Annotated in this window: 106 protein-coding genes, 3 tRNA genes, 1 riboswitch and 1 other annotated feature (2 of these 111 running past the window's edge); of the genes, 94 read left to right on the plus strand and 15 right to left on the minus strand. The window is 44.7% G+C overall.

Annotated features, from left to right (window positions below; translation table 11 throughout):
• From glmM to gpmI, 20 genes are all read left to right on the plus strand, one after another.
• A protein-coding gene (glmM, locus tag KQH97_RS06450) for a phosphoglucosamine mutase (RefSeq protein ID WP_216553553.1) crosses the window boundary here: on the plus strand, positions 1 to 145 show its 3' portion. 1,199 nt of this gene lie to the left of the window's left edge; 145 of the gene's 1,344 nt are visible here — the last part of the coding sequence; its start codon lies off the left edge, out of view; it ends in the stop codon at positions 143 to 145.
• A 9-nt stretch (positions 146 to 154) separates the two neighbouring features.
• On the plus strand, positions 155 to 847 hold the full coding sequence (locus KQH97_RS06455) for a flavodoxin family protein (protein WP_216553555.1): 693 nt from the start codon (positions 155 to 157) through the stop codon (positions 845 to 847).
• 21 nt (positions 848 to 868) lie between these two features.
• A complete protein-coding gene (locus KQH97_RS06460) occupies positions 869 to 1,732 on the plus strand; it encodes a class I SAM-dependent methyltransferase (RefSeq protein WP_216553557.1) in 864 nt (287 codons plus the stop codon).
• A gap of 28 nt (positions 1,733 to 1,760) precedes the next feature.
• Positions 1,761 to 2,657 carry a carbohydrate kinase family protein gene (locus tag KQH97_RS06465; protein WP_216553559.1) on the plus strand — a complete coding sequence of 299 codons (897 nt, stop codon included), beginning with the start codon at positions 1,761 to 1,763 and terminating at the stop codon, positions 2,655 to 2,657.
• 72 nt (positions 2,658 to 2,729) lie between these two features.
• A complete protein-coding gene (locus tag KQH97_RS06470) occupies positions 2,730 to 3,029 on the plus strand; it encodes a hypothetical protein (protein ID WP_117903796.1) in 300 nt (99 codons plus the stop codon).
• Positions 3,030 to 3,053: 24 nt separating this feature from the next.
• A complete protein-coding gene (locus KQH97_RS06475) occupies positions 3,054 to 3,902 on the plus strand; it encodes an energy-coupling factor transporter ATPase (protein WP_216553561.1) in 849 nt (282 codons plus the stop codon).
• Between the two features lie 12 nt (positions 3,903 to 3,914).
• Entirely contained in the window at positions 3,915 to 4,778 is an 864-nt protein-coding gene (locus tag KQH97_RS06480; RefSeq protein ID WP_022287451.1) for an energy-coupling factor transporter ATPase, read from the plus strand.
• A 77-nt stretch (positions 4,779 to 4,855) separates the two neighbouring features.
• On the plus strand, positions 4,856 to 5,659 hold the full coding sequence (locus tag KQH97_RS06485; protein ID WP_117956501.1) for an energy-coupling factor transporter transmembrane protein EcfT: 804 nt from the start codon (positions 4,856 to 4,858) through the stop codon (positions 5,657 to 5,659).
• A 10-nt stretch (positions 5,660 to 5,669) separates the two neighbouring features.
• Entirely contained in the window at positions 5,670 to 5,954 is a 285-nt protein-coding gene (locus KQH97_RS06490; protein WP_022287449.1) for a hypothetical protein, read from the plus strand.
• A gap of 17 nt (positions 5,955 to 5,971) precedes the next feature.
• Complete coding sequence (truA, locus tag KQH97_RS06495; protein ID WP_046441640.1) at positions 5,972 to 6,736, plus strand: tRNA pseudouridine(38-40) synthase TruA; 765 nt, start codon at positions 5,972 to 5,974, stop codon at positions 6,734 to 6,736.
• Positions 6,702 to 8,342: a DUF5711 family protein gene (locus tag KQH97_RS06500; RefSeq protein ID WP_216553564.1), complete on the plus strand. Its 1,641-nt coding sequence runs from the start codon at positions 6,702 to 6,704 to the stop codon at positions 8,340 to 8,342. The genes truA and KQH97_RS06500 overlap by 35 nt, the downstream gene beginning before the upstream one ends.
• Before the next feature lie 16 nt (positions 8,343 to 8,358).
• The gene (locus KQH97_RS06505) at positions 8,359 to 9,237 is read left to right on the plus strand and encodes a CvpA family protein (protein WP_216553566.1); all 879 of its coding nucleotides are present in this window, start codon (positions 8,359 to 8,361) and stop codon (positions 9,235 to 9,237) included.
• A 40-nt stretch (positions 9,238 to 9,277) separates the two neighbouring features.
• Complete coding sequence (locus tag KQH97_RS06510; RefSeq protein ID WP_216553568.1) at positions 9,278 to 11,545, plus strand: ATP-dependent Clp protease ATP-binding subunit; 2,268 nt, start codon at positions 9,278 to 9,280, stop codon at positions 11,543 to 11,545.
• A gap of 138 nt (positions 11,546 to 11,683) precedes the next feature.
• Positions 11,684 to 12,907, plus strand: coding sequence for a phosphoglycerate kinase (gene pgk / locus KQH97_RS06515; protein ID WP_022287444.1), 1,224 nt, complete (start codon positions 11,684 to 11,686; stop codon positions 12,905 to 12,907).
• Between the two features lie 74 nt (positions 12,908 to 12,981).
• A complete protein-coding gene (locus KQH97_RS06520; RefSeq protein WP_117878208.1) occupies positions 12,982 to 13,605 on the plus strand; it encodes a hypothetical protein in 624 nt (207 codons plus the stop codon).
• Entirely contained in the window at positions 13,602 to 14,150 is a 549-nt protein-coding gene (locus KQH97_RS06525; RefSeq protein WP_117903783.1) for a hypothetical protein, read from the plus strand. The genes KQH97_RS06520 and KQH97_RS06525 overlap by 4 nt, the downstream gene beginning before the upstream one ends.
• A gap of 9 nt (positions 14,151 to 14,159) precedes the next feature.
• Positions 14,160 to 14,477: a TfoX/Sxy family protein gene (locus tag KQH97_RS06530; RefSeq protein ID WP_118125041.1), complete on the plus strand. Its 318-nt coding sequence runs from the start codon at positions 14,160 to 14,162 to the stop codon at positions 14,475 to 14,477.
• A 126-nt stretch (positions 14,478 to 14,603) separates the two neighbouring features.
• Positions 14,604 to 15,380, plus strand: a complete 777-nt coding sequence (gene tpiA, locus KQH97_RS06535; RefSeq protein ID WP_216553570.1) for a triose-phosphate isomerase — start codon at positions 14,604 to 14,606, stop codon at positions 15,378 to 15,380.
• A 117-nt stretch (positions 15,381 to 15,497) separates the two neighbouring features.
• The gene (locus tag KQH97_RS06540; RefSeq protein WP_216553572.1) at positions 15,498 to 15,947 is read left to right on the plus strand and encodes a hypothetical protein; all 450 of its coding nucleotides are present in this window, start codon (positions 15,498 to 15,500) and stop codon (positions 15,945 to 15,947) included.
• A gap of 34 nt (positions 15,948 to 15,981) precedes the next feature.
• Positions 15,982 to 17,505: a 2,3-bisphosphoglycerate-independent phosphoglycerate mutase gene (gpmI, locus tag KQH97_RS06545; protein ID WP_022287440.1), complete on the plus strand. Its 1,524-nt coding sequence runs from the start codon at positions 15,982 to 15,984 to the stop codon at positions 17,503 to 17,505.
• 169 nt (positions 17,506 to 17,674) lie between these two features.
• Here gpmI and KQH97_RS06550 read toward each other — a convergent pair whose 3' ends face one another.
• The gene (locus KQH97_RS06550; RefSeq protein ID WP_216553574.1) at positions 17,675 to 18,757 is read right to left on the minus strand and encodes a HAMP domain-containing sensor histidine kinase; all 1,083 of its coding nucleotides are present in this window, start codon (positions 18,755 to 18,757) and stop codon (positions 17,675 to 17,677) included.
• A gap of 252 nt (positions 18,758 to 19,009) precedes the next feature.
• Between KQH97_RS06550 and gap the strand changes: the two genes are divergently transcribed.
• Positions 19,010 to 20,047 carry a type I glyceraldehyde-3-phosphate dehydrogenase gene (gene gap, locus KQH97_RS06555; protein ID WP_022287438.1) on the plus strand — a complete coding sequence of 346 codons (1,038 nt, stop codon included), beginning with the start codon at positions 19,010 to 19,012 and terminating at the stop codon, positions 20,045 to 20,047.
• A gap of 334 nt (positions 20,048 to 20,381) precedes the next feature.
• Here the strand turns inward: gap and KQH97_RS06560 are convergent, their stop codons facing one another.
• The 4 genes from KQH97_RS06560 to tyrS form a co-directional block, all read right to left on the minus strand.
• Entirely contained in the window at positions 20,382 to 22,280 is a 1,899-nt protein-coding gene (locus KQH97_RS06560; RefSeq protein ID WP_216553576.1) for a carbohydrate-binding domain-containing protein, read from the minus strand.
• A gap of 98 nt (positions 22,281 to 22,378) precedes the next feature.
• The gene (locus KQH97_RS06565; RefSeq protein WP_367614661.1) at positions 22,379 to 23,083 is read right to left on the minus strand and encodes a DUF4956 domain-containing protein; all 705 of its coding nucleotides are present in this window, start codon (positions 23,081 to 23,083) and stop codon (positions 22,379 to 22,381) included.
• Positions 23,076 to 23,804, minus strand: coding sequence for a polyphosphate polymerase domain-containing protein (locus KQH97_RS06570; protein ID WP_216553578.1), 729 nt, complete (start codon positions 23,802 to 23,804; stop codon positions 23,076 to 23,078). Before KQH97_RS06570 ends, KQH97_RS06565 begins: the two co-directional genes overlap by 8 nt.
• Positions 23,805 to 24,004: 200 nt before the next feature.
• Positions 24,005 to 25,222 (minus strand): tyrosine--tRNA ligase, encoded by a 1,218-nt coding sequence (tyrS, locus tag KQH97_RS06575; protein WP_216553580.1) that lies wholly within the window; start codon positions 25,220 to 25,222, stop codon positions 24,005 to 24,007.
• 64 nt (positions 25,223 to 25,286) lie between these two features.
• Positions 25,287 to 25,524, minus strand: a binding site (T-box leader).
• A gap of 321 nt (positions 25,525 to 25,845) precedes the next feature.
• Between tyrS and KQH97_RS06580 the strand changes: the two genes are divergently transcribed.
• From KQH97_RS06580 to KQH97_RS06620, 9 genes are all read left to right on the plus strand, one after another.
• Entirely contained in the window at positions 25,846 to 27,585 is a 1,740-nt protein-coding gene (locus KQH97_RS06580) for an ABC transporter ATP-binding protein (protein WP_216553582.1), read from the plus strand.
• The gene (locus KQH97_RS06585) at positions 27,578 to 29,344 is read left to right on the plus strand and encodes an ABC transporter ATP-binding protein (protein ID WP_216553584.1); all 1,767 of its coding nucleotides are present in this window, start codon (positions 27,578 to 27,580) and stop codon (positions 29,342 to 29,344) included. The genes KQH97_RS06580 and KQH97_RS06585 overlap by 8 nt, the downstream gene beginning before the upstream one ends.
• Before the next feature lie 233 nt (positions 29,345 to 29,577).
• Entirely contained in the window at positions 29,578 to 30,477 is a 900-nt protein-coding gene (locus KQH97_RS06590) for a DUF5685 family protein (protein ID WP_216553586.1), read from the plus strand.
• Positions 30,474 to 31,103, plus strand: a complete 630-nt coding sequence (locus KQH97_RS06595; protein WP_216553588.1) for a DnaJ domain-containing protein — start codon at positions 30,474 to 30,476, stop codon at positions 31,101 to 31,103. Before KQH97_RS06590 ends, KQH97_RS06595 begins: the two co-directional genes overlap by 4 nt.
• A gap of 6 nt (positions 31,104 to 31,109) precedes the next feature.
• On the plus strand, positions 31,110 to 31,652 hold the full coding sequence (locus KQH97_RS06600; protein WP_046439958.1) for a hypothetical protein: 543 nt from the start codon (positions 31,110 to 31,112) through the stop codon (positions 31,650 to 31,652).
• A gap of 13 nt (positions 31,653 to 31,665) precedes the next feature.
• Positions 31,666 to 32,406, plus strand: coding sequence for a TVP38/TMEM64 family protein (locus KQH97_RS06605; RefSeq protein WP_117896704.1), 741 nt, complete (start codon positions 31,666 to 31,668; stop codon positions 32,404 to 32,406).
• Positions 32,407 to 32,545: 139 nt separating this feature from the next.
• Positions 32,546 to 32,619: transfer RNA gene (locus KQH97_RS06610), tRNA-Gly, on the plus strand.
• Between the two features lie 49 nt (positions 32,620 to 32,668).
• Positions 32,669 to 32,745, plus strand: a tRNA-Arg gene (locus KQH97_RS06615).
• A gap of 54 nt (positions 32,746 to 32,799) precedes the next feature.
• Positions 32,800 to 32,877, plus strand: a tRNA-His gene (locus KQH97_RS06620).
• A gap of 196 nt (positions 32,878 to 33,073) precedes the next feature.
• Here the strand turns inward: KQH97_RS06620 and KQH97_RS06625 are convergent.
• Positions 33,074 to 34,237: a leucine-rich repeat domain-containing protein gene (locus KQH97_RS06625; protein WP_216553590.1), complete on the minus strand. Its 1,164-nt coding sequence runs from the start codon at positions 34,235 to 34,237 to the stop codon at positions 33,074 to 33,076.
• A 648-nt stretch (positions 34,238 to 34,885) separates the two neighbouring features.
• Between KQH97_RS06625 and KQH97_RS08895 the strand changes: the two genes are divergently transcribed.
• From KQH97_RS08895 to KQH97_RS06705, 16 genes are all read left to right on the plus strand, one after another.
• A complete protein-coding gene (locus KQH97_RS08895; RefSeq protein ID WP_216553592.1) occupies positions 34,886 to 35,875 on the plus strand; it encodes a C40 family peptidase in 990 nt (329 codons plus the stop codon).
• Between the two features lie 182 nt (positions 35,876 to 36,057).
• Positions 36,058 to 36,164, plus strand: a riboswitch (TPP riboswitch).
• Between the two features lie 59 nt (positions 36,165 to 36,223).
• Positions 36,224 to 37,027, plus strand: a complete 804-nt coding sequence (gene thiD, locus KQH97_RS06635; protein ID WP_046439964.1) for a bifunctional hydroxymethylpyrimidine kinase/phosphomethylpyrimidine kinase — start codon at positions 36,224 to 36,226, stop codon at positions 37,025 to 37,027.
• Entirely contained in the window at positions 37,024 to 38,337 is a 1,314-nt protein-coding gene (thiC, locus tag KQH97_RS06640; protein WP_118123527.1) for a phosphomethylpyrimidine synthase ThiC, read from the plus strand. Before thiD ends, thiC begins: the two co-directional genes overlap by 4 nt.
• Before the next feature lie 322 nt (positions 38,338 to 38,659).
• Positions 38,660 to 39,181: an energy coupling factor transporter S component ThiW gene (thiW, locus tag KQH97_RS06645; RefSeq protein ID WP_041337143.1), complete on the plus strand. Its 522-nt coding sequence runs from the start codon at positions 38,660 to 38,662 to the stop codon at positions 39,179 to 39,181.
• Positions 39,181 to 39,999, plus strand: coding sequence for a hydroxyethylthiazole kinase (gene thiM, locus KQH97_RS06650; protein WP_051706837.1), 819 nt, complete (start codon positions 39,181 to 39,183; stop codon positions 39,997 to 39,999). The genes thiW and thiM overlap by 1 nt, the downstream gene beginning before the upstream one ends.
• A 140-nt stretch (positions 40,000 to 40,139) precedes the next feature.
• Complete coding sequence (locus KQH97_RS06655; protein ID WP_041337144.1) at positions 40,140 to 40,610, plus strand: N-acetyltransferase; 471 nt, start codon at positions 40,140 to 40,142, stop codon at positions 40,608 to 40,610.
• Between the two features lie 22 nt (positions 40,611 to 40,632).
• The gene (gene thiE / locus KQH97_RS06660) at positions 40,633 to 41,274 is read left to right on the plus strand and encodes a thiamine phosphate synthase (protein ID WP_117856612.1); all 642 of its coding nucleotides are present in this window, start codon (positions 40,633 to 40,635) and stop codon (positions 41,272 to 41,274) included.
• Between the two features lie 199 nt (positions 41,275 to 41,473).
• On the plus strand, positions 41,474 to 42,892 hold the full coding sequence (pyk, locus tag KQH97_RS06665; protein ID WP_117878010.1) for a pyruvate kinase: 1,419 nt from the start codon (positions 41,474 to 41,476) through the stop codon (positions 42,890 to 42,892).
• A gap of 467 nt (positions 42,893 to 43,359) precedes the next feature.
• Entirely contained in the window at positions 43,360 to 45,438 is a 2,079-nt protein-coding gene (gene pflB, locus KQH97_RS06670; RefSeq protein ID WP_216553594.1) for a formate C-acetyltransferase, read from the plus strand.
• Positions 45,428 to 45,655, plus strand: coding sequence for a hypothetical protein (locus tag KQH97_RS06675; protein WP_022287417.1), 228 nt, complete (start codon positions 45,428 to 45,430; stop codon positions 45,653 to 45,655). Before pflB ends, KQH97_RS06675 begins: the two co-directional genes overlap by 11 nt.
• Positions 45,656 to 45,730: 75 nt before the next feature.
• Positions 45,731 to 45,982 carry an autonomous glycyl radical cofactor GrcA3 gene (gene grcA3 / locus KQH97_RS06680; protein WP_022287416.1) on the plus strand — a complete coding sequence of 84 codons (252 nt, stop codon included), beginning with the start codon at positions 45,731 to 45,733 and terminating at the stop codon, positions 45,980 to 45,982.
• A 256-nt stretch (positions 45,983 to 46,238) separates the two neighbouring features.
• Positions 46,239 to 46,982, plus strand: coding sequence for a pyruvate formate-lyase-activating protein (pflA, locus tag KQH97_RS06685; RefSeq protein ID WP_117878014.1), 744 nt, complete (start codon positions 46,239 to 46,241; stop codon positions 46,980 to 46,982).
• Positions 46,983 to 47,242: 260 nt separating this feature from the next.
• On the plus strand, positions 47,243 to 47,740 hold the full coding sequence (locus tag KQH97_RS06690) for a DUF2798 domain-containing protein (protein WP_216553596.1): 498 nt from the start codon (positions 47,243 to 47,245) through the stop codon (positions 47,738 to 47,740).
• 145 nt (positions 47,741 to 47,885) lie between these two features.
• The gene (locus KQH97_RS06695; protein ID WP_041337647.1) at positions 47,886 to 48,968 is read left to right on the plus strand and encodes a carbamoyl phosphate synthase small subunit; all 1,083 of its coding nucleotides are present in this window, start codon (positions 47,886 to 47,888) and stop codon (positions 48,966 to 48,968) included.
• Between the two features lie 321 nt (positions 48,969 to 49,289).
• Complete coding sequence (carB, locus tag KQH97_RS06700) at positions 49,290 to 53,345, plus strand: carbamoyl-phosphate synthase large subunit (RefSeq protein WP_117939577.1); 4,056 nt, start codon at positions 49,290 to 49,292, stop codon at positions 53,343 to 53,345.
• Between the two features lie 130 nt (positions 53,346 to 53,475).
• Positions 53,476 to 54,681, plus strand: coding sequence for an LL-diaminopimelate aminotransferase (locus KQH97_RS06705; RefSeq protein ID WP_117956463.1), 1,206 nt, complete (start codon positions 53,476 to 53,478; stop codon positions 54,679 to 54,681).
• A gap of 288 nt (positions 54,682 to 54,969) precedes the next feature.
• On the opposite strand, the gene KQH97_RS06710 is transcribed toward KQH97_RS06705, so the two are convergent.
• The 3 genes from KQH97_RS06710 to KQH97_RS06720 all read right to left on the minus strand — a co-directional run bounded on the left by KQH97_RS06710 (position 54,970) and on the right by KQH97_RS06720 (position 57,226).
• Positions 54,970 to 55,788 carry an AraC family transcriptional regulator gene (locus tag KQH97_RS06710; protein ID WP_051706839.1) on the minus strand — a complete coding sequence of 273 codons (819 nt, stop codon included), beginning with the start codon at positions 55,786 to 55,788 and terminating at the stop codon, positions 54,970 to 54,972.
• A gap of 65 nt (positions 55,789 to 55,853) precedes the next feature.
• On the minus strand, positions 55,854 to 56,210 hold the full coding sequence (gene spoVAE, locus KQH97_RS06715; protein ID WP_022287409.1) for a stage V sporulation protein AE: 357 nt from the start codon (positions 56,208 to 56,210) through the stop codon (positions 55,854 to 55,856).
• Positions 56,210 to 57,226, minus strand: a complete 1,017-nt coding sequence (locus tag KQH97_RS06720; protein ID WP_216553598.1) for a stage V sporulation protein AD — start codon at positions 57,224 to 57,226, stop codon at positions 56,210 to 56,212. The genes spoVAE and KQH97_RS06720 overlap by 1 nt, the downstream gene beginning before the upstream one ends.
• 255 nt (positions 57,227 to 57,481) lie before the next feature.
• Between KQH97_RS06720 and KQH97_RS06725 the strand changes: the two genes are divergently transcribed.
• Complete coding sequence (locus tag KQH97_RS06725) at positions 57,482 to 58,735, plus strand: DUF975 family protein (protein ID WP_216553600.1); 1,254 nt, start codon at positions 57,482 to 57,484, stop codon at positions 58,733 to 58,735.
• The gene (locus KQH97_RS06730) at positions 58,735 to 59,484 is read left to right on the plus strand and encodes a putative ABC transporter permease (RefSeq protein ID WP_216553601.1); all 750 of its coding nucleotides are present in this window, start codon (positions 58,735 to 58,737) and stop codon (positions 59,482 to 59,484) included. Before KQH97_RS06725 ends, KQH97_RS06730 begins: the two co-directional genes overlap by 1 nt.
• A gap of 175 nt (positions 59,485 to 59,659) precedes the next feature.
• Here KQH97_RS06730 and KQH97_RS06735 read toward each other — a convergent pair whose 3' ends face one another.
• Positions 59,660 to 60,007 (minus strand): type II toxin-antitoxin system PemK/MazF family toxin, encoded by a 348-nt coding sequence (locus KQH97_RS06735; RefSeq protein WP_022287405.1) that lies wholly within the window; start codon positions 60,005 to 60,007, stop codon positions 59,660 to 59,662.
• Positions 60,008 to 60,256: 249 nt separating this feature from the next.
• On the opposite strand from KQH97_RS06735, the gene KQH97_RS06740 reads away from it, so the two are divergent.
• Positions 60,257 to 61,075, plus strand: coding sequence for an Mrp/NBP35 family ATP-binding protein (locus KQH97_RS06740; RefSeq protein WP_117878031.1), 819 nt, complete (start codon positions 60,257 to 60,259; stop codon positions 61,073 to 61,075).
• Between the two features lie 656 nt (positions 61,076 to 61,731).
• Here KQH97_RS06740 and KQH97_RS06745 read toward each other — a convergent pair.
• Positions 61,732 to 63,450, minus strand: a complete 1,719-nt coding sequence (locus tag KQH97_RS06745) for a phospho-sugar mutase (RefSeq protein WP_117878033.1) — start codon at positions 63,448 to 63,450, stop codon at positions 61,732 to 61,734.
• A 220-nt stretch (positions 63,451 to 63,670) separates the two neighbouring features.
• Between KQH97_RS06745 and KQH97_RS06750 the strand changes: the two genes are divergently transcribed.
• The 43 genes from KQH97_RS06750 to KQH97_RS06960 all read left to right on the plus strand — a co-directional run bounded on the left by KQH97_RS06750 (position 63,671) and on the right by KQH97_RS06960 (position 106,320).
• Positions 63,671 to 64,879, plus strand: coding sequence for a D-alanyl-D-alanine carboxypeptidase family protein (locus KQH97_RS06750; protein ID WP_216553602.1), 1,209 nt, complete (start codon positions 63,671 to 63,673; stop codon positions 64,877 to 64,879).
• A 154-nt stretch (positions 64,880 to 65,033) separates the two neighbouring features.
• Entirely contained in the window at positions 65,034 to 66,365 is a 1,332-nt protein-coding gene (locus KQH97_RS06755; protein WP_041337158.1) for a glucose-6-phosphate isomerase, read from the plus strand.
• Positions 66,366 to 66,461: 96 nt separating this feature from the next.
• Positions 66,462 to 66,866 (plus strand): hypothetical protein, encoded by a 405-nt coding sequence (locus KQH97_RS06760; RefSeq protein ID WP_022287400.1) that lies wholly within the window; start codon positions 66,462 to 66,464, stop codon positions 66,864 to 66,866.
• A 116-nt stretch (positions 66,867 to 66,982) separates the two neighbouring features.
• Positions 66,983 to 67,426: a DUF177 domain-containing protein gene (locus KQH97_RS06765; protein WP_022287399.1), complete on the plus strand. Its 444-nt coding sequence runs from the start codon at positions 66,983 to 66,985 to the stop codon at positions 67,424 to 67,426.
• Positions 67,427 to 67,478: 52 nt separating this feature from the next.
• Positions 67,479 to 67,661 carry a 50S ribosomal protein L32 gene (gene rpmF, locus KQH97_RS06770; protein WP_022287398.1) on the plus strand — a complete coding sequence of 61 codons (183 nt, stop codon included), beginning with the start codon at positions 67,479 to 67,481 and terminating at the stop codon, positions 67,659 to 67,661.
• A gap of 223 nt (positions 67,662 to 67,884) precedes the next feature.
• Complete coding sequence (der, locus tag KQH97_RS06775) at positions 67,885 to 69,216, plus strand: ribosome biogenesis GTPase Der (protein ID WP_117876412.1); 1,332 nt, start codon at positions 67,885 to 67,887, stop codon at positions 69,214 to 69,216.
• Between the two features lie 18 nt (positions 69,217 to 69,234).
• Positions 69,235 to 69,894 carry a glycerol-3-phosphate 1-O-acyltransferase PlsY gene (gene plsY / locus KQH97_RS06780; protein ID WP_022287396.1) on the plus strand — a complete coding sequence of 220 codons (660 nt, stop codon included), beginning with the start codon at positions 69,235 to 69,237 and terminating at the stop codon, positions 69,892 to 69,894.
• 13 nt (positions 69,895 to 69,907) lie between these two features.
• Positions 69,908 to 70,912, plus strand: coding sequence for an NAD(P)H-dependent glycerol-3-phosphate dehydrogenase (locus tag KQH97_RS06785; protein WP_117876413.1), 1,005 nt, complete (start codon positions 69,908 to 69,910; stop codon positions 70,910 to 70,912).
• Between the two features lie 29 nt (positions 70,913 to 70,941).
• Positions 70,942 to 71,337, plus strand: coding sequence for a secondary thiamine-phosphate synthase enzyme YjbQ (locus KQH97_RS06790; RefSeq protein ID WP_117863217.1), 396 nt, complete (start codon positions 70,942 to 70,944; stop codon positions 71,335 to 71,337).
• A 95-nt stretch (positions 71,338 to 71,432) separates the two neighbouring features.
• Positions 71,433 to 72,137 carry a UMP kinase gene (gene pyrH, locus KQH97_RS06795; RefSeq protein WP_022287393.1) on the plus strand — a complete coding sequence of 235 codons (705 nt, stop codon included), beginning with the start codon at positions 71,433 to 71,435 and terminating at the stop codon, positions 72,135 to 72,137.
• Positions 72,138 to 72,167: 30 nt separating this feature from the next.
• Positions 72,168 to 72,722, plus strand: a complete 555-nt coding sequence (frr, locus tag KQH97_RS06800; protein WP_022287392.1) for a ribosome recycling factor — start codon at positions 72,168 to 72,170, stop codon at positions 72,720 to 72,722.
• Positions 72,723 to 72,725: 3 nt separating this feature from the next.
• A complete protein-coding gene (locus KQH97_RS06805; protein ID WP_216553603.1) occupies positions 72,726 to 73,457 on the plus strand; it encodes an isoprenyl transferase in 732 nt (243 codons plus the stop codon).
• A 4-nt stretch (positions 73,458 to 73,461) separates the two neighbouring features.
• Entirely contained in the window at positions 73,462 to 74,292 is an 831-nt protein-coding gene (locus KQH97_RS06810; RefSeq protein ID WP_046440001.1) for a phosphatidate cytidylyltransferase, read from the plus strand.
• 124 nt (positions 74,293 to 74,416) lie between these two features.
• Positions 74,417 to 75,562: a 1-deoxy-D-xylulose-5-phosphate reductoisomerase gene (locus tag KQH97_RS06815; RefSeq protein ID WP_216553604.1), complete on the plus strand. Its 1,146-nt coding sequence runs from the start codon at positions 74,417 to 74,419 to the stop codon at positions 75,560 to 75,562.
• 386 nt (positions 75,563 to 75,948) lie between these two features.
• Positions 75,949 to 76,989 (plus strand): RIP metalloprotease, encoded by a 1,041-nt coding sequence (locus KQH97_RS06820; RefSeq protein WP_216553605.1) that lies wholly within the window; start codon positions 75,949 to 75,951, stop codon positions 76,987 to 76,989.
• 14 nt (positions 76,990 to 77,003) lie between these two features.
• Positions 77,004 to 78,056: a flavodoxin-dependent (E)-4-hydroxy-3-methylbut-2-enyl-diphosphate synthase gene (gene ispG / locus KQH97_RS06825; protein WP_216553606.1), complete on the plus strand. Its 1,053-nt coding sequence runs from the start codon at positions 77,004 to 77,006 to the stop codon at positions 78,054 to 78,056.
• A gap of 15 nt (positions 78,057 to 78,071) precedes the next feature.
• The gene (locus KQH97_RS06830; protein ID WP_216553607.1) at positions 78,072 to 82,550 is read left to right on the plus strand and encodes a PolC-type DNA polymerase III; all 4,479 of its coding nucleotides are present in this window, start codon (positions 78,072 to 78,074) and stop codon (positions 82,548 to 82,550) included.
• Positions 82,551 to 82,813: 263 nt separating this feature from the next.
• Positions 82,814 to 84,013 carry an ATP phosphoribosyltransferase regulatory subunit gene (gene hisZ / locus KQH97_RS06835; protein ID WP_216553608.1) on the plus strand — a complete coding sequence of 400 codons (1,200 nt, stop codon included), beginning with the start codon at positions 82,814 to 82,816 and terminating at the stop codon, positions 84,011 to 84,013.
• 19 nt (positions 84,014 to 84,032) lie between these two features.
• The gene (gene hisG / locus KQH97_RS06840; RefSeq protein ID WP_117856590.1) at positions 84,033 to 84,668 is read left to right on the plus strand and encodes an ATP phosphoribosyltransferase; all 636 of its coding nucleotides are present in this window, start codon (positions 84,033 to 84,035) and stop codon (positions 84,666 to 84,668) included.
• Between the two features lie 29 nt (positions 84,669 to 84,697).
• Positions 84,698 to 85,987, plus strand: coding sequence for a histidinol dehydrogenase (gene hisD, locus KQH97_RS06845; RefSeq protein WP_216553609.1), 1,290 nt, complete (start codon positions 84,698 to 84,700; stop codon positions 85,985 to 85,987).
• Between the two features lie 17 nt (positions 85,988 to 86,004).
• On the plus strand, positions 86,005 to 86,583 hold the full coding sequence (gene hisB / locus KQH97_RS06850; RefSeq protein WP_022287382.1) for an imidazoleglycerol-phosphate dehydratase HisB: 579 nt from the start codon (positions 86,005 to 86,007) through the stop codon (positions 86,581 to 86,583).
• A complete protein-coding gene (hisH, locus tag KQH97_RS06855; RefSeq protein ID WP_117939607.1) occupies positions 86,584 to 87,198 on the plus strand; it encodes an imidazole glycerol phosphate synthase subunit HisH in 615 nt (204 codons plus the stop codon).
• A gap of 1 nt (position 87,199) precedes the next feature.
• Positions 87,200 to 87,955, plus strand: a complete 756-nt coding sequence (hisF, locus tag KQH97_RS06860) for an imidazole glycerol phosphate synthase subunit HisF (RefSeq protein ID WP_117891457.1) — start codon at positions 87,200 to 87,202, stop codon at positions 87,953 to 87,955.
• Between the two features lie 5 nt (positions 87,956 to 87,960).
• Positions 87,961 to 88,338 carry an SdpI family protein gene (locus KQH97_RS06865; protein ID WP_216553610.1) on the plus strand — a complete coding sequence of 126 codons (378 nt, stop codon included), beginning with the start codon at positions 87,961 to 87,963 and terminating at the stop codon, positions 88,336 to 88,338.
• Positions 88,338 to 88,691, plus strand: a complete 354-nt coding sequence (gene hisI, locus KQH97_RS06870; protein WP_117863226.1) for a phosphoribosyl-AMP cyclohydrolase — start codon at positions 88,338 to 88,340, stop codon at positions 88,689 to 88,691. The genes KQH97_RS06865 and hisI overlap by 1 nt, the downstream gene beginning before the upstream one ends.
• Before the next feature lies 1 nt (position 88,692).
• Positions 88,693 to 89,031: a phosphoribosyl-ATP diphosphatase gene (hisE, locus tag KQH97_RS06875; RefSeq protein WP_022287377.1), complete on the plus strand. Its 339-nt coding sequence runs from the start codon at positions 88,693 to 88,695 to the stop codon at positions 89,029 to 89,031.
• A 153-nt stretch (positions 89,032 to 89,184) separates the two neighbouring features.
• Entirely contained in the window at positions 89,185 to 89,949 is a 765-nt protein-coding gene (locus KQH97_RS06880; protein ID WP_216553611.1) for a hypothetical protein, read from the plus strand.
• A gap of 143 nt (positions 89,950 to 90,092) precedes the next feature.
• Positions 90,093 to 91,493 carry a tRNA (N6-isopentenyl adenosine(37)-C2)-methylthiotransferase MiaB gene (gene miaB / locus KQH97_RS06885; RefSeq protein ID WP_022287375.1) on the plus strand — a complete coding sequence of 467 codons (1,401 nt, stop codon included), beginning with the start codon at positions 90,093 to 90,095 and terminating at the stop codon, positions 91,491 to 91,493.
• 36 nt (positions 91,494 to 91,529) lie between these two features.
• Positions 91,530 to 91,940 carry a YlbF family regulator gene (locus KQH97_RS06890; protein ID WP_022287374.1) on the plus strand — a complete coding sequence of 137 codons (411 nt, stop codon included), beginning with the start codon at positions 91,530 to 91,532 and terminating at the stop codon, positions 91,938 to 91,940.
• Between the two features lie 217 nt (positions 91,941 to 92,157).
• A complete protein-coding gene (mutS, locus tag KQH97_RS06895; RefSeq protein WP_216553612.1) occupies positions 92,158 to 94,773 on the plus strand; it encodes a DNA mismatch repair protein MutS in 2,616 nt (871 codons plus the stop codon).
• 82 nt (positions 94,774 to 94,855) lie between these two features.
• The gene (gene mutL, locus KQH97_RS06900) at positions 94,856 to 96,934 is read left to right on the plus strand and encodes a DNA mismatch repair endonuclease MutL (protein WP_216553613.1); all 2,079 of its coding nucleotides are present in this window, start codon (positions 94,856 to 94,858) and stop codon (positions 96,932 to 96,934) included.
• 21 nt (positions 96,935 to 96,955) lie between these two features.
• Positions 96,956 to 97,900, plus strand: coding sequence for a tRNA (adenosine(37)-N6)-dimethylallyltransferase MiaA (gene miaA / locus KQH97_RS06905; RefSeq protein ID WP_216553614.1), 945 nt, complete (start codon positions 96,956 to 96,958; stop codon positions 97,898 to 97,900).
• A 73-nt stretch (positions 97,901 to 97,973) separates the two neighbouring features.
• Positions 97,974 to 98,216 (plus strand): RNA chaperone Hfq, encoded by a 243-nt coding sequence (gene hfq, locus KQH97_RS06910; protein ID WP_022287370.1) that lies wholly within the window; start codon positions 97,974 to 97,976, stop codon positions 98,214 to 98,216.
• A gap of 14 nt (positions 98,217 to 98,230) precedes the next feature.
• On the plus strand, positions 98,231 to 99,466 hold the full coding sequence (locus KQH97_RS06915) for an HlyD family efflux transporter periplasmic adaptor subunit (protein WP_216553615.1): 1,236 nt from the start codon (positions 98,231 to 98,233) through the stop codon (positions 99,464 to 99,466).
• A complete protein-coding gene (locus KQH97_RS06920; protein WP_242992020.1) occupies positions 99,414 to 100,160 on the plus strand; it encodes a YggS family pyridoxal phosphate-dependent enzyme in 747 nt (248 codons plus the stop codon). The genes KQH97_RS06915 and KQH97_RS06920 overlap by 53 nt, the downstream gene beginning before the upstream one ends.
• Positions 100,161 to 100,162: 2 nt before the next feature.
• Positions 100,163 to 100,612, plus strand: coding sequence for a cell division protein SepF (locus KQH97_RS08685; RefSeq protein WP_242989556.1), 450 nt, complete (start codon positions 100,163 to 100,165; stop codon positions 100,610 to 100,612).
• 2 nt (positions 100,613 to 100,614) lie between these two features.
• A complete protein-coding gene (locus KQH97_RS06930) occupies positions 100,615 to 101,397 on the plus strand; it encodes an RNA-binding protein (RefSeq protein WP_216553616.1) in 783 nt (260 codons plus the stop codon).
• A gap of 19 nt (positions 101,398 to 101,416) precedes the next feature.
• Positions 101,417 to 102,193, plus strand: coding sequence for a DivIVA domain-containing protein (locus KQH97_RS06935; RefSeq protein ID WP_117896661.1), 777 nt, complete (start codon positions 101,417 to 101,419; stop codon positions 102,191 to 102,193).
• 56 nt (positions 102,194 to 102,249) lie between these two features.
• Positions 102,250 to 102,765, plus strand: coding sequence for a signal peptidase II (lspA, locus tag KQH97_RS06940; RefSeq protein WP_046440859.1), 516 nt, complete (start codon positions 102,250 to 102,252; stop codon positions 102,763 to 102,765).
• On the plus strand, positions 102,752 to 103,669 hold the full coding sequence (locus KQH97_RS06945) for an RluA family pseudouridine synthase (protein WP_216553617.1): 918 nt from the start codon (positions 102,752 to 102,754) through the stop codon (positions 103,667 to 103,669). The genes lspA and KQH97_RS06945 overlap by 14 nt, the downstream gene beginning before the upstream one ends.
• Positions 103,670 to 103,686: 17 nt before the next feature.
• Positions 103,687 to 104,508 carry a Cof-type HAD-IIB family hydrolase gene (locus tag KQH97_RS06950; protein WP_118161700.1) on the plus strand — a complete coding sequence of 274 codons (822 nt, stop codon included), beginning with the start codon at positions 103,687 to 103,689 and terminating at the stop codon, positions 104,506 to 104,508.
• Between the two features lie 21 nt (positions 104,509 to 104,529).
• On the plus strand, positions 104,530 to 105,369 hold the full coding sequence (locus KQH97_RS06955; RefSeq protein ID WP_022287361.1) for a transketolase: 840 nt from the start codon (positions 104,530 to 104,532) through the stop codon (positions 105,367 to 105,369).
• Between the two features lie 3 nt (positions 105,370 to 105,372).
• Positions 105,373 to 106,320, plus strand: coding sequence for a transketolase family protein (locus KQH97_RS06960; protein WP_117896659.1), 948 nt, complete (start codon positions 105,373 to 105,375; stop codon positions 106,318 to 106,320).
• A gap of 86 nt (positions 106,321 to 106,406) precedes the next feature.
• Here the strand turns inward: KQH97_RS06960 and KQH97_RS06965 are convergent, their stop codons facing one another.
• On the minus strand, positions 106,407 to 107,021 hold the full coding sequence (locus KQH97_RS06965) for a TetR/AcrR family transcriptional regulator (protein ID WP_117856574.1): 615 nt from the start codon (positions 107,019 to 107,021) through the stop codon (positions 106,407 to 106,409).
• A 278-nt stretch (positions 107,022 to 107,299) separates the two neighbouring features.
• Here KQH97_RS06965 and KQH97_RS06970 point away from each other — a divergent pair, with 278 nt between their 5' ends.
• Together KQH97_RS06970 and KQH97_RS06975 are read left to right on the plus strand one after the other, a co-directional pair.
• Complete coding sequence (locus KQH97_RS06970; protein ID WP_117939118.1) at positions 107,300 to 109,399, plus strand: RND family transporter; 2,100 nt, start codon at positions 107,300 to 107,302, stop codon at positions 109,397 to 109,399.
• A 20-nt stretch (positions 109,400 to 109,419) separates the two neighbouring features.
• Positions 109,420 to 111,852, plus strand: a complete 2,433-nt coding sequence (locus tag KQH97_RS06975; RefSeq protein WP_216553618.1) for a hypothetical protein — start codon at positions 109,420 to 109,422, stop codon at positions 111,850 to 111,852.
• Between the two features lie 123 nt (positions 111,853 to 111,975).
• On the opposite strand, the gene purD is transcribed toward KQH97_RS06975, so the two are convergent.
• The 3 genes from purD to KQH97_RS06990 form a co-directional block, all read right to left on the minus strand.
• Positions 111,976 to 113,331, minus strand: coding sequence for a phosphoribosylamine--glycine ligase (purD, locus tag KQH97_RS06980; protein ID WP_117863237.1), 1,356 nt, complete (start codon positions 113,329 to 113,331; stop codon positions 111,976 to 111,978).
• 89 nt (positions 113,332 to 113,420) lie between these two features.
• The gene (locus KQH97_RS06985; protein WP_181983439.1) at positions 113,421 to 114,125 is read right to left on the minus strand and encodes a PsbP-related protein; all 705 of its coding nucleotides are present in this window, start codon (positions 114,123 to 114,125) and stop codon (positions 113,421 to 113,423) included.
• A gap of 55 nt (positions 114,126 to 114,180) precedes the next feature.
• Positions 114,181 to 115,343, minus strand: the 3' portion of a protein-coding gene (locus KQH97_RS06990; protein WP_118059680.1) for a phosphoribosylaminoimidazolecarboxamide formyltransferase. Its footprint extends 19 nt past the window's final position; 1,163 of the gene's 1,182 nt are visible here — the last part of the coding sequence; the start codon falls outside the window, past its right edge — the gene reads right to left on this strand; it ends in the stop codon at positions 114,181 to 114,183.

The raw sequence follows: 115,343 nt of genomic DNA on the forward strand, positions 1-115,343 counted from the left end.
TTCCGAAAAGCTTGGTGACGAGGGCAGGATACTTGTCCGTGAGTCAGGCACAGAGCCTCTCGTTCGTGTTATGATAGAGGGCAAGAGAACAGGCATAATCACAGAATATGCACACAAGATAGCGGAGCTTATCGAAAAAATGTAAGGTGATATTTTGAAAATAGCTTTGATAAATGGTCAAAACCATAAAGGCTCTACATATCATATAGGCAAAATGTTAGCCGATAAACTTGGCGGCGAGGTGACAGAGTTCTTCCTGCCGAGAGATTTCGGCGAGTTCTGCTGCGGCTGTACCAATTGCTTTATGAAAGGCGAAGAAAAGTGTCCTCACTATGAGAAGCTCGACCCTATCACCAAAGCGGTGGACGAAGCAGACGTGCTGATACTTACTTCCCCTGTGTATGTCTACCACTGCACAGGCTCGATGAAAGCATGGCTCGACCATTATGGCTGGCGCTGGATAGTTCACAGACCTGAGGAGAAAATGTTCTCAAAGCGTGCCGTGGTCATATCTACAGCCGCAGGTGCAGGTATGAAAAGCACTAACAAAGATATGGCGGATAGCTTGTCATTTTGGGGAGTGCCTAAGATATATAAGATAGGCTTCGGCATACACGCAACGAGCTGGAGCAAGGTTTCAGACAAAATGCTTGCAAAGATAGAGAAAAAGACCGATCGCATTGCCGCAAAGCTTAAAAGCGACAGCTTTGAGCCAAAGGTCAGTGCTAAGGGCAGAATGTATTTCACTATTTTCCACTTTGCAAACAAAAAGGGCTGGAACCCTGCTGACAGTGCATATTGGAAGGCAAAGGGCTGGACGGAAAATAAAAGGCCGTGGAAAAAGTAAATTTTATATAAGGATAGAATTATGAGAATTGCAGAAAACTGGAAAGACTATAAGATAATAGATACTTCAAGCGGAGATAAGCTTGAAAGCTGGGGCGGAAAGGTGCTTGTAAGACCTGACCCTCAGATAATCTGGAAGTCACCGAAGCGTTCTGACCTTTGGACAAAGGCAGACGGCATTTATCACCGTTCCTCAAAGGGCGGCGGCGAATGGGAATACAGAAAACGCCTGCCTGAAAGCTGGAACATAGGCTATAAGAATTTGAAGTTTATAATCAGACCAACGGGCTTCAAGCACACAGGTCTTTTCCCTGAACAGGCTGTGAACTGGGACTTCATGGCTGACAAAATAAGAAATGCAGGCAGAGAGATAAAGGTATTAAATCTCTTTGCATACACAGGCGGAGCTACCCTTGCCTGTGCCGAAGCAGGTGCAAGCGTTTCACACGTTGACGCATCAAAGGGCATGGTGCAGTGGGCAAGAGAGAACGCCACTGCGTCAGGGCTTTCCGATAAGCCTATTCGCTGGCTTGTAGACGATTGCGAAAAGTTCGTTCAGCGTGAGATACGCCGTGGCAAGACATATGACGCTATCGTTATGGATCCTCCGTCCTACGGCAGAGGACCTGGCGGAGAGATATGGAAGCTTGAAGATTGTATCTATGACCTTGTAAAGACCTGCTCAGGCGTTTTGAGCGACGAGCCGCTTTTCTTCCTGCTCAACAGTTATACCACAGGACTTTCACCCTCAGTTATGGCATATATCCTGAGAGATGTCCTCGGCACAAAGTTCGGAGGAAACGTCACGGCTGATGAGATAGGATTGCCTGTGGAGGCAACAGGCGGAGTGCTTCCATGCGGTTCAACGGCAATTTGGCAGAAATAGCTTTGCTATAGTAAGGTATGGTGTTCACATGAAATATACTGAGAATTATGTTTATATGTACGGCCAAATGATCTCCACCTGTTCGTTTCTTCTTGACGGTGATTTTCCAAAGGCAGACGGCACGGCAGAGATAAAAGAAAAATATCACCTTGTCGGTGGTGAGACCGGAACAGCGGCGGCTGTTCTTTGCAGTCTGAATGTGCCTGTAAAGCTTGGCGGTACTCACCTTGGAAGCGGCAATGAAAAGCTTATAAAGGATTATTTTGCAGACAAGACTGCTGACCTTTCGGAGCTTGTAACAGAGGGTTTCGAGGGCGTGACCGACTATGTTATAATAGATAAAAATACACGCACCTGTTTTGGCGAATGGGATAAGCTTTATTCACGTCCGAAGGCTTTTTATGAACAGCCCTCGGAGGAGTCGGTGAAAAATTCAGCCTGCGTTGCGGCTGACCCTTATTTTGGTGATAAGATAGCTGAGTATTGCGTAAAATATGGCAAGAAATACGTCACCATAGATTGTGCCTATGACAGCTATATACATAAGCATTGTGCAGTAAATTGCATATCTCATCAGCACCTTGATGAATATTATCCGGATAAAAGCTATGATGAGCTTTTCAGTCTTTATACAGATAATACAGACGGGCTTGTGATATTTACCCTTGGTGAAATGGGTGCGATGTATGGCAGAAAGGGTGCTGTGCCAAAGATGTGCCCTGCATTTAAAGTAGACGTAGTGTCAACACTTGGCGCAGGAGACAGCTTTAAGGCGGGCGCTGTATATGGGCTTTATAAAGGTCTTGATGACGATACATTGGTGAAAACAGCCTGTGCTGTGGCAGGTGCGGCGGTGGAAAAGTTCCCTATCGCACTTTATCCGCCGACAGTAAAAGATATTGAAAAGCTTATGGGCAATATGTAGGGGCGAACAGCGTTCGCATACCCATATATTATAATAAGGTATAGACTAAAATTTCAGACAGGAGGAAACGTTATGTCTTTTGATTTTGATGAACTTAAACACAAGGCAGGAAATATGCTTGAAAAGGGTAAGGAAAAAGCTCACGAGGCTGCCGAAAGTGAAAAGGGGCAGAAGATAAAGAGCAAAGCAGGAGAGCTGTTTGAAAAGGGCAAGGAAAAAGCCCACGAGTTCGCAGAGAGCGAAACGGGCAAAAAGGTAAAGAACAAGGCTGAAAAGCTCCTTGATAAAGGAATAGACAAAGCCGAAAATGTTTACGAAAAGCATAAGGAAAGAAAGGCTGAACAGAAAGAACAGCCTGATAGTAAGGAATAAACAGAATTTAGTAAGGAAAGTAAAATGAGCAGTTTTATTGAAATAAAGGATCTGCACTTTTCCTATGTGAACGACCTTGAAGAGCCACCTGTTAAAACGGAGGTGCTTAAAGGCATTGATCTGAACATAGAAAAAGGCGAGTTTGTGGCAGTGCTTGGTCATAACGGCTCAGGCAAATCTACACTTGCAAAGTGCATAAACGCTATAAATCTTCCTGAGTCGGGGGCTGTCTATGTGAACGGCATGGACACTTTGGACGAAAATAACCTCTTGCCTATAAGAGAAAAGGTGGGCATGGTATTCCAAAACCCTGATAACCAGATAGTCGCAACTATCGTGGAGGAGGACGTGGCTTTCGCCCTTGAAAATATGGGCGTCGAGCCGAATGAGATACGCAGGCGTGTTGACGAGGCTCTTAAAACCGTCGGTATGTATGAATACAGACTTCATGCACCCCATAAGCTTTCAGGCGGACAGAAACAGCGTGTGGCTATCGCTGGCATAATCGCAATGAAGCCTGATTGTATACTTCTTGACGAGCCTACCGCCATGCTCGATCCTCACGGCAGGGACGAGGTAATGAAAACTGTCAAAATGCTCAACGAGCAGGGCGTTACTATCGTGTTTATTACCCATTATATGGAGGAAGCCGCACAGGCACAGCGTGTGGTGGTCATTGACGGCGGCGAGGTAATAATGGATAACGTTCCGAAGAAGATATTCTCGAATGTGGAAACCATGAAAAATCTGGGACTTGACGTGCCGCAGGTGACAGAGCTTTGCTGGGAGCTTAAAAGGGCAGGCTATGACATCTCCACCGAGATAATCCACGAGGACGAGTGCGTTCAGAAGCTTTATGAAATGCTTAAGTGATAGGGAGTAACAATGGCAGTAATTAAAACGGAAAACTTGACTTATGTTTACGGCGAGGGTACGCCCTTTCGCAAAACAGCCGTAGACAATGTTAATATAGAGATAAATGACGGCGAAATGGTGGGTATAATAGGACATACAGGCTCAGGCAAATCTACCCTTATCCAGCATTTCAACGGCCTTTTGAAGCCCACGAGCGGAAGCGTCTATATAGACGGAGAAAGGCTGTGGGACGATAAATCAAGACTTCGCCCTATAAGATTTAAGGTGGGTCTTGTGTTTCAGTATCCTGAGTATCAGCTCTTTGAGGAGACCTGTTATAAGGATATCGCATTCGGACCTAAGAATATGGGTATCAAGGAAGATCAGATAGACAAGTATGTCAAAGAAGCCGCAAGAATGGTGGGGCTAAGCCCTGAGATACTTGATAAATCGCCTTTCGAGCTTTCGGGCGGACAGAAAAGGCGTGTGGCTATAGCAGGCGTTATGGCAATGAACCCAAAGGTGCTTATCCTTGACGAACCTGCTTCGGGTCTTGACCCAAAGGGCAGAGAGCAGATACTTGGTCTTATAAGAGAGTATCATGAGCAGATGAAAAATACTGTTTTGCTGGTATCACACTCTATGGAAGATATCGCAAAGAACGTTTCAAAGATACTCGTCATGAACGAATCGAAGCTTTTCTGCTATGACGATACAGTAAAGGTGTTTCACCGCTCTGAGGAGCTTGTGTCAATGGGACTTGCAGTGCCGCAGATAACAAGAGTTATAAACAGGCTCAAAGCCATGGGCATAGATATTAAGGACGATGTGTATACAGTTGGCTATGCGAAAAAGGTCATCCTTGAAATGCTGGAGCAGAAAAAGAATAAGTAAGCAGCGGACTGCCTTTGACCCATATGAGCAGAGAGCAGGACTGTGTAAGTTGAGATAGAAAATTGGAGGAATATACCTTGATAAAGGATATTACTATAGGACAGTATTTTCCCGGAAATTCTGTCATTCACCGAATGGACGCACGAATAAAGATAATAATGACGGCGGTTTTCATAGTAATGCTTTTCGCCGCAAACAGCGTGTGGGGACTTCTTGTGGGCATAGCTTTTACTATTCTCACTTTTATCATATCTAAAATACCCGGTAAACTCATGCTAAAAAGCTTGAAGCCTATCGTGCCGATAATAATATTTACGGCGATACTCAATCTGCTTTTTATCAGAACGGGCAAAGCTTATTTTGAGTGGAAATTTCTCAAGATAACCGATGAAGGCGTTGACACGGCAGTGTTCATGATGATAAGGATAATCTGCCTTATTGTCGGCACTTCGCTTCTTACCTACACCACCTCGCCTATCGACCTGACAGACGCTATCGAAAGATTGCTTTCACCGCTGAAAAAGATAAAAGTGCCTGTCCATGAGCTTGCAATGATGATGACTATTGCCCTGAGGTTTATCCCTACCCTTATCGAGGAAACAGACAAGATAATGTCAGCCCAGAAAGCAAGAGGAGCGGATATGGAAACAGGCTCGCTCATTCAGAAAGCCAAAGCTCTTATCCCAGTGCTGATACCGCTTTTTGTGGCATCGTTCAGACACGCCGAGGAGCTTGCTCTTGCAATGGAGTGCCGTTGTTATCACGGCGGAGAGGGCAGAACAAGAATGAAACAGCTCCATATGAGCATAGTCGATCTCTATGGCTCTATATTCTGCGTGCTGTTCCTTGCAGGCGTTATCGTCATAAATATAGTTCTTTAGGAGGGGTATTATGAGCAGTGTTTTTAAAGATATGGATCAGGACGACAGACTTGATGCTTTGGAAAGAAAAGTCAAGAAACTTGAGAGAAATGTAAATGGGGGAAGTAAAATGTCAGGCATTATAAAAGAACTTATCGGCAGAGAATGTACCATTGACGGCGACGGGATTTATGGTCATAGCTGTACTATTCTTGACGCAGACGACGAGTGGGTAAAGCTTATCGTTCACGAAAAGAAAAGCGACAGCACCATGATAGTAAGACTTGACAATATAGATTCCATAACACTCGACTAAAGAAACGGGATATACTCATGACAAATTTCAGGATAATACTTGCCTATAACGGCACAGCATATCATGGGTGGCAAAGGCAGAACAATGCCCTTGCCGTCCAGCAGGTGCTTGAAGAAGCTATCCTCTCGCTGACGGGACAGACAGTCACAGTGAACGGCTGTTCACGAACAGATGCAGGAGTGCACGCAAGAAGATTTTGCGCAAGCTTTCTTATAGAGTCCACAATAACCTGCCGTGGCATAGTTTTCGGACTTAATTCAAAGCTGCCGGACGATATCTCAGTGCTGGAGTGCGAAAAAGTCCCCCTTGATTTTCACGCAAGATATATGTGCAGCGGCAAGGAGTATGAGTATATTATACATAATAGCGAGATAAAAAATCCTTTTTATAAAGATACAGCTTACCGCAGTTGGTTTCCAATAGACGAGAAAAAGCTTGATAAGGCGGCACAGGATTTTGTGGGAACGCACGATTTCAAAGCCATGTGTTCCACTGATTGCACCAAGGAGAATACAGTTAGGACTATATTTTCTTTCCATGTAAGACGTGAGGGCGAGCTTGTGATATTCACAGTTTCGGGAGACGGCTTTCTGTACAATATGGTAAGGATAATGGTAGGCACGCTTATTTTTATAAATGAGGGCAAGATAGGAGAAACTCAAATACCCGATATACTTGCGTCAAAGGACAGAACAAGAGGCGGAAAGACCGTTCCGCCGCAGGGATTGTATCTTAACGAAGTGTATTATGATAAAGATAAAGGATCTGAACAAGGTGAATGATAAAAGATCAAAGAGCAGGCGGAGAAAGAAAAATCCGCCTACCAAAGAAGAAAAAACAATAAGAATAACCAAGCAGACGGATTTTGTTCAGCGTGACGAGTTTCACGGTGCAGAAGAGCCTATGCCGAACGTTACTTTCAGAGAGATAAAGCGCCAGAAAAAGGCGGCTCAGAAAGCGGCGGAACGTGAGCAGGAAGAACAGCTCCGAAAAGAAGCGGAAGAAGCCGAGGAGTCACGAAGCAGAATAGAGCTGACGAACACCGAGGATAAAGCCGATGAGGAAAAGCCTGAAAAAGCTGATGAAAGCAAGATAACAGTATCAGGCGGTGAAAATAAAGAGCAGGCTTCAGAAAGCAAAGAGGAAAAATCCGAGCATAAAAGCAGAAAAGAGAAAAAAGCCGAGAAAGCAGAGAGGTCTGACGAGGAAATATCCAACGTCACCGATATAAGAGCGGCAAGAAAGAAAGAGAAAAACAAAAAGCTCTATAAAAAGATAGCCGCCATAGCAGTGGTGGTCGCTTTCGGAGTTGGCGTTTACGCTTCAAGAGGAGTGTGGGTGCCGAAGCTTGAGGGCATTTTGGACAGACCTCATGCCACTATAGTAAACGACGGCAAAAAGCAAAGCGGAAATTTCCCGTTGACCTTTGATGAAAGCTCCGTTAACGTTATAAAACAGCTTTCCGACGGTATAGTTCGAGTTGACGACAGGAATATTGCTTTTTATGACGAGTCTGGCAATAAGATATCGGATAATTCTCACAACTTTGCAAACCCTGTTGTAAGAACATCCGGAAAGCGTGTGCTCGTTTACGATAACGGTGGAAATTCTTTCAGAGTGCTGAATAAAAAGGGCGAGCTGCTTTCAAAGGATATAGACCAGTCTATACTTTTGGCGGAGATAGCCCCTGACAGCACAGTTGCAGTGGTCACCCAGACTGAGAAATATGCCGCAGTGCTGACAGTTTATGACTCCTCGGGAGCAGAGATATATCAGTGGTCAAGCTCACGAAGGATACTTGATATAAGCTTTGATAAGGACGGTAGCGGCTGTTGTATCTCAACATTTTCAAGCAGTGGCGGAGCGTTACGCTCGGTCATCTATTATGTGACCTTTGACAGCACAGAGGAGAAGATGAAGAGCGAACAGCTTGAAACTCTCGCAGTTGCCGTTCAGCGAAACGATAACGGCGACTATTGGGTAGTAGGCGATACCTGCTTCTACAAGCTTGACAGCAATGGTAAAATACTTATGCAGTATGAATATTCTGAGGAGCTTTCAGACTATGCCCTGACAGATACCACTGCCGCAGTAGCATTCGATGGCATACAGCGTAAAACAGGAACTCTTGCAGTGTTCCGTTCGGACTCTGACGGAGATAAGCCTGATAGCGTTGTTTATACTCAAAGCGGCAAGCCTAAGAAAATGACCGCAGAGAACAAGAAGGTGATCCTTCTCGGCGAGGATAATATAGAAGCCTATGACAGTGCAGGAAATCTACTTGCAACAGCGGCAGTGTCCTCTGAGTATCTTGACTTTGTTTACCTCAACGACAGCGTTTATTTCCTGGGTCTGCATGAGATAAACAAAATAGCTTTCGAGACCTGACGAAAGGCAGGAAAATATGGCATATTTTTTTGACGGAGCAGTTATAATGATCCTTATCGTGACCGCTCTGACAGGATACTGTAAGGGCTTTGTGAGATATGTCGTCACAATGCTCGGAACAGTGGCAGCCGTTCTTGTGGCTTTTCTTATAGCCAATATGTCGGCTGAAAATGTATATAACAAATATTTTAAAACACAGCTTATAACGAGCCTTGAAAACGCTGCTGAACAGACGGATCTTTCAAAGCTTGTGAGCAATGAACTGAAAAACGAGGGCGTTGATATCGACCTTTCAGATGAGGAGATAAAAAACGTCCTGTCAGGGGCAGGCACTCTTGCGGAGAATACCGAAAAGCTGCTTGTTTCAAAGGGAACAGACCTTGATACCGCTCAGCAAAAGGGCGAGGAGCTTTCAGAGTATATACACAGCGTTATGCCCCAAAAGCTCAGCGAAAAGCTTGAGGGCAATAAGCTTGGAAAAAGTCTGTCTAAGGCGGTGAAGTTCACTGCCGAGCAGATAGACGAAGCCGTCAAGGCTCTCTCTGAGGGTGGCAGAACTGGTGCTGAGTATCTGGAAAAGAACATTTTCCGACCGATCGCCCTGACTTTTATAAGGCTTTGCGTGTTCATGACAGTGTATGTGCTTATGGAGATAGTCATAAGGCTTATCCTGCGTCTGTCGGGAGTTTTTACCCGAATGGCAGGTCTGACAGCGGCAAACCGTTTCGCAGGCATGGCGCTTGGTCTTTGCAAAGGCGGTCTGTATCTGGTGTTGATAGCCTTTATGGTCTGCACTGTGATAAATGCTACCGAGAACAAGCTTCCCAAGTTCAACAGCGCTGTTTTTGAAAATACCTATCTGTTCAGTTACTTCTTTGATATTCTGTATAAATGATTACCGTAAGGTGTATCAGTAAGGAAAGGAGCAAATAAAAATGTTAATGTGTTCAAGATGTAAAAAGCGTCCTGCTGTGGTGTTCATCTCACAGATGAACGCCAAGGACCCTCAGCACAAGAAGAACGAGGGACTTTGCCTTGTTTGTGCCAAGGAGCTTGGCATTTCGCAGGTGGACGATTATATGAAGGCAATGGGCATCTCAGACGATGACCTTGAAGCAATGTCAAATCAGCTTATGGAGGCTTCTGACGGGGACGATTTTGAGCCGGGCGGAACGAACTTCCTGAGCAATCTTTTTGGCGGTGACGCAGCCAATCTTTTCAGCAACCTCGCAGGAGGTATGCCTAAAGCCACCGATGAGGGCGGAGATAAAAACCCAAAGGATAAAAAGAAAAAGCTTAAATTTCTCAACAACTATTGCACAAATCTTACTCAGAAAGCAAGAGAGGGCAAGCTTGATAACGTTGTGGGCAGAGATAAGGAGATATCAAGAGTTATCCATATCCTGTCAAGACGTCAGAAGAACAATCCATGCCTTATAGGCGAACCTGGCGTTGGTAAAACAGCCATTGCCGAGGGTATCGCACAGAGGATAGTTGGCGGAGATGTGCCTTTCCATATCAAGGATAAGGAGCTTTACCTCCTCGACCTTACCGCACTTGTTGCAGGCACTCAGTTCAGAGGACAGTTCGAGAGCCGCTGCAAAGGTCTTGTAGAGGAAGTAAAAGAGCAGGGCAATGTTATCCTCTTTATAGACGAGGTGCATACCCTTGTTGGCACAGGCGACAATGAGGGAACGATGAACGCAGCTAATATCCTGAAACCGTCCCTTTCAAGAGGCGAGATACAGGTAATAGGTGCAACGACTTTCAAGGAGTACAGAAAGTATATCGAAAAGGACTCTGCACTTGAAAGACGTTTCCAGCCTGTAACAGTTTCCGAGCCGACAGTTGAGGACACAATCACAGTCCTCAAAGGCATAAAGCAGTATTATGAGAATTTCCATAGAGTAAAGATATCAGACGATATGCTCAGAGAGTGTGCAGTGCTTTCTGAAAGATATATCAACGACAGATTTCTTCCTGACAAGGCGATAGATCTTCTTGACGAGGCTTGCGCCTGCACAAGTATCAGAACACCTGAAATAGAGGAGTTCGACGCACTTAACGAGGAACTCAAAAAGCATGAAAAGCTCGTTGAGGATTACGAGCAGAAGTCAGACCCTGACTATGAGATAATCGCAAAGGAAAAGGGCGAGATACTCAGGATCCAGAACAGACTCAAAGAGGTGGAAGAAACTCTTAAAAACGTTCAGGTCACAGAGGAAGATATCTCAAAGGTAATAGAGCTTTGGACAGGTATCCCTGCCAATAAGATAGCTCAGACCGAATATGACAAGATAAAGCACCTGAAAGAAGCCCTTTCAAAGCGTGTTATCGGCCAGGACGAAGCCGTTGATAAGGTCGCAAAGGCAATAAAGCGTACAAGAGTTCAGCTTTCAAAACGTCGCAGACCGGCTTCATTTATTTTCGTCGGCCCAACAGGCGTTGGAAAAACAGAGCTTGTGAAAGTCCTTGGAGAAGAGCTTTTTGACGCCACCGAGCCGCTTATCAGAGTTGACATGACCGAGTATATGGAGAAGCACTCAGTATCAAAGCTTATCGGCTCACCTCCGGGATATGTAGGCTTTGATGAAGCAGGTCAGCTCACCGAAAAGGTGCGCCGCAGACCATATTCAGTGGTGCTCTTTGACGAGATAGAAAAGGCTCATCCTGATGTTATGAACATACTCCTTCAGATACTTGACGAGGGTCGTATCAACGATTCACAGGGCAGAAGCGTTTCATTTGAGAACACAGTTATCGTCATGACATCAAACGCAGGTTCGACTGATAGAGATACGGGTGTGGGCTTCAATAAGACCGACAGCGATATCGCCAAGGATAAAGCAATGAAAGCCCTGAGAGATTTCCTGAGACCTGAGTTTCTTGGAAGAATAGACGAGATAGTTGTGTTCAATCCGCTCACAGAGGAGAATTTCGCGGGCATAGCAGGTCTTATGCTGGATGAGATGAAGTCGCCGCTGGAGGAGAAACATATCAGCCTGAGATATACAGATGAAGCTTTGAAAGCTATCGCACATAAGGCATACGGTCAGAAGCTTGGTGCAAGAGATATCCGCCGTGTCATAAGAAACGAGGTTGAGGATAAGATAGCCGAACTGCTTATAGACAAGGGCGAGGGAGCGGTGTCCGCCGTGGCAATATCCGCTGACAACGGAGAGATAAATGTGGACGCACTTTAAAAGCCTGAAGTTATAAAATCAGGGTAAAAATTATAAAAAAATACTTGATTTTTATGGCGGTATGTTATATAATAAAGGTAAGGTTGTTAGTTTTTTAACAACGTGAATTAAAAAATTAAATTGAGAGGTGTCTTTAAAATGGCAGGTTTAAACAAAGTTACTGTTGATGACATTAATGTAAAGGGCAAAAAGGTACTCGTAAGAGTTGACTTTAACGTTCCTCTTAAGGACGGCGTTATTACAAACGATAACAGAATAACAGCTGCTCTCCCAACTATCAAGAAGCTGGTAGCTGACGGAGGCAAGGTAGTTCTGTGTTCACATCTTGGCAAGCCAAAGAACGGCCCAGAGGCTAAGTTCTCACTTGCTCCTGCTGCTGCAAGACTTGCAGAGCTTCTTCCTGAAACAAAGGTAACATTCGCTGCTGACGATACAGTAGTTGGCGACAACGCTAAGAAGGCTGTTGCTGAAATGGCTGACGGTGATATCGTTGTTCTTGAGAACACAAGATTCAGAGGCGCAGAGGAAACAAAGAACGGCGAAGCTTTCGCTAAGGAACTTGCTGACCTCGTTGACGACGAAGTATTCGTAATGGACGCTTTCGGTTCAGCTCACAGAGCTCATGCTTCTACAGCAGGCGTTACAAAGTTCGTTAAGGAAACAGCAGTTGGTTACCTCATGCAGAAAGAGATCAACTATCTCGGAAATGCAGTTGAAACACCTGTTAGACCATTCGTTGCTATTCTCGGCGGCGCAAAGGTAGCAGATAAGCTCAACGTTATCTCAAACCTCCTCGAGAAGTGCGATACACTTATCATCGGTGGCGGTATGGCATATACATTCCTTAAGGCACAGGGCAAGGAAGTTGGTCTTTCCCTCGTTGACGATACAAAGATCGACTACTGCAAGGAAATGATGGCAAAGGCTGAAAAGCTTGGCAAGAAGCTTCTTCTCCCTATCGACACAACAGTTGCAGCAGGTTTCCCTGATCCAATCGACGCTCCTATCGATGTAGAAGTTGTTGATTCTGACAAGATCCCAGCTGACAAGGAAGGCCTTGATATCGGCACAAAGACACAGGCTCTCTTCGGCGAGGCTGTTAAGTCTGCAAAGACAGTTGTTTGGAACGGTCCTATGGGCGTGTTCGAGAACCCAACACTTGCAAAGGGTACTATCGCAGTTGCAAAGGCACTTGCTGAAACAGACGCTACAACTATCATCGGCGGCGGCGACTCAGCAGCAGCAGTTATCCAGCTCGGTTTCGCTGACAAGATGTCACACATCTCAACAGGCGGCGGAGCTTCACTTGAATACCTCGAGGGCAAGGTTCTTCCGGGTATCGACGTTATTGCCGACAAGTAATTTATATATTTGCTCGACTTAAAAGCTGGGGCAGGCAGTCATTTGCCTGCCCCTTTTTAATTATGGGGGTATCAATGATTTACCGTGAACCTTTGGTTTTGACAGTATACTATTCACAAAGCAGTATTACTGCGGCATTTGTTTTTGCCTGTATATTGGCTGTTGCGTCGGCACTGGCGGCAGTTGGATTTGTAAAGATCGGCTGTAAGCGTTACGGAAATTCAGAAAGTTCCGATGATTGCAGTAAATATGTTAAAACGTTTGCTAAGGTAGTAGGGGAAAGCAGATCCGAATATGAGGATTTTTCCGAAAGCAGGGGAGCGTATACTTCCTATGTAAACCAGCTTGAAATCGAATATACAGATCAAAGCGGCATAGTTTACCGCAAATTTATCGAAAACATTCTTAACGACGGCTATGTAAATATATGTTATGGTGAGAATGATCCCGACGATTTTTACCTTTCGGATTATGCAGACGGTATCGCCGAAATTGAAAATGAATGCCGCGGCGAATTTGTTTACGGGATAAGCATGAGAATTTTTTTCGGAGCTTTTGCAGCGGTGTTTGCTGTAATCTCTATAATGACTTTCATACATACTTTTAATATGAAAACCTTCGAGGACAGCGGGTCGGAAAGCGGACATATTGTCATTATCTCGCCCGATTCCTCTGAAAGAAACGAGGTGACTGAATGAACGAATTAATGCTTTTAGCTGAAAATTTCAAGGTCAGTGTTTTGGCAGGCGTTAACCTTGGCTGGCAGGGAATCGGAGGGATAATTCTGTTCCTTACAGGAATAGGGCTGATATATTTCGGTATCAAGGCGCTTAAAGGCTATCGGTTTTTCCCGGATCAAGAACAGAATATTCCCGAAGAAGACCATTATGAGCCAATGCAGGCAAAGGCTTTGCAGAAGGTAAAAACAACAATGCCGTCTTTTAGCGGCGGTGAAGATCAGGTCTTTGTTGAATGGAAAATAGGTTATACTGTGAACGGAGAAAAGTATACCCAGATAGTTACAGACAACGGTTATAATAAAGGGGATATGATCGATATAAAGTATAATCCTGAGAATCCGCAGGAGTTTTATCTTGACGACGAAAAATCAAAGGTGGAAGTCACCGAGGAAGAAAAGGAAGCAGAGCAGAAAGAGGAAAAGACACCGTTCGGTTATGCGGCGATAGCTATCGGCGTGCTGCTGGGGATTTTCGGCGCTGTTATGCTTATCGACAAGCTTTAAGGAGAAAATATGCCAACTGATGAGAGTTATTTTGAATACATACTCGAACAGCTCAGCGAGCTTGAAGATATCCGAGCAAGAAAAATGTTTGGTGAGTATATATTATATTATAAGGACAGAATATTCGGTGGCATTTATGATAACAGACTTCTTGTGAAGTCCGTGAAAGCTGCAGAAGATCATCTTAAAGACATAACGTTAGAGATGCCCTATGAAGGTGCAAAGCCAATGTACCTTGTGGATAATACCGATGATAAGGATCATCTCAAAGGACTTGTGGAAGCAATGTATGAACAGCTCCCACCGCCAAGATCAAAGAAAAAATAAGGTAAAAACAGCGGAGGTTCTTTGTTAATTAGTTGACAAATACGAGGGAATGTTGTATAATAGACTTGGAAAACTAGCAGGAACAATTTTTTCTGTTCCCTATAAAAAATAAAGGAGTTTTTTATCATGAAAAAAGCTGTAAGAAAAGCAATTATTGCAGGAAACTGGAAGATGAACAAGACAAGACCTGAGGCTAAGGAGCTTCTCGAGGCTATCAAGCCACTCGTTGCAAACGCTGAGGGCAAGGTAGAAGTTATCGCTTGCGTACCTTTCACAAACCTTGAAACTGCTATCAACGCAACAGCAGGCTCAAACGTAAAGATCGGTGCAGAGAACGTTCACTTTGAGAAGAGCGGCGCTTTCACAGGCGAGATCTCAGCAGATATGCTCGTTGAGCTTGGCGTTGAGTACGTTGTTATCGGTCACTCTGAGAGAAGACAGTATTTCGGTGAAACAGACGAAACAGTAAACAAGAGAACAAAGGCAGCTCTTGCAGCCGGTCTTAAGCCTATCGTTTGCGTTGGCGAGCTTCTTTGGGAGCGTGAGTGCAACATCACAGAGGAAGTTATCGCAAGACAGGTAAAGCTTGATTTCTTCGGCGTATCAGCAGAGGACGTTAAGAAGTCCGTTATCGCTTACGAGCCAGTTTGGGCTATCGGCACAGGCAAGACAGCTACAGCAGATCAGGCAGAGGAAGTTTGCGCATTCATCAGAGCAACACTTGCTAAGATCTATGACGAGGCTACAGCAGAGGCAGTTACAATCCAGTACGGTGGCTCAATGAACGCTAAGAACTGCGCAGAGCTTCTTTCTAAGGAGAACGTAGACGGCGGTCTTATCGGCGGTGCTTCACTGAAGGCTACTGACTTCAACACTATCGTTCAGGCTGCAGTTGAGGGCTAATTAACAGGCGGATATCTAGGGGCAAAATATCATTCGTCACAAGAACAAATAAATAAAAAGTTCCGCAGGGGACGGCTGCGGCTGTCCTCTGCTTTTTTTGAACAGGGGGACGCAACTGTGAAAAAATTAATATTTGCAGCATTAGTATTATCTATGTGTATGTCATTTGCAGCTTGCGGAAGCGTTGACGAAAGCAGCGCAACGGCGGCAGAAAGCTCTCAGACAACATCTGAAGCTCAGCTTGAAAATGTAACTATCAAAATGGACTCTAGTAAGCTCCTTAGTGGCGTTGAGTTCACAGATAGCGAGCTTCTCGACAAGATAACAGAGTTCCGCACGAAAGTCATGGAAAACGCAGAAGAAAAAGAGCCGGATTCAAAGGAGTACGTTGTTGGCGGCGATTGGCTGGATATAAAATGTTCAGAGGGAACTTCTATCTACTATGAAGCAGGAGAGAGCAACTATGTCCGTATCGGCGCAAAGACCTATTACACAGGCGACGATACCGCCAAGGAATTTAAGGAATATGTCCTGAGCTTCCTTGAAAATGGCGGTTATTGGGGATAATGCCAATAAAATGTTGTTGAAAGGACTAAGAAATATGTCAAAGAAACCCATAGCACTTATCATTATGGACGGCTTCGGCTATAATCACAAGGATTACGGCAACGCTATCAGAGCTGCCAAAACACCTAATATCGACAGACTTCTTGCCAACTATCCGCACACTCTTATCGGTGCAAGCGGCATGGACGTTGGACTTCCTGAGGGACAGATGGGTAACTCAGAGGTAGGCCATACAAATATCGGTGCAGGAAGAATAGTTTATCAGGAACTTACAAGAATTACAAAGTCTATCAAGGACGGCGAATTCTTCTCAAACGAAGCTTTCACAGCGGCCGTTGAGAACTGCAAGAAGAATGACAGCGCACTCCACCTGTTCGGACTTCTTTCAAACGGCGGCGTTCATTCACATAATTCACACCTCTATGGTCTTTTGGAGCTTGCTAAGAAAGCAGGTCTTACAAAGGTATACGTTCATTGCTTTATGGACGGCAGAGATGTTCCTCCTACAAGCGGTGTTGACTTCGTAGCTGAGCTTGAAGAAAAGCTCAAGGAAATTGGTGTCGGCAAGATAGCAACAGTAATGGGACGTTACTATGCAATGGACAGAGATAACCGTTGGGAGCGTGTAGGCAAGGCTTATGACGCAATGGTATACGGCGAGGGCAATAAGGCTGATAACGCAGTTGACGCTATCAAGGCTTCCTATGCCGCTGACGTTACAGACGAGTTCGTTGTTCCTACAGTTATCGATGAGAACGGCAAGATATCCGCTAACGACAGCGTTATCTTCTTCAACTTCCGTCCTGACAGAGCAAGAGAGATAACAAGAACTCTCGTTGACGACGACTTCACAGGCTTTGAGAGAAGAAATGGCAGATTCCCACTTTACTATGTCTGCATGACACAGTATGACGCAACAATGCCAAACGTTGACGTTGCATTCAAGCCAGCAAGCCTTGAAAATACTTTCGGCGAGTATATCGCAAAGAAGGGTCTTTCACAGCTTAGAATCGCTGAAACAGAGAAGTATGCTCACGTTACATTCTTCTTTAACGGCGGCGTAGAAGCTCCTTTCGAGAACGAGGACAGAGCCCTCATCAATTCACCAAAGGTAGCAACTTATGACCTCCAGCCTGAAATGAGCGCATATCTTGTTTGCGACGAAGTTCTCAAGAGAATAGAGTCTGACAAGTATGACGCAATTATCCTCAACTATGCAAACTGCGACATGGTAGGTCACACAGGCGTGTTTGATGCAGCCGTAGCAGCAGTAGAAGCAGTTGACGAGTGCGTAGGCAAAACAGTTGACGCAGTTCTTGCAAAGGGCGGCATAGCGCTTATCACAGCAGACCACGGCAACGCAGATAAGATGATGGAAGAGGACGGCTCACCGTTCACAGCCCACACAACAAACCTTGTACCTCTTATTATCGCAGGCGCAGGCAATGTTCTTATCAGAGAGGGCGGCGTGCTTGCTGACCTTTCACCAACAATGCTCAAACTCATGGGTCTTGAGCAGCCAAAGGAAATGACAGGTAAGTCTATCATCAAGGACTAATTTCCATAAAATAATCAAGGCAGTACCGAGAAAATCGGCACTGCCTTTTTTATCTATATATGTTGTAGGGGAGCGGCGCAATTTCCGCTTTGCAGAAATACGACGTCCCGCTTTTCAACGCTGCGCATTGTATTAAAATTTGTTTGTCTGTTCCAAGTGTTTATCTATCCTATTTCAGCGGGTCAAGCCCTTTAGCCATTATGCAGTAGGTACTGCCGTATGGGTTCGGTATGGGTGGCATTCTGCTCACATGGAACTCTTTCGGCAAACCACGGCTGTCACATGGGAAATTCATGGTCACACAAGTGCCTTTGCCGATCTCGCTGCGATAACTTAGTTCACCGTCAAAACGGTCGCAAAAGCATTTTGCCAGTGCAAGCCCCAACGCCTCGCTGCTGCTGTATTTCTGGAATGTGCCAAAGGGCGTGATAGCCGCCTGCCATACATCGTCTGTCATGCCATTGCCGTTATCACTTACTGACAGTATTATCCTGTCGTCCTCAGTTTTTAGGATAAGCTCCACCTGCCGTTGTTCCTTGTCATTGTACATATATGCGTTCACAAGCAGATTTACAAGCACATTTTTAATAAGGCTTTTGTTTGTTTCAAAATAAATGCACGGGTCAATGGAGTATCTGAAAATACAGCCGTCCTCCTCAAGCAAATTGCCTTCTTCGTCGCATACCTCACCGCATATGTCTGATAGGCTCTGATATTCAGTTGTGAAATTGCCACTGAAATATTTTGCAAGTTCTGTCATGTTCACCGTTGCGGAAAATGTCTTCAGTATACGAAGCCTTGCCTCATGATCAAAATGCTCATATTCAGTGCCGGCTTTTGAAGAAAAAGAATTCTTTTGGCTGTCAAGCATCGCTAACATTTTAGAAAGCTCCATCCTTATGTTGCCGAGAAAATTCGATTTGAAGCGTAAATACCCAGACTTGTCCGAAAGACGTTCTATGTCCATGCAGGAGTAATAGTGTATGAGATAATTCGTTATAATGCCATTATCTCTCAGCGGTTCAAACCGCATTGCCGCCGAGTCTGCAAACCTGCCCTTGTATTCAAAGGTAGCTGTCTTTTCAACAGGCAGAATGAAAGCGTTTTCCGGAGTATCGCATAAAGCAGAAATATCTATAACATCAGGCAGATCGCCATGATTTTTCCAAATGACATTAAGTTCAGCGTCAGTGAGGATAATGTTTTCCTCAGACTGAGCGTATATCTCTTTCACAGAAGATGTCAGTTCCACTTTGTTAGCCTGCCTTTCATAAAGATCTCATGTAAATATTATAACCTAAACTGTCGGGGTAGTCAATAAAAAATCATCAATATTTGATCATATTTTAAAGAATTTAGCAGTGCTTTGACGGATCAGGACTCAGATGGCTTTACGGTATTGCCTTAAAGAAAAAAAGTTCTAAGTTTTTTGTAAAAACACTTGCAATGTATAGAAAAATGTAGTATAATAAGTACAGAAAAATTTTTAGGAGGTAAATTAATTATGGCAGTTAAAGTCGCAATTAATGGTTTTGGACGTATTGGACGTCTTGCATTCAGACAGATGTTTGGCGCAGAGGGCTACGAGGTAGTTGCAATCAACGACCTGACAAAGCCTTCAATGCTCGCTGATCTTCTTAAGTATGATACAGCTCAGGGCGGTTACTGTGGTAAGATCGGTGAGAACCTTCACACAGTATCAGCTGATGATGAGGCTAATACTATCACTGTTGACGGCAAGACTCTTCAGATTTATGCAGAAAAGGACGCTAAGGATTGTCCTTGGGGCAAGCTTGGTGTAGACGTAGTTCTCGAGTGCACAGGCTTCTATACATCAAAGGCTAAGAGCCAGGCTCACCTCGATGCTGGCGCTAAGAAGGTAGTTATCTCAGCTCCTGCTGGTAACGACCTTAAGACTATCGTTTACTCAGTAAACGAGAAGACACTTACAGCTGACGATACAATCATTTCAGCTGCATCTTGCACAACAAACTGTCTTGCTCCTATGGCTAATGCTCTTAACAAGTATGCTCCTATCCAGAGCGGTATCATGAGCACTATCCATGCTTACACAGGCGACCAGATGATCCTCGACGGTCCTCACAGAAAGGGTGACCTGAGAAGAGCAAGAGCTGGTGCTGCAAACATCGTTCCTAACTCAACAGGTGCTGCAAAGGCTATCGGTCTTGTAATCCCAGAGCTTAACGGCAAGCTCATCGGTTCTGCACAGAGAGTTCCAGTTCCAACTGGTTCAACAACAATCCTTACAGCAGTTGTAAAGGGTGCTGACGTAACAGTTGAAGGCATCAACGCTGCTATGAAGGCTGCATCTTCTGAGTCATTTGGCTACAACGAGGATCCAATCGTTTCTTCTGACGTTATCGGCATGAGATTTGGTTCACTCTTCGATGCTACTCAGACAATGGTATCTAAGATCGCTGATGACCTCTATGAGGTACAGGTAGTTTCTTGGTACGACAACGAGAACTCTTACACATCACAGATGGTAAGAACAATCAAGTACTTTGCTGAGCTTGCATAATCTGCACAGCCAAAACTAAATTGCTTACTAAAGACCGCTTCATTATGAGGCGGTCTTTTTTTGTATCAGTTTATAGCAATGGTGGGTAATCAACGGGCGAACAGTGTTTGCCCGTTGATCATAATTACACAAAATGTATATACCGGGTCAGTTGTTTCAATTATTTTTTCAATTTCTATTGGAAATTTTAATTGATATGGTGTATAATATTCTTGTGGTTGGTTATTCATGATACTTTAATTATACCACAAAAAAAGACTGCTGTCTTGCTTTTTGGCAAGATCGCAGCCTTTTTTCTTGGGGACTTTTTTTACAGTCCCTTTTGTCGTTCATATCAGAAACCACGTCTTCCGCCATGACCACCGCCAAAGTTCTTTCCCGAGGAGTTAGAAGTAACAATGCCGTCAATAGTCACAGTTTCCGACTGCGATCCTGCCGTAATGGTGTAAGTTTCGCCTTCTTTCAGGTCAGCGCTTGTAAACACCACGCTCTGCCAAGTCTTTGTAGGGGTAAAGCTTAAGATCTCCTTGCCGTCACTGTCAGTGATAGTCAGTTTTTCGTTTGCCGAAACTGTCGAACCAAGATCGTGCAGAACACTGTATTGTGTGGAGTTGTCACCGAAGCCTTCTTCCATTCCAACTGCACCACAGGCGATGAGCGTTCCCCCTGTTACAGTCGCAGTGCCGTTGTAGTCAAGTGCGCCGTTTCCACCGTTAGTAGGTCCGCAAACGCAAACTGTACCGCCTGCCATTGTGAAGTTGCCATTTGAGTCAAGTCCGTCGCCCTCAGCGTCAACGGTTACAGTTCCTCCGTTGATGTTAAGTTCAACTCCGTCCTGTGACGAGAATTGGTCAGCACCCATTCTGTCTGTTGATCCAGTGTCGCTTCCGCCTGCGCAGTTTATTCCGTCATCGCTTGCTACTACTGATATGGTGCCACCGTCTATTGTCACGATAGATCCCTCGATACCTTCGTAGCTCTTTGTGATGTCTACAGTGCCGTCGGATATGGTCAGTTTTCCGTTAGCGTGCATTCCGTTGTCACCCGACGCCACAGAAATGTTTCCTCCTGTTATAACAATGTTTCCGTTGCTGTGTACTGAATCGTCTGCCGAATCTATCTTGAACTCACCGCCGCTTATGTTTACCTCGCTGCCTGCCTTTAAAGCCTTTGCAGATGTTGAAGTGCTGTCCGTTGTATCTGTGTTGTCAGCCGTAGGCATTGCAGGCGGTTCGCCTCCTGTGCCGTTTCCGTTATCGTCAGGTCTGCCCATTCCGTTCGGACCACCACCACCGTTGCCCATGTTGTTCTGCCAATTTCTGTTTGGCGTGCCGTCAGACTTCATAGAAGCGTTTGCACTTCCACCTCCTGTGGTGATGTCAAAGCTTCCGCCCTCGATAGAAAGCACAGTTTCCGCCTCGAATGCGTCATTGTTTGCAACCACTGTGAAAGTGCCGCCCGTCACGCTTATAAAGCCTTTGTCAGAAGCCTCTGTGTTAGTGGATTTTATGCCGTTCGTGCCTGCGGAAATGTTGAATGTTCCGCCAGATATCTTAATGCTGTCCTTGCCCTCCATAGCGGTTGAAGCCGAGGTCACATTGATATTGCCGTCAGTGATAACAAGATCGTCCTTTGAAACTATGCCGTGCTTGTAGTTCGCATTCACAGTAAGTGTACCGCTGCCGTTTATAGTAAGGTCAGCTTTGGAGAAAATAGCACCGTCTGTGTTGCTGTCATCTTCTCCTAAAGAGTAGCTTGCACTGTCCGTCAAAACGTTCTCTGTGCCGTCCTCCAGCACGATATAAACTTTTTTAGCCTTGCTCACGAGCAGGGGAGCGTTGTCAGCACAAGTTATGTCAACTCCATTGAAAATAAGCTTTATTTCAGCCGTCTTGTCCGCTGAAACGATTATCCTGCCGTTGGTCGCTGTGCCTGAAAGAATGTAAGTGCCTGCCTGCGATATGGTAACAGTTTCCCCTTCTGAGGTCGCACCCTCACCGTCTATAGCCGCACTGCCGTCAGAAAAAGTTATCCCCACCGAGCTTTCCTCGTCATATCCAACGTCAATGTCCTCTGCCGCAATGCTTGCGTCAATGTCAGACTTTGCCGCCTGAGAAACACTGCTTGTGGTCTGTGAAGAACTTGCACTCTCTGAACAGCCTGAAAAAGCTGTGACCGTGATAAAAAATGCCGCCGTGATAGCTGCCAGCTTTTTAGTGTCCGAAATTTTCATGAAAAATACCCCCTTGTATGGTAAAAAAGGTTGAAAAAAACCGCACAAGACCGCTTTAGCCTTGTGCGGTTTTGCTTATGGATACTTTTGTTATTTTGTCAGAATGATTGTTCCTCAATGTCTGCTGCCACTGCACACATTATCTCAAGGTTGCCGTTTCTGCATCTAAGTTCGTCAATAAGCTTCTTTTCGTTAGCATCACCCTTTAGCTCAATGCGGTATTTCAGCTTGAAAAGACTTCCCATATTTGTGGTCTTTACCGAAACAAGCTCACATTCTGAAAGATACTTTTCAAATATATCGTCAAATACCTCAGTGTAATCAAGGCTTTCAGGGATAGTGATGCTAAGATCCTTGTGACCCGACTTCTTTTTGCCAATAGGCAGAAGCGTGTAAATAATGTTCAGCAGGCTCACGCACACAGCAAGCATAAGAGCCAACGCAAGGTGGTTCGTGCCCGTTGCAAGACCCACCGCCATTGAAAGGAAGATAGCGCATATGTCCATGGCACTTCCCGGTACAGAACGGAATCTTACCAAGCTGAATGCACCCATAACAGCCACGCCAGTACCGATGTTTCCGTTTACAAGCATTATCACTACTTGCACTATCACAGGCAGCAAAGCAAGCGTCATCATAAAACTTTTAGTTTTTTTCTGCTTGAAGTTGAATGCAAACGCTATTATAAGACCAAGCACCAACGAAGCCGCAGTGCAGAAAATAAATTCGTTTGTAGTTATCGCCGTCACGGTCGTTTCAGTGGTGGTCACAGTAGTAGCCGCAAGAGTAGTTGAATTAAGCACAGCTTATCACCTTACCTTTATGTATTTTTTCAGAAAATTCGTTAAGATACGCAGTTCCGTATTTTGAGAATGACGCAGGATATATCTCCAGTTCATCAAGTATAGCCGATAACCAAAGTGGCATAGCATTTGGTATCTTTATTTCCATTACCCTCACGCCGGCAGGCAGAAGCTCTTTTCCCCAAATGCCCTTGTCAAGCTCCTTTTGCTCCTCACGGTAAAGAATGTGCGTGTCAAATGTCAGCCTAAGGGACAGGTCTTCTGCACCGCAGTAAGCGAGTCTGTCATAACTCAGATACATTGCAGGAGCAATGCCCTCATAGAATTTGAGAAAGTATTTCAGCTCGTTCTCTATCTGCGGACTTCTGTGAGGTATATCTCTGCCTGCAAAGAAGTCACGGGACTGTGCAAGGGTCATTTCAATACGCCTCTTGTAGACCACACCCTTGTATTTCTTTTTAAGCTCCACAAAGACCATGTCTTCATCATTAGGTACGCCGTAGCTCCTCACTCTCAGCTTTTCCTTGTAAACAGGCTTTTCAATGGAGCTTCTTACAAGCTGATGACTTGGTGTGTCATAATATATGTTGCAAATAGTGCTTTTGTAATATCTGTCTTTGACAAAATACCCATCGAGCTTTTTTATAAGCTTTTCATAAGTCGGTTCATCAACGATATATTTTTTCTCTATTCGTCTGAACACTTCCTGACTGCCATTCATATCCACGCCTCTTTTCGTGATTTTTTCGTATGTCTTGTGTAAACTTTCCTTTGATTAAAAGTATATATGAATAACTTTAAATATAGCTAAACCTTATATGTATTTTGTGTAAAAGTTTATGAATATTGCAAAATACCTTATATTTATATACAAAAAACGGGTGAACTTCTGTCCACCCGTGGAAATTATTTTGCACTATATTATTCCGCAATAGCCTTGTGGAAGATTTTCTTACCCTTTTTGATAACAACAGGCTCAGAGAGATCAACAAGACCCTTAGGGTCAGTGAATTTCTCGCCATTCACCGCAATGCCGTTCTGTGTAACAAGACGTCTAGCCTCGCCATTTGAAGGGCAAAGTCCGCACTTAACAAGAAGCGTAAGAATACCTATCTTGCCGTCAGTCAGATCAGCCGCCGCAATAGTCGTGCTAGGCATATCGTCGCTGTTTCCACCGCCAGCAAAAATAGCCTTTGCCGCAGCGTCAGCCTTGTCAGCCTCCTCCTTGCCGTGAACAAGCTTTGTCAGCTCGTAAGCCAAAAGCTCCTTAGCCTTGTTGTATTCAGCGCCCTCCATGTGTTTCTCCATTTCCTCTATCTCCTCGATAGGAACGAATGTGAGCATCTTCAGGCACTTGATAACATCAGCGTCACCAACGTTTCTCCAGTACTGATAGAACTCGTATGGAGAAGTTTTTTCAGGGTCGAGCCATACCGCACCCTTTTCTGTCTTGCCCATTTTCTTGCCCTCAGAGTTGAGCAGGAGAGTGATAGTCATTGCATAAGCGTCCTTGCCAAGCTTCTTTCTGATAAGCTCAGTGCCGCCCAGCATATTAGCCCACTGATCGTCACCGCCGAACTGCATATTACAGCCGTAATCCTGGAAAAGTCTGTAGAAATCGTAGGACTGCATTATCATGTAGTTAAATTCAAGGAAAGTAAGACCCCTTTCCATTCTCTGCTTGTAGCACTCGAATGTAAGCATCTTGTTTACAGAGAAGCAAGCGCCAACGTCACGAAGTACGTCCACATAATTAAGGTCGAGCAGCCAATCGCCATTGTTTACGATAATAGCCTTGTCATCAGAAAAATCAATGAAGTGTGACATCTGCTTTTTGAAACATTCAACATTGTGGTGGATAGTTTCCTTTGTCATCATTTTTCTCATATCTGTTTTGCCTGACGGGTCGCCTATCATAGCCGTACCGCCGCCTATAAGAACGATAGGCTTGTTGCCTGCCATTTGCAAACGCTTCATAAGGCAAAGTGCCATAAAGTGACCAACGTGGAGTGAATCAGCGGTCGGGTCAAAGCCGATGTAGAAAGTAGCCTTACCAGCGTTGATAAGCTCCTTTATTTCCTCCTCATCAGTAAGCTGAGCGAGAAGACCTCTTCTTTTCAGTTCTTCAAATACTGTCATTTTTCATACCTCCGTATTATTTTTTTGCGGTACATAAATAAAAAATCCTCTGACAGAATATCTGTCAGAGGACGAATTATCGTGGTACCACCTCAGTTTATCGGGAAACTCCCGACCTTACAGGCTCAGCAGAAAGCGAAGCCATAGCACGGTAACGTGTGCAAACCGTTTCGCCTTACGCAAAAGCTTTCTCAGCGAACAGCTCAGGAATGTATTCACACTTTGTAGAAATGCTTTCTCGCACCGACCGAAAGCTCTCTGAAATTTCGCAAAAGGCTACTTATTTCCGTCATAGCATTTAAACCTATTGATATGACTATAGCACACTTTCACCCTTTTGTCAACCCCCTTTTTGTTAGAAGTGAGGAATGAGGAGTGAGGAATGAGGAATGAAGGTATCGCCTGCGGCGATGATTATTGTAGGGGACGACGCCCTCGGCGTCCCGCTCGGAGGTGCGAGGCTTGAATTTTCACAAACTATGCCGGCGTATAAAGACGGGCGACCTTTTTGCCCCTGCATTATCCCCCACTTTTTTAAAGAATTAACTTATTCGTCTACAAATGTACAAAAACATATGATATAATAAAATTTATATAATTTTATTTAGTTGGGAGATAGAAAAATGCTGAAGCTTTTTAGGTATCTGAAAAACTATAAAAAAGAAAGCATAATCGGTCCGCTGTTCAAGCTTATCGAAGCCTGCTTCGAGCTTGCAGTGCCGCTCGTTATGGCTAATATCATTGACGTGGGTATAAAAAATCAAGATAAGCCCTATATCTATAAAATGGGTGGCGTGCTGATATTGCTTGCATTCTGCGGACTTGCGTGTTCACTGACCGCACAGTATTTCGCCGCAAAAGCGTCCCTAGGCTTTGGAACAGCCCTCCGACGTGACCTTTTCAAGCATATCAATTCACTGTCCTATGCGGAAATAGACAGCGTTGGAAGCCATACCCTCGTCACAAGAATGACAGCGGATATCAATACCGCTCAGCAGGGTGTGAATATCCTCCTTCGACTGTTTCTTCGTTCGCCTTTTATAGTGCTTGGCTCAATCATAATGGCATTCTCTATCTCAGTGAAGCTTACCCTTATCTTCCTGATAATCGCCCCTTGCCTTGCCTATGTCATCTATCTTATAATGCACATCACTATACCGCAGTATAAGAATATCCAGAAAAAACTGGATAAAACTAACCTTATGACAAGCGAAACTCTCACAGGCGCAAGAGTTATCAGAGCCTTTTCCCGTCAGAAAGACGAGGAAAAAGAGTTCGCTGATAATACCGAAGAACTTAGACGCCAGCAGATTATTGCAGGAAGAATTTCCGCCCTTATGAACCCTGCCACCTATGTTATCGTAAACTTCGCTATCATCGCTATCATTTGGTTTGGTGGCAAAACAGTTTATTCAGGCTCTATCTCACAGGGCGAAGTGATAGCCCTTGTAAACTATATGAACCAGATACTTTTGGCACTCCTCGCTATGGCTATCCTTGTTACCAATATCACCAAAATGCAGGCTTCCGCTATCAGAATAAATGACGTTTTCGCTGTGGAGCCAAGTGTATCCGATAAGGATAATAAGCCTGTCGCAACTGACGGTAATGCCCCATGCGTAGAGTTTAGGAACTGTTTCTTCTCGTACGCATCAGCCGAAGCCGACTCTCTTTCGGATATAAGCTTCAAAGCCATGAAAGGCGAAACTATCGGTATAATCGGCGGTACAGGCTCAGGCAAGACCTCTCTTATCAACCTTATACCAAGATTTTATGACGTCCGTCAGGGCGAAGTCCTTGTTGACGGCGTTGACGTAAAAGAGTACCCATTCTCACAGCTCAGAGGTATGATAGGCATCGTCCCTCAGAAAGCCGTACTCTTTAAGGGTACTATAAGACACAATATGCAGTGGCGTGATAAAAACGCCACGGACGAGGATATCTGGAACGCTCTTGATATCGCTCAGGCGAAAGATTTTGTTGAGAAAAAGCCTGATAAGCTTGACGAAATGATCTTGCAGGAGGGCAAAAACCTCTCAGGCGGTCAACGTCAAAGACTTACCATTGCAAGAGCATTGGTGGGCGACCCTGAGATACTCATTCTTGATGACTCAGCCTCCACCCTTGACCTTGCCACAGATGCAAGACTAAGAAAAGCTATCCACGAAAAAACAAGCGGTATGACCGTTTTCATAGTTTCACAGAGGATCTCATCTATAAAAAGTGCCGATAAGATAATTGTTCTTGACGATGGCAAAATAGCAGGTATCGGCACTCATTCAGAGCTTTATAACGGCTGCGAGGTATATAAAGAAATATGCCTTTCACAGCTTTCAGAAAAGGAGGCGCAGGCAAATGGCTAAACAAAGCACAAAAAACAAGCTTGATACCTCAGCTCTCAGACCGCTTCTCAAATACGCAAAACCGCATATGTGGCTGTTCATACTGTCCATGGTCTTTGCGGTCATAGCAGTTGCCACCACACTTTATGCACCTATCCTCGTCGGCAACGCTGTTGACCTTATCATAGCCGAGGGACTTGTAGATTTTGACGGAATTATCAATATCATCATCAAGCTTGGCGTAACAGTCACCGTAACAGGCATTGTCCAGTGGCTCATGTCACTTTGTACAAATAAGATAACCTATTGCGTGGTAAGAGATATCCGAAATGACGCCTTTGCAAAACTGCAAAAGCTACCCCTTTCTTATATCGACTCCCACCCTCACGGTGATATAATCAGCCGTATAATCTCCGACTTGGAGCAGGTGTCAGACGGACTTCTTATGGGCTTTTCACAGCTCTTTACAGGCGTATGTACAATTTTTGGTACACTTGGCTTCATGCTCTCTATCAACGTGAAAATAACCCTTATCGTGGTTATCCTCACTCCGCTTTCCCTATTTGTCGCAAGATTTATCGCCAAGAACACATTCAAGCTTTTCCACCAGCAGTCAGTTGCAAGAGGCGACATGACCAGCCTTGTTGAGGAAATGACAGGCAATCAGAAGGTAGTAACAGCATTCGGCTATCAGGAAGAAGCTGAGGAGCAGTTTGAAGAAGTGAACCTGAAACTCCAGAAAGTTGGACTTAACGCCACATTCTTCTCCTCACTCACCAACCCATGCACACGTTTTGTAAACAACCTCGTCTACATGGCTGTCGGTATCGTGGGCGCACTCTCCGTAATAAAAGGCGTTGGCTTTACAGTTGGTAACCTTAGCTGTTTCCTCACCTATGCAAATCAGTATACAAAGCCTTTCAATGAAATATCAGGAGTTATCACCGAGCTTCAAAGTGCATTTGCTTCTGCAAAGCGTGTCTTTGAGGTCATAGACGAAACAGAGGAGATACCTGACAGCTCTAACGCTACTGTCCTTACCTCCGTTGACGGCACATTAGACGTTGACAACGTGTCCTTCAGCTATGTGCCTGATGTGAAGCTTATCGAAAATTTTAACCTTCATGTAAAGAGCGGTCAGCGTACAGCTATTGTAGGACCAACAGGCTGTGGCAAGACCACCATGATAAACCTCCTTATGAGATTTTACGACACCGACAGCGGCGAGATACGCATAAGCGGCGAGCCTATAAAGGATTGTACCCGTGACTCCATGAGAAGTATGTACGGCATGGTCTTGCAGGAAACGTGGCTGAAAACAGGCACCATAAGAGAAAACCTCTGCTACGGCAAGCCTGACGCCACCGATGAAGAAATGATAGCCGCCGCCAAGTCAGCCCATTGTCACGGCTTTATAAAGCGTCTGCCAAAGGGCTATGATACCGTTATTTCAGACAGCTACAGCACTATCTCCGCAGGACAGAAACAGCTTCTCTGTATCGCACGAGTAATGCTCTCTCTGCCGCCAATGCTCATTCTGGACGAAGCTACATCGTCTATAGATACCCGTACGGAGATATTGGTACAGCGTGCCTTTGAGAAAATGATGAAGGGCAGAACGAGCTTTATAATCGCCCATAGACTTTCTACTATCAAGAACGCAGATACTATCATAGTAATGGATTCGGGACACATAGTAGAGCAGGGAAGTCATGATGAGCTTATGGCAAAGAACGGCTTCTATGCCAATCTCTATAACTCACAGTTTGCTGTGACCTGATCCCAGCGTTTGTTTATAAAAACCTGATGTAGGGGCGGCCTTTGGTCGCCCTTTTGTATTTTGCACTATTTTTTATCCCGTTCGTCTTTTCGATTCCTCCATTACCCCACCCTTATTTTTATCATAAAAATTATTGACTTTTATCTTAAAATTGTTGTATAATGTTATATATTTCACGGGATATACACAATCGTGTTTTATAATGTATAGTAACGAAAACCTAAGGAGTGCCTATGTTCGGATATGTCCGCCCTTTCAAACCCTATATGCGAATGTTTGAATATGATATCTATAAAGCTGTCTACTGCGGACTCTGTAAGGATATGGGCAGACGCTATGGCTTTGTGACACGCTTTACCCTTAGTTACGATTTCGCATTTCTCTCCCTTATGGATCTCTCTGTGAGGGGAGTGAAGCTTGACGCAGAAAAGCAACGTTGCATCGCACACCCTCTTAAAAAGACCATGTGCGCAAAGTGTACCTGCAATCTTAAATATACGTCCTCAGCCGCCGTGATACTCACATATCATAAGCTCCGTGACGATATAGCCGATAAAGGGCTAAAAGGCAAGCTTGCCGCATTTGCACTTCTGCCTTTTTTCAAAAAGCCCTATAAGAAAGCGGCTCGCCTTTATCCGGATCTTGCCCCTGCCGTTGAAAACGCCATGGAATTGCAAAATAAAATAGAGCGTGAAAAAACAGCAGGCATAGACCTTGCCTGCGAGCCTACCGCACTTATGATGCAAGCCGTTGCAGGAAATCTTTGCACCAGGCAGGACGAACGCCGACCGCTCCTTGAACGATTCGGCTACCTCCTCGGCAGATTTATCTATATCTGCGACGCTCTTGACGACCTGCCAGACGACCACGAGAGTGAAAGCTACAATCCGCTCCTTACAAAATTTCCACCCGCCGAGGGCATAAATGCGGACTATCTCAAAAAAGTTCACGCCTTTTGTGATGACAGCATAAACTTCACCCTGGGTGAAATGGCAGATATCTATGTGAAACTTGATCTTAAAAGATATCGTGATATACTTGATAATATCGTGTATCTTGGACTTAAAAATGTCTATACTCAAATAAGAAACGGAAAATTCCGCAATAACAGGAAAGGAAATAATGATCAATGATCTCCAAAGACCCTTATAAAATTTTAGGTGTATCCCCAACAGCTTCAGACGCTGAAATAAAATCAGCTTATAAAGAGCTTGTGAAAAAATATCACCCCGACCAGTATCAGGATAACCCCCTAGCTGACGTAGCTGAGGAGAAAATGTCCGAGATAAACGCCGCCTACGATCAGATCATGACTTCAAGACGTGGGGGTGGAAGCTCCTATAATTCCGCAGAAAGCGGCTATGACGGCTATGCCTCTTCACAGGGCTTTGACTCAGGCTATATCAGAAGCCTTATCCAAAGCGGAAGTTACACACAGGCAGATCAGATACTTGATAACGTGTCCGCCTCGGAAAGAAATGCCGAGTGGTATTTTCTCAAAGGCACTATCTGCCACCGCAGAGGCTGGCTCAACGAGGCTTATAACAACTTCACAAGAGCCGTCCAGCTCGACCCAAATAACATGGAGTATCAAAGCGTGTTAGCCCAGATGAACAGACAGCGAAGCGGCTATATGAGCGGCAACCCGACTCAGGGCTACCAAGCAGGCGGCATGAGCGGCCCTGACTGCTGTTCCTCACTTTGCTGTGCAGACTGCTGCTGTGAAATGATGGGCGGCGACCTTATACCGTGCTGCTAAAGACCCATGAGAAATAAAATAGCTTTTCGAGTGGCACTTGGCGGCATATGCTCTGCTGTCTGCCTGCTTTTGATGTTTTCGAGCAGCTTTTTGCCCATGCTCGATTATACTATCCCTACCTTCGCCGGCTTCATGATGGTTGTGATGATAGTGGAGGTGGATAAAAACTGGGCGATAGCCACCTATTGTGCAGTGAGCCTGCTGAGCATTTTCGTGACCCCAAATTACGAAGCGACCCTGCTTTTCATATTGTTCATGGGGTATTATCCAATACTTAAATATTATCTCGACCAAAAGAAAAACCGCCTGTTGGTGTGGGCAATAAAGCTCGCAGTGTTCAATGTGGCGATAGTCATCTTCTTTTTGGCATTTCAGTATATCTTTACTTCGGTAGATATGCTGGAGGGCATGGAGATGTTTGGCAAGTATGCCGTGCTTGTTCTGTGGGCGGCGGCAAACCTGTTTTTCTTTATTTATGACTATGCCCTCACACAGTTGACAGATATGTACATAAATTGGTTTAGGAAAAAAATACTCAGAAGAAAATGACGGTGACGTTTTTATGAACGAAGAACAAGAGAAAGAAATATTAAACGAGGCGAAAATACAAACTGCAAGGCACAAGAAAAAAATACAGATAATAAGCCTTGTTGCAATAATAGCGGTCATAGCAATGGCTACAGTGGCGTGTATACCTCTTATAAAAGCGCTTCACAGCGAGGCAGGCATTGCGGCCTTGGAGCGTAAACTAGATAACTACAGTGGCATTGTGGGAGTGCTTATCTTTACTTTCATACAAGCTCTTCAAGTGGTCATAGCGGTCATACCGCCTATACAAGTGGTGGGTGGAGTGCTGTTCGGCTGGTTCTGGGGCGGTTTGCTATCATTCTTAGGTACGCTCCTTGGCACAATGGCAATATTCGTGCTTGTGAAAAAATTTGGCAGACCGATAGTGGAAGCCTTTGTTGACGAGAAACAGCTAAAAAAATTCAAATTCCTGCAAAATGAGAAAAAGCTAACCGTTATCCTTATAATCCTCTATCTCATACCGGGAATACCCAAGGACGTTATCTCATATATCGTCCCCCTGACTCCCATAAGCAAGAAGGATTTTTTCTATTATGTCATGCCTTGCAGACTTCCGGCAATAATGCTCTCCACGATTTTGGGGAGCAATGTAAAAAGCGGCAACTTCACAGTTGCACTTGTGGTGCTTGGAGTAGCTCTCGTAGCAGGTATCGTTGGCTTTTTGTTTAAAGATGTTATAGTGAATAAAATGAAACAACATAAGAAGAACAAATAAGTAAAGTTGCACAAAGTTGAGTTTAGATGAAAAAAATATAAAAAAGTGCTTGACAAAAGGCTCTTGTAGTGGTATAATAAATATCGTTGATTGAGCGGTAAGCTTGAAAGACCACCAAAAAAGCCTGGTCAGGCAGTATGCGGGTGTAGTTCAGTGGTAGAACTCCAGCCTTCCAAGCTGGTCATGTGGGTTCGATTCCCATCACCCGCTCCAATATATCTTAAACTTTTATCCGAGTTTGAGATATTGATGAGTACAGTATGCGTCATTAGCTCAGTTGGATAGAGCAACCGCCTTCTAAGCGGTAGGTCACTGGTTCGAATCCAGTATGGCGTACCATTAAACTCGTTCCAGATGAAAATCTGCTGCGAGTATTTTCTTCTAATATGTATGGTGGGTATAGCGTAGCTGGCCTAACGCGTCAGTTTGTGGCACTGAAGACCGTGAGTTCGAATCTCACTACCCACCCCACTGAATACGTTCTGCGTTAAGCAGAGCGTATTTTTTTGTTTACATATCGCAGGGCGACCTTTGGTCGCTCGTTTTTTTATGTACCACCGACAATGACCTATATCCTAACGACTTGGATCATTATATCCCACCTGCAAATAGACAGAAAAAGGGCGGCAACTTAAAAGCTGCCGCCCCGATCCAGAGGTTATATATTTTATAAAGCGAAATTTTTGTTGTAAACAGCCTCGGCTATCCTGAATGTTTCGTCATCAAGTGCAGGAACAGCGTCAGCAGTGATCAAGGCTGCACCTCTCTCAAAAGCGTCCTCCGCAATGCCATCGGCACCATGCTGAATAACAACGCTTCTTAACTCAGAGCAATCCACGAAAGCCTTTGCACCAAGCTTCTTTACAGATGATGGGATAACAACTTCTCTCAAAGTCTTACAGCCACGGAAAGCCTCGCTTCCAACATACGCGATCTTGCCTGATATTCTCACCGTCTTAACTACAGTATTCTGAGCAAACGCTCTCTTGCCTATCCTGCTAACGGAATCAGGAAGATAAACGCTCTCGAGCTTCTCACAAAGTGCAAATGCACACTCGCCTATCTTTCTTACAGATCCTGCGAACTCAACCTTTTTCAGGGTAGAGCAGCCGAAGAATGCGTAGTCGCCAACAGACTCGATTCCAAATGGTATAGAGATCGCTTCCAGACCTGAGCAGAATGTGAAAGCATTCTCTGCGATCTCGATCATAGCTGACGGTATCTCAAGCTCTCTCAGAGAAATGCAGTTCTGGAAAGCTCCGTTTCCTATGGAAACTATATTTTCATTAAGATAAATTTCTTTCATTGAAGAGCAGAAACCGAATGCAGACTCACCGATCTCTCTTACGCTCTCGGGTAGGTCAACTCTCTCCAAACTGTCGCAATTGTAGAATGTGAATGGCAGTATCCTTTCCACACCATCAGGTATAGTCGCAAATCTCAGAGATTCACAACCGCAGAATGCCATCTCACCAATAAACCTTACGCTCTCAGGTATAGTCACATTCACCAGTGAACAGCATTTGTAAAATGCTTTTCTTCCGATGACCGCAACGTCCTTTGAGATAACAGCACATTTAAGGTCATAAAGATGTGCGAAAGCACCGCCTGCAACAGCTATGACCTTTTTGCCGCGAAGCTCAAAAGGAAGCTCCAGCACTTCGATATGGCTGTCACCGCAGTATCCAGTGATAATACACATATCGTCAGCCGTAACATATTTAAAACAGCCCGAGATCTTCTCGCTGCTGATACTGCTGCTTGCAGTTACACCAACGCTCTCAAGTGCTTTTTTGAAACCATTGTCGCCCATAAAATTAATGTTTTTCATCAGCGTGACCTCCATTATACCCACTATAAATATATACCTCGTAACTGAACTTAAACGTTTTCTGTATTTTCTAATGAAATTATACTACAGTAAACTATGTTTGTCAATGGTATTCGCAATATTTTATTTATAAAAAATTAATTTTCAGAACTTTTTCACTGATTGTGAACGGCTTTTTTGTCACTTTTCACAATTAATTTACGCAAAATAATTTTAGTTTTCACATATCGTTCTCAACCTTTGAGAATACTGTAACTTTATGGCAGCAAACGTTTTCGCAAATGATGCAAAAGACTAATACCAGTTTATAGAATTTGCTTGATTAAATCGACCAAACCATAAGATGATGTTTTTCTTATATTTGTAAGATTGTCATAAATTATATTTATATAATATTAATAAAAAATGATATGATGTTCATAATAATGCAAGAAATCGCCAACAGCTGCATTAAAATAGGAGATTTGTATACTAACAATAAACAGAAACGTATAATACTGCCATAAGTGTTTACAAAATAGAAACTTAATTATTACAGATTGTAATAATTAACGATGTATAATAATATACATGAAATCGTATAAGTACATGAATACAAAAACTGGAAAGGACTGATCCGTTATCAACATAATAAGAAAAATAACAGCAGTGATAATTTCATCAGTTATAATGATAAGCTTTGTGGCATTTGCACCGCAGGGATCCGCTAAGACTTATGTGAATGTTATAACAGCTTCTGCTGCCGACTCGATGACAAAACCTGTTTTGATAAAAAGACAAGCGTATTCAAACAAAATAGAAGCAGGAGTAAAAAATCTCACCAGCTTTTCCTCAAAGACTACATTTGAGGTCTATGTAAACGGACGCTATGTAAGAAAATATACATGGCAGGCACTTAAAAAGGATAACTATATAAATATAACCGATGACGGCAAGCTTTATCTTAAAGCTTCCACAAAATATAAAGTCACTGTCAAAGCGGTAAACGGCAGTGCCAAGTCAGAGTCGTCGATCCTCAACGTAAAGACAGCAGCAAAAACATACTATTATATAGATAAAAACGTTCAGCTTTATAGCTTTAAAAACGGTAGGTTCAAGAAATCCTCAAAAACAAAAGCCTCTGTGGCTGTGTCGGGTACTCTCACTACCGATAAAAATAAGCGTGTGGCAGGTCAGAGCAAGAATATCGGCGGAGCAAATTATGTCCTTATCAATGAAGGCGATCATAAAGGTAAGTACGTCAAGGTAGGAAAAGGTGTGAAGCGTACACCAGAGAGAAAAGCAAGAATAAAAACAGCCGTTGATTATGCCGCAAGCATGAACGGCGGAAGATATGTTTGGGGCGGAACAAAGTATAAGGCAACGGACTGCTGTGGATTGACAATGCAAGCCTATAGAAAAGCCGGTGTGAATATGTATAACAGCGTATATTCGCAGGCGAAAATGGGAAAAGCAGTGTCTTTGAAGAATATAGAAGCAGGCGACCTGATAATCTGTAATAACTATGGCCATGTAGCGATGTATATAGGCGGCGGAAAAATAGTCCATGCTATGAGTACATATTATGGGATCAGAATACAGCCTCTTGCAAATATCAAGTATTGCGGAAAGATAAACACTATCAGGAGAATACTGTAAAGCGAAGCGATTTTGCGGCATAACAAACTGTCGAATAACTGTAGGGGCGACCTTTGGTCGCCCGCTTGGTTTCATAGCACTGTATCGGTAAGTTTCAAATGTAAATGTATACACAATTTTTCCTTGACAATCTCGCTGACCAGTGTTATAATAAAAAAGCAGAAAAACTGCGAAAAATCGAATAAAGTTTGCAGGGGGACCCAAGCGAAAACGCTGGGTTGAGAAGGTAAAACCTGACCCTTTGAACCTGTTGGTCAATACCAGTGTAGGAAGCAATTTGTGTAAATTTACCTCCTGCATGGTCAGGAGGTTTTTTGTTTCCCCTTTTCCATAAGAAAGGAATAAAGTATGTTAAAATGTTTGTCAGTGGCAGGCTCGGATTGCTCCGGTGGCGCAGGTATACAAGCCGACCTTAAAGCCTTCAGCGCTAATGAAACTTTCGGCATGAGCGTTATTACCTCTGTCGTCGCTGAAAATACTACCCGTGTGCTGTCTGTTTTCAACGTACCCGTTGAGGAGATACAAAAACAGATAGACGCTGTGTTTGAGGATATCCACGTCGATGCCGTAAAACTCGGTATGCTCCCAACTGCCGAAATTATTTCAGCAGTTGCGGATAAGCTTAATGAGTATAAACCAAGTATTATCGTCTGCGATCCCGTCATGGTCGCTACAAGCGGCGACGCTCTCTCTGAGGGCGGAACTGTTTCCACCATGAGGGAAAAGCTCTTTCCTATAGTTACGCTCCTTACACCGAATATCCCCGAAGCCGAAGCTATCTCAGGCTTGGAGATAAAGAATGAAAACCATATGGAAAAAGCCGCAAGGATAATAATGGATATGGGCGTAAAAAACGTCCTCGTCAAAGGCGGTCATCTCACCGGCGACGCTGTGGATTATCTCTGTACCCCAGAGGGCGTTCATAAGCTTGCCTGCAAGCGTGTTGATTCGCCTAATACCCATGGCACTGGCTGTACTCTGTCATCTGCCATAACTGCAAACCTTGCCCACGGTATGGATATGCTCTCCGCTGTAACAAAGGCGAAAAACTATATCACCGAGGCAATAGAAAAATCATTCACAGTGGGCAAAGGACATAGCCCCGTTAATCACTTTTATGACTATTACGATTTGAAAGGAACTGTTCTATGAGAAATTATAAAACTCAAATGGAAGCCGCTAAAAAGGGTATCGTTACCCCTGAAATGGAAACAGTGGCTAAGAAAGAAAATATGGACGTAAACGAGCTTATGGCTCTTGTTGCAGCAGGTCAGGTTGCTATCCCTGCCAACGTAAACCATACTGCTCTCTCTGCCGAGGGTATCGGCAAAGGCCTTAAAACTAAGATAAACGTAAATCTCGGTATCTCAGGGGACGCTAAGAATTATGACATTGAGATGCAGAAAGTGGATATGGCTATCAAGTTCGGCGCTGAAGCTATCATGGACCTGTCAAACTACGGCAAGACCAATACTTTCAGAAAAGAGCTAGTAGCAAAGTCGCCTGCCATGATAGGCACTGTTCCTATGTATGACGCTATCGGCTACCTCGATAAAGACCTCCTTGAGATATCCGCTCAGGACTTTCTTAAGGTAGTAAAAGCCCATGCAGAAGAGGGCGTTGACTTTATGACTATCCACGCAGGTATCAACAGACGTGCAATCGAAGCTTTCAGACGTGAGGGAAGAAAAATGAATATCGTTTCCCGTGGCGGTTCACTGCTCTTCGCATGGATGATGATGACAGGCAACGAGAACCCATTCTTCGAGTATTATGACGAGGTACTTGAAATACTCAGAGAGTATGACGTAACTATCTCCCTTGGTGACGCACTCCGTCCGGGATGTCTTGCAGACGCTTCCGACGCCGCTCAGATCTCCGAGCTTATCGAGCTTGGCAACCTCACAAAGAGAGCGTGGGAAAAGGACGTTCAGGTAATGGTAGAGGGTCCTGGCCATATGGCAATGAACGAGATCGCCGCAAATATGATAATGGAAAAGAAGATATGCCACGGCGCACCTTTCTATGTACTTGGACCTCTGGTAACAGATATCGCACCTGGCTATGACCATATCACATCAGCTATCGGCGGAGCTATCGCCGCAGCAAGCGGTGCAGACTTCCTCTGCTATGTAACCCCTGCCGAGCATCTCAGACTTCCGGACGTTGACGACGTTAAGGAGGGCATTATCGCCAGCAAGATAGCAGCCCATGCCGCAGATATCGCAAAGGGCGTAAAGGGTGCAAGAGATATGGACGATAAAATGGCAGCGGCTCGTCACAAGATGGATTGGGACGAAATGTTCGAGATAGCACTTGACGGTGAAAAGGCAAGAAGATTCTTTGAGCAGACCCCACCTGCCGACAGACATACCTGCTCAATGTGCGGCAAGATGTGTGCCGTTAGAACAACAAACATGATACTCGAGGGCAAAGAGGTTAAATTCTGCTCAGAGAAGTAGAAAACTCGATGCAGGGGCGAACAGCGTTCGCCCGCATGAGATAAAAATTGAATGTCAGCTCGACAATTGTACGAAAAATCGGACAATTACATGAGAGCAGATATAAAAAGAATGTAATGTGCAAGAGGAGCGTCTTGCGAACTTTTTCATAAAAAGTATTCAGCGAGGGAACCCGTGTTTCGGGGTGAGAGGGTGCAATGGAGCACCGACCGAAAATAATTTACGTCAGATCGTGAGCGGATAGCATAGCCACGGTCTGTGCGCCGCTGGATAACTTGCTCTTTTTCGTTCGGCGGTGCGATACGATATGGAGGAATAAAAAATGAAAAAGACAAACATTCACAAATTGGTATTCGCAGCAGTATTGGTAGCCCTTGCAGTGGTAGGTTCGCTCATCTCGTTCCCTATCGGCGCTTCAAAGTGCGCACCTGTTCAGCACCTTGTAAATATAATCGGTGCAGTTTTCCTTGGACCTGCATGGGCAGTGGGCGTTGGCTTCACAGCCGCACTTCTCAGAAATCTTCTGGGACTTGGCTCTCTCCTTGCGTTCCCAGGCTCAATGGTTGGCGCATTCGTTGCAGGTATGCTCTATAAGTACATAAAGAAGCTCCCTGCCGCTTATGTCGGTGAACTTTTCGGCACATCAGTCCTCGGCGGACTTCTTGCATACCCTGTTGCCAGATTTCTCGTTGGCGCACCAGCCGCAGCAATAACAGTTTATATCCTGCCTTTCTTTGTAAGCTGTGCAGGCGGTACAGTTCTTGCTATCGTTATCGTTACAGCTCTTAAAAAGGCAAAAGTATTTGATAATTTCCTTGGCTTCTCAAAGGAGGTAAGAGCATAATGGGCACTATAATTGAAAGCTGTGCGAAAGCAGCAGACAAGGTAAGAGATATATGCCCTTTGGTGCATTGTATCACAAATTATGTTACTGTAAATGACGTTGCAAACTGCATTCTCGCCATTGGCGCTTCACCTATCATGGCAGACGATATCGCAGAAGCAGCAGATATAACTTCTATCTCAAAGGCTCTCGTTATAAACATGGGTACTCTCAATGCAAGAACGGTCGAGTCAATGGTAGCTGCTGGAAAGAAAGCCAACGAGCTTGGCGTTCCTGTGGTTTTTGACCCGGTTGGAGCAGGCGCATCAAATTTCAGAAATGAAACTGCAAAGCGTATACTTGAAAATGTGAAAATAAGCATACTCAGAGGAAACCTATCTGAAATGTCATATCTTGCAGGACTAGAAGTTTCCACAAAGGGCGTTGACACCTCGGAAGCTGACGAGAAAAACGACCCTGTTTCCGTTGCGAAAAAAACAGCCGCAAAGTATAACTGCGTTGCAGCTATCACAGGTGCGGTGGATACAATAACAGACGGAAAAAGAGTTGCAAGGATATCAAACGGTCACCCATATCTTTCAAAGGTAACAGGCACAGGCTGTATGACAACAGGACTTGTAGGCTCATTCGCAGGTGCTTGCGACGATATGTATACCGCCGCTGTAACAGGCATTGCAAGCATGGGCATAGCAGGTGAGTTCGCATATGAAAATGCTGGAGAGATAGGCTCAGGAAGCTTCCATATTTCTATCATTGACGCAATCAGCAAAATGAATAGTCAGGTATTTGCGGCTAAGGCTAAGATAGAAGAAGTTTAGTATTGCAATATTTCAGATCTAGTGGTATCATATCAATGTGATGCCACTAAATTTTATGTGGTGATGTTGCTTGCAGGGGCGAACAGTGTTCGTCCGTTTGCACTGCATATTATACTTTTTCATACAAAGGAGAATGAAAAATGACCGTAAGATTTGCTTGTGAAAAGGATATACCGCAAATGAACAGCTTGCTCTATCAGGTAGAGAGAGTTCATCAGCAGGGCAGACCTGACCTTTTTAAAGAGGGTGCGAAAAAGTATACTGATAACGAGCTTAAAGATATGCTCAAGGATAAAACTAAGCCTATATTTGCCGCAGTTGATGAAAATGATGTGATGAAGGGCTACGCTTTTTGTGTGTTTCAGGAGCATAAGGGCGACAATGTTCTCACGGATATAAAGACTTTGTATATCGACGATCTGTGCGTTGATGAAAATTGCAGAGGTCAGCATATCGGCTCGGTACTTTACGAGGCGGTGAAGAAATTCGCTAAGGAACAGGGCTGTTATAATGTTACTCTCAACGTGTGGGAGTGTAATCCATCGGCAAGAAAATTTTACGAAAAAGCAGGGTTGAAGCCATACAAGACAGGTATGGAAGTTATTCTATGATAAAAGATAAGAGGGTAAAAAAATGGACAAATCGAAAATTGACTACACGCTTTATCTCTGCACTGACCGTGGGCTTATGTCCTGCGAAACTATCGAGCAGTCGGTAGAGGAGGGCGTAAAAGGCGGCTGTACAGTTATCCAGCTAAGAGAAAAGGACTGCACTTCAAGAGAGTTCTATGAGCTTGCAGTCAGAGTAAAAAAGATAACGGACAAATACAATGTGCCGCTTATCATCAACGACAGACTTGATATCGCACAGGCTGTTGATTGTGCGGGCGTTCATCTGGGACAGAGCGATATGCCATGTGCAGTTGCAAGAAAAATCCTCGGTGAGGACAAGATAATAGGTATTTCTGCGGCAACTCTTGAAGAAGCTAAAAAAGCACAAGCAGACGGTGCAGATTACCTTGGCGTTGGTGCAATGTATGCCACCAACACAAAGACAGACGCAAGAGCTGTCACAAAGGAACAACTTGTAGAAATAAGAGCCGCTGTGGATATCCCTATCGTAATAATAGGCGGAGTTAATCAAAAAACTGTGCCGAATTTTAAGGGTATGGGTATTGACGGCGCTGCGGTAGTTTCTGCGGTGGTATCTCAGCCTGATATTGAAAAGGCGGCAAAGGATCTTCGTGAGCTTTGCGAGGATTGCTTCGGAAGATAAGATGTTGAACGGGCGGTTATTTAGACCGTCCGTTTTTTGTTTTAAAACAAATGTATGATTTTGTCTTTCGATTTTACACAAATTATACATTGCGCTATTGACGATTAAGTTAAAATCGGTTATAATAAATGAAAAAGCTTTGTTTTTTGGATTAAAACGCTAATGCGTTGAAATAGTAATGTATGTTAGGAGAGTAAAAATGAAAAAGACTAAGATCGTATGCACTATCGGACCTTCCACAGATGACGAAAACATTATGCGTGAGCTTATGAAAAATGGCATGGATGTTGCGAGATTCAATTTCTCACACTCTGACCACAGCGTTCATAAGGCTCGTTTTGAAACTGTATGCAAGCTAAGGGAAGAACTTGGCGTTAATATTGCAACTCTTCTTGATACAAAAGGACCTGAGGTAAGACTTAAAAACTTTAAGGATCACAAGCCTGTTACTATCAAGGACGGCGATACATTCACACTTACCACAAGAGAAGTGGAGGGTGACGAAACTATCTGCTCTATCACATTCCCACAGCTTCCAAAGGACGTTTCTGTAGGCACGAGAATACTCATCAATGACGGAAATATCGAGCTGAAAGCTACCAGAGTTGACAGCACCGATATCGTCTGCGAAGTTATCCACGGCGGAGTTGTTTCCGACCACAAGGGTATCAACGTACCTGACGTAAACCTTTCTATGCCTTACATTTCTGACGCTGATATGTCTGACCTTGAATTTGGCGCAAAAATGGGGTTTGACTATATCGCAGCTTCATTCGTAAGAACAGGCGCTGACGTTATTTATCTTAGAAAATTTACCCAGAGCCTTGGCTGGTTCAATCCTAGAATTATCGCTAAGATAGAAAACGCTCAGGGTGTTGCCAATATTGACGAGATCCTTGACGCTGCTGACGGAATAATGGTAGCAAGAGGTGATATGGGCGTTGAGATACCTTTCGAGCAGATACCTGCTATCCAGAAAGAGCTTATCAGAAAAGCCTACAACGCAGGCAAAAACGTTATCACAGCAACTCAGATGCTGGAGTCTATGATAACAAACGCACGTCCTACAAGAGCCGAGATAACCGACGTTGCAAACGCTATTTATGACGGCTCGTCTGCTATAATGCTTTCAGGGGAAACTGCCGCGGGTAAATATCCTGTTGAGGCTGTCAAGACCATGAGCCTTATCGCAGAAACGACCGAAAAGGATATCGACTATATCTCACGTTTCAAGAAAAGAGCAGACGAGAGAAATTCATCTATCACTGACGCTATCTCACACGCTACTGTTACAACTGCTCATGACCTTAATGCTGTAGCGATCCTGACAGTAACAAAGGGCGGAACAACAGCAAGAACGCTTTCAAAATTCCGTCCGAACTGTCCTATAATCGCACTTACAACTGACGATACAACATATCATCAGCTCAGCCTTTCATGGGGTATCAGAGCAGGCGTTATCGAAGAGAAAACAAACACTGACGAACTCATCAGACACGCTCTGGAGCGTTCTGTGGAGCTTGGCTATCTGAAGAAGGGCGACCTTGTCGTTATTACAGCAGGAGTACCGCTTGGAATGAGCGGAACGACAAATCTGCTCAAAGTCGAGAGAGCGTAGTTTTTAAGTGAGGAGTGAGGAGTGAGGAATGGCAGCACCATACCGAGCAAATCACCAACACAAAGTAAAAGCACACACGAGTGAAGCGAGCAAAAGGTCTGCGGAGAGAGCCTTAATAGGTGCAAGCCTACTAAGCGGTGCAGAAAAGCAATAGAAGAATTGCAAAAAAATCAATTACAAAGCGGTGTCGGAGCGGAATGCTCTGCACCGCTTTTGTTGCAAAAAATGTTTGAGCTTTTTGTAGGCGATCACTTTTTTTATTCAAATAATTTTCCGTGAATTGGGTAACCGATTCTAACATATGAAAGAAGTATGGCGTAAGAGTAATATTTCTGAATGTGACTTGACTTTGATTTTGAAGTATGTTATTATTTTAACATACGAGCGGTAGTATTATTAATAGGTATGCAATACTGAATATTGAGGTAATATGTGCTGCCCGAAATCTTATGTCAGGAGAGTATAAAATGGAAAGACAGTTTTATGACGAATGGGAAGGCTTTAAGCCAGGCAGATGGTCAAACACTTCTATCAATCTTCGTGATTTTATCCAGAAGAACTTCACACCATATGACGGTGACGACAACTTCCTTACAGGCCCTACAGAAGCAACTACTAAGCTCTGGGAACAGGTAATGGAGCTTTCAAAGAAGGAGAGAGAAGCCGGCGGTGTTCTCGATATGGACACTAAGATCGTTTCTACTATCACCTCACACGGCCCTGGTTACCTTAACAAGGATCTTGAGAAGATCGTTGGTTTCCAGACTGACAAGCCTTTCAAGCGTTCTCTTCAGCCTTTCGGCGGTATCAGAATGGCTATGAATGCTTGCGAGCAGAACGGCTACACAGTTGATCCTGAAGTTGTAAAGATCTTTACTGAATATAGAAAAACTCACAATCAGGGCGTTTTTGACGCTTACACACCTGAGATGAAGCTTGCCAGACACGCTGCTATCATCACAGGTCTTCCGGACGCTTACGGCAGAGGAAGGATCATAGGCGACTACAGAAGAGTTGCTCTTTACGGTATAGACTATCTTGTTGAGGACAAGAAGGATCAGCTTGCTACTTCACTGGTAAGAATGACTTCTAAGAACATCAGACTCAGAGAAGAGCTTTCTGAGCAGATCAGAGCCCTTGGCGAACTCAAGAAGCTTGGCGAGATCTACGGCTACGATATCTCACGCCCTGCTAAGAACGCTAAGGAAGCTATCCAGTGGCTGTACTTCGGCTACCTTGCTGCTGTTAAGGAGCAGAACGGTGCTGCAATGTCACTTGGCAGAACTTCTACATTTATTGATATCTACATCAAGAGAGATATGGACAGAGGTATCCTCACAGAGCAGGAGGCTCAGGAGCTTGTTGACCACTTCATCATGAAGCTCAGACTTGTTAAGTTCGCTAGAACACCTGAGTACAACTCACTGTTCTCAGGCGACCCAACTTGGGTAACAGAGTCTATCGGCGGTGTTTCTATCGATGGCGTTCCAATGGTAACAAAGACTTCATTCAGATATCTCCACACACTTGAGAACCTTGGTCCTGCACCAGAGCCAAACATGACAGTTCTGTGGAGCACAAAGCTTCCTTCAAACTTCAAGAAGTTCTGTGCTAAGACTTCTATCAAGACTTCTGCTATCCAGTACGAGAACGACGACCTTATGAGAGTTACACACGGCGATGACTACGCTATCGCTTGCTGTGTATCTTCAATGAGGATCGGTAAGGAAATGCAGTTCTTCGGTGCAAGAGCTAACCTTGCTAAGTGCTTGCTTTATGCTATCAACGGCGGTGTTGACGAAAGACTTAAGATACAGGTTGGTCCTAAGTATCGTCCTGTTACAGGCGATTACCTCGATTATGATGATGTAATGGCTAAGTATGACGACATGATGGAGTGGCTGGCTGGTCTGTATGTAAATACACTGAACGTTATCCACTATATGCACGATAAGTATTCTTATGAGAGAGTTCAGATGGCTCTTCATGACAGAGATGTTAAGAGATACTTCGCTACAGGTATCGCAGGTCTGTCAGTTGTTGCTGACTCACTTTCTGCTATCAAGTACGCTAAGGTAAAGTGCATCAGAGATGAGGACGGAATCGTTACAGATTACGAAGTTGAGGGCGATTTCCCTAAGTATGGCAACAACGACGAGAGAGTTGACAAGATCGCAGTTGACCTCGTTAGAACATTTATGGACAAGATCAGAAAGCACCACACATACAGAGATGGTGTTCCTACAATGTCTATCCTTACTATCACATCTAACGTTGTTTATGGTAAGAAGACCGGTTCTACACCTGACGGAAGAAAGATCGGTGTGCCTCTTGCTCCTGGTGCTAACCCAATGCACGGCAGAGATACTCACGGCGCATCTGCATCACTTTCTTCAGTTGCTAAGCTGCCGTTCAGACACGCTCAGGACGGTATCTCAAACACATTCTCTATCATTCCTGACGCTCTTGGCAAGGACGACAAGGTATTCATGGGCGACCTTGATATCGAAAGCATAGCTAAGGAGCTTAACGAAGATGGGGTTTAATGTTAAAAAGGACGAGGACGAGGCTCAGGTAAACGAGCTTGTTGACGTCATTGACAGACTTATGATGGGCGGTCAGGGTCATCTTACGATAGACATTGACGAAACTGAAGAAGGTCTGAACGTTAAAACTTACAGCACTTCCGATTGTGGCGGTGACGGCAAGACGGCTTGCTGTCAGCCTACAGAAGAAGACGCTGTTGACAGAGATGAAGATTAACTCCCTATTTTAGAAAACGGCGGAGGTTCGTTCTCCGCTTGTTTTCCATAAATACTAAGAAAGGAATGTAATACTATGGCAAACTTTGAACCAACAGAGGCACAGGTAGACAACCTTATCGGACTTCTTGACGGATATGCTGAAAAAGGCGGTCATCACCTTAATGTAAATGTACTTAACAGAGAAACTCTTCTGGACGCTCAGGCTCACCCTGAGAAGTATCCACAGCTCACTATCAGAGTTTCAGGCTACGCTGTAAACTTCGTAAAGCTTACTAAGGAGCAGCAGGACGACGTTATTTCAAGAACGTTCCACAAGAGTCTTTAATTTGAGCTTTGCCGCATAGAATGAGTTTCTTTGCGGATAATATGCACACGGGCGGTCGGCGTCGTCTTACATTGAACATCTTGTTTTATGTGGATGAGAGCTGCCGCTCGTTTGTTGCTTTTTGCGGATAGGTGTGCGGTGATATAAATTTGTGTGCGAGCAGAAACGGGACGTCGAGGGTGTCAACCAATACAGAATGGTTTGTGCAGGCTGAACGGGCGTGCGTTCATGCGAAATAAAAAAGGAGGGATATCCCATGGAGGGATTTATACATTCTACGGAAAGCTTTGGTACGGTGGATGGACCGGGGATAAGGTTTGTTATTTTCTTTCAGGGCTGTCCTATGAGATGTCTTTACTGCCACAATCCTGATACTTGGAAGATAGGCACTGGTACAAAGAGGACGGTTGAAAGTCTGCTGGCGGAATATGACTCGGTAAAAGAGTTCATGAAAAACGGCGGCATTACCTGCACGGGCGGCGAGCCTTTGGTGCAGATAGACTTTGTGACGGAGCTTTTTGAAAAGGCTAAGGAAAAGGGGATACACACTTGTCTTGACAGCTCGGGCATCACTTTTACGCCTGACAGCACGGAAAAGTTTGAAAGGCTTTGCAAATGCACTGACCTTGTTATGCTGGATATCAAGCATATTGACCGTGAGGAACACAAGAAGCTTACGGGGCATTACAATGACAACATTCTTGCGTTTGCAAAGTTTTTGTCGGAGCATGGTGTGCCTATATGGATACGTCATGTTGTTGTGCCGGGTATTACGGACAAGGAAGAATATCTTTTCAGGCTGGGTGAATTTATTTCTCAGCTCAAGACTTTGAAAGCGCTTGACGTTCTGCCTTATCACACCATGGGCAAGGTAAAGTATGAGCAGCTCGGTATAGATTATCCTCTTGGTGACACACCGCCTCTTGACAAGGAGGACGCTGTTAAGGCGAGAGATGTTATCATGAGAGGGCTTAAAGCGGCGTTGAAAAAGAGAAAATAGTATTTTAGACGAGTGGACTTCGGTCTGCTCGTTTTTTTGTGTAAAAGTATATATTTTTCTCGACAAGTTTTTGAAAATATTCTGCATATTTGGATAATTGACGGCAGGCTTAAAATATGGTAAAATAAATAGTAAGGAATACAGCAATAGAATATTGTTAAGACAGGTTTATATTGGAAACGCACATTCTCTGAATGATAACGAACAACACAGCGTCTGCGAAAGGGCTGTAGGTTTGATATCATAAGGAGGATTTTTTTATGCCAAAGAATTTGTTTCAGGAGATAGTTTTTACGGTGCTGATGGTGTTTGTGATGGTATACGCCATGATATGCTACAACATTGCACTCAACATGGGCGGAATGTCAAATGCCGTATTTCTCAAGGCTTTTCATGAGCTTGTCATAATGGCTCCGATAGCTTTTGTCCTTGACTTTTTTGCTGTGGGAAAGATAGCAAAGAAAAAGGCTTTCAGCATTGTTGATGTGAGAAAGGATAATCCTTTTCATCTTGTGCTTGCCATATCTGTTATCTCTGTTATTTTTATGTGCCCACTCATGAGCCTTGCGGCTACGCTGCTTTTTAAGGACGCAGGCAGGGAAGTTATTGCGGTATGGTTAGAAACAACGGCTATGAACTTTCCCATGGCTCTTTGCTGGCAGCTTTTCTTTGCAGGTCCGATAGTTAGATTCGTCTTCGGACTTATTTTCAGAGAACATGAACAGAAAAGCGGGGCTGTATCTGCAGCTGCGGAATAAGGTTTTTACGAGTGGACTTCAGTCTGCTCGTTTTTTATTTTACACTGAAAAATAAAAACTAAAAAAAGTGTTAAAAGCCTTTACAAAGGCAGGCGGTTGTGTTATAATAGTAATCGTAAAAATTTGCGTGAAAAAGGAGGAGCTTATAGTGCAGAAGGCGTATCTGATTTTGGAGAACGGTACTATTTTCGAGGGTAAAAGTTTCGGCGCAGCTGGCGAAGCTATTGGCGAAATTGTTTTTACTACGGCTATGACAGGCTATCTCGAAACACTTACTGACCCTAGTTACTACGGACAGATAGTTGTTCAGACATTTCCGTTAATTGGTAACTATGGCGTTATTCCTGAGGATTTTGAAAGTGAATGTCCTCATGTTAAAGCTTATATTGTTAGAGATTGGTGTCAAGAGCCTAGCAACTTCCGTTGTGAGGGTGATCTTGACACTTTTTTAAAGCAGCATAACATCGTAGGTCTTTACGGTATCGACACTCGTCAGCTCACAAAAATAGTTCGTGAGTCGGGTGTTATGAACGGAAAGATCGTTCCTGAGGGTTCAAGCTTCGGACTGACAGATCTTAAGAACTACACGATAGTTGAGGCTGTAAAGAACACGACCTGCTCGGAGGAAAAGACATTCGAGCCTGAGGGAGAGGTCAAGAGGAAGGTAGTGCTTTACGATTTCGGTGCAAAGCACAACATTGGAAGAGAGCTTGTTAAGAGAGGCTGCGAGGTAACTGTTGTTCCTGCATATACTAAGGCAGAGAGGATAAAGGAGCTTGCACCTGACGGCATAATGCTTTCAAACGGACCTGGAGATCCTGCGGAGAATGTGGAGATAATCGAGGAGCTTAAAAAGCTTTCTGAGATGAAGATACCTACTTTTGGAATTTGTTTGGGTCATCAGCTTTTGGCGCTTGCACATGGTGCGATGACACACAAGCTGAAGTATGGTCACAGAGGTGCGAACCAGCCTGCTGAGAACACTGAAACAGGCAGAGTTTACATAACATCACAGAACCATGGATATGCAGTAGAGAACGATTCGCTCCCTGAGGGTGAAGCAAAGGTGCTTTATGTAAATGCCAATGACGGCACTTGTGAGGGTATCAGATATCTCAACGAGCCTGCATTTTCTGTACAGTTCCACCCGGAGGCTTGTGGTGGTCCGCATGATACTGACTTCTTGTTTGATGAGTTTATTGAGCTCATTGACACTAACAAGAAATAAGCTCTGATTTTTTGAAGTATAGAAATTATTGATCTCAGTTTCTGCAACAGTAGGGGCGAACAGTGTTCGCCCGTGGCTGACGGAATGTGTTTGATATGACTATTGTAGTGTTCATTATTCGAGCGGCTTTTATATGGGGCGGTCGTGATAGTGAACGGGCGAACGCTGTTCGCCCCTACATTATGTTTTACTGAGGTCGTTAAGCTTTAACACAGAGGGTTGCTGGGTGCGGTTTTCGAGAGTGTGAGAAGGGATAACTCCTCACTCCTCACTCCTCACTTTCAGCGTTTCCCTAAACTTTTCAGAAAGGATTGAATTTAAGTGCCTTTAAATAAAGATATAAAGCGAGTTCTCGTTATCGGCTCGGGTCCTATCGTTATAGGTCAGGCTGCTGAGTTTGACTATGCAGGTACACAGGCTTGCCGTGCGCTCAAGCAGGAGGGTCTGGAGGTTATTCTTATAAACTCTAACCCTGCTACTATCATGACGGACAATGCTATGGCTGACAAGATATACATTGAGCCGCTTACTCTTGAAACTGTTAAGAGAGTTATCAAAAAAGAACGCCCTGACAGCCTGCTTTCTACCCTTGGCGGTCAGACGGGTCTTACGCTTTCTATGCAGCTTGCTAAGGAGGGATTCCTTGACAAGTATAATGTTAAGCTTCTTGGTGCTAACCCTGAAACTATCGACAAGGCTGAGGACAGACAGATGTTCAAGGACACTATGGAGTCTATCGGTCAGCCATGTATCCCTTCTAAGGTCGTTAATACTGTTGAGGACGCTGTAGACTTCGCTAATCAGCCCGGTATCGGTTATCCTCTTATCATCAGACCAGCTTTTACCCTTGGCGGTACAGGCGGAGGAATCGTTAATGACGAGGAAGAGCTCAAGGAGATCACAAGAAACGGTCTTTATCTTTCACCTATCACTCAGGTGCTTGTTGAGAAATGTATCGCAGGCTGGAAAGAGATAGAGTTCGAGGTAATGAGAGACGCTAAGGGCAACGTTATCACGGTTTGCTCAATGGAGAACTTTGACCCTGTTGGTGTTCACACAGGCGACTCTATCGTTATCGCTCCTGCTGTTACGCTGGCTGATAAGGAATATCAGATGCTCCGTTCTGCGGCTTTGAAGATAATCGATACTCTTAAAGTAGAGGGTGGCTGTAACTGTCAGTTCGCTCTTAACCCTGACAGCTTCGAGTATGCTGTTATCGAGGTAAACCCTAGAGTTTCACGTTCTTCCGCACTTGCTTCTAAGGCGACAGGTTATCCTATCGCTAAGGTCGCAGCTCAGATAGCTATCGGATATACTCTTGACGAGATAAAGAATGCTGTAACAGGCAAGACTTATGCTTGCTTTGAGCCTGCCCTTGACTATGTTGTTGTTAAGCTCCCTAAGTGGCCTTTCGACAAGTTCGTTTATGCTAAGCGTGAGCTTGGTACACAGATGAAGGCTACAGGTGAAGTTATGGCTATAGGCTCAACTTTTGAGCAGGCTATAATGAAGGCTGTAAGAGGTGCTGAGATAGGTCATGACTGCCTTATCTCACCTAAGATGCTTGACCTTGATGACAAGACTATCCATGACAGACTTTCTGACTGCACAGACGAAAGACTTTTCGTTGTATACGAGGCTCTCAGACGTGGAGTTTCTGTTGATGAGATACACAGCATCACTAAGATAGACGAGTGGTTCCTCTACAAGCTTTGCAAGCTTATTGACATGGAAAAGACGCTCAAAAATAACTTCAACGAGGAAACTTATCTTGAGGCTAAGAAGATAGGCTATACTGATAAGGTCATCGAGAAGATAACAGGCAAGAAGATAGAAAAGCCTGTTCATGCTGTATTTAAAATGGTTGATACCTGTGCGGCTGAGTTTGCGGCTATGACGCCTTACTTCTACTCAACATATGACAACGAGGACGAGGCAAGCGAGTTCATTGCAAACAGGGGTCATGACAGAAAGACTGTTATAGTATTCGGTTCAGGTCCTATCAGAATAGGTCAGGGTATCGAGTTCGACTATGCGTCAGTTCACTGCGTATGGGCTTTGAAAGAAAAGGGCTATGACGTTGTTATCGTAAACAACAACCCTGAGACAGTTTCAACTGACTTTGATACTGCTGACAGACTTTATTTCGAGCCTCTTACTGACGAGGACGTTATGAACATCATCAGAGTTGAGAAGCCTGTTGGCGTTGTTGTGGCATTCGGCGGACAGACTGCTATCAAGCTTACAAAGCATATGGCTGAGCATGGTGTAAACATTCTTGGTACTCCTCCTGACGCTATCGACGCTGCTGAGGACAGAGAGAGATTTGACGAACTGCTTGAACAGCTTAAAATAAAGAGACCTCAGGGCTTTACGGTCATGACTTGTGACGAGGCTCTTGAAGTCGCAAATAAGATACATTATCCTGTTCTTATGAGACCTTCTTACGTTCTCGGCGGACAGAACATGATAATCGCATTCAACGATGACGATATCAAGGAATACATGGCTATCATTCTCGACCAGGGAATCGAGAACCCTGTACTTATAGACAAGTATCTTATGGGTACTGAGCTTGAGATAGACGCTATCTGTGACGGCGAGGATATCCTTATCCCTGGTATCATGGAGCATATCGAGAGAACAGGTATCCACTCAGGCGACTCTATTGCGGTTTATCCTGCATGGAACGTTTCTGACAGCCTGATAAACAGAATTATCGAGTGTTCAAAGAAGCTTGCTATCGCACTTAACACAAAGGGTCTTGTAAACATTCAGTATATCGCTTACCATGACGAGATATATGTTATCGAGGTAAACCCACGTTCTTCAAGAACTATCCCTTATATCTCTAAGGTAACGGGCGTTCCTATGGTAGACCTTGCAACTAAGTGTATGCTGGGCGAAAAGCTGAAAGACATGGGCTACGGCACTGGTCTTTACAGAAATTCACCATATGTTGCCGTTAAAGTTCCTGTATTCTCATTCGAGAAGCTTATCGGTGTTGACAACCACCTTGGACCTGAGATGAAGTCAACAGGTGAGGTGCTTGCAGTTTCTAATTCTCTTGAAGAGTCACTGTATAAGGGCCTTACTGCTGCTGGCTACAAGCTTGGCAAGAAAGGCGGAGTATTCATCACTGTCAGAGATTCTGACAAGGGCGAGATACCACAGACAGCTAAGATGTTCGCTGACCTTGGATTTAAGATATACGCTACGAACGGCACTGCTAAGGTGCTTCACGAGCACGGCATTGACGCTGAGGTAGTGGCTAAGATACACGAGAACGAGGACAACAACACTCTTACACTTATCGAGAGCGGTAAGATAGCTTATGTTATCTCCACTTCTTCAAAGGGCAGAATACCTACAAGAGATTCTGTTAAGATAAGAAGAAAGACAGTTGAGTGGAACATTCCTTGTCTGACTTCTATCGACACTGCAAACGCTATTGCGGCATCTATCAGAAGTAAATACACTGAGTCAACTACTGAGATAGTTGATATCAACAACATGAGAACTGAAAAGCAGACATTTGAGTTCACAAAGATGCAGGGCTGCGGCAATGACTACATCTACTTCAACTGCTTTGATCAGAGAATAGACAATCCTGAGGGTCTGGCACTCAATCTGTCTGACAGACACTTCGGTATCGGCGGTGACGGTGTTATCCTTATCTGCCGTTCAAAGGTCGCAGACGCTAAGATGAGAATGTTCAATCTTGACGGTTCTGAGGGCAAGATGTGCGGAAACGGTATCAGATGCGTTGCTAAGTTCATGAGAGATAACGGCATTGTTGACAAGGACGAAATGACTATCGAAACACTTTCGGGTATCATGACAGTTTCACTTATCCGTCACTACGGTGAGGTAAGCGGTGCTACTGTAAACATGGGCAAGGCTATTCTTGCTCCTCACCTTGTTCCTGTTGAACTTGAGCCTGACGAGAACGGCAGGGTAGTTGACAGAAAGGTGAACATTGCAGGAAATGACTACAACATCACCTGCGTTTCAATGGGCAACCCACACGCCGTTGTATTCATGAACAATGTTGACAGCCTTGACATTGACAAGGTAGGTCCTGAGTTCGAGCATGACAAGATATTCCCTGAGAGAGTGAACGCTGAGTTCATCAAGGTGATCGATGACCACACACTCAAGATGAGAGTATGGGAGAGAGGCTCCGGCGAGACTTGGGCTTGCGGCACCGGTGCTTGTGCGGCAGCAGTTGCGGCTGTTCTTAACGGATTCTGCAAAAAGGACGAGGAAATATCTGTTATACTTAAGGGAGGCACTCTTAAGATAAGATACACAGACGAGGCTGTATATCTTACAGGCGACGCTGTAACAGTATTCTCAGGTCACATCGTAATGTAAATTTCGCAGCGGACACTGCGTTAAAAAAGCGGCAGCCGCAGAGCGTTTTGAATGTGCTTTGCGGCTGTGTGCGTTTTATAAGTTTGACCCGTGAAACTTCGGGTCGCAAAAATGAAAAGGAGTTGGAATTATGCCAAGTATAAACGAAAATTTTCTCAAGCTGGAAAAGAATTATCTTTTTATAAACATTGCCAAGAAGGTAAAGGCCTTCACTGAGGCACACCCTGAGGCTGACATCATCAGAATGGGTATCGGCGACGTTACTCAGCCTATCGCAAAGTGCGTTGTTGAGGCAATGAAAAAGGGCGCTGACGAAATGGGCGTCAAGGAAACATTCAAGGGCTATGAGGACAGCGGTGCAGGATATGACTTCCTTAAAGAGGCTGTTGCAGGCTACTACAAGAGTTTCGGCGTTGACATTCCTGCTGACGACATCAGGATAAACGACGGTGCAAAGTCTGACTGCGGTAACATTGTTGACATTTTCGGTGACGACAATGTAGTGCTTATCACAGACCCTGCATATCCTGTTTATGTTGACACGAACCTTATGAACGGCAGAAAGGTAATTTATGCTGATTCAAACGAGGAGAACAACTTTGCGGCTATGCCTGACGAGAACGTAAAGTGCGACATTATTTATCTTTGCTCACCTAACAATCCGACAGGTTCTGTTTACACTAAGGAGCAGCTTAAAGTTTGGATAGACTATGCAAAGAAGAACAACGCTATCATCATTTACGATTCTGCATACGAGGCATTCATTACAGAAAAGGACGTACCAAGAAGTATTTTTGCTGTTGAGGGTGCAAAGGAATGTGCTATCGAGATGTGCTCACTTTCAAAGACAGCAGGCTTCACAGGAATGAGATGCGGATATACAGTTATCCCACATGAGCTTGTTGTTAAGGCATCTGACGGCAGTGAAGTATCTATCGCTCAGCTTTGGGGCAGACGTGAAGGCTCAAAGTTCAATGGTGTATCATATCCTGTTCAGTGTGCTGCTGCGGCTGTATTCACTGAGGAGGGTCAGAAACAGACAAGAGCAAACATTGAATACTATCAGAACAACGCAAAGGTAATGGCTTCCACACTTGACGAGCTTGGTATCAAGTACACAGGCGGCAAGAACTCACCATACATTTGGCTGAAATGCCCTAACAACATGGGTTCATGGGAGTTCTTTGATTATCTTCTTGAGAATGCAAATGTTGTTGGCACACCAGGCGCAGGTTTTGGCAAGAACGGCGAGGGCTGGTTCAGACTTACTGCTTTTGGTGATAAGGACAGAACTGTTGAGGCTATGGAGAGAATAAAGAAGCTGCTGACTAAGTAGTGAGGAGTTAGGAGTGAGGAATTATTCTTGCTTTTACTCTGATATTCTCGGATAGGTTTTATATGATTTTAAAAGGGCGGTTTTGACCGCTCTTTTTTTGTTCGCAAATTCTACCGCCGCAAAATCGCTTCGCTCTTTGCGGGGTGGAGTTGTAAAATGAGATAGTAAAAGCGGTGCAGAGTTTTTTACTCCGACACCGCTTTGTTATTTGCTTTAGTTTGTGTTTCTTCTACTTGGTAGTGGCTCTTTGCTAGGTTTGGCTATGCCATTCCTCACTCCTCACTTAGCCTACACCTTTATTCTCCGATACTCTCCCGGAGTCATATTTTCATACCGTTTGAATACCACGGAGAAATAAGATCCGTCCTGAAAGCCCGTTTCATCTGATATCTCGCCTATGGTCTTGTTGGAATACACAAGCAGATCCTTTGCGTGCTGTACCCTTACTTGCGCAAGATACTCCATAGGTCTGAGCTGAAAATTTTTCTTAAAAAGTCTGCATAAGTGCTGCTCGGATACTCCTGCGATTTTTGCAAGCTCGTTAAGCTTTATTTGCTCCGGATAATGCTCTTCAATATATTGCAATACGTCTGCCAAGGCAACAGATTGTGCGGTATAAAATGACGAGAGCCTGTTATCAGCTATTTTACGATATTCTATAAGAAAGTCGTAAAGCTGTGCTGAAGCGTAATGATTGCCATAAAGCTTATCACTTTTCAGAGTATAGTAGATGCGTGTTATGATACGGCGTAATCTGTCCATATCTACCCCTTGAATGGCGGTGAACTTATTAAGCTTCCACTGCTCCAAGAGGGGAATGACCTGTGAGCCGGAAAAGGCTATCCAATCCAGATACCACGCATCGCTTAGCGCATGATACTCATGTGGACAGAATGGGGGAATATAGAAAACAGTATCGGGCGGTATTTTTGTGGTTTCTCCGTTTATTATGACCTCGCCCTCCCCTGAGCGTGACAAAAATATTTGTGGGTACTCGTAGCCATCTGCACGTTTTATTGGAAACTGCCAGCTTTCAAGTCCCAGACCTACCACATAAAAGGGCAGGTTTTTTTCGTCGCCTATGACGGGATATATCTGTTTGTACATTATTCTGCACCCCCAATTTACATATCTTTATAATACCACTGGGTTTGGGGTTTGTCAAGATAAAACTATTCTTTTGCTGAGCTTTTAAAGAAAAGCGAAAAGATAAAGGCGAATGTCATGGCTGCAGTTATGCCTGCGGCGGAGGCGGTAAGTCCCCCTGTGAAAATGCCTAGGAAGCCTATTTTATCTATCTGTTCACGGACACCGTTATAGAGAAGATAGCCGAAGCCCGTGAGAGGGACAGTTGCGCCACAGCCTGCGAGGTCTATAAGTGGCTTATAAAGTCCCAGCGCACCCAGAAGCACGCCACCTGTGACGTATGCCACCAGTATTCGTGCTGGGGTCAGTTTTGTGAAGTCCATAAGCACCTGTCCTATGGCACAAAAAAGACCTCCTATAAGAAAAGCCCATAGATAGTCCATTAGTTTGCTCCTTTCATATCTTTTTCCCCTGACAGCCACACGAGATGTGATATAGAGGGGATAGATTCCCCTTGCTGATTTACTGTTGGTGACATTAGCGCACCCGTGGCAGCAAAGAGGATATTTTTTATTTCTCCTGCACGGAGCTTCGGGAGAAAATAGCCGCACAGAACGCTTCCTGCACACCCGCAGCCGCTTCCACCTGCGTGGATATCCTGCTCGTCAAAGTCATAGAGCATCATGCCGCAGTCTTTATGATTGTCACGGATATTTATATTTTCACGCTCGAAAAGCTCACAGAGAATACGGCTTCCAACTTTGCCAAGGTCGCCTGTGACAATATAATCGAAGTCGGAGGGGGCCATGCCTGTGTCGGCGAAAAATGTGCTTATGGTGGAAAAGGCTGCTGGAGCCATGGCTGCACCCATGTTGTTGGCATCGCTCACGCCCAAGTCAACTATTTTTCCGATAGTACAGCCCCTGATGTAGGGGGGCTTGTCCGAGGGGGCAACCACCAATGAGCCTGAGGCTGTGGCTGTCCACTGAGATGTGGGAGTGCGCTGTCCACCGTAGTTGAGGGGAAAGCGGTACTGTCTTTCAGCGGTGCAGAAGTGGGAAGATGTGACCGCCATTGCTTTTTTTGCGAGGTCGTTGTCAACGAAAAGAGAGGCGAGGAGAAGTCCCTCCGCCATGGTGGAGCAGGCTCCGTAAATGCCGAGGAAGGGCATTTCAAAGGCTCTTACGCCATAGGTAGTGCCGACACACTGATTTAGCAGGTCACCGCCGAAAAGCACGTCTATATCCTCGGGGGAGAGGGCGGCTTTATTCAAGGCATGAAGCACTGCCTGCTTTTGAAGCTGACTTTCGCCCTTTTCAAAGCTATCTGTGGATAAATAGGGATCGTCATTTATTTTGTCAAAATAGTCGCCCAAAGGTCCTTCGTTTTCTTTCTTGCCGCCTATGGCTGCGAAAGAGATGACAGAGGGTGAGGTTTTCATAAGCTTAGTGGCTTTCATTTTATCACTCCTATTGATGAATATCGTCATTTGATGTTATTTTCTACATTGCAGATGAAAATATGCAAAAAAAGTTTGGCGTTTTAAACGTAAACTTAAAACTATCTTAAAATAAACTTGTTTTGATCTCAAAAACGTTGACATATTCACAAAAAAAAGATATAATTAAATAGTCGATTTATTGTTGATTATGTAGTGTTTTGTTAAGTGGTATGTGTGAAGGGAGGATATGTCCCGTCAGGGGCATAGTTTTAGATGAAGAAAAGTGAAGATATGCCGGTGGTCATAAAGCTTGACCGAAAAAAAATAAAGCAGTCGGCTAAAAGCAGGGTGAAGCGAAATTATATCGCCTGCATAGCAGTGTGCTTTATAATGGTATTTATTGCAGGAGAATATGGCTCGACCACGCAGAATGTGTCAAGCTATGATAATTCTCACGTTGCTGATCTTAAATATGACGCCGAAGATAAGGAAGAGATCATTGAGGATATGGTCAAAAATGGTCTTACGGCAGAGCAGGTCAGTGACAAGTGGCAGATAGATAATCCTGACGCTGTAAAAAAGTGGTTGGACGCTTATAAAAAATACGGAGTTGACGGACTAAATTCAAAGGAAGTCACGTTCTTTGGTTCATCAAACGACACTTCTAATCTGGAAGCACTGGCAGACGCTTTTTCTTTTAGCCGAAATGCAAAGGAAAAGGCACAGACCTATCTTAATGACAGGCTCAATAATTTTACAGCCTCTGCTTCGGTTTATTTTGACAGTGCAACAAGCTCTAATTCCTATCAGTTTTCATTGCTTACGGCGATAATGAATGTTTTAGGAAAAAAATCCACATGGGATACTATAGTTTCATTCGTGTATTTTATTTTCCAGTTGATGTTCACCATATTCATAGTGAATGTGCTTTGGGTATGTGAGAGAAGATTTTTCCTTGAAAATCACACATATAAGAAAACGAAGATAGGCAGACTAGGCTTTCTTTTCCGCGAGAGAACGCTTCACCCTGCAAGGACTATGTTTGTAACCAGCATATATCAGACCTTATGGGCGTTTACTATCGTTGGATATCCTATAAAACATTATGCCTATTCAATGGTGCCGTTCATATGTGCGGAAAACCCTAACATCAAGACGAGAAAGGCAATAAAGCTTTCTATCGCCATGACTAGGGGATACAAGTGGCAGCTTTTCAAGGTGGATCTTTCTATGATAGGCTGGACACTGCTTTCGAGCATATCGTTCGGTGCGGTGGGAGTATTCTGGTCTAACCCATACACAACTGCGATAGACGCAGAGGTGTATTTACAGCTAAGGCGTGAGGCTATCAAGAACAAGATAGAGGGCTATGATGAGCTTAATGACAAGCTGCTTGACCTTGACCTTCTGGAAGAGCTTATGGCTGAGGAAGCTGCACAAAAGGGTGAAAATCCGGACATTGTTAGAAGCATACCGATATGCACAATAAAAGTGCCTGAAAATGATGAGAATGGGGGCGGTGAATAATGGAGAGAACGCTGACGCTTGACGATCTGCGGGAATTTGAGCAATACCCCGGTCTTGCGGTAGACAGAAAGGCGCATTTCAGCCGATTTGCCAACAAGACTATAGTTCACCGTGACTATCACAGAAACTATACACTCATGACGTATATACTGCTGTTTTTCATATTCGCATTTATAGGCTGGATATGGGAAGTGGGCATACACATCGTTGAGGACGGAGTTTTCGTCAATCGAGGAACTATGTTTGGCCCGTGGCTTCCTATATATGGCTTTGGCGGTGTGTGCGGTATCATACTGCTGAAGCGGTTCATAGACCACCATGTGGCGACTTTTTTCCTTGTTGTGGGGTTATGCTCGGTGGTCGAATACGCAACGAGCTGGTATCTTGAAACGTTCAAGCACATGAAATATTGGGATTACACGGGATATTTCTGCAACATCAATGGCAGGATATGTCTTGAGGGAGCGTTGATATTTGGCTTTGCAGGCTGTGCAGGAATATACATCATGGCACCGTTTTTTGATGATCTTTTGAAGAAGATACCATTCAAGGCAAGGTTTGCGGCGTGCGTGATACTTGTTGTATTATTCTGTTGTGACGCTGTTTACTCAAAGGCTAATCCTAATCAGGGCAAGGGCATAACTGATTATGCGGCTTACAATCTGCCTTTTCACAGGGTCTTGGTTAGTGAGGAGTTGGGTGTTAGGAGTGAGGAATTATTATTGCCGCACTCTGATATTCTCGGATAGGTTTGATGTGACTATTATAAGGGCGGTTTTTGACCGCCCCTACGGATTTTTTGGGGGAATAGAAAAGCGGTGCAGAGTTTCCACTCCGACACCGCTTTATCTTTTGTTCTTTATTTAGTGCTTGTGATTTACTCGGTTTGGCTATGTCATTCCTCACTCCTCATTCCTCATTTAACTAGAGCTTTAATCCAAAGCTTATTGATAATGCCGAATTTACTGCGGACATGGAGCTTACGTCAAGTGTTCCCATTTTCTCCTTTAGCCTTTTCTTGTCCAATGTACGGATCTGTTCCAACAATACCACGGAATCTTTCGCTAGTCCGCAGGTGCCACCGCCAACTTCTATATGTGTCGGCAGTTTCGCTTTATCAAGGCGGCTCGTTATTGCCGCTGCTATCACTGTGGGTGAATGCTTATTGCCTATGTCATTTTGTACTATCAGCACCGGTCGCATACCGCCTTGCTCTGAGCCTACCACTGGGCTGAGATCTGCATAATATATATCGCCCCTGTGTACAGTCACTTGTAAACACTCCTATTCTATGGGCTTTCGCCGTGATTTGCAGGCTTTTGCTCCTGCTTGTTCCTATTATTGCCTTATTATCGGGGTATTATACCAAAGTATCTATTTTGTTACAAGGTGCAGGGCTGTTTTATTTTATGCGGCAGCAGTGCTTTGGGTGAAAAGTCAGTATTGGTTGACTTTTCACGGTCAAAGTGATATACTTAACATAGTAAATAAAGGCGTAAATGCCTTGAAAGGAATGATTCTATGAGCGAAGGCTGCACACATGATTGCGAAAACTGTGCTTCAAAATGCTCTGATAAAAAGAGCTTGAAAGAGGAGCTTAATGCTGCGAGCTCTGTGAAAAAGGTATATGCAGTAATGAGTGGAAAGGGCGGCGTAGGCAAGTCTTTGGTGACAAGTATGCTTGCAGTAACGGCACAAAGACGTGGTTTTAAGACCGCTGTGCTGGACGCTGACATAACAGGCCCGTCTATACCGACAGCGTTTAATATCCACGAGAGAGCTAATACCAATATGTATGGCATTATCCCTGCGGTGAGCAAGACCGGTATTGAGATAATGAGCCTTAATCTGCTTCTTGAAAATGAAACTGACCCTGTTGTATGGCGTGGTCCTGTTATCGCAGGTGCAGTGAAGCAGTTTTGGACAGATGTGGCGTGGAACGACGTTGACGTGATGTTTATAGATATGCCACCTGGAACAGGCGACGTGCCACTGACAGTTTTTCAATCCATTAAGGTTGACGGCATAGTTATCGTCACTTCGCCACAGGAATTGGTTTCCATGATAGTCGAGAAAGCGGTGCATATGGCGGATATGATGAAAGTACCGGTGCTTGGGATAGTGGAGAATATGTCATATTTTGAGTGTCCTGATTGTGGAAAGAAGCATAATATCTATGGTGAGAGCCATGTGGACGAAGCGGCAGTGAAGTTTGGTATCGACGCTGTGGCGAAAATGCCTATAGACCCGAAGTTTGCGAAAGCTTGCGATAATGGTGAGATAGAAGAAGTCGAGGGCGGCTGGCTGGATACGATCGCGGATAAACTGCTGACTAAGTGAGGAGTGAGGAGTGAGGAATGGCATAGCCAATCGAGTAAATCACAAGCATAAAGTAAAAGTCAACACCGAGCGTAGCGAGAGATAAAACGCAGGCACAAGCCCGGCGTTAGAGGGCTTGCAGGGTCAAGGGACAGAGTCCCTTGCGGAGCTTGAGGCAGAGCCTCAATAGGCGTAAGCCTACCAAGCGGTGCAGAAAAGCAATAGAAGAAAAACAAACTAAAAGCAAAATCAAAGCGGTGTCGGAGTAAAAAAACTCTGCACCGCTTTTTCTATCCCATAGCACAACGTAAAATCCGCAAAGAGCGTAGCGATTTTGCGGCACAGCGAATTTGTCTGAACAAGATGTAGGGGCTGGCGCCCTCGACAGCCCGCTCGAAGCGGTAAGGTTTGATTATTCATGAATTTGTGTAGACGTGCCGTGTGCGGAAATGTTGTGCCGTACAGTGTTTTGAAAAAATATGCCGAACGTTGTGCGGATAACGTAGAATTGGACAGGCAAACGAGAAGCGGGACGTCGCATTTCTGCTTGCAGAAATTGCGCTGCTCCCCTACACATGGTTTGTGTTGTAAAATAAATTGTATGTAAGCAGAAGGTAAGTTGGGCAAACAAAAAAGCAGACGGATAAACCGCCTGCTTTCGCTATATACAGTAATTATTAGAAACCAAGAATGCCCTTGAAATCTTCAATAAGCTTTTCTTCCTGTGCCTCTGCATCAGCTCTTGTGTCGCCGATAGTTGTGTAGTATGCCTTGATCTTTGGCTCTGTGCCGGAAGGTCTGATTATTACACTTGCGCCCTGCTCAAGCTTGAATGCGATAACATCTGACTTTGGAAGTGTAAGAACTGTCTTTGCGCCTGTTTCAAGGTTTGTTTCCTCAGATGCAAGATAATCTGCTATGTCTACCACCTTGAGTCCGCCAATAGCCTTAGGTGGATTAGCTCTCAGATCAGTCATGATCTCCTTCATTCTCTCCATTCCGCTTGCACCCTCGCACTGGAATGACTTCTGGCTGTGGAGATAGTTGCCGTACTTCTTGTACATATCTTCTCTTGCCTGAAGCAGTGAGATGCCCTTTGTTCTGTAGAATGCTGCCATTTCACAAATGAGCATTGAGCCTACTACTGCGTCCTTATCTCTTACATATGAGCCTGCAAGATAACCATAGCTCTCTTCAAATCCGAAGATATATCTGTCGTCCTGTCCCTCTTTCTCAAGGAAACCGATCTGCTCGCCGATAAACTTGAAGCCTGTGAGAACTTCTCTAAGCTCTACATTGTACTCTGCTGCTATCTTCTTGCATATGTCTGTTGTTACGATAGTCTTAACTGCAACTGGGTTCTTTGGCATTGTGCCGAGGGCTGTTCTTTCCTGACAAATGTATTTGAGGAGCATTGCACCTACTTCATTTCCGCTGAACAGTACATAGTTTCCGTCAGGGTCAGGTACTGCGATACCAACTCTGTCACAGTCTGGGTCTGTTGCAAGAAGAAGATCAGGCTTTACTGTCTTGCAAAGCTCAAGTCCCTTTGCAAGGGCTTCCTTTATCTCAGGGTTAGGGAACGGGCAGGTAGGGAAGTTTCCGTCAGGATTTTCCTGCTCAGGTACTACTGTTACTTCCTTTATGCCTATCTTCTTAAGGATAGCTCTTACAGGTTTGTTGCCTGTGCCGTTAAGAGGAGTGTATACTACCTTCAGACCGCTGTCTGCTACAAGGTCAGTATGTACGCCCTGCTGTGCTACCTTGTCAAGATACTTGTCGATAACTTCCTGCTTGATATATTCGATCTTGCCTGACTTGATACCGTCCTCAAAGTCCATTACCTTTGCACCGCCGAACATCTCAACTGCATTGATCTTGCCGATAACAGTGTTTGCAACATCGAGTGTGATCTGACAGCCGTCCTCGCCGTAAACCTTGTAACCATTGTACTTTGCAGGATTGTGTGATGCAGTTATAACGATACCTGCCTGACATTTAAGCTCTCTTACAGCCCAAGAAAGCATTGGTGTAGGCATAAGCTCTGAATAGATGTATACCTTTATGCCGTTTGCAGCCAGAACCGCAGCAGCTTCCTTTGCAAACTTGTCAGACTTGATACGGCTGTCATATGCGATAGCTACGCTGCCGTTTTCAAATGCGCCGTTTACATAGTCTGCAAGACCCTGTGTTGCACGTCTGATAGTGTAAACATTAAGTCTGTATGCGCCTGCACCGATAACTCCTCTGAGTCCGCCTGTGCCAAATTCAAGATCTCTGTAAAATCTGTCCTGGATCGCAGCCTCGTCGCCCTCGATAGATTTAAGCTCTGTCTGGAGATCAGGATCGTCAACAGCCTTTTCACACCAAAGCTTGTAAAGTTCCATTTCTGTCATTGTTAAATCACCTCATATAAATATTTCGCTTATAAAATACACATTTCTATAGAATACATTATAGCACACTCCCATATTTATTTCAAGAGTTGTAACAGTTATTTAACAAATTCCTGCAACTATTTACAAATGAGTTTTCGGAAACTTTTCGGGGCATAATGCTAATTTCGGGACAGGGTGAATATAAATATAAAAATAGTATATGTGAGAGGTGGAAAATGTGAAAATATTAAGGAAAATATGCTCGGCAGTGTTATGTGCGGCGGTGGCAGTGTTTATGGTGTGTTCGCTGGCGGAGGGAAAAGAAAAAGCAGGTGCGCTGTCATCGGAGGACTTTGTGCCTGCGGACACTGTGGCGGTGAGTGATATCATAGAGGGGCTTACGGCTAGGTCTGCAGTGGTGACGGAGATGACAACAGGCAGGGTGCTTTTTGAAAAAGAGCCACAGGAGCAGTGTGAGTGCGGTCACTATGCGAAGCTCATGGTGCTTTTGCTTACAGCAGAAAAGATAGACAGCGGTGAGCTTTCCATGAGCGACACGTCAGTGGTGTCGGAGTATGCCAACTCTCAGCAGGGAAGCCAGATATGGCTTGACAAGGGAGAGAAGATATCTGTGGAGGAGCTTATAAAATCAGTGTCGGCAGGCAATGCAAACGACGGCTGTGCGGCGCTTGCGGAAAAGGTGGCAGGCTCGGCAGACAAGGCGGTGGAGCTTATGAACAGCCGTGCGAAAATGCTTGGCATGAATGACACTGTTTACACTGATTGTACTGGCATGGGAGAGGGCAATGTTACAACAGCAAAGGACACGGCTTTGCTTTGTTCGGAACTTGCAAAATACAAAAATCTCACTCCTTACCTTACCTGCTGGCTTGACACTGTGAGAGACGGCAAGGCGGAGCTTGTGAACCTTAATAGGCTTGTGCGTACTTACAAGGGCGTAACAGGCATGAAAGCGTGGGGAAGTGAAAAGGCTGGGAGCTGTATTGCGGCAACGGCTGAAAAAGGGGATATGTCAGTATGCGTAGTGCTTAACGGCTGCGATTCGCAGGAGAATATGAATGCTGAGGCGAAGAAACTTCTGAACTTGGCGTTCGATACTTATGAGATATACACCCCTGAACTTCCTGATGATATGGTAAAGGAAACTGTGGTGTGCGGAGGAGAGGAACTTTCTGTGGAGCTTGCTCCCGAGGGGCTTTATCCTATAGTTATACCGAGGGGAACATATCGTATGGTGGAGTGCGATTTTACGGCAGAGGAGAAGCTTGACGCACCTGTGAAAAATGGCGAAACTGCGGGAGAAATAAGATACACCATGGGTGGAGAGGTGATATTAGAGGGAAAGATAGTCGCCTGCAAAGAGGTGAAGAAAATGAATTTTATCTGCGGCATAAAAAAGCTTGTGTACAATTTGCTGAGTATGTAATATTATATTTGTTTAAAATGCACAAAAGATGATTTCGCTTTATAAAACTCTTGAAATGTTCACAAAAATATAGTATAATTTATCTAGTATTAGCGGAGGAACGTGTTTTATGGTATCACGCTCTCCGATAGGTAAGGAAAGGAAATGAAGGATAATGTCATTAAAGCTTAACACAAAGTATCTTGAGGGTTTTGTAAGTGAACATGAATACGAGGGTATGGCTGCACAGGTAACTGCCGCTCATAATACTCTGGTGAACAGAAACGGTCTGGGAAATGATTTTCTCGGCTGGGTAACACTCCCTGAGGATTATGATAAGGAAGAATTTGCAAGGATCAAGGCTGCTGCCGCAAGGATCAAGGAAAAGTGCGATGTTCTCATCGTTATCGGTATCGGCGGATCTTATCTTGGTGCAAGAGCTGCTATCGAGCTGCTCAAGTCGCCATTCTACAACAATCTTAAGAAGGATACTCCTGACATTTATTTTGTCGGAAACAATATCAGCTCGGCTTACCTCAATGAGGTGCTTTCAATTTGCGAGGGCAGAGATATCTGCGTAAACGTAATTTCAAAGTCTGGCACAACAACTGAGCCTGCACTTGCTTTCAGAATTTTCAAGAAGCTTCTTGAAGATAAGTATGGCAAGGAAGAGGCTAAGACAAGAATTTTTGCCACAACAGACAAGGCTAAGGGCACACTCAAGCAGCTTTCTGACGAAGAGGGCTATGAGACATTCGTTGTTCCTGACGATGTTGGAGGAAGATTCTCAGTTCTTACAGCAGTTGGTCTTCTCCCTATCGCAGCAGCAGGCTGTGATATCGACAAGCTCATGGCTGGCGCAAGAGAGGGTATGAAGAAGTATTCTGCTGACGATAACAACGATTGCTATAAGTACGCAGCGCTCAGAAACATTCTTTACAGAAAAGGCAAGAGCGTTGAGATGCTCGTTTCATATGATCCTTCATTCACAATGATGGGCGAGTGGTTCAAGCAGCTGTTCGGCGAGAGCGAGGGCAAGGACGATAAGGGTATATTCCCATCTGCCGCTACATTCTCAACAGACCTGCACTCACTTGGTCAGTTCATCCAGGACGGCTCAAAGCTTATGTTTGAGACAGTTATGCACATCAAGACACCAAAGAGCGACCTGTTCTTGGAGCCTGACAAGGATAATCTTGACGGACTTAACTTCCTCACAAATCAGAATATGTCAGTTGTAAATGAAAAGGCATATCAGGGTACTATCCTTGCTCACACTGAGGGCGGCGTTCCTAATATCGTTATAGATGTTGACAAGCTCGATGAGGAAAACCTTGGCGAGATGATCTACTTCTTCGAGAAGGCTTGTGCTATCTCAGGTTATATGCTTGGCGTAAACCCATTCAATCAGCCGGGCGTTGAGAGCTACAAGAAGAATATGTTCGCTCTTCTCGGCAAGCCGGGTTATGAGTCACAGAAGGCTGAACTCGAGGCTAAGCTGGGCTAATATCCTAAAGGCAGAACAAAAGGAAATTTTGAGCGTTTCCCCTTCGGGGGTCTGCTCTTAAAATAAATGCTTTAATAAGCGGAACGGAGAGTTTATATGATTAATTTGATTCCAGGTAAAAAGGGCACAGGCAAGACTAAGATACTTGTTGATTCTATCAAGAAGGCTGCTGAAAATGCTACAGGCAACGTTGTTTGCATCGAAAGAGGTATGCAGCTTACCTATGACCTTCCTCATAATGTAAGATTGGCTGACGCTGAAGAATACGGTATCAACAGCTTTGACAGCTTCTATGGCTTTGTTGCAGGTCTGATGGCTGGCAACTATGACATTCAGGAAGTTTTCGTTGACGGTATCCTGAAGATCGGCGGCAGAGATTATGACGCTCTTGGCAATATGCTTGAAAAGGTAGCAGTTCTCACAAAGGACGTAAACGTTACTTTCACAGTATCTGCTGACGTGGACGAGCTGCCTGCAAAGGTAAAGGCTTTCATCAAGTAAGGCTTTACGCTTCGTTTATTGGTATTTTGATAGCAAAAACGAAAAAATTGAAAAAAAGTATTGACAAATCACGTTTCTCAGGTTATAATGGAATTTGTGATGTTTGAGGTGCAAGTATGAATGTACAGTTGAAGGAACTTTTCGATATAATCGGAGAGCGAAAAACGATCGATTATTCCATAACAGCAGACAAGCTGTCGGAGTATGGCGGATATTCTTTTGCATCGCCCGTTGCGGTAACAGGTGAGATAGAGAACAGGGCAGGAGTGGTAACGCTCAGGTTCAAGACTGTTTTTACTATGGATCACACCTGTGACAGATGTCTAAAGGAGTTCAGCAGGGAGTATGTTTATGACTTTGAACACACTCTGGTGAGAAGTGTTCAAAGCGACAGGGACGATTATGTGGTCTGCGAGAACAATACTCTTGATCTGGACGAATTAGCTATTTCAGATTTGTTGTTACAGCTGCCTACAAAAATTCTTTGCAGGGATGACTGCAAGGGTTTGTGTTACGTTTGCGGACAGGATTTGAATGAGGGCAAATGTAACTGCTCTTGACGGGAAATAGCTGAACAGACTATAATGATTTTACTGACGAGGAGGTGCCAGAATGGCAGTACCAAAGAGAAAAGTATCCAAGGCTAGACGTGACAAGAGACGTTCAGCAGTTTGGAAGCTTGACGCACCTGCACTTTGTAAATGTTCTAACTGCGGTGAGCTTACTTCACCACACAAGGTTTGCAAGAATTGCGGTTATTATAAGGGCGTAGAGGTTATCAAGAAGGAAGCATAATTTTTGATAAGCACATAGAGCAGAATGGCTTAGGCCGTTCTGCTCTTTTTTGTTGTAGCAGTGAAAAAGGCGGGCAAACGCTGTTTGCTTCTACATATTTGTAGTAAAAAAATCTATGGAATGTGGGTGCTGTATTTCTCGTATGGTTGACAAAACGTGAGAAATTGTGTTATACTATATGATGTATCAATGTGCAAATTTATATGAAATGAGGTCGATATATATGTCATTGCCGATCGTTGCGATAGTGGGCAGACCTAATGTTGGTAAGTCTACTCTTTTTAATAAGCTTATCGGTCAAAGACTTTCTATAGTTGAAGATACTCCTGGCGTCACAAGAGATAGGATATATGCAAAGTGCGAATGGCTCGGACACGAGTTCATGCTGGTGGACACGGGCGGAATCGAGCCTGAGTCTGATGATATTATCCTTGCTCAGATGCGCAGACAGGCTGAGCTTGCTATACTGAAAGCTGATGTCACCATTCTTGTGACAGACCTTAAATGCGGAGTTACTGCCACTGATTATGAGGTGGCACAGATGCTTTTGAAATCGGGCAAGCCTATCGTGCTTTGCGTGAACAAGGTGGATAATGTGGGCGAACCGCCTATGGAGCTGTATGAGTTCTATAATCTCGGCTTGGGCGAACCGTTTCCTGTTTCTTCTGTTCATGGTCACGGAACGGGCGATCTCCTTGACGAGGTGCTGAAATATCTTCCGGAGGAAAATGAAGAGGACGATGACGATGATTCGATAAAGGTCGCTGTTATCGGCAAGCCTAACGTTGGAAAGTCCTCTATAATAAACAAGATATGCGGTGAGGAACGTGTTATCGTATCAAATATTGCAGGCACTACCCGTGACGCTACCGACTCGATTGTGGAGAACGAAAAGGGCAAGTTCGTTTTCATAGATACGGCTGGTATCAGACGTAAGTCAAAGGTACTGGAGACTATTGAGAAATACTCTGTGTTGAGGGCTTATATGGCTGTTGACAGAGCCGATGTTGCGGTTATCGTTATTGACGCAACTGTGGGCTTTACTGAGCAGGATTCAAAGGTGGCAGGCTATGCACATGAAAAGGGCAAGGCTTGCGTTGTTGCGGTGAACAAGTGGGACGCTATTGAGAAAGAAACCAACACCATGAACGACTTTCAGAAAAAGCTTCAGGACGATTTCAGCTTCATGAGCTATGTGCCTTTTGTGTTCATCTCTGCAAAAACAGGTCTGAGAATGGACAAGCTTTTTGATACTATCAAGTTCGTTGCAGAGCAGAACTCTATTAGAATACCGACAGGCAGACTTAACGATGTTCTCGCATATGCTACCCAAAGGGTACAGCCACCGTCTGACAAGGGCAGAAGGCTGAAGATATATTACATGACGCAGGTTTCTACCAAACCGCCTACATTCGTGTTTTTTGTAAACAGAGCCGATCTGTATCATTTTTCCTATCAGCGTTATATTGAAAATCAGATAAGAGAGACCTTCGGACTTGAAGGCACGCCTATCGTTTTCAAGATAAGAGAGCGTGACAAGGACGACGTTAAATAAAATTCTGGAGGTTATTTTGTGGACATATTTTTAAGTCTGGCATTCACTATAATTTTTTCCTATCTTTTCGGAAGTCTTAATTCTGCCATAATCGTGTGCAGAGTTTTAAAGCATAAGGATATCCGTGATTACGGAAGCAACAACGCAGGTTTGACCAATGTTCTGAGAGTGTTCGGCAAAGGGCCTGCGGCGGCAACGCTGTTGTGCGATCTTGCAAAGGGCGTGCTTGCGGTAGTTATCTGCCGACTTGTGGTGACAAACGGTTTTGGCGTGACATTTTTTCATGACGATAAGTTTATCGGGTATCTTGCGGGCTTTTTTGTAATGCTTGGACATATTTTCCCGGTATTCTATGGCTTTCACGGTGGAAAGGGCGTTCTTATTGCGGCAACGACTCTTATCGCTATCGATCCGCTGACCTGTGCTTTCTCAGTGGCTGTTTTCGCTATCGTGCTTGCGGCAACAAAATACGTGTCTGTAGGTTCTATATGCGCCGCTATCGCATATCCTGTTTTTACGCCTATCGTTCAGCTTTTTATCATCAAGGGCGACGGCGTTCTTGCAAACACTCTTATGGCAACGGCTATCGGTCTGCTTATCATTTATATGCACAGACCTAATATCAAACGCCTTATGAACGGCACCGAAAACAAATTCGGAAGCAAGAAAAAGGCGTAAGGGAGGTTTTATTATGGCAGATATTACTATACTCGGTTCAGGCGGATTTGGTCTTGCACTGGCAATAATGTGCGACAATGCAGGGCATAAAGTAACAGTATGGTCAAAGTTTCAGGACGAGATAGATGCTATCAAGAGAACAGGCGAGCTTAAAGCAAAGCTCCCTGGCGTTCAGGTGAACAAGACTATCGAGCTTACAACGGATATAAGCTGTGTTAAGGATAAAGACATGGTGATACTTGGCATACCTTCACCTTTCCTCAGAGAGGTCTGCGAAAGCGTTGTGCCTTATCTTGAAAGCAGAACGATAGTTGTGAACACGGCAAAGGGTCTTGAGGGCGGAAGCCTTAAAACTATGTGCTGTGTGGCGAAAGAGTGCTTTCCGAACAATCATGTTGCGGTGCTTACCGGTCCGTCACACGCAGAGGAAGTGGCAAGAAAAGTTCCAACTACTGTTGTTACTGCTTCTGACGACAGGGAGGTTTCATATTATATACAGAACACTCTTTCTAACGATACGTTCAGAGTGTATGTTAATGATGACGTTATGGGCTGCGAGATAGGCGGTTCGCTGAAAAACGTCATCGCTTTGGCGGCAGGCGTTTGCGACGGCCTTGGACTTGGTGACAACACAAAGGCTGCACTTATGACAAGGGGTATCAGAGAGATATCACGTCTTGGAGTTGCAATGGGCGCAAAGCTTGAAACCTTTGGCGGACTTAGCGGCATAGGCGACCTTATCGTTACCTGCTGTTCAATGCACAGCAGAAACCGTCGTGCGGGTATTCTCATAGGCAAGGGAGTTACCCCTGAGGAGGCTGTAAGACAGGTCGGCACTGTTGAGGGCTATGTATGCACCAAAAACGCATGGGAGCTTTCAAAGAGAATGGGAATTGAAATGCCTATCACAGAACAGCTTGCAAAGGTGCTTTTTGAGGGTGAGCCTGCGGCTAACGCTATCAAAAATCTTATGGGCAGACCGAACAGAAATGAAACTGAGTCAACTTTTCTGAGTTAGGAAAGCGACCGTTGAAAGGACGGATACATATGCTTAAAAGATACACTATCAAGACAGAACGCAGAGGGCTTTACAACATCACGAGCTATGTAAGGCAGGCTGTCACAGAATCAGGGGTTCAGGAGGGCGTTGCAGTTATATTTTGTCCCCACACCACGGCGGCGATAACAATAAACGAAAACGCTGACCCTGACGTAAAGACGGACCTTCTTTATGCCTTGGAGGAAACATTTCCAAACAGACCGCAGTTCCGTCACGCTGAGGGCAACTCTGACGCTCATATGAAATCAAGCTGTGTTGGTGCTTCGGAAACTGTTATCATCGACGATAACGAACTTCTTCTGGGCACTTGGCAGGGTATCTATTTCGCTGAGTTTGACGGTCCGAGAACAAGAAACTTTTTTGTGAAGATAATAAAGGGCTGATTTTGGCGTTTTTCCTCTTTACAATCTGCTGAAAATATTGTATAATTAATATGGATAATTCCAACGAAAATATGTGTTAAGGAGTGCTTTGAAATATGGAACCTAAATATAAGAGAATATTGCTCAAATTAAGCGGTGAGGCTCTCGCAGGCGATAAGAAGATAGGTCTTGACTATGACGTTATCACCTCATTCGGCAAGAGTATAAAAAAGTGTGTTGACGCTGGCGTTGAGGTCGGTATCGTTGTAGGCGGCGGCAATTTCTGGAGAGGCAGATCAAGCGGTGCAATGGACAGAACAAGAGCCGACCATATCGGTATGCTCGCAACTGCTATGAACGCACTTGCTGTTGCGGACGGCCTTGAGAACTGCGGTCTTGAAGTGAGAGTACAGACGGCTATATCCATGCCACAGGTGGCTGAGCCTTACATCAGAAACAAGGCTATGCGTCACTTTGAAAAGGGCAGAGTAGTTATCTTCGGCTGCGGCACCGGTAACCCATTCTTCTCAACTGATACGGCTGCTGCACTGAGAGCGGCTGAGATAGAGGCTGACATATTCTTTAAGGCTACCATGGTAGACGGTGTTTATGACAAGGATCCTCACAAGTATCCTGACGCTGTTAAGTATGACACACTTACATTTGCTGATATCCTTGCAAAGGGTCTGCAGGTAATGGACTCGACCGCTGCGGCAATGTGTAAGGATAACAATATCCCGATACTCGTTTTCGATCTTGCAAGACCAGACAATATCTATGACGCTTGCATGGGCGAAAATATAGGCACTCTCGTAAAATAATAAAGATAATCAAGAAAGGATCGTTTGAATATGAAACAGATCAAGGAAAATGCTAAGACAAAAATGGAAAAATCCATAAACGTTATGCTTTCGGACTTTGCAGGCATCAGAGCAGGCAGAGCTAATCCGTCCGTACTCAACAAAGTCCAGGTAGAATATTATGGCGCAATGACACCTGTTACACAAATGGCGGCGGTTTCTGTTGCTGAGGCAAGAGTGCTTGTTATACAGCCATGGGATAAGTCAACTCTCAAGCCTATAGAAAAGGCTATCCAGGCTTCTGATATCGGCATCAATCCACAGAATGACGGCTCTGTTATAAGACTTACTTTCCCACAGCTCACTGAGGACAGACGTAAGGAGCTTGTTAAGGACATCAAGAAAATGGGCGAGGAGTGCAAGGTCGCTATCCGTTCTATCAGACGTGACGCTATGGAAAAGTTCAAGGCAATGAAGAAGAACAACGAGATCACAGAGGACGATCTTAAGGACTGCGAGGACGAGATCCAGAAGCTTACTGACAGGTTCGTTAAGGAAGTTGACGGTCACGTTGCCGAAAAGGAAAAAGAGATACTCTCTATCTAAGCCATGGCGAATAATGAGAAGATAAGCCTTGGAGAGAACGTGTCTGTGCCTGTTCATGTGGGCGTTATCATGGACGGCAACGGCAGATGGGCGAAAAAGAGGGGATTGCCCCGAAAGTTCGGACACAGAGAGGGCGCAAAGACCTTTCGTACCATAACAAGACACGCCAAGGCGCTTGGAATACAGTATATAACTTACTATGCGTTTTCTACCGAGAACTGGAAAAGACCTAAGGACGAGGTAGACGCAATTATGGATCTTTTTGAAAAGTATCTTGACGAGGTCAGGGACTTTATCGAGGAGAATATCAGGGTGCGCTTTATAGGCGACAGAACAAGGCTCAGCGAAAATCTGCAAAGGAAAATGGCTTCCGTTGAGGAGGACTCAAAGGACTTTGACTCTATGACCCTTGTGCTTGCTATCAACTACGGCGGCAGGGACGAGATTTGCCATGCGGCTAAGACATTGGCTCAGCAGGTGAAAGAAGGCAAGCTGGAGCCTGAGGATATCACAATGGATATGATAGAGAGAAATCTCTACACTGAGGAGATACCCCCTGTTGACCTTGTTATAAGACCTAGCGGAGAGCAAAGATTGTCAAACTTTATGATATGGCAGGCGGCTTACGCGGAGTTTTATTACACAAATATCCTATGGCCTGACTTCAAAGGCAGCGACCTTGACAAGGCTGTTATCGCATACAGCGAAAGAAACAGAAGATTTGGAGGGGTGTAAAAAAATGTCTACCCGTATTAAATCTGCGGCAGTTGCCATTGTTATCGCAGTGATACTGCTTATCGCACACGGAACGTTCCTGTTCAACATTGCGGTGGGCGCAATTTCTGCACTTGCAATATATGAGATATTCAGGGCGACAAAAATGACAGAGCATAAGTATCAGACCATTGCCTGCTGTGCGTTTGCCTTTGTGGACGCTTTCATGCCTGTGTTCTACAGACACGGCTGGCTGTACTTTTTCAGCTACAAGCTTTATATGGGGCTTTTCGTTATAGCAATGTGTCTGCTTTATCTTAAAGAGCATACAAAATTCCAGTATACAGAGTTTTTCTTCATGCTGGGCGTGGGCATACTTCTGCCGTATTCATTCTCAACTTTGGTCACAATGGCAGGCTTGGGCGGCAAGGGCGTGTTTATGATAGTTCTTACTCTTGCAGCGGCTTGGCTGGCTGACAGCGGTGCTTATTTTGCAGGAACTTTCTTCGGCAAAACAAAGCTTTGCCCTGAGATAAGCCCTAAGAAAACTGTGGAGGGACTTATAGGCGGCGTTATCTCAAATGGTATTCTTATGCTTGTAATAAGCCTGTTCTATCAGTTCGTACTTAAAGGCGAGCCTATCCACTATCTAGGCGTTCTAATCGCAGGTATGCTTGCGGCTCTTATCGGACTTGTGGGCGACCTTACAGCTTCGGTGATAAAAAGACAGACAGGTATAAAGGACTATGGCAACATAATGCCTGGTCACGGTGGAATAATGGATCGCTTTGACAGCGTTCTGCTCGTTGCACCTTTTATGTACTATATGTTCACACAGGGGCTTATACTTAAATAGAAAATTATGACTTTTAGGGGCAGGCTTAGGCTTACCCCTTTTAAGCGTTATTAAGGCAACACCGCTTGCAAACCATCTTTATGCGGAATTGCCTGAATTTATTTTATATGATGAGGGACAATAAATGAAAACAATGACCATACTCGGTTCAACGGGTTCTATAGGCACGCAGGCATTAGAAGTGGCTGCAAAGCATAATATTAAAGTAAAGGCGCTTGCGGCAAATTCTGACGTTGAAAAGCTTGCGGCTCAGGCTAAGGAGCTTTTGCCTGAATGTGTGTGTATCTACCGAGAGGACAAAAAGTCAGAGCTTGAAAAGCTTCTCAGTGGCACTGGCATAAAAATATCCACAGGCATGGAGGGACTTAAAGAGATAGCAAGAATGGACGGGGTCGATATCATGCTCAACTCAGTCGTTGGCATGGTGGGTCTTGTGCCAACCCTTACGGCTATCGAAAAAGGCACTGACATTGCCCTTGCCAACAAGGAAACACTTGTGGCAGGCGGTGAGCTTGTTATAAAGGCGGCGGCTGAAAAGGGAGTGAAGATATATCCTGTGGACAGCGAACATTCGGCTATCTTTCAGTGCCTGCAGGGCAACGAGGGCAACAAGCTCAAAGGGATAATACTTACAGCTTCGGGCGGACCATTCTTCGGCAAAACAAAGTCTGACCTGGAGGGCGTGACAGTCGAGCAGGCTCTTAATCACCCTAACTGGTCAATGGGCAGAAAGATAACCATTGACTCTGCTACGCTTATGAACAAGGGTCTTGAATTTATCGAAGCAATGTGGCTTTTCAATCTCAGACCTGAGCAAATAGAGATAGTTGTCCATAGACAGAGCGTTGTACATTCAGCGGTGGAGTATGAGGATAATTCTGTTATCGCACAGCTTGGCGTGCCTGATATGAAAATACCCATACAGTATGCCCTGCTTTATCCTGAGAGAGTGGAATGTGATGTGAAAAAGCTGTCCCTTACAGACTATGGAAAGCTCACTTTCGAGAAGCCTGACTATGATACGTTCGATTGTCTGAGGGCTTGTATAAAGGCTGTCACTATCGGTGGAAATCTTCCTGCGGCAGTGAATGGAGCGAATGAGGAAGCCGTTGCGGCTTTTCTTGACGGCAGGATAAATTTTCTTGACATCGGCAGAATAGTAATGAATGTCTGCGAGAATACACCACGGGAAGAGATAAAGTGCGTGGAAGATGTGCTGGAAGCGGATAGAAAGGCTAGGGAGAGAGCGAAGAAGCTTATCGGAGCTTAGTGAGGAGCGGCTTTTAAGTGAGGAGTGAGGAGTGAAGAATGGCAAAGCCGACCAAGCAAATCACCAGAAAAAAGTAAAATAAAGCATCGAGCAAAGCGATTTTGCGGCAAGATAAACTATCCCGAATATTTGTAGGGGCTTGGCGAAATTTCTGTTCGCAAGCTCACAGAAATGCGACAGCCCGCTCGGAGGAGCGAGGTTTGAATTATCCAGAGCCTATGTAGAAAACATTATGTGGATAACACAAATGAGATTGTAGACGAAATGTCGGAGGGGTCGGGACGTCGGATTTATGCAAAGCAGAAATTGCGCCGCTCCCCTACAGAAAATAAATTACAACAACATTAGTAAATCAAACGCACAGAGTGTTCATGCGAGGTAAAAAAATGAGTATATTATTTGCAATATTGATCTTTGAAGCTATCATAATAATACACGAGCTTGGTCACTTTATTGCGGCGAAAGCCAGCGGAGTAAAGGTCAACGAGTTCGCTATTGGCATGGGTCCTGCCATTATCAAAAAGAAAAAGGGCGATACCCTTTACGCTTGGCGTGTGTTTCCCATAGGCGGCTATTGTGCCATGGAGGGCGAGGATAACGGAAGCGAGGACGGCGGTGCGTTTTGTAATAAAAGCCTGCCAAAAAGAATGCTTATTGTGGTGGCAGGCGTTATAATGAATCTTGTGCTTGGATATATTATCCTTTGTATCAGCACCGCAAGGTCTGACGGCATCGCAACCACCACTATATCGTGGTTTGAGGATAACGCTATGTCCCAATCGACCGGCTTGCAGGTGGGTGACGAGATAATCGAGGTCAACGGCATGAGGATTTTCACTACTATGGATATGTCCTATCAGTTTGGAAACGATGAGGACGGCAAGTTCGATATGGTGGTGAAGCGTGACGGAAAAAAGGTGGAGCTTAAAGATGTCACCTTTGCAACGGACGATAATACCATGCACATTGATTTCAAGGTCGCACCCAAAGCTGTGACCGTCGGCTCTGTGATAACTCAGTCTTTTAAGCAGGGCTGTACTGACGGCAGACTTATCTATATCTCCTTTGCCGACCTTATAAGAGGGAAGTATTCCATAAAAGATCTCAGCGGTCCTGTTGGTATCGTTGATACTATCGACAATGTTATCGACAGCGAAAGGGACAGCCAGTCGGGTAAAATAGATTGGGCGTCACTTATTGACACAATGTTGTCGCTGGGTGCGTTCATGACCATAAATATCGGCATTTTCAATCTCTTGCCATTGCCTGCACTTGACGGCGGAAGACTTTTGTTTCTTATTATCGAAGCGGTACGCCGTAAGCCTGTCAAGCCTGAGCATGAGGGAATGGTACACGCTATCGGTATGGCGGCTCTGTTGCTTCTTATGGTAGTGGTGACAGTGAGCGATATTATCAAGCTTGTTTAAAGGAGGAACTGTTTATGTCAGGTGAAAATAAGAGAAACGTAAGACCTGTCAAGGTGGGAGGACTTGTCCTTGACGGCAAAAAGATATATATCCAATCAATGCTCAATGTTCCGTCTACGGACATAGAAGGCTCTGTTAAGCAGGCTGTGGAGCTTGAAAAAGCTGGCTGTGAAATAGTAAGAGCGGCTATACCAAACATGGAAGCCGTTAAGCTTATCCCTGCTATCAAAGAGAAGATCTCTATCCCTCTTGTGGCGGATATCCACTTTGACTATCGCCTTGCCATTGCGGCGGCGGAAGCAGGTATCGACAAGATAAGGATAAATCCCGGCAATATCGGCTCTATGGATAGGGTGAAAGCGGTGGTTAAAGCCTGTCGTGAAAGAAATATCCCTATCAGGATAGGCGTGAACGGCGGTTCTCTGGAAAAGGAGCTTCTTGCGAAATACGGTTCGCCAACTGCGGAAGCCCTAGTGGAAAGTGCAATGGGTCATGTGAGAATTTTGGAGCAGTGCGACTTTGAGAATATAGTTATCTCTATAAAGTCATCAGACGTGCCGACTATGATAAAGGCATACAGATTGTGTGCACAGACCTGTAACTATCCTCTGCACCTTGGAGTAACTGAGGCTGGCACCGAGAGAATGGGTCTTATAAAATCATCTATCGGTATAGGTTCGCTTCTGTGCGACGGCATTGGCGAAACTATAAGAGTTTCACTTACCGACGAGCCTGTAAAAGAGATATACGCCGCAAAGGATATTTTAAAGGCTATCGGCAAAAGTGGCGGAGTAAGGATAGTTTCCTGCCCTACCTGCGGAAGAACTAGGATAGACCTTATAGGTCTTGCAAAAAAGGTTGAGGAAGCCACCAAGGATATAGACAAGGATATCAAGATAGCCGTTATGGGCTGTGTTGTGAACGGCATAGGCGAGTCTGGCAACGCTGATATCGGCATTGCAGGCGGTGACGGCTGTGCGGTGATATTCAGCCACGGTGAAAAGCTCAGAAAGGTATCAGAGGAGGAGGCTTTGCCTGCGCTTCTGGCGGAAATAGAAAAACTTTAAAAGGATATACCATAAATGAATACATACACCATTGAAAGCTTCTTTGAGAACTATAAGGAGCTTATACCCTCTGTGATAGAAAAGGGCAGGATATTAAGGCTGGGCTATAACGAAGAAAACGGCACTTTTACCTGTCAGGCGGCTTTTGACAAGCTGGTGCCTTTTGACAGCACAGTGGAATTTGAAATGAAAATGAGGGCGGCTCTCGGAGCAGGAAAGTTTATTTTGCAGCTCAAATATACCCCTGATATGCTTTGTGCGGAGTATTTTCCTGAGCTTTGCAAGTTTCTTAAAAGCAGATTTCCTCTTGTGAACGGTTTTTTTGACAACGCTGAGGCTGTTTATGAAAACGGCATTTTCACCGTGGATATAAAACACGGAGGCGAAGCGTTGCTGAAAAAGGCGGGCATAGAAACGGCTTTCCCTGCACTCACCATGGAGCTTTTCTCGGTGAGGGCGGATATAAGGCTCACAGGTGTGCTTGAAACTGATATGGAAGAGCATCAGCGTGAGCAGGAGGAGTTTTTGAACTCCCTCCCTGTGCCGAAAATAGACCCTGCACAGCCTGAGAAAAAGGCGGCTGTTACCACTAATACTGCAAGCGGTGCTTCTGTGGATTTCCGAACTGCAAATGTGGACTTCACAAGGTTCTCGCTTCTGTGCGATGACGCTCTTGTGCTTATGGGTGCGCCAATATCAGGAAACGAGCAGGTGATGCAGATGAAAGATATCCCTGCGGATTACCGTGGACGTGTGGTGGTCTGGGGCGATATTTTCGGACCTGTGGAAACAAAGGAAACAAAGTCGGGTATGCTTATAGCACACCTGAATTTTACCGACTATACTTCCTCAAACTCTATAAAGTTCATAGGCTCAAACAAGAATTTCAGAAACATGAAAGGCTTGAAAAGGGCAGTGCTTGAGGCAATGCTGGAACACCTTAAGGCAGGCAAGACCATACTTGTGGCAGGTGAGATAGAGGAGGACGATTTCGACCACTCTATAAACATCAAGCCTGATAGCATTATGGTGGTAAAGCGTGAAAAGGAAAAGGATACCTGCGAGCATAAGCGTGTGGAGCTTCATTGCCATACCAATATGTCTATGATGGACGCTCTCACTCCTGCGGGCAAGCTTGTGGAAAGAGCCTATTCATGGGGACACAAAGCCCTTGCCATAACAGACCATGGTGTCGTTCAGGGCTATCCTGACGCCGGAAATACCTGTATCGGCATACGCAAGGGCGGCGGTGACTTCAAGGTTCTTTACGGCATAGAGTCATACGAGGTCAATAATGACGAAAAGATATTCCGTGGAACGGACAAGCGTGAGCTTACAGACGAGATAATCTGCTTTGACCTTGAAACTACGGGTACAAATCCTAATGAAGATAGGATCATCGAGATAGGCGCTGTCAAACTGAGAGATCTTGAAGTTGTGGACAAGCTCGATATTTTTGTGAACCCTGAAAGACCTATCCCTGAGTTTATCTCAAACCTCACCCACATCACTGACGATATGGTAAAGGACGGTGCAAGCGAAAGGGAAGCTCTCCTTAAATTCAATGAGTTTATCGGCGACGACCCTGTTCTTGTGGCGCACAATTCTCAGTTCGATACGGGCTTTATATCCGCCTGCGCAAAAAGACAGGGCATCGAGATAAAATATTCTTCTATAGACACTGTGCCAATGTCGCAGATAATGCTTCCGGAGCTTGAAAAGCATAAACTCAACTATGTGGCGGAGCATTTCGGACTTGGGGATTTTCAGCACCACCGTGGCTGTGATGACGCAGAGGTGCTTGCAGGTATATTCATAAGGCTGTCGAAAATGCTCATGGAGCAGTATCCTCTGATTCTTATAACAGTGGATATGCTCAACAGCTTGCTTGCAAATGAAAATCAGGTGCTTGCAAAGCCGACTTATCACCAAATTATTATCGTAAGAAATAACACGGGTCTGAAAAATCTGTATAGGCTTATATCAGACTCCAATCTTAAATATTTCAAAAGACGTCCGAGAATACCAAAATCTGAGCTTGTAAGACACCGTGAGGGTCTTATCCTTGGTAGTGCCTGCGAGCGTGGCGAGGTCATTCAGGCTTATCTCGAGGGCAGAAACTATGAGGAGATAAAGCAGATAGCAAGCTTTTATGACTATCTGGAGATACAGCCTGACGGAAACAACAAATTTATGCTCACCACCGAAAAGCCTCCTTATGACAGGATCCACACAGCGGAGGATATAAAGGATATAAACCGCTTTATTGTAAAACTTGGGGAGGACTTGGGCATACCCGTCTGCGCAACAGGCGACGTGCATTTTATGGACAAGACCGACGCACAGTTCAGGTCGGTGATACAGGCTTCAATGGGCTTCCCTGACGCCGATACTCAGCCTCCTTTGTATCTTAAGACCACAAACCAAATGCTTGACGAGCTGAGTTATCTAGGCGAGGAAAAGGCGTTTGAGGTCGTTGTAACGAATACAAACAACGTGGCTGATATGGTAGACCCTGACCTGAAAGCGTTCCCGAACGGTACTTATACACCTTTTATCGAAGGCTCGGTTTATCAGCTTCAGTATATATGCTGGAAGAAATGCTGTTCCATTTACGGCGACTGTGACCCTGAGACCATAGAAGTCCCTGAGGGCGAGGACGTTGACGTATCAAAATATTTTGAGGGACACATTCCAGACCTTGTTTTCAAAAGACTTAAAAGAGAGCTTGACTCTATTATCAAGCACGGATTTGCAGTGCTTTACATGATATCTCAGAAACTTGTTGCCAACTCTAACGAGAATGGCTATCAGGTAGGTTCAAGAGGCTCGGTAGGTTCGTCCTTCGTTGCCTCCATGTCAGGTATCTCTGAGGTAAATCCTCTTGTGCCACACTATGTCTGTCTTAACTGCCACCACAGCGAGTTCATTACAGACGGCTCGGTAGGCTCAGGCTTTGACCTGCCACCGAAAAACTGTCCTGTGTGCGGAGAGAATATGCACCGTGACGGACACGATATCCCATTTGAAACGTTCCTTGGCTTTGACGGCGATAAAGCACCTGATATCGACCTTAACTTCTCAGGTGACTATCAGGCAAAGGCGCATAAATATACTGAAGTTCTTTTCGGTGAGGACCATGTGTTCAAAGCCGGTACTATCGGCATGATCCAGGAAAAAACCGCTTTCGGCTATGTTATGAAATATCTTGACGAGCGTGGAAAGACCGTTCCAAAGGCTGAGATAGAAAGACTTAAACTCGGCTGCTGCGGCATAAAGAGAACGACCTCTCAGCACCCGGGTGGAATGGTCGTTATCCCTAGCGACTATGAGGTCTATGACTTCACACCAGTTCAGCACCCTGCGGAAAAAGTGGACTCTGACATGGTAACTACCCACTTCGACTTCCATTCTCTCCACGATACTATCTTGAAGCTTGACGAGCTTGGTCACGATAACCCGACAATGTATAAGTATCTGGAAATGTTCACAGGACGAGATATCCTCGATTGCCCCATGTCTGACCCTGCGGTATATTCGCTGTTCACTTCCCCTGAGTCACTTGGAGTGACGGAGGAGGATATAATGTGTCAGACGGGAACGCTCGGTATACCTGAAATGGGTACGCCGTTCGTAAGACAAATGCTTCTTGACTGTCAGCCGAAAAACTTCTCTGACCTTTTGCAGATATCAGGACTTTCACACGGCACTGACGTATGGCTCGGCAACGCACAGGAGCTTATCAAAAACGGAACCTGCGATATCTCAAATGTTATCGGTACTCGTGACAGTATCATGACATATCTGCTTTATCATGGCGTTGAGCCAAAGCTGTCATTTAAGATAATGGAGATAACCCGTAAGGGAAAAGCTCCGAAACTGCTCACAGAGGAAATGAAAGAGAATATGCGTCAGCATGACGTTCCGGAGTGGTATATCGACAGTTGTTTGAAGATAAAATATATGTTCCCGAAAGCCCATGCGGCGGCATATGTTACGGCAGCTATAAGACTTTGTTGGTTCAAGGTGCATGAGCCGCTTGCGTTCTATGCAACTTATTTTACGGTTAAAGGCGAGGATTTTGATGCAGAGATCGCTCTCAAAGGAAAATATATCGTCAGAAGCAAGATAGAAGAAATAAAGAATAAACCAAAAGACGAGGTGTCGGGTAAGGACAGCGGTGTGCTTGAAATTCTCATGCTTGTGAATGAAATGCTCAGCCGTGGATATGACTTTTTGCCTGTAAACATCAAAAAATCCCACGCAACTATCTATCAGATAGAGGACGGCAAGATAAGACTTCCGTTCTGTTCACTTAACGGAGTGGGCGAGTCTGCGGCGATAAGCATTTACGAAAAGGCGCAGAACGGCGAGTTTATCTCTATCGAGGAGTTCCAACAGCAGAGCGGAGTGTCCAAATCTGTTATCGAAACTCTTGAGAAAAACGGAGCTTTCGGCGATATGCCTAAATCTAACCAGATATCGTTGTTCTGATAGTTACTATGCACAATTTCATACTTTGCCCTTGTAACACTATTGACAAACAAGGGCGGGTGTGATAAAATTATTTGTGTTGATACTATGCTATCACTTTACTACGATAAAGTGAGTAAAGGCGTTACATAACAGCATAGAAAGAGGGACGTCGAGGACGCCGCCCCACTACAATTCACTTAAATGTGTGTTTATGCGGATATTTATTCAAGCGTCAACATAAGAAGTACAATCTATAATTTATATACAGGAAGGGAAAGTGTATGAAAAGATATGATCTTATAACCCCTGAGGGTACGAGAGATCTGCTGTTTGAGGGCTGTCTGGCACGAAGAATGGTGGAGGACAGGCTGTCAAAGCTGTTTGAGGGCTTTGGCTACAGCGAGGTGGTAACACCGGGAATAGAGTTTTACGATCTGTTTATGGGAAGCTCGAGAAACTTCCAGCAGGAGAGTCTTTATAAGCTCACAGACTCAAAGGGCAGACTTATCGTTATGCGTCCTGATTCCACGATACCCATAGCAAGACTTGCTTCCACAAGACTAAAGGGGGCAAAGCTTCCCCTTAGACTATACTACAATCAGAGCATTTTTGAAAATAACTCCCTGCTCAAAGGACGTTCAGACGAGGTAGTTCAGGCAGGCATCGAGCTTATTGGCGGAGAAAATTCCAAGAGAGCAGATTACGAGGTGCTATGCACGGCTGTTGAAGCCCTTTCAAGCTTTGACAAAGAGAATTTCAGACTTGAGATAGGTCATATCGGCTATTTCAAGGAGCTTGTGGCTCAGCTTGACGTTGACGACGCAGTAAGAGAGGAGATAAGACTTCTTATCTCTGCAAAAAACTATCCTGCACTTAACGATATCCTTGACGAAGTGGGCGACAATCAGGTGACTAACGCGCTCAGACAGCTCCCAAGACTTTTCGGAGGTGTTGAGGTGTTCGACAAGGCTGCGGATATTTATACTGACGATAAGATAACAGGCATACTTTATAATCTTAAAGAGGTCTACACCAGACTTTCAAGCCTTGGTTATGAGGGCAAGATATCTGTTGACCTTGGCATCGTGAGTCATGCGGATTACTACACAGGCATTGTGTTCAAGGGCTATCTTTCAGAGGTCGGTCAGTCGGTGCTTAAAGGCGGAAGATATGACAGGCTTCTTGCAGAGTTTGGCAACGATTGCCCGGCGGTGGGCTTCGGCATAAGCGTTGACTCTGTTGCAAGACATATCGAAAAGCTTGGCGGCGCACCAAAGCTCAGAACTCCTGACGCAGTTGTGTTTGGCGAAAAGGGCTATGTGGTTGAAGCAATGAAATATGCTCAGACGCTCGTAAGAGAGGGTCTGGCAGTTGAAAACTCGCTTTTCAACACCCTCGATGAAACAAAGGCTTACGCAAAATCAAAGGGAATAAAGAAGCTTGTGGCCGTTGGCAGCGAGATAACAGAGCTTGATATATAAGTTTGGAGGATAAGTTAAAATGAACAGACCTCTTAGGATAGCTCTTACAAAGGGCAGACTTGAAAAGGATACAGTCGGTCTTTTAGAGAAGATAGGCTATGACTGTACCGCAATAAGAGAAAAGGGAAGAAAGCTTATTCTTCCTGTACCTGACGGAAACCTTGAAGTTGTGCTTGCAAAGGCAAACGACGTTATCACATACGTTGAGCATGGCGTGTGCGATATGGGCGTTGTTGGCAAGGACACTATCATGGAAATGCAGGGCAAGTTCTTTGAGCTTGTTGATATCGGCTTCGGCAGATGTAAATTTGCACTTGCCACAAAGAAAGGCTCAAAGTTCTACGGCGGATTTGATGTCAAGACAGTCGCAACAAAATACCCTAACATCACAAGAAGATTTTTTGAATCAAAGGGAATGGACGTTGACATCATCAAGATAGAAGGCTCAGTTGAGCTTGCACCGCTCCTTGAGCTTGCAGACGGTATCGTTGATATCGTTGAAACAGGCACGACACTTAAAGAAAACGGTCTTGAAGTCATCGAGGACGTTTGCCCTATCTCTGCAAGGCTTATCGTAAATATGGTAAGCATGAAAATGCGCCAGCAGGAGATCGAGAATTTTGTAAAGCTTGTTGAAGAAAATATCGACAAGTAGTTTATATAAACGGAAAGGACAGTATTGAAATGGCTGAAATAAAGAAGATTTTTGTCAACGGCAAAGACGAGGTAGAGTTTTTCAAGCAGCTTGAAAAGAGAAGCGGCGAAACAAATAAGAAGGTCACAGCCGTTGTTAATGAAATAATCGAAACTGTCAGAGAGGGTGGCGATAACGCTGTAAAGGCTTATACAGAAAAGTTTGACGGCAAGCTCCCGGAGTATTATGAAGTTCCAAGAGATGTTATAAACGACGCTCTCACAGAGGCAGATCAGGACTTTGTTGACGCAATGCTCAACGCAGTTGCGAACATCACAGATTTCCACCAAAGACAGAAGTCACAGAGCTTTATAAACGCTAAGGATAACGGCTGTATTCTCGGTCAGAAGGTAAGAGGACTTAACAGAGTTGGTCTTTATGTTCCGGGCGGCACAGCAGCTTATCCGTCAAGCGTGCTTATGAATGCAGTTCCTGCAAAGATAGCAGGCGTTAAGGAGATAATCATGGTAACTCCACCGCTCAAAGATGGCACACCAAATAAGGATATTCTTGTGGCAGCAGCTCTCTGCGGAGTTGACAGAGTGTTCATGAGCGGAGGCGCACAGGCTATCGCTGCCCTTGCTTACGGAACAGAGGAGATACCAAAGGTCGATAAGATAGTAGGCCCTGGAAACATCTATGTTGCAACAGCAAAGAAGCTTCTTTATGGTGTTGTTGATATCGACATGGTGGCAGGTCCGAGCGAGATACTTGTTATGGCTGACGAAAAGGCTAACCCTAAGTTCATTGCCGCAGACCTTATGTCACAGGCTGAGCATGACAAGCTTGCTTCCGCTATCCTTGTTACAACAAGCGAGAGCATTGCAGACAGAACTATCGAAGAGATAAACAGACAGGTGCAGAGCCTTTCAAGAAAAGAGATAATCGAAAGCTCTCTTGAAAATTACGGTGCTATCCTTATCTGCAATACAAAGGACGAAGCTTGCGACCTTGCAAACAGATTTGCTCCTGAGCACCTTGAAGTGCTTTTTGAAAACCCTATGGAGTATCTTGGCAGACTTGATAATGCAGGTTCAATATTCCTTGGTCAGTATGCTTCAGAGCCGCTTGGCGACTACTATGCAGGCCCTAACCACGTTCTTCCAACAAGCGGCACAGCTAGATTCTTCTCACCGCTGTCAGTAAATAGCTTTGAGAAGCGTTCAAGCTTTACATACTATACTGAGGACGCTCTCAGAGAATCAAAGGATGATATCGTTCTTATTGCAGAAAAAGAGGGTCTGACGGCTCACGCAAATGCAATAAAGGTAAGATTTTAAGCGGTAAGGTGATGAAAATGCGTACAGCGGAGATAAAAAGAAAAACTAAGGAAACTGATATAGAGGTGTTCGTGAAGCTTGACGGTGAGGGCAAGGTATCCGTAAACACAGGCATAGGCTTTTTTGACCATATGCTCACAGCCCTTGGAGTACACAGCGGAATAGACATGGACGTTGAGTGCACAGGCGACCTTTATGTTGACGGACACCATACAGTTGAGGACGTTGGCATATGCTTGGGCAAAGCCTTTGCGGAAGCATTGGGCGACAAAGCAGGCATTGCAAGATATGGCTCGGCTTTTGTGCCAATGGACGAAGCGCTGGCATTCTGCTCGTTGGATATAAGCGGCAGACCTTTCCTTGCGTTCAATGCTGAGTTCCATGACGACAGGATAGGTCAGTATGACACCTGCCTGACAGAAGAATTTTTCAGAGCCTTTGCATTCAATTCAGGTATAACACTGCATATCCGTGAGGAGTACGGCAAGAACGACCACCATATTGCAGAAGCAATGTACAAAGCAGTGGCTCACGCTTTGAAGGACGCTGTAAAAATAACAGGAACAGGAGTTTTATCCACCAAAGGAGTGCTTTAAATGATAGCAATAATCGACTACGGTGCAGGCAATATATTCTCTGTAAAAAACGCTCTGGACTATCTTGGATTTGAAAACAAGCTCACAGACAAAAAAGAAGATATCGAAAAAGCCGACGCAATTATACTCCCCGGCGTGGGAGCGTTCCCATGGGCAATGAATATGCTCGGTCTTAGCGGTCTTATCGACACTATCAAGGAGCAGGCTAAAATAAAGCCTTTCCTTGGCATATGCCTTGGAATGCAGCTTCTTTTCGAGAAAAGCTATGAGTTTGAGGAGTGCAAGGGTCTTGGCCTTATCGGCGGCTATGTTGACAAGATAAACGAGCCTGACCTTGTTATCCCACACATGGGCTGGAACAAGCTTGTGTATAACCACGATTGTCCTCTTTTTGACGGCCTGGGCGATGACGAGTATGTCTATTTCGTACACTCATACAAGGCTTTCTGCGATAATAAAAATCTGTATGCCTACTGCGAATACGGCTCAAAAGTCCCTGCGGTGGTATCAGACGGAAGATATATCTTCGGCTGTCAGTTCCACCCTGAGAAGAGTGGAAAGACCGGTCTAAAAATACTTGAAAACTTTGCGAAACTGTCACAGGAGGTAAAATAATATGCTTGCAAAAAGAATTATACCATGCCTTGATGTGCGTGACGGAAAGGTAGTAAAGGGCGTAAATTTCGAGGGCATAAAAGAAGTCGGTGACCCTGTTGAATGTGCATATGAATACAATCTTCAGGGTGCAGACGAGATAGTTTTCTATGACATAACAGCCTCCCACGAGGGCAGAGGAGTTATGCTGGACGTTGTTCGTGAAACAGCAAAAAAGGTATTTGTACCGCTCACTGTTGGAGGCGGCATCAAAACTGTTGACGATATAAGAGATACTCTCCGTGCAGGAGCAGACAAGGTGTCTGTGAACTCTCAGGCAGTGCAGAATCCTCAGCTTATAAAGGACGGCGCAGATATTTTCGGCTGTCAGTGCATCTGCGTTGGCGTTGACGCAAAGAAGGTCGGCGACAACAAGTGGACGGTCTACATCAATGGCGGCAGAGTGGATATGCGAATGGATCTTATCGACTGGGTGAAAAAGTGCGAACAGCTTGGTGCAGGTGAGATATGTCTTAATTCTATCGACACAGACGGTGTAAGGGGCGGTTTTGATCTGCCTATGCTGAAAGCTGTGTGCAGTGCTGTAAAGATACCTGTTATCGCAAGCGGCGGAGCAGGAAAGCTTTCAGACTTTGCGGAAGCTTTCCTTGAAACTGATTGCTCAGCAGCTCTTGCGGCAAGCCTTTTCCATTTCAAAGAGCTGACAGTTCAGCAGGTAAAGGACGATTGCAGGAGCAAGGGAATTATCGTGAGGTGAGCATAATGATTGTTTTCAATATCGTATTTACTTTGTTTATACCAGTGCTTATGGTATTGTGCGGCTATCTGATGTATAAGCATACACCGAAAGATATCAACGGCTTGGTGGGCTATCGCACTGCTATGTCAATGAAAAATCAGGAAACGTGGGATTTTTCCCACAATTATTGCGGACGTCTGTGGGTAAAGGTCGGAGCGGTCATGACGATAATTTCGGCATTGGTCTGTGTTCCATATTTCTTTATGAGCAGCGGCAAGGCGACTGTGATAATGTGCATAGCTGAAGTGATACAGGTGGTAGTTTTGTGCTGGACGATAGTGCCAACAGAACGAGCACTCAAAGATAATTTCGACCAAGACGGCAACAGAAAGGACAAATAATGAACCCAATAAAAGTTGATATAAACGATCTGGACAAATACTTTGTTAAAAGCGAGCTTACACCGGCTATCGCATTTGATGTGGATACAAAAACTGTGCTTATGCTTGCTTATATGAATAAGGAGAGCCTGAAAAAAACACTTGAAACAGGCTATACATGGTATTGGAGCAGATCAAGACAGGAATATTGGAACAAGGGTGCGACCAGCGGTCATTTGCAAAAGGTAGTTTCTATCTATGCGGACTGCGATAACGATACCTTGCTTCTTAACGTAAAGCAGACAGGTGCAGCCTGCCATACAGGCTCGTATAGCTGCTTTTTCAATGAGATATATAATACGGAGGAAGAATAAAATGACAGTTTATCAGGAAATTTTCGAGGTAATAAAACAGCGTAAAGCTGACTATGAAGCAGGCAAGGCGCAGGAGAACAGCTACACAGCTTATCTTTTTGACAAGGGCGTAGACAAGATATGCAAAAAGGTGGGCGAAGAGGCTACAGAAACTGTTATCGCTGCTAAAAACGGTGACAATGACGAGCTGAAAAACGAGATAAACGATCTTCTCTATCACGTTATGGTGCTTGCGGCAAATCAGGGACTTGAGTGGTCTGACGTGGAAAAGGTCCTTGACGAGAGAAACGAAAAGATAGGCAATCTGAAGAAATTTCATCAGGTAGACAAGAACACCTGATTATATGTATCCAAAGGCTCTGTGTTCATGCGCAGGGCTTTTTTTTGCTTTATGAGAGGATTTTCAGAAATTTAAGCACACAAAAGCCTTTTGCCGAATAGAATATAGCGAAGTAAAAAAACTTCCATGATTTGATTTATAGGAGGACTTACTATGAGCGATTTTAACGGCAAACCTTTCAAGGAAGCAATGTGTATCGAAGCAATGCGTGTGTTTGATTCATGCTCGTCACAGGATTGTCTGGAAGATCTTGCGTTTACATTCAGCGAGGCAGACCAGACCGTGATAAACGCTGCGGCGTATATCAAAAGCACTTGTATCGACGTGACAGACGTAAGCTTTGCAATATCTCCGGTGGCATTCAACCACGGCTTTTACGCAGTTGACGTTACTTACACATTCAGGGCGCAGATAGAAGCATATGAAGCGGCAGGCGCAGCTCCGACAGTAGTTTACGGTACCTCATCATTCACAAAAAAAGTTATTCTTTTCGGCAGCGACGGCGGCACACAGAGATTTTCGACCTGCGAAGCCGATCAGATCGTCACCACCTCGCCTACAAGCGGCTGCTCATGCTGTTGCTGCACAGCGGCAATGCCTTGCGCTTCTGTGAGCGTAGCAGCGCCAATGTGTCTTGACGCAAAGCTTGTCGCAGAGCCTGCACCTAGCGAGGAAAAGAACGTTCTTATCACCATCGGACTTTTCGCTATAATCCAGTTGTCAAGACCGGTGCCTATAATGGTGCCTGTATATGATTACTGCGTACCTGGCAAGGAGTGTTCCACAAACAGTGACAGCCCATGCGAGATGTTTGAAAAGATAGCATTCCCGACAGTAGAATTTTTCCCAAGAGGACTTGAAGAACCCCACTGCAAGGAAGAGAATGATACAGAGGATCAGGGCGAAGCTCAGGGATAATATGTGATCTATGGGGGCGGAGTTTTCTGCCCCTTTTTGTTTTGCAAAGCAACCTATTTGGCTCTTCGCTCCCAAAACGCTTGACAAGAAGCCTGAAAAGATTTATAATTAAAGGGAATGTACGAAATGAAATGAGGATATCAATGACTGAGAATTTTTCGGAAATAATAAATGAGGAAACCGCTCCGCAGAAGCTGCTCCAATGGTCTGGTGAATACGAAAGAACTTGCGGTCACAAGCCACTTGCCCTTATCCATTCATACGGCTGTCAGCAGAACGTCAGCGACGGTGAGAAGATAAAAGGTATGCTCTCAAAGGTGGGCTATGAGTTCACATCTGACGTGAACGAGGCTCAGCTTATATTGTATAACACCTGCGCTGTTAGAGAAAATGCCGAGGACAAGGTGTTCGGCAAGCTTGGCGACCTTAAACATCTCAAAGAAAACAATCCCGAGCTTATTATAGGTATCTGCGGCTGTATGGCTCAGCAGAAGCACGTTGCCGAGAAAATAAAAAAGACCTATCGTCAGGTGGATCTTGTTTTCGGAACTTTTGCATACAACGATATGTATAATATGCTGTGGGAGATAATATCAAAGCATGACAGGATTTTCAATCTGTCAGAAAATCATGTTGACATAAACGAGGACTTCTTGCAGCTTCGTGACGATAAGATAAGAGCGTTCGTGCCTATCATGTATGGCTGCAACAATTTCTGCACCTATTGCATAGTGCCTTACGTCAGGGGCAGAGAGCGCAGCAGAAAGCCTGAGTCCGTTATCGCAGAGGTAAAAGCGCTTGTGAAAAACGGCTATAAGGAAATAACACTGCTTGGTCAGAACGTTAATTCATACAGTTATGGTTTTCCTGAGCTTTTGAGAGAGCTTGACAAGATAGAGGGCGATTTCCGCATAAGATTTATGTCAAGCCACCCAAAGGACGCAAGCCATGAGCTTATTGACGCTATACTTGAGTGCAAAAAGGTGTGCAAGCATTTGCATCTTCCTGTGCAGGCAGGCTCAGACAGGATACTAAAGCTTATGAATCGCCGCTATACCACGGCGGATTATCTGAAAATAATCGACTATGCCAGAAGCAAAGACCCTGAGTTTTCATTCACAACAGACCTTATCGTTGGCTTCCCAAGTGAAACATACGAGGAGTTCTGCGAAACTAAGGAGCTTATCAAAAAGGTAAAGTACGATAATATCTATTCTTTTGTGTATTCAAGACGAAGCGGCACAAAGGCTGCCGAAATGGAGGATCACATCTCAGATAAGCAGAAGGGTCTGTGGCTGAGAGAACTGCTTTTGGAGCAGAGAGAGGTGTCAACAGCGTGGCTTTCAAGATTTGTGGGAAGAACTGTAACCGTGCTGCCAACAGGCGAGGGCAGAACCGGCGCTGATTATCTCACAGGCAAGAGCGACGAGGATATGATCGTCGAGGTGAAAGCAGATAAAAAATATATCGGTAAATTCATTCAGGTTCGCATAACAAAAGCAATGAACTGGGCTTTGAGAGGCGAGCTTGTTGAAGATAAATAACAGCGAAAGCTGAATAATATTTAAAGGAGAATTACCATGGATGTAATTGAAATGACAAGAAAGCTTGGACAGGCTATTCAGGAAGACGAGAGATACAAGGCTTATATGGAGGCTTGTTCTATCAATGATACAGATGTTGAGATACAGAACAAAATAGGCGAGTTCAATCAGCTCCGTTCACAGCTCAGCGTTGAGATGCAGAAGCCTGATAAGGACGGCGAGAAGATGACAGCACTTGACACTCAGATCAGAGAGCTTTATGACGAGATCATGGCTATGCCTAAGATGATCGCATTTAACGAAGCTAAAGAAGTTATGGATAAGCTCCTCGGCTCTGTAAACTATATCATCTCAATGGCTGCAAACGGCGAAGATCCAATGACTTGCCCAGAGGAAGCTCCTCATAGCTGTTCAGGAAGCTGCGCATCATGCGGCGGCTGTCACTAATACAGTATCAAAAAACGAATAACAGTCAGGGGGAGCTTATCCCCCGTCTGCCCGAATCCGAAGATACCTTCGGACTGGGGCGGATAATTTCTATGGCGATATGACACCAAAAGTGTTCGTATTGAAAAAAACAAGTAGGGGCGAACAGTGTTCGCCCGCATTTTGAACGCATGAGAATATTGCGGTATGATAAATTTATGAAACGGAGTGAGTTTGAGTGGAAACCAAAGATATAGATTTTTCAAAGCTGTCACCAATGATGAAGCAGTATTTTGAAGTAAAGAACAAATATAAAAACCATATACTGTTCTACAGACTGGGAGATTTTTATGAAATGTTCTTTGATGACGCTATCATTGCGTCAAGAGAGCTTGAACTTACTTTGACAGGTCGTGACTGCGGACTAGAGGAAAGAGCGCCTATGTGCGGTGTGCCTCACCACGCCTGCGACGTTTATCTGAAAAAGCTTATTGAAAAAGGCTACAACGTGGCTATCTGCGAGCAGACCATGGATCCTGCCATGTGCAAGGGCATAGTGCCGAGAGAGGTAATAAGAGTAGTCACCCCCGGTACGCTTATTGAAAGCAGTATGCTTGATGAAACGTCCAACAACTATATCTGTGCATTTTATATGAGAGCCAAGGAAAGCGCATTGTGCCTTGCGGATATTTCCACAGGCGAGGTGCATTTGTTTGAGTTTGAGGGCAAGGAAATGACAAGCTCTGCTATAAATGAGCTGTCGAGATTTTCCCCTGCGGAGATTCTTATAAATGACGCTTTTCTTTCAAATAAAGAGCTTTCAAGCTTCATAAGAGAAAAGCTCAAGACCAGCGTTCAGCTTTTGGAGGAGAACGATTTTTCCCCTGAGATACATACAGAAGAGGTGCTGAAACAGTTTTCCACAAACAGCCTTGAATCTATCGGCGTTAAGCCTGACACAGTTGCAGCATTTGCGGTGTGCGGACTTTTTGCATACATACACGATACACAGAAAGCACTGGTGGGCAGATTTTCCGAGATAATAAAGCATGACGCTGACCCTATCATGACTATCGGCTTCACTGCAAGAAGAAATCTGGAGCTTACAGAAACTCTCAGAAATAAAGAGAAAAAAGGCTCGCTCCTATGGGTGCTTGACCATACCAAAACTTCAATGGGCAAGCGTATGCTCAAGTCCTTCCTTGAACAGCCCCTTGTCAATCCTGCAAAGATAATCGACAGACTTGACGCTGTTGAACAGCTCACAATGAAGCCTGTTGAGCTTGGAGAGCTAAAAGAGATACTGGGAGGAGTCTATGACCTTGAAAGACTCATGACAAGGGTAATGTATAAGACCGCTACCCCTAGAGATCTTAAATCACTGTCGCTGACAGCACTTAAACTCCCTGAGATAAAGGAGCTTCTCAAAGGTTTTGATTCAAAGCTTCTTGCAAACTGCAACAATAAAATATCCACCCTTGAAGCTATCTCAAACCTTGTTGAGAACGCCATTGTTGACGAACCGCCTGTTAATGTCAAGGACGGCAACGTTATCAAAGACGGCTTCAACGAACAGCTTGACGGACTGAGAAATATAATCTCAGGAGGCAAGGGCATAATCGAGGATATCGCAGAGCGTGAAAGAGAAAAAACGGGTATCAAAAATCTGAAAATAGGCTATAACCGAGTTTTCGGATATTATATCGAGGTAACAAAGTCTTACTATGACCTTGTGCCTGATAACTATATAAGAAAACAGACCCTTGCCAACTGCGAGCGTTTTATCACGGACGAGCTTAAAGTCGCAGAGAACACTATCCTCGGTGCAAGCGATAAGATAGTTACTCTTGAGCAGGAGATATTTGCAGAGATAAGAGATTTTGCAGCCACACAGCTTAGACTTGTGCAGGAAACTGCCACAGCAGTGGCACAGATAGACGTGCTTTGCTCATTTGCAACTGCGGCGGTGAACAATAACTATACAAAGCCTGAGATAGCCATTGACGGCATTATAGATATCAAAAACGGCAGACACCCTGTGGTCGAGCTTATGCAGAAAGACGAGGTTTTCGTGCCTAACGACACATATCTTGATCTTACAAGCAACAGAATGGCTGTCATAACAGGTCCGAATATGTCAGGTAAATCCACATATATGCGTCAGGTGGCTCTTATCACCCTTATGGCGCAGATAGGCTGTTTTGTGCCTGCGGACTATGCAAAAATATCTGTGGTCGACCAGATATTCACAAGAATAGGCGCTTCTGACGATCTCACCGCAGGTCAGTCTACTTTCATGGTGGAAATGAGCGAGGTTGCAGATATCGTAAAGCACGCCACCAAGAACAGCCTTGTTATCCTCGACGAGGTGGGCAGAGGTACTTCCACATTTGACGGAATCTCCATTGCAAGGGCAGTGTCGGAGTATATCTCCACAAACAGATCAATGGGCTGTAAGACCTTGTTTGCAACACACTATCACGAGCTTATAAGCCTTGAAAAAGAGCTAGAGGGTGTGAGAAATTTCTCTGTTGCAGTAAAGCGTCAGGGGGATAGTATCAAGTTCCTTAGAAAGATAGTTCCGGGCGGAGTTGACGAAAGCTACGGCATAGAAGTTGCAAAGCTTGCGGGTCTGCCAAACAAGATAATAAACAGAGCCAAAGAGCTTCTCGAACAGCTTGAAGCGGAAAACAAAAAGGCAAGACTTGCCGCTCAGCAGATAGAAAGCGACCAGATATCCTTTGACAAAATAAGCGACAGCATCGTTACCGACAGGCTTAGAAAGACCAACATAGACGAAATGACCGACAACGAGCTTAGAGATTTTGTGAAAGACTTGCTGAGATATGTGTAGGCGGCAGCTGTAAAAAACTGTTCAATAAGGAGAATTTTCATACAGGCGGCTTTTGGAAAGAGCCATAGAAAAGGATAGAAAAATGTCAGAAATAAAAGTTCTGAGCAAGGAAGTTTCCGAGCTTATTGCGGCGGGCGAGGTAATAGACAGACCTGCTTCAATAATAAAGGAGCTTCTTGAAAACGCAATAGACGCAGGTGCGAACGTCATAACAGTTGAGATAAAAAACGGTGGCCGCACCTATATAAGAGTGACGGATAACGGCAAGGGTATCTCAAAAGATGATCTGCCTATAGCCTTTCTTCGTCATGCAACAAGTAAGATATCAGTAAAAAATGACCTTGACAGTATTATGACCCTCGGCTTCAGAGGTGAAGCACTTGCTTCTATCTGTGCCGTATCCAAGGTAGACGTGCTTACGAAACGTCCCGAGGAGGATTACGGCACGCATTACGTTATCGAGGGCGCAGTGGAAAAGACCTGCGAGGAGTGCGGCTGTCCTGACGGCACAACTTTCGTTGTGAGGGATATTTTCTATAATGTTCCTGCAAGACTGAAGTTTCTGAAAAAGGACGTTTCAGAGGGCAATTTTGCCGCAGACCTTGTTACAAAGCTTACCCTTTCACACCCTGAGATATCATTCAAGTTCATCAGGGATAATAAAGTTGAGATATTGACAGCAGGGGACGGCAAGATATATTCCGCGGTTTATTCAGTTTATGGCAGAGATTTTGCAAACTCCATGCTTGAGGTAGATTATACATGGCAGGGTATGCACATAACAGGCTTCACTGTGAAGCCTCTGTCTGCAAAGCCTAACAGACGTTTTCAGAATTTCTTTGTGAACAAAAGATATGTCAAATCAAGGGCTTGTGCGGCGGCACTTGAAGAAGCCTACAGAAATCTTCTTATGACGGGAAAATTCCCGGCTTGTGTGCTTTATATAGATATCCCACCGAACACCATAGATGTGAACGTCCACCCTACTAAAATAGAAGTGCGTTTTTCAGACGAAAAGCTTATGCACGAGGCTGTGTTCTTTGCGGTGAAAAATTCCCTTATGAAGAATGACAGACCTAATGAGATGCACCTTGAAAACAAGCGTAATTTCACCGACAGAGAGCTTTTTGATATACCTAAAAAGGATAACAGCGTTCAGCTTAAATTCGCCATGGAGGATAATAGTCAAAAGCCTGTTGCCTCAAAGGCTGAGATACCTGCCCCAAAGCCGCAGGCAGAGAAACAGTACGATAATTCGTACAGCTATCAAAAGTCTGCACCAACGCTTAAAACTGTGGAGAGCAGGAGCATTACGCCTGAGGAGAAAGAAAAGCTCAGCGGCAGTGACGATATGTTCCTTGCAAGCCTTGAACAGCCTGCAAAGAGAGAAACAGCCGTAACAGCCATTTTAGGTCCAGAGCCGAAGCCTCATAAGGTGACAGTGGAGGAGATAAACAAGGCGATAAGCGAGATGCCTCTCCCCGAAGAGCCGGAGGAGCAGAGCGGAGAAGCTTTCAAGTTTATCGACGCTCAAAGCTTCACAAAGAAAAAGCCTGTTTCCGTTATCGTGGAGGAGAAAGAGCCTGAAAAGCCGAAGCCGGTTGTGGTGGGCGAGCTTTTCAAGACCTATGTTGTGGCACAGGTGGGCGACGAAATGATACTTATGGATAAGCATGCCGCCCATGAGAGATATATTTTCGAGAGGATAAAAAGCGACGCCGAACAGCTTGAAACGCAAATGTTCCTGGAGCCTATTATGGTGTTGCTTTCCTATGACGAGTATGACGCTCTCACCGCAAATCTCGATAAGGTGTCACAGCTTGGCTTTGAGATAGAGCCTGACGTTGCGCCAACTGTTGCAGTAAAGGGCGTGCCTATCATTCTTGGTGACGATAACCCTGCGGATATAATCAGCGAACTTGCAAAGAATTTTATCGAGAATAAACTCAATCCGCAAATAGAGCTTTTTGACGACCTCTACCATTCTATCGCCTGCAAAGCGGCAATAAAGGCGAACGATACCAACAGCGGAATAGAATTGCAGGCGCTCGTGAACGCCGTTTATGGTCAGGAAAATATCAGATATTGCCCTCATGGCAGACCTGTTATGATAACCCTCACCAAAAGAGATATCGAAAAGCAGTTCAGACGAGTTCTATAAAAAATGCAGGAGGCGAAAGCTATGGAAAATAAAATACCTCTCCTTGTCATTGCAGGGCCTACCGCCAGTGGAAAGACCGCCTGCGCAGTGGAGCTTGCAAAGATATATGACGGTGAGATAGTTTCCGCAGACTCTATGCAGATTTATAAAGGTCTGAGCATCGCCACTGCAAAGCCTACCAAAGAGGAAATGCAGGGTGTGCCACATTATCTTATAGATTTTCTCAAGCCTGAGCAGGCTTTTTCCGTGGCAGATTATGTGAAGCTCGCAGGTGAGCGTATCAGAGAGATACACAGCCGTGGCAAGCTTCCTATTCTCTGCGGGGGAACAGGACTATATATAAGCTCACTTGTGAACAACGTGATCTTTGACGATACCGAAACGGACGGCTCAGTCAGAAAACGTCTTGAGGAGGAAGCCAAGACGCTGGGCGGTCACGCTTTGTGGGAAAGGCTCAGAGAGGTCGATCCCGAAACTGCGGAGAAAGTCCATGAGAACAACCTGCCAAGGGTCATACGAGGACTTGAAGTCTTTGAAACTACAGGTATACCGCTTTCACAGCATAAGGTGAACAGCCGTCGTGAGAAGTCGCCATATAACGCCTGCATCATCGGTCTTACAGCTTCCGACAGACAGTATCTCTATGACCGTATAAACCGCCGTGTTGATGTAATGGTGGAAAACGGGCTTATAGAGGAGTGCAGAGCTTTTTATGACAGCTTTACCCCTGCTACAGCTTATCAGGCGATAGGCTATAAGGAGCTCGTGCCGTATTTTGAAGGCAAAGCTGAGCTTTGTGAATGTCTCGACAAAATCAAACAGGAAAGCCGTCATTATGCCAAAAGACAGCTTACTTGGTTTAGACGAGTTGACGGAATTCAGTGGGTGGAAACAGATAAATTTGATAGTTTTCAAAAAATTATAGAAAATATCAAAAATATTATAGCCAAATCGGAAATTATGTGATATAATATAATTTGAAAGATTTTATAGTAAAAAAAGCAATACATTGCTGTAAAAATTTTTAGGAGTGTTATTTATGAATAAGAATCTTAATCTTCAGGACGTTATACTCAACCAGATCAGAAAAGACAAGATAGCGTCTACTTTTATCCTTATGAACGGCTACCAGTTCAAAGGCGTTGTAAAGGGCTTTGACAGCTATGTTGTAGTTCTCGATTGCGAGGGCAAGCAGAACATAGTTTATAAGCATGCTATCTCAACTATCGTTCCGTCAAGATATATCAACGTTCTTGACGCCGCAGGCAATTCAGATATTTAAGAGGGCAGTAAAAAATGAATTCTCTGACCGTTAAAATACTTACCGGTCTGCTTTCTGTGCTGATAATCACAACTATCGGCAGTCAGATATACAGTGCACTTACAGAGCGTCATGACACCGAGGAAGCTGTGCTTGTTACTATCAATGAGGATATTGCTTTTAAGGGCGTTGTAATCAGAGATGAAAAGGTGGTCACCTATGACGGCGGCGGAGTTTTGGATTATACCTATTCCGACGGCAGTAAAATATCTGTTGGCAATACCATAGCGTCAGTTTATTCTTCTGAGGACGCTGTTACAGCGAAAAACAAGATAAAGATACTTGAAAGCGAGATAGCCGCCCTTGAAAGAGCACAAAATCCGGGTACAACGAATTATGTTCAGCCTGAAACGCTCAAAAGCAAGATAGATAAGGAATATAAGGAGCTTCTCTCATATTCTTCTCAGGATAATTTCTCTGAGTTTGCAAAAACAAGAGAGGATATGTCCCTTGTGATGAATATTTATAATATCGTCACAAAGACCGAGAAGAGCTATGACGAGAGGATAAGCCGGCTTCAGGCGAAAGTCAAGGAGCTGGAGGAACAGACCTCAGGCTCAGGAAAAACGATCACTGCTGACGAAACAGGCTATTTTGTTTCCTATGCAGACGGCTATGAGAGCGAGCTTACTATGGAGAACGCTTCCCAGCTCACTGACAAGGATATCCAAAAGGTCATCGACCAGCCTAGTAAGGACGCACCGAACGCCATTGGCAAAATGTTTTCCGACTATTCATGCAGGATAGCAGGGATCATGGAAAACGATAAAAGGATAACAGAGGGCGCATGGCTCAGAATGACGCTCAGTACCACAAAAAACATCTATGACGTTCAGGTGGAGTCTGTTAAGCCTTGTGAGGACGACGAGAACAAGGTGGTCGTCGTGCTTTCCTGTGACAGACTTGACGAAGCTCTTGTTGAGTCAAGAGTGCAGTCTGCAGAGCTTATCTTCGACGAGTATCAGGGTCTTAAAGTTCCAAGAAGTGCGATACGTTTTCAGGGCGATCAGAAGGGCGTTTATGTGATACTTGGCAAGGACGTTACCTTTAAGAAGATCAATGTTATTTACGAGGGCGATGATTATGTGCTCTCTGAAAATACCTCAAACGAGGATTATCTGCTGCTTTACGATCAAATTTTGTTAGAGGTGGTATCAGATGAAGATGTGCAGCAAAGTAGATCAGACAGCAACGCTGTCACCTCAGGATAATTATTTTCCGGAGGTTCTTGAAAACTGTAAGGAAATATGTTATAATGTAGAGAACGCCAAAGCAAAATGGCGTAAGCCTGACGAAGAAGTCAGGATAATGGCTGTCACAAAGACAGTGCCGCCTGAAAAGGTGAATTTCGCCGTGGCTCAGGGCTTTAAGCTGTTGGGCGAAAACAGGGTGCAGGAGTTTCTTTCCAAGAAAGAAGCTTACGATAAAAGTGCAGAAGTGCAGTTTATCGGACATTTGCAGACCAATAAGGTGAAATATATAATCAATGACGTTACTCTGATACAGTCTGTCGATAACCTGAAGCTTGCTCATGAGATAAGCAGACTAGCAGTGAAGAATAATAAAACTATGAACGTCCTTGTGGAAATAAATATAGGCGACGAGGCTACTAAAAGCGGCGTTTCCGCTGAAATGGCTGAGGAGCTTGTAAGACAGACCGCGCAGCTGCCTAACGTTTCCGTAAAGGGTCTTATGGCTATCCCTCCTGTTGGCTCAGGGGAGGACGTTTTTGAAAAAATGCACGGTATTTTCCTGAGGGTGAAAGAGCAGGATATACCGAACGTGTCTATGGATATTCTCTCAATGGGAATGTCTGGGGACTATGAGCTTGCCATAAAGCATGGCTCAAATTTGGTGAGGATCGGAACAAAGCTTTTCGGAGCTAGAAAATATTTGGAGGATTAAAAATGGGTGCAATGCAGAAATTAAAAAATCTCTTTGTAGGCGAAGATGAACTTGAGCAGGAGGACGCAATGTATCAGCAGCCGATGTATGAGAATAAAACAGAATACAACGAAGCACCAAAGAACACAGGTGCATATGGCAATAACGCACGTCCGGTAAGAATGGAGCAAACCACGACCTTGCAGATAGTTCTTGCAAGACCAAACGATTTTTCAGAGGTCAAGTCTATCGGCGGCGATATAAATGAGGGAAAGACAGTTCTTCTCAACCTGGAAACTGTCAAGAGCGAGGACGCAAAGAGAATACTTGACTTTATCTCAGGCGTTGCGTATGCAAATGGTGCAGACATCAAGATGATGGCTCAGAAAACTTTCGCTATCATGCCTAGAAACGTTGGCTTCTCAGGAGTTGACCTTATGAGCGAGCTTGAAAATAACGGCTACAGCTTCTAAAAATGGCTCGTGCTAAATATCAGTTTTTGCCCGATCTGTCTGAGGACGATATCCGTCTGTTAGACAGAGTGTCCGATTGGATAAGGGCGGCTGATGAAAAGTATATGACAAAGTTTTCTGCGTTTCTCGATGAAAGGCAGTGTCTGCTGTGCGAAAAACTCATGGCGTCTGTGAAATATGAGAATTATAGGCTTTGGGGCGGATATGAAAACGCCGCAAGGCGTATGCTGTGCGTCTATCCTGAATATGGCGAGGCAGAAAGTGAGGATTTTCCTATCACCGCAATCACACTGCTGTATCGCAAAGAGGATAAAATAACTCACAGAGATATCCTAGGCTCGCTTATGGGACTAAGAATAACAAGAGACAGCGTTGGCGACATTCTTGTGGGAGAGGGAAAGTCAGCGGTGTTCCTGCGTTCATCTGTTGCAGGTGAGGTGACAAGTGCTCTGACGAAAGTCGGCAGAGCAGGAGTGAAGCTTAGTGAAGGCTATGACGGCAGTATACATATTGAGCAGAAAATTCAGGAAATAAGCGGTACTGTGGCTTCCATGCGTGCAGATTGTATCTTAAGTCTTGCCGCAAGGATATCACGAGAAAAGTCAGCACAGCTTATAAAAAACGTGGGTATTGAAATAGACCATATGCCGAAAAATTCACCGAAAATACTTCTTGAAGAGGGCTGTACATTTTCAGTGAGAGGATACGGAAAATTCAAGCTGCTTTCAGTTGACGGCACAACTAAAAAAGACAGAATACATATAACTTTAAATAAATTTGTGTAAAGATCACGGAGGTCCTAGTATGTTAAATCCAAATAATATTAAAGGAAAAACTTTTGATACCGAGAAAAACGGTTATTCAAAAGAAGACGTAAAAGAATTTCTTGAGCAGGTAGCCGAGGATTATGCCGAAGTCGTAAAGGCAAATCAGGATACCGAAGCTAAGATAATCAAGCTCGTTGAGAAGATAAACGAGTACAGAGAGGACGAGGAAGCTATCCAGCAGGCTCTTGTCGTGGCTCAGAAAGAGTCAAATAAGATACTTACTGAGGCCAAAACTCAGGCTCACGATATGATCGAATCTGCAAAAACAGAGCAGGTAAGACTTGCAGAGCAGAGTGCCTCTGAGTGTGAGAGAATAGTTAAGGAGCATAAGGAAAAGTGTGCTGAGCTTATCAGAACTAATACCGAGATAACAGAAAAGAAGATAAATGAAGTAAGAGCCGCTTATGACGAGGAGCTTGCTAAGTTTGAGAACCTCAAGGCTGAGGTAACTCAGTTCAAGGCTGACCTTACTCAGCTTTATAATAAGCAGATAAGACTTATTATGGAAATTCCTGCGTCCGAGCCTGCCGAGGATACAGCAGAGGAGTATGAGGAAGAAGAAACAGTCGAGGAAACACAGGAAGCTGCAGAGGAGCAGGCAGAGGAAACAGCTGAGCCGGAGGAAACTGTTGAGGCTGAATCTGCACCTGTTACTGATAGTGAGCACGTTGAGAAGATACTTAACACTGGTTCTTTCGACCCTGTTATACCAAAGACAGCTCCTGCTGAGCTTAAATTTGGTAAAAATAATTAATTCAAAGGCTCTGTTTTCCGCAGAGCCTTACTGTTCATAAATGGAGTAGGGAATAGATGTTTGTAATTTCGCTTGTTATCATGGCAGTTCTCGTTGCCGCCGACCAGCTCATAAAGCTTGCCGTGACGAATAACCTGCCGCTGAACGGTCAGCCTGTGGAGGTCATAAAGTTCGGCAGCTTTAAGGTGTTCAGCCTGACCCATATAAGAAACTCAGGAGCAGCATGGAGCATGATGTCAGGAAAGACTTGGTTTCTTATCGGTCTGCCTGTTGTCGTACTGATCGTGGCGGTGATCTATATGTATAAGATACGCAAAGGCTCAAAGCTGGAGCTTGTGTCGCTGGCTATGGTGCTTGCAGGCGGTATCGGCAACCTTATCGACAGAATAAGGGTTAAAGAAGTTGTGGACTACATCAAGTTCGAGCCTATCAATTTCCCTATCTTCAACTTTGCGGATATCTGTATCGTTATCGGCGGAATTTTGTTCGTTATCTGCTTCTGCTTTTTGGACGAAAAGAAAAAGCCGATCCGTGACGATATAAAGGTCAAAGACGAAAATGACAAAGCTTGATTTTATTGCCACTGCCGAGCAAACAGGCGAGCGTATCGACAGATTTCTGTCGGCGCAGAATACAGGTCTTACACGTTCCGCTGTGCAGAAGCTTATCGAGGACGGTGGCGTCACAGTTGGAGGCAAAAAAGTATCGAAAAATTATAAGCTGCATAATGGTGACAGCGTTGAGATAATTATTCCCGACCCTGTGGAGCTTGACGTCAAGCCACAGGATATCCCTGTGGAGATAGTCTATGAGGACAGCGAGCTGCTTGTGGTGAATAAACCTAAAGGCATGGTGGTGCATCCTGCCGCAGGCAATCCCGATGGCACTTTGGTGAACGCATTGCTTTATCATTGTCAGGGCAGGCTTTCTTCAATAAACGGCGTCATTCGCCCTGGGATAGTCCATAGGATAGACAAAAATACAAGCGGTCTGCTGATCGTTGCCAAGACAGACAGCGCACATAACTTTCTTGCGGCTCAGATAAAAGAGCATAGCTTTACAAGAGAGTATGAAGCTGTACTCACAGGCGGTCGCCTAAAGACCCCTACCGGCACAGTTGACGCACCTATCGGCAGAAGCAAATATGACAGAAAGAAAATGTGCGTGACGGAGCAAAACTCCAAGCACGCAGTTACCCATTATGAGGTGCTGGAGGAGTTCGGACAGTGCTCGCTGGTGAAATTCCGCCTTGAAACAGGCCGAACCCACCAGATAAGAGTACATTCCGCCTATATCGGTCACCCTGTCTACGGCGACGATGTTTACGGCAAAGCTGTAAAGGGAATCGAGGGGCAGTGCCTCCACGCAAAGAAAATTGGTTTTATACACCCTGCGACCAAGAAATATATGGAGTTCGACAGCGAATTGCCCGATTATTTTCAGGCGGTGCTGAAAAAACTCAGAGCAGGGAATTGACCCACGGAAGTGATTTTATGTTTGAAGATATATCAAAAGTCCTGCTTATAACGGATATGGACGGAACTTTTCTCCCCGCAAGCAAGATACCTACCCTGAAAACTCTCGCCGCTGTCAAGCGTTTTGAAGAGGCTGGGGGCAGATTCTCTATCGCTACAGGCAGAGCCATTCAGGCGGCTAGACAGTATTTTGACATGGTGAATGTGAATTGTCCTATCATAATGTCAAACGGCGGAATGGTCTACGATATCCATACGAAAGATCAAATATATAACGTCTTTCTGCCAAGCTTTGCGGCGGATATCGTCAAGGAGATACTTGCCGATAATCTTTATGTTGGCTGTGAAGTGCTTACTGTCAACGAGGTCTATGTGCCAAGCATGACCCCTATGGAAAAGCGCCATAACGAGATCTGTAAGCTCATTCCCGTTCAGTGTGCCGTTGACGAGATACCTGACAAGAACTGGTATAAGGTGCTTTTTGCAGTTGAGCCTGAGCGTATGGACGAGCTTATAAACTATGTGGCAAAAAAAGGCTACAAAGGTGTAGATTTTGTGCGTTCAAGTATCGAGTATTACGAGATACTTCCACAGAATATATCAAAAGGTACGGCTCTTGAGGAGCTGAGAAAAGCTTGTGGCATGGAGGATTTTACTTTCGTGGCTGCAGGCGACTATAATAATGATATTGAACTTCTTCAAGCGGCTGACGTGGCATATTGCCCGTCAAATGCGGCAGAGGAGGTCAAAAAGGTTGCGGATAAGGTCTTTGAGCAGTCCTGCGAGGAGGATTTTATTGCCGCAGTCATAGATGAAATTTTTGAAAAACTGAAGAAATAATATTTTTTGGAGGTCAAAAGTATGGACGAAACATTAAAGAAACAGCTTGAGATCACAGCCTGCAAGGTTCGTCTTGGAATACTCGAGGGAGTATTCAACGCAAAGTCGGGTCATCCGGGCGGTTCGCTCTCTATCGCAGATCTGCTCACTTATCTTTATTTTGCCAAGATGAACGTATATCCTGATAAGCCGGAAGAGCCTGAGAGAGATAGACTCGTGCTTTCAAAGGGTCACACAGCACCTGCACTCTATGCAACTCTTGCAGAAAAAGGCTTTTTTCCAAAGGAGGAGTTGAAGTCCCTCAGACATATCGGTGCAATGCTTCAGGGGCACCCTTGTATCTCTATCCCTGGCGTAGATATGTCCTCTGGATCCCTTGGACAGGGCATTTCTGTTGCCTGCGGTATGGCGCTTTCAGGAAAGCTCACAAGCGATACCTATAAGGTGTATACTATCCTTGGCGACGGTGAGATCGAAGAGGGTCAGGTATGGGAGGCTGCAATGTTTGCCGCTCATTATAAGCTTGATAACCTCGTTGCTGTTGTGGATAATAACGGACTTCAGATCGACGGAAAGATAGAGGACGTAATGTCGCCATATCCTATCGTTGACAAGTTTGCAGCATTTGGCTGGCACGTTATCACAGCCGACGCTCACGATTTTGACTCACTTGAAAAAGCATTCAACGAGGCAGAAACAGTATGCGGTCAGCCTTGCGTTATCGTAATGAAGAGTATCAAGGGCAAGGGCGTTTCATTTATGGAAAACAACGTTTCATGGCATGGTTCAGCACCTAACAAGGAGCAGTATGAGCAGGCTGTGGCAGAAATAAACGAACAGCTTAAAAGTCTGGAGGGTTAAGCAATGGCAGAATTGAAGAAGAAAGCTACAAGAGAAAGCTACGGCGAGGCTCTTGCAGAGCTTGGCGATAAGTACGAGAACCTCTATGTTTTTGACGCAGACCTTGCTGCTGCAACAAAAACAGGTATATTCAAGAAGAAATTCCCTGACAGATTTTTTGACTGCGGTATCGCTGAGTCAAATATGATGGGCGTTGCAGCAGGTATGGCTGCAACAGGCAAGATACCATTTGCTTCTACATTTGCAATGTTCGCCGCAGGCAGAGCATTTGAGCAGGTTAGAAACTCTATTGGTTATCCTCACCTCAACGTGAAGATAGGTGCAACACACGCAGGTATCTCTGTAGGCGAAGACGGTGCAACACATCAGTGCAACGAGGATATCGCTCTTATGAGAACTATCCCTGGCATGGTGGTAATAAACCCTGCCGACGACGTTGAAGCAAAGGCTGCCGTTGAAGCCGCTATCCTCCATGAAGGTCCGGTTTATCTCCGTTTCGGCAGACTTGCCACACCTGTTTTCAACGACCCTGAAACATATAAGTTCGAGCTTGGCAAGGGCGTTAAGCTCCGTGACGGCAAGGATATAGCTATCGTTGCAACAGGTCTTATGGTTTATGAAGCTATCGAGGCTGCAAAAACACTGGCAGCCGAGGGTATTGAAGCAACAGTTATCAATATCCACACTATCAAGCCAATCGACGAGGATATCATCGTTGAAGCCGCAAAGAACACAGGACTTCTTCTTACAGTTGAGGAGCATAGCGTTATCGGCGGACTTGGCTCAGCCGTTGCAGACGTTCTTGCAGCAAGACACCCTGCAAAGCTTGTTAAGATCGGCGTTAATGACGAGTTCGGTCACTCAGGCCCGGCAGTTGATCTTCTTAAAGAATATGGCCTCTGCGCAGATAATATCGTTGCAAAGGCAAGAGATGCTGTTAAGGCAAAGTAATAAAAACCCAAAACGGACGGATATCTTCCGTCCGTTTTTTTGTACACAAAAAAGACACGCTTACGACCTCGTAAACGTGTCTTTTCTTATGCTTTTACAGTGCCTGCATGAGTGTCGATAATGTTGTTTATACATATGTAAAGATAAGGCTTAAGCTCGCCAATGTCCACAGGCTCGTTGTAAAGTATGGACGAGTAGCAGGTTGAGCTTACAAGCTCAACTATCATGAATATCATGACCTCAGGCTGAACAATATTATATGGAGCGTCAGCAAGCATAGCGTCATAAATGTTGCGGAAGTCGATGTCATCGTCCTTTATAGGCGACGTAAGAGCGTGCTTGAAAACGCCCCAGCTAAGATTCTTTGCAATAAAAGTCAAAAGCGACTTGTTCTCGTTTAGCTGGTTAATGATGTTGTCAACAATAAAAATAATTCGTTCGTTAAAGGTGAGCTTCTTGCCGCTCGCATTTAATGCCTCGATAGCGTTTCTGAAAAGCTGTGACGACTTGTGAGAAACAAGCTTGTTTCTTATGTCATATTTGTCTTTGAAATAAAGATAAAACGTCCCTTTCGCCACACCAGCGTTGTTCACAATGTCTGAAATAGAGGTCTTGCTCACTCCCTTGGTGGTAAAAAGACTAAAAGCCGTGTTAAGCAGAGAGTCCTCCTTTACCTTTTTGTTGGTATCAAGCTTGCCCATTTTAACACGTCCTTCCTTATTATAATATATACAATTTGTATGTCACACATACACAGGTTTACTGTGGTTGACCCTAAATCTATTATAATACAAAACCGTCTCAAAGTCAACTGAGCAAAATGACCAATAGTCAGTTATGACCGTTGGTCATTTTGTGCAACTCTACAAAAAGAATGACTAATGGTCATTTCGCTATTGACTGTTGGTCATTTTTGATGTATACTATGAATTGTTAAAAGACCGAAAGGTCAAAAACTATGTGAAGGGAATGACATTTGATGCAGAAATTTGGCAGAGGAGTTGTAAAGCTCCGAGTACCGATACTCATAGTCAGCGTTCTGCTGCTGATACCGTCAATATTCGGATTTGTCAGCACAAGAATAAACTATGATATTCTTTCATACCTCCCGTCAGACATTGAAACCATGAAAGGTCAGGATATAATGCTTGACGAGTTCGGCAAGGGTGGCTTTTCGCTGGTAATGCTTGACGGCATGGACGACAAGGACGTTGAAAAGGTCAAGGAGAAGATCGAAAAGGTAGACCACGTTTGCGATGTTCTCTGGTATGACACCTTGGCAGACGTTTCACTTCCAAAGGAAGTTCTTCCTGATGATATTTACGATTTCTTCAATACAGATAACTCCACAATGATGGCTGTCTTTTTTGACGAAGCGACCTCCGCTGACGGCTCACTTGAAGCTGTCAAGGAGATAAGAAGCATCGCAGGCGAGCAGTGCTTTGTAAGCGGTATGTCGTCAGTCGTTGAGGATATCAAGGATCTGACAATGCAGGAAGCTCCGATGTACGTTGTCATCGCAGTAATACTTACAAGTATCATACTTGCACTTACAATGGATTCGTTCCTTATCCCACTGTTCTTTATGCTCAGCGTGGGCATGGCGATAATCTATAACATGGGAACGAACTTCATACAAGGCGAAATATCGTTCATCACCGAAGCTCTGGCAGCCGTGCTTCAGCTTGCGGTAACGATAGACTACTCGATCTTCCTGTGGCACAGCTACAAAGAGGAGAAAGAAAAGCACCCTGGTGACAACAAAGAGGCTATGGCAGTCGCCATCGGCAAAACAATCACCTCAGTTGTTTCAAGCTCCATAACAACAGTTGCAGGCTTCCTTGCACTTTGCTTCATGAGCTACGAGCTTGGTATGGACATGGGTATCGTAATGGCAAAGGGCGTTGTTATTGGCGTTATCTGCTGCATAACTGTTCTCCCGTCAATGATACTTGTCTTCGATAAGGCACTTGAAAAAACAATGCACAAAGACCTTGTTCCAAGCCTTGAAAAGCCTGCAAAGTTCATTATCAAGCACCATGCAGCATTTATCGTACTCTTTATAGTTGTACTTATCCCTGCCGTGTATGGTCAGATAAACACCAATGTCTACTATAACCTGACAGATACTCTTCCAAAGGATCTCAACAGTGTTATCGCAAACACAAAGCTAGATGAGGAATACAACATGGCAACGACCCATATGCTCCTGGTTGACGCTGATATGAAGCCAAAGGAAGTAAACTCTATGCTCGACGAAATGGGCAAGGTTGATGGTGTAAGCTTCTCAATGTCACTGGATACTCTTATCGGTCCGTCTATCCCTCGAGAGATAGTTCCTGATTCAGTAACAAAAATACTCAAAAGCGACAAATGGCAGCTCATGCTGGTCGGCTCTGAATATAAGGTAGCTTCTGATGAAGAGAATGCCCAGATAGATGAGCTTAGCAAGATACTTAAATCCTACGATAAGGACGGAATGCTTATCGGTGAGGCGGCGGCAACAAAAGACCTTATCGACATAACAGATCATGACTTCAAGGTAGTAAATATAGTTTCTATCGCCGCTATCTTTATCATCATTCTTATTGCACTGCGTTCAGTTTCACTGCCTATCATTCTGGTAGCCGTTATCGAATTTGCTATCACAGTAAACATGGGTGTTCCGTGCTTTACGAATACCACCATACCGTTCATAGCGTCGGTAGTAATCGGTACTATCCAGCTTGGTGCAACAGTTGACTATGCTATCCTTATGACAACAAGATATAAGACCGAGCGTAACGCAGGCAAGGATAAGCATGAAGCTGTCACTATCGCACTCACCACTTCAATGAAGTCTATCATGGTCAGTGCACTTGGCTTCTTCGCTTCAACATTCGGCGTTGGCGTATATTCAAGCGTAGATATGATCTCACAGCTTTGTACGCTCATGTCAAGAGGTGCAATAATCAGTATGATAACTGTTATCTGCATACTTCCTTCAATGCTTATGCTGTTCGATAAGGTAATAATCAATACAACAATGGGCATGAAGAAAAAAGAAAATAAGCTTTATAAGCTTCCTGAAATAAACTAATTCGTAAAGGAGATATAGTTATGAAAAAGTATTCAAGAGTTCTTGCAGGCATACTTGCCGTACTTCTTTCCGCAGGCTGCACAGGTCTTTATGCAGCAGCTCAGTCAGACAGCTCTTCCGCTGCCGACAGCACTGCCTCAACAACAAAGAGCGAATCAGATAAAAAAGATACAAAAGATACAAAGAAAGCTGATAAGTCTGACAGCGATACTGAAAAGCAGGCTAAGGAAGAAACAGTTTATGTTATCACTGACGCTTCCGGCAACAAGACAAAAACAGTCGTTTCCAACTGGCTGAAAAACCCACAGGGCGTAAAGAAGCTGGAGGACGTTTCCGACCTGAAAGATATCGAGAATGTTAAAACAGACGAGGGCTTTACAGCCAATGGTGATAAGCTCACATGGGATACCGATGGCGGAGATATCTACTATAAAGGCTATACCGATAAGGCACTCCCGGTCGATGTAAAGGTAACATATACCCTTGACGGCAAGGAGATAAAGCCTGAGGATCTCGCAGGCAAGAGCGGTAAGCTTACAGTAAGATATGACTATACGAACAACGATAAGAAAACTGTCAAGATAAACGGCAAGAAAACAGATATCTATGTTCCATACCTTATGGCAACAACAGCTATCCTTGATACTAACGTTTATTCAAACGTTGAAGTAACAAATGGCAAGCTCATTTCAGACGGAAGCAGACAGATACTTATAGGCGTTGCAATGCCTGGCCTTACAAAGAGCCTTGATCTTCAGGATAACGAAGATATCGAGATACCGGAGTACGTTGAGTTCACAGCAGACGTAAAGGACTTCGAGTCAACGACCTCTCTCACAGTCGCAACATCTGACATCTTCTCAAAGCTTGACCTTAGCGATATCGGCGATGCTGACGATCTTCAGGATAAGCTTGATGAGCTTTCTGATGCTACAGACGAGCTTGTAGACGGCACAGCAGAGCTTTACGCAGGCATAAAGAAGCTGTCCGATTCCTCAGGAACACTTATCACAGGTATCGACAAGCTTTATTCAGGCTCTAAGTCACTTGACGATGGTGCAAAGACACTTAACAGCGGTGCAACAAAGCTTCGTGACGGTGCAAAGACCCTTGATTCTTCCACAGGCGAGCTTATGAGAGGTATCTCCACAGCTCATAGTGGTTCAACAGCCCTCCTCGGTGGTTTCGATCAGGTAAACAGTGGTATGTCAACCTTGAAGAACGGCTCATCATCACTTTCAAGCGGACTTTCACAGGTATCCTCAGGCGCACAGCAGGTAAATAACGGTGCTGCAAGCCTTGCCGCAGGCACAAATAAGCTTGTTACAGGCGTAGGCGACCTCCAGACAGGCTCTAAAAACCTTGCCGCAGGCACAAAGCAGACCTATGACGGTTCAACTGCACTGAAAAAAGGCGTTGCAACACTTAATGCAGGCGTTTCCACACTCTATGAAAAGGTGCAGTCACTCCCTGCAAGCGTTGAACTTCTTTCAAATGGCATAACAAAGGTAGATAACGCACTTACACAGTCTATCGCATACGACCAGCAGGTACTCGCAGGACTTGAGCAGCTTCTCGGCAATTACGAAGAAGGCTCAGCAGAGTACACGAGCATAAGCAATATGATAGCAGCCGTAAATGGCTCTATCCAGTATCAGCAGGGCGCCCAGAGCGGCCTTGGCGATGTTTCAACAGGTGTCGGCACAATGGCAACCGAGGGCAAACAGCTTGTTGACGGTGTAACTCAGATATACAATGGTCTTAACGATAAGAAGAAAGGTCTTGTCGCAGGCGTTGATAATTTGAATACAGGACTTAAAACAGTAAACGAGGGTGCTTCTGCACTTAAAACCGGTATCGGCACACTTGCTAAGTCCAGCAAGGAGCTTAACAGCGGTGCAGCTACACTCTCCGCAGGCACAAAGAACCTCTCCGCAGGCGTAAGCTCAGCACAGGCAGGCGCAAGCAAGCTTGATAAGGGTGTTGACAGCCTGAACTCAGGCGTATCAAAGCTTTCAAACGGTGCAAAAACTCTTGACAGCGGTCTTGGTCAGCTTGACAACGGCAGCAAGCAGCTAAAAGACGGTACTGCAACACTCTATTCATCACTTGTAGAGCTTGCACAGGGTACAACAACACTTTCAAGCGGCAGTGCAGAGCTGTTCAGCGGTATCGGTCAGCTCAAAGACGGCAGCTCACAGCTTTCATCTGGTGTTAAGAAGCTTGAAAGCGGTGCAAAGACCCTTAAAGACGGCATGGCTAAGTATAAGGACGAGGGCATCGGCAAGCTCCTTGACGTCTACAACAACGACCTCAAGGGACTTATCGACAGACTTGACGCTCTCAAGACAGCAGCCGAGGATTCAACAACATTCTCAGGCGCAGCCGATGGCGTTGAAAGCTCAGTTAAGTATATTTACGAAACTGCGGCTATTGAAAAAGCAGACGAGTAATTTTTACTTCCCACACATAGCAAAGACCCCCTTGGACAGAAATGTCCGAGGGGGTCTTTGTATTTATAAATGTATTATCTGTACAAAAAAACGGACGGAATCTCTCCGCCCGTTTTATATATCCTACTGTCTTAGATAAACGCCGTTTTCTTCGATGTAGTCCTCCATGTCCTGCTTGTATTCAAGATCAAGAGAATCTTTAGGAAGTGCTTTCAGTGCTTTCTGACCAATGTCTTTTCTGAAATGCTCTCCCTCGAACTTTATCTTGGAAACAGCCTCGTAAGACTTGTCCAGTGCGCCCTGAAGTGTGTAAGCATTGCAGGTAACACCCAGAACACGACCGCCGTTTGTGTAGAATTTGCCGTCCTCATACTTAGTGCCTGCGTGATAAATAAACGCTCCGTCTACCTGACCCTTGTCGTCCATACCGAACATCTCGATACCCTTTTTGTACTTAACAGGATATCCTCCGCTGGCCATAACAACACAAGTGCAGTAACCCGACTTCCAGCCGATCTTGACATCAGCCAGCCTGTGTTCATAAATAGCCTCAAATATCTCGCAAAGATCACCCTCCAGCATAGGAAGAACGACCTGCGTTTCAGGGTCGCCAAAACGGCAGTTGTATTCAATTACCTTTGGACCATTAGGGGTGAGCATAAGTCCGAAATACAAACAGCCCTCAAAAGTCCTGCCCTCAGCATTCATTGCATTTATAGTCGGCAGGAAGATCTTCTCCATGCACTCCTTGGCAATGTCCTCAGTGTAGTAAGGGTTAGGCGCAACAGTACCCATTCCGCCTGTGTTCAGACCCTTGTCGCCGTCCAACGCCCTCTTGTGATCCATTGAAGAGATCATAGGAACAACAGTCTTGCCGTCAGTGAATGAAAGCACAGAAACCTCAGGACCTGTGAGATATTCCTCCACAACGATAGTGGAGCTGCTCTCACCGAACTGCTTGTCGTCTATCATGGAGTGTATAGCCTCCACAGCCTCTTTCTCACTCTCCGCCAGAATAACGCCCTTGCCAAGTGCAAGTCCGTCAGCCTTTATAACAGCAGGGTATGTGTTCTGTTCCTTGACATATTTTATAGCGTCCTCACTGTTTGTGAACACCTCGTATTTGGCTGTAGGAATATTGTATTTCTTCATAAGATCCTTAGAAAAGACCTTTGAACCCTCGATTATAGCCGCATTTTTCTTAGGACCAAAGGTCTTGAAACCCTCAGCTTGCAAAGCGTCTACCATTCCAAGTACAAGCGGATCGTCAGGTGCAACAGCCACCATGTCTACTTTAAGCTTCTTTGCCAGAGCCACAACGCCCTCGATATCCGTTGCCGCAACATCAAAGCATTCTGCATAGCGTGAAATGCCACCGTTTCCGGGTGTGCAGTAAAGCTTTCCTACCTTAGGGGACTCCGCAAGCTTCATAACGATAGCGTGTTCACGTCCGCCTCCGCCAACAACTAATATGTCCATTTTCAGACCTCCTCAGTGTGTTTTTCCAATTATAACAATACCGCACACCTATGCTGTGCGGTATCGTCATTTATTTACTTCGTATATTATTACTTAAGCTCAAAGCTGTCAAGAACTGTCTTGAACTCGTCAGAAAGCTTGCTGTAAGCGTTCTCGCTTGCACCATATGTGATAACAACAAGGTTGCCGTTGTCAGAAGTGATTATCTGATTGAGCAGTACCTTCTGTGAGCCGATCTCGCCTGTTACGTCAACAATGTAAGCGTCCTTGCCTGCAAACTTATCTTCCTTGTCGTTTGTAACAGTGTAGCCGTCCATGGAATTATATGTTTGCTTGATCTGGTCAGCATAATCACTTGCTGTAAGACCATTGAGCAGATCGTTTGACATTGAGATAACGTTGATAGAAGCAGACTCAAGCTCAGCATCATCGCCTGCGTCAGCGTATGTGAACATTACGTCAACACCAGCAGACTCCTGCATTGCCCACTTCTTTGAGTCGATCTTGAAAGTATACAGATCGCTCGTGTAAACATTATCCTTATAAGTTCCCTTAGCCTCGTCACCGGTGCTTGTTGTGTCGTTAGCAGAAGTTGTTGTGTCAGCAGCTGACTCCTCAGGTGCAGCAGTTGTAGTTGTTGTGTCAGCCTTAGACTCGACAGCAGGTGCGGCTGTAGTTGTAGTAGTTGTTTTAGCCTCAACCTTTGACTCACTGCTTGAATCGCTTGACTCTGAGCAGCCTGTAACTGCAAATACCATTGACAGTGCCATGAGTGATGCAAGTAACTTTTTCATAATAAATTTCTCCTTTTCTTCTTGACCTTTATTGTTTTGCATTAATGCGCAGAAATTAGTGATGGAATAATCTTATTCCGGTGAATGCCATTGCCATGTTGTACTTGTTGCAAGTCATGATAACATGATCGTCCCTGATAGATCCGCCTGGCTCGGCAATGTAAGCCACACCGCTCTTTTTAGCTCTCTCGATGTTGTCGCCGAATGGGAAGAAAGCGTCAGAACCAAGGCAAACGTCTGTGTTCTTTGCAAGCCACTCCTTCTTCTCAGCCTCAGTGAGCACCTCAGGCTTTACCTTGAATGTGTTCTGCCATACGCCCTCAGCCAGTACATCATCATGCTCGTCAGAAATGTAAACGTCGATAGCGTTATCTCTGTCAGGACGTCTTATGTTGTCAACGAACTGAAGTCCCAGAACCTTTGGGTGCTGTCTGAGCCACCAGATGTCAGCCTTGTTTCCTGCAAGTCTTGTGCAGTGTATTCTTGACTGCTGACCTGCACCGATACCGATAGCCTGACCGTCCTTTACATAGCAAACGCTGTTAGACTGTGTGTATTTAAGTGTGATAAGTGAGATAACAAGATCAGTTTTCTTGTCCTCAGGGATCTCCTTGTTGTCTGTCACGATATTTGTGAGCATATCGTTGTCTATTTTCAGCTCGTTTCGACCCTGTTCAAAAGTTACGCCGAAAACCTGCTTTCTCTCGATAGGTGCAGGAACATAGTTTTCATCTATCTTGATGATGTTGTATGTACCCTTTCTCTTTGACTTGAGTATCTCAAGAGCCTCGTCAGTGTAGCCCGGTGCAATGATACCGTCAGAAACCTCTCTCTGGATCATCTTTGCAGTGCAAGCGTCGCACTCGTCAGAAAGTGCGATAAAATCGCCGTATGATGACATTCTGTCAGCACCTCTTGCTCTCGCATAAGCGCTTGCAAGGGGAGTTAGCTCACCCAGATCGTCAACAAAATATATCTTCTTTTCGACCTCGCTCAAAGGCTTGCCGATAGCAGCGCCCGCAGGTGAAACGTGCTTGAAAGAAGTTGCCGCACACATACCTGTTGCCTTTTTAAGCTCTCTTACCAGCTGCCAGCCGTTGAATGCGTCAAGCAGATTGATGTAACCGGGCTTGCCGTTGAGTACCTCGATAGGGAGATCCTTGCCATCCTCCATAAATACTCTTGACGGCTTCTGATTAGGGTTGCAGCCGTATTTCA

Source organism: Ruminococcus sp. MSJ-25 (assembly GCF_018917825.1).
GTDB classification, from domain to species: domain Bacteria; phylum Bacillota; class Clostridia; order Oscillospirales; family Ruminococcaceae; genus Hominimerdicola; species Hominimerdicola aceti.

What these genes read in the sequence shown, in the direction of transcription:
- KQH97_RS06460 (WP_216553557.1), top strand. Translation starts at nt 869, where the DNA reads ATGAGAATTGCAGAAAACTGGAAAGACTATAAGATAATAGATACTTCA.
- KQH97_RS06465 (WP_216553559.1), top strand. Translation starts at nt 1,761, where the DNA reads ATGAAATATACTGAGAATTATGTTTATATGTACGGCCAAATGATCTCC.
- KQH97_RS06470 (WP_117903796.1), top strand. Translation starts at nt 2,730, where the DNA reads ATGTCTTTTGATTTTGATGAACTTAAACACAAGGCAGGAAATATGCTT.
- KQH97_RS06475 (WP_216553561.1), top strand. Translation starts at nt 3,054, where the DNA reads ATGAGCAGTTTTATTGAAATAAAGGATCTGCACTTTTCCTATGTGAAC.
- KQH97_RS06480 (WP_022287451.1), top strand. Translation starts at nt 3,915, where the DNA reads ATGGCAGTAATTAAAACGGAAAACTTGACTTATGTTTACGGCGAGGGT.
- KQH97_RS06490 (WP_022287449.1), top strand. Translation starts at nt 5,670, where the DNA reads ATGAGCAGTGTTTTTAAAGATATGGATCAGGACGACAGACTTGATGCT.
- truA (WP_046441640.1), top strand. Translation starts at nt 5,972, where the DNA reads ATGACAAATTTCAGGATAATACTTGCCTATAACGGCACAGCATATCAT.
- KQH97_RS06500 (WP_216553564.1), top strand. Translation starts at nt 6,702, where the DNA reads ATGATAAAGATAAAGGATCTGAACAAGGTGAATGATAAAAGATCAAAG.
- KQH97_RS06505 (WP_216553566.1), top strand. Translation starts at nt 8,359, where the DNA reads ATGGCATATTTTTTTGACGGAGCAGTTATAATGATCCTTATCGTGACC.
- KQH97_RS06510 (WP_216553568.1), top strand. Translation starts at nt 9,278, where the DNA reads ATGTTAATGTGTTCAAGATGTAAAAAGCGTCCTGCTGTGGTGTTCATC.
- pgk (WP_022287444.1), top strand. Translation starts at nt 11,684, where the DNA reads ATGGCAGGTTTAAACAAAGTTACTGTTGATGACATTAATGTAAAGGGC.
- KQH97_RS06520 (WP_117878208.1), top strand. Translation starts at nt 12,982, where the DNA reads ATGATTTACCGTGAACCTTTGGTTTTGACAGTATACTATTCACAAAGC.
- KQH97_RS06525 (WP_117903783.1), top strand. Translation starts at nt 13,602, where the DNA reads ATGAACGAATTAATGCTTTTAGCTGAAAATTTCAAGGTCAGTGTTTTG.
- KQH97_RS06530 (WP_118125041.1), top strand. Translation starts at nt 14,160, where the DNA reads ATGCCAACTGATGAGAGTTATTTTGAATACATACTCGAACAGCTCAGC.
- tpiA (WP_216553570.1), top strand. Translation starts at nt 14,604, where the DNA reads ATGAAAAAAGCTGTAAGAAAAGCAATTATTGCAGGAAACTGGAAGATG.
- gpmI (WP_022287440.1), top strand. Translation starts at nt 15,982, where the DNA reads ATGTCAAAGAAACCCATAGCACTTATCATTATGGACGGCTTCGGCTAT.
- gap (WP_022287438.1), top strand. Translation starts at nt 19,010, where the DNA reads ATGGCAGTTAAAGTCGCAATTAATGGTTTTGGACGTATTGGACGTCTT.
- KQH97_RS06560 (WP_216553576.1), bottom strand. Translation starts at nt 22,280, where the DNA reads ATGAAAATTTCGGACACTAAAAAGCTGGCAGCTATCACGGCGGCATTT.
- KQH97_RS06570 (WP_216553578.1), bottom strand. Translation starts at nt 23,804, where the DNA reads ATGAATGGCAGTCAGGAAGTGTTCAGACGAATAGAGAAAAAATATATC.
- tyrS (WP_216553580.1), bottom strand. Translation starts at nt 25,222, where the DNA reads ATGACAGTATTTGAAGAACTGAAAAGAAGAGGTCTTCTCGCTCAGCTT.
- KQH97_RS06580 (WP_216553582.1), top strand. Translation starts at nt 25,846, where the DNA reads ATGCTGAAGCTTTTTAGGTATCTGAAAAACTATAAAAAAGAAAGCATA.
- KQH97_RS06585 (WP_216553584.1), top strand. Translation starts at nt 27,578, where the DNA reads ATGGCTAAACAAAGCACAAAAAACAAGCTTGATACCTCAGCTCTCAGA.
- KQH97_RS06590 (WP_216553586.1), top strand. Translation starts at nt 29,578, where the DNA reads ATGTTCGGATATGTCCGCCCTTTCAAACCCTATATGCGAATGTTTGAA.
- KQH97_RS06595 (WP_216553588.1), top strand. Translation starts at nt 30,474, where the DNA reads ATGATCTCCAAAGACCCTTATAAAATTTTAGGTGTATCCCCAACAGCT.
- KQH97_RS06600 (WP_046439958.1), top strand. Translation starts at nt 31,110, where the DNA reads ATGAGAAATAAAATAGCTTTTCGAGTGGCACTTGGCGGCATATGCTCT.
- KQH97_RS06605 (WP_117896704.1), top strand. Translation starts at nt 31,666, where the DNA reads ATGAACGAAGAACAAGAGAAAGAAATATTAAACGAGGCGAAAATACAA.
- KQH97_RS06625 (WP_216553590.1), bottom strand. Translation starts at nt 34,237, where the DNA reads ATGAAAAACATTAATTTTATGGGCGACAATGGTTTCAAAAAAGCACTT.
- thiD (WP_046439964.1), top strand. Translation starts at nt 36,224, where the DNA reads ATGTTAAAATGTTTGTCAGTGGCAGGCTCGGATTGCTCCGGTGGCGCA.
- thiC (WP_118123527.1), top strand. Translation starts at nt 37,024, where the DNA reads ATGAGAAATTATAAAACTCAAATGGAAGCCGCTAAAAAGGGTATCGTT.
- thiW (WP_041337143.1), top strand. Translation starts at nt 38,660, where the DNA reads ATGAAAAAGACAAACATTCACAAATTGGTATTCGCAGCAGTATTGGTA.
- thiM (WP_051706837.1), top strand. Translation starts at nt 39,181, where the DNA reads ATGGGCACTATAATTGAAAGCTGTGCGAAAGCAGCAGACAAGGTAAGA.
- KQH97_RS06655 (WP_041337144.1), top strand. Translation starts at nt 40,140, where the DNA reads ATGACCGTAAGATTTGCTTGTGAAAAGGATATACCGCAAATGAACAGC.
- thiE (WP_117856612.1), top strand. Translation starts at nt 40,633, where the DNA reads ATGGACAAATCGAAAATTGACTACACGCTTTATCTCTGCACTGACCGT.
- pyk (WP_117878010.1), top strand. Translation starts at nt 41,474, where the DNA reads ATGAAAAAGACTAAGATCGTATGCACTATCGGACCTTCCACAGATGAC.
- pflB (WP_216553594.1), top strand. Translation starts at nt 43,360, where the DNA reads ATGGAAAGACAGTTTTATGACGAATGGGAAGGCTTTAAGCCAGGCAGA.
- KQH97_RS06675 (WP_022287417.1), top strand. Translation starts at nt 45,428, where the DNA reads ATGGGGTTTAATGTTAAAAAGGACGAGGACGAGGCTCAGGTAAACGAG.
- grcA3 (WP_022287416.1), top strand. Translation starts at nt 45,731, where the DNA reads ATGGCAAACTTTGAACCAACAGAGGCACAGGTAGACAACCTTATCGGA.
- pflA (WP_117878014.1), top strand. Translation starts at nt 46,239, where the DNA reads ATGGAGGGATTTATACATTCTACGGAAAGCTTTGGTACGGTGGATGGA.
- KQH97_RS06690 (WP_216553596.1), top strand. Translation starts at nt 47,243, where the DNA reads ATGCCAAAGAATTTGTTTCAGGAGATAGTTTTTACGGTGCTGATGGTG.
- KQH97_RS06705 (WP_117956463.1), top strand. Translation starts at nt 53,476, where the DNA reads ATGCCAAGTATAAACGAAAATTTTCTCAAGCTGGAAAAGAATTATCTT.
- KQH97_RS06710 (WP_051706839.1), bottom strand. Translation starts at nt 55,788, where the DNA reads ATGTACAAACAGATATATCCCGTCATAGGCGACGAAAAAAACCTGCCC.
- spoVAE (WP_022287409.1), bottom strand. Translation starts at nt 56,210, where the DNA reads ATGGACTATCTATGGGCTTTTCTTATAGGAGGTCTTTTTTGTGCCATA.
- KQH97_RS06720 (WP_216553598.1), bottom strand. Translation starts at nt 57,226, where the DNA reads ATGAAAGCCACTAAGCTTATGAAAACCTCACCCTCTGTCATCTCTTTC.
- KQH97_RS06725 (WP_216553600.1), top strand. Translation starts at nt 57,482, where the DNA reads ATGAAGAAAAGTGAAGATATGCCGGTGGTCATAAAGCTTGACCGAAAA.
- KQH97_RS06730 (WP_216553601.1), top strand. Translation starts at nt 58,735, where the DNA reads ATGGAGAGAACGCTGACGCTTGACGATCTGCGGGAATTTGAGCAATAC.
- KQH97_RS06740 (WP_117878031.1), top strand. Translation starts at nt 60,257, where the DNA reads ATGAGCGAAGGCTGCACACATGATTGCGAAAACTGTGCTTCAAAATGC.
- KQH97_RS06745 (WP_117878033.1), bottom strand. Translation starts at nt 63,450, where the DNA reads ATGACAGAAATGGAACTTTACAAGCTTTGGTGTGAAAAGGCTGTTGAC.
- KQH97_RS06755 (WP_041337158.1), top strand. Translation starts at nt 65,034, where the DNA reads ATGTCATTAAAGCTTAACACAAAGTATCTTGAGGGTTTTGTAAGTGAA.
- KQH97_RS06760 (WP_022287400.1), top strand. Translation starts at nt 66,462, where the DNA reads ATGATTAATTTGATTCCAGGTAAAAAGGGCACAGGCAAGACTAAGATA.
- KQH97_RS06765 (WP_022287399.1), top strand. Translation starts at nt 66,983, where the DNA reads ATGAATGTACAGTTGAAGGAACTTTTCGATATAATCGGAGAGCGAAAA.
- rpmF (WP_022287398.1), top strand. Translation starts at nt 67,479, where the DNA reads ATGGCAGTACCAAAGAGAAAAGTATCCAAGGCTAGACGTGACAAGAGA.
- der (WP_117876412.1), top strand. Translation starts at nt 67,885, where the DNA reads ATGTCATTGCCGATCGTTGCGATAGTGGGCAGACCTAATGTTGGTAAG.
- KQH97_RS06785 (WP_117876413.1), top strand. Translation starts at nt 69,908, where the DNA reads ATGGCAGATATTACTATACTCGGTTCAGGCGGATTTGGTCTTGCACTG.
- KQH97_RS06790 (WP_117863217.1), top strand. Translation starts at nt 70,942, where the DNA reads ATGCTTAAAAGATACACTATCAAGACAGAACGCAGAGGGCTTTACAAC.
- pyrH (WP_022287393.1), top strand. Translation starts at nt 71,433, where the DNA reads ATGGAACCTAAATATAAGAGAATATTGCTCAAATTAAGCGGTGAGGCT.
- frr (WP_022287392.1), top strand. Translation starts at nt 72,168, where the DNA reads ATGAAACAGATCAAGGAAAATGCTAAGACAAAAATGGAAAAATCCATA.
- KQH97_RS06805 (WP_216553603.1), top strand. Translation starts at nt 72,726, where the DNA reads ATGGCGAATAATGAGAAGATAAGCCTTGGAGAGAACGTGTCTGTGCCT.
- KQH97_RS06810 (WP_046440001.1), top strand. Translation starts at nt 73,462, where the DNA reads ATGTCTACCCGTATTAAATCTGCGGCAGTTGCCATTGTTATCGCAGTG.
- KQH97_RS06815 (WP_216553604.1), top strand. Translation starts at nt 74,417, where the DNA reads ATGAAAACAATGACCATACTCGGTTCAACGGGTTCTATAGGCACGCAG.
- KQH97_RS06820 (WP_216553605.1), top strand. Translation starts at nt 75,949, where the DNA reads ATGAGTATATTATTTGCAATATTGATCTTTGAAGCTATCATAATAATA.
- ispG (WP_216553606.1), top strand. Translation starts at nt 77,004, where the DNA reads ATGTCAGGTGAAAATAAGAGAAACGTAAGACCTGTCAAGGTGGGAGGA.
- KQH97_RS06830 (WP_216553607.1), top strand. Translation starts at nt 78,072, where the DNA reads ATGAATACATACACCATTGAAAGCTTCTTTGAGAACTATAAGGAGCTT.
- hisZ (WP_216553608.1), top strand. Translation starts at nt 82,814, where the DNA reads ATGAAAAGATATGATCTTATAACCCCTGAGGGTACGAGAGATCTGCTG.
- hisG (WP_117856590.1), top strand. Translation starts at nt 84,033, where the DNA reads ATGAACAGACCTCTTAGGATAGCTCTTACAAAGGGCAGACTTGAAAAG.
- hisD (WP_216553609.1), top strand. Translation starts at nt 84,698, where the DNA reads ATGGCTGAAATAAAGAAGATTTTTGTCAACGGCAAAGACGAGGTAGAG.
- hisB (WP_022287382.1), top strand. Translation starts at nt 86,005, where the DNA reads ATGCGTACAGCGGAGATAAAAAGAAAAACTAAGGAAACTGATATAGAG.
- hisH (WP_117939607.1), top strand. Translation starts at nt 86,584, where the DNA reads ATGATAGCAATAATCGACTACGGTGCAGGCAATATATTCTCTGTAAAA.
- hisF (WP_117891457.1), top strand. Translation starts at nt 87,200, where the DNA reads ATGCTTGCAAAAAGAATTATACCATGCCTTGATGTGCGTGACGGAAAG.
- KQH97_RS06865 (WP_216553610.1), top strand. Translation starts at nt 87,961, where the DNA reads ATGATTGTTTTCAATATCGTATTTACTTTGTTTATACCAGTGCTTATG.
- hisI (WP_117863226.1), top strand. Translation starts at nt 88,338, where the DNA reads ATGAACCCAATAAAAGTTGATATAAACGATCTGGACAAATACTTTGTT.
- hisE (WP_022287377.1), top strand. Translation starts at nt 88,693, where the DNA reads ATGACAGTTTATCAGGAAATTTTCGAGGTAATAAAACAGCGTAAAGCT.
- KQH97_RS06880 (WP_216553611.1), top strand. Translation starts at nt 89,185, where the DNA reads ATGAGCGATTTTAACGGCAAACCTTTCAAGGAAGCAATGTGTATCGAA.
- miaB (WP_022287375.1), top strand. Translation starts at nt 90,093, where the DNA reads ATGACTGAGAATTTTTCGGAAATAATAAATGAGGAAACCGCTCCGCAG.
- KQH97_RS06890 (WP_022287374.1), top strand. Translation starts at nt 91,530, where the DNA reads ATGGATGTAATTGAAATGACAAGAAAGCTTGGACAGGCTATTCAGGAA.
- mutL (WP_216553613.1), top strand. Translation starts at nt 94,856, where the DNA reads ATGTCAGAAATAAAAGTTCTGAGCAAGGAAGTTTCCGAGCTTATTGCG.
- miaA (WP_216553614.1), top strand. Translation starts at nt 96,956, where the DNA reads ATGGAAAATAAAATACCTCTCCTTGTCATTGCAGGGCCTACCGCCAGT.
- hfq (WP_022287370.1), top strand. Translation starts at nt 97,974, where the DNA reads ATGAATAAGAATCTTAATCTTCAGGACGTTATACTCAACCAGATCAGA.
- KQH97_RS06915 (WP_216553615.1), top strand. Translation starts at nt 98,231, where the DNA reads ATGAATTCTCTGACCGTTAAAATACTTACCGGTCTGCTTTCTGTGCTG.
- KQH97_RS06920 (WP_242992020.1), top strand. Translation starts at nt 99,414, where the DNA reads ATGAAGATGTGCAGCAAAGTAGATCAGACAGCAACGCTGTCACCTCAG.
- KQH97_RS08685 (WP_242989556.1), top strand. Translation starts at nt 100,163, where the DNA reads ATGGGTGCAATGCAGAAATTAAAAAATCTCTTTGTAGGCGAAGATGAA.
- KQH97_RS06930 (WP_216553616.1), top strand. Translation starts at nt 100,615, where the DNA reads ATGGCTCGTGCTAAATATCAGTTTTTGCCCGATCTGTCTGAGGACGAT.
- KQH97_RS06935 (WP_117896661.1), top strand. Translation starts at nt 101,417, where the DNA reads ATGTTAAATCCAAATAATATTAAAGGAAAAACTTTTGATACCGAGAAA.
- lspA (WP_046440859.1), top strand. Translation starts at nt 102,250, where the DNA reads ATGTTTGTAATTTCGCTTGTTATCATGGCAGTTCTCGTTGCCGCCGAC.
- KQH97_RS06945 (WP_216553617.1), top strand. Translation starts at nt 102,752, where the DNA reads ATGACAAAGCTTGATTTTATTGCCACTGCCGAGCAAACAGGCGAGCGT.
- KQH97_RS06950 (WP_118161700.1), top strand. Translation starts at nt 103,687, where the DNA reads ATGTTTGAAGATATATCAAAAGTCCTGCTTATAACGGATATGGACGGA.
- KQH97_RS06955 (WP_022287361.1), top strand. Translation starts at nt 104,530, where the DNA reads ATGGACGAAACATTAAAGAAACAGCTTGAGATCACAGCCTGCAAGGTT.
- KQH97_RS06960 (WP_117896659.1), top strand. Translation starts at nt 105,373, where the DNA reads ATGGCAGAATTGAAGAAGAAAGCTACAAGAGAAAGCTACGGCGAGGCT.
- KQH97_RS06965 (WP_117856574.1), bottom strand. Translation starts at nt 107,021, where the DNA reads ATGGGCAAGCTTGATACCAACAAAAAGGTAAAGGAGGACTCTCTGCTT.
- KQH97_RS06970 (WP_117939118.1), top strand. Translation starts at nt 107,300, where the DNA reads ATGCAGAAATTTGGCAGAGGAGTTGTAAAGCTCCGAGTACCGATACTC.
- KQH97_RS06975 (WP_216553618.1), top strand. Translation starts at nt 109,420, where the DNA reads ATGAAAAAGTATTCAAGAGTTCTTGCAGGCATACTTGCCGTACTTCTT.
- purD (WP_117863237.1), bottom strand. Translation starts at nt 113,331, where the DNA reads ATGGACATATTAGTTGTTGGCGGAGGCGGACGTGAACACGCTATCGTT.
- KQH97_RS06985 (WP_181983439.1), bottom strand. Translation starts at nt 114,125, where the DNA reads ATGAAAAAGTTACTTGCATCACTCATGGCACTGTCAATGGTATTTGCA.